Below are 115343 nucleotides of genomic sequence, written 5' to 3'. Positions count from 1 at the left end.
CTAAACTTAAACATTTAGATATGTTTGGTGATAAAGTGAAAGCCCGTGCCACAGCAATTGAAGCTGGTTTACCAGTTATTCCGGGTACAGATGGTCCGATTGAGGATTATCATAAAGCTGCAGATTTTGCGAAAGAAGCAGGTTACCCATTGATGATTAAAGCCACTAGCGGTGGCGGCGGTAAAGGTATGCGTATTGTGAATGAGGAGTCTGAACTTGAAGAAGCCTTTACACGTGCGAAATCTGAAGCGCAAAAATCTTTTGGTAACAGTGAAGTTTATATTGAAAAATACATTAATGAACCAAAACATATAGAAGTTCAAATCATGGGTGATGAACACGGTAATATTGTTCACCTTTATGAAAGAGATTGTTCTGTACAACGTCGTCACCAAAAAGTTGTTGAAGTTGCGCCATCAGTAGGTATGGATGAAGGTTTACGTCAACGTATTTGTGACGCAGCATTACAATTAATGAACAATGTGGGCTATGTCAACGCAGGTACAGTTGAGTTCTTAGTATCTGGCAATGAGTTCTTCTTTATTGAAGTTAACCCACGTGTACAAGTAGAACATACAATCACTGAAATGATTACAGGTATCGATATTGTGAAAACACAAATTCTTGTAGCAGATGGTGAATCGTTATTTGACGATGAAATCGGTATTCCGCATCAAGATGATATTCATACATTAGGGTATGCGATTCAATGTCGTATCACAACTGAAGATCCGACAAATGACTTTATGCCGGATACTGGGCACATTATCGCTTATCGTTCTAGTGGTGGTTTCGGTGTACGTTTAGATGCTGGTGATGGATTCCAAGGTGCTGAAATTTCACCATACTATGACTCATTATTAGTGAAATTGTCTACACATGCGCTAACGTTTAAACAAACGATTGAAAAAATGGATCGATCTTTACGTGAGATGCGTATTCGTGGTGTGAAAACGAATATTCCATTCTTAATTAACGTGATTCGCAATAAACAATTCCAAGAAGGCGACTATACAACTAAATTCATCGAAGAAACACCTGAGTTGTTTGAAATTAATCCAACACAAGACCGTGGTACTAAAACATTAGAATACATTGGTAATGTGACAATCAACGGTTTCCCAAGTGTTGAAAAACGTCAAAAACCGGATTTTGAACGTCCACATGTAGACCGTGTACCAAGATCAGAAATCAAACAATTAAGAGGTGCAAAACAACTCTTAGATGAACAAGGTCCTAAAGCTGTAGCGGACTGGTTATTAAAACAAGAAGATGTGTTGATTACAGATACAACATTCCGTGATGCGCATCAATCCTTACTTGCGACACGTGTGCGTACGAAAGATATGTTAGCTATTGCATCACAAACAGCGGAAATCTTACAAGATGCATTCTCACTTGAAATGTGGGGCGGTGCGACATTTGACGTTGCTTATAACTTCTTGAAAGAAAATCCATGGGAACGTCTAGAACAAATGCGTAAAGCCATTCCTAACATTTTATTCCAAATGTTATTACGTGCATCAAACGCAGTAGGTTATAAAAACTATCCTGATAATGTGATTAAGAAATTCGTAAAAGAAAGTGCTGAAGCTGGCGTAGATGTCTTCCGTATTTTCGACTCGTTGAACTGGTTAGACCAAATGAAAGTAGCGAATGAAGCGGTTCAAGAAGCGGGCAAAATCTCTGAAGGTACAATTTGTTATACAGGGGATATTTTAGATCCGCAACGCTCTAATATTTACACATTAGAATACTACGTGAACCTTGCGAAAGAATTGGAAAAAGAAGGTTTCCATATTCTTGCGATTAAAGACATGGCAGGTTTATTAAAACCTAAAGCTGCTTTTGAATTAATCGGAGAATTAAAAGCTGCAGTTGATTTACCAATCCACTTGCATACGCATGATACAAGCGGTAACGGTATTTTAACGTATAAACAAGCTGCAGATGCAGGTGTAGACGTCATTGATACAGCAGTATCATCTATGAGTGGTTTAACAAGTCAACCAAGTGCGAACTCATTGTACTATGCTTTAAATGGCTTTGGTCGTGATGCACGTACAGATATCAATGGTCTTGAACGTTTAGGTCAATATTGGGATACAGTACGTCATTACTATAGTGACTTCGAAAGTGATTTCAAATCACCGAACACAGAAATTTACCAATATGAAATGCCTGGCGGTCAATACTCAAACTTAAACCAACAAGCGAAAAGTTTAGGCTTAGGCAATAGATTCCATGAAGTTAAAGATATGTATCGTCGCGTAAACTTCTTATTTGGAGATATTGTTAAAGTAACACCATCTTCAAAAGTAGTTGGAGATATGGCGTTATACATGGTACAAAATGATTTAACAGAAGAAGATGTCTTAAAAGACGGTTACAAACTCGACTTCCCTGAATCAGTGGTCTCATTCTTCAAAGGTGAAATCGGTCAACCAACAGACGGCTTCAATAAAGAACTTCAAAAAGTTGTGTTGAAAGGTCAAAAACCATTAACAGAACGTCCAGGTGAATACCTTGAAGATATCGACTTTGAAGCGTTACGTGAAGAGCTTCAAGCAAAACAAGAAAAACCTGTCACTGAACAAGATTTAATCAGTTATGCGATTTATCCTAAAGTTTATGAACAATACATCGCTACAAAAGAACAATTCGGTAATGTGTCATTATTAGATACGCCGACATTCTTCTTCGGTATGCGTACAGGTGAAACAGTTGAAGTGGAAATCGATAAAGGTAAAACGTTGATTATCACATTAGAAGCAATTACTGAACCAGATGATAAAGGTGTCAGAACAATCTTCTTCATCATGAACGGTCAAACACGTCAAATTAAAATTCAAGATGAAAATGTGAAAACGAATGCGACAGTAAAACCAAAAGCAGACAAAGCTAACCCTAACCATATCGGTGCACAAATGCCTGGTACAGTGTCAGAAGTTAAAGTTGCAGTGGGTGATCACGTAGAAAGCGGACAAGCACTCTTGATTACTGAAGCAATGAAAATGGAAACAACAGTACAAGCACCATTCAACGGTACAGTAAAACAAGTTACTGTCACAAATGGTGAAGGTATTCAAACAGGCGACTTATTAGTGGAATTAGAAAAAGATGAATAATCGTTAAAATATGCCGGAAGCTGAAACTCCCTTCAGTTTCCGGTATTTCTATTCTTGAGAAGCCTATTTATAGTAAAAGTGATTAAGAAGTTTGGATGAAACAACAAAAAATAACCGCTGAACAGTGATGTCTGTTCAACGGTTATTTGTATTAATAAGCGTTATTTTTAACTTTTTCAACACGTTTTGTACGCAGCATCAATAAGATGAAGTAGGCGATTAAACCGAATTCAAATGTGATAATTAATGCGTGTAGTAAAGCGATGAATAAATTCACGCTTGTGAAGATTGATAAAGCACCTGTGATAATTTGCAGTACGATTAAAAGTAATGCTGCTGTGTAACCATATCGGATGGTACGGTTTTCGTGATAGTGTCTGATTGCATAGTTAAATGCAAGGAACACACTGATTGTAGCGATAAGTGCTAATAATCTATGCATGAATTGTACCCAGTCTTGTTCTGTATGTGGAATCAAGTCTGCGAATGGTAATGGCCATGAACCATAAGATAATGATGAATCTGTATGACGTACTAAAGCACCTGTGTAAATGCCGACATATAAACAAATCGCCATTGTCCAAGTATAGATTCTAAGTTTAGGATCTATGTGTACTTTGTTCGCTTCGTATTTTTTATCTACATCGAAGATGATTAATGTCAATACGAAAACAGATGAGAAGCTGATTAATGAGATACCAAAGTGCAATGCAAGCACGTAATCATTTTGTTGCCAAAGCACTGCTGCAGCTCCGACTAATGCTTGGATAAGCAAGAAACCGACACTGATAATTGCCAGTGGTTTAACTTCTTTGATATACCCGATATTCTTCCAAGCTGTAATGACCAACCATAATACAACGATTAATGATAAAGCAGATGTTGCTCTGTGACTGAGCTCGATAATTGTACTAATAGGTAAGTTTTGCGGTAATAAAGCACCATGACATAACGGCCATGATGATCCGCAACCATCGGCTGAACCTGTTTTTGTTACAAGTGCGCCACCTAATTGAACCCATGCCATAATAACTGTTGCGAGAACAGCTAACCATCTAAGGTTACGTTTTTTAAACAATTTAAAACACCCCACTGATTAATTGACATAGATAAAGGCAGAGGAAAGGAGGGATTTGTACGAACAAGTATGTAAGACGAATCCGAATTCCATGCCTCAAGCCTATTTGTCATTTGATAAATTGTAAATATTTATAAACATTATATCAATAATGGCTATAAATTTTAATAGCATGTGGATTGAAAATGTGTCACAAAAATGACGATTTTTTGAAAATTAGTGTTGTCGCTAAAGTGTCACAAATTTGTCTTATTTAGCCTAGTCAACTATTACTTTTTGCTATATCATTGTATTATATGAATATTTTAAGGAGGGGCATTATGGATAAAGGACATACTTTGTCGCAAGCTTCTGGTCGTGTAACCCTTAAAGAACTGAAAGCAATTATTAAAATGGGGCTCGTTCAAGGGAACTTAATTCCTGCCTTCACAGGAGCATGGCTAGCGATTGTATTAACGAATCACTCCTTCCTATCATCTATACCGCAAATTCTGTTGATGATGATCGGTTCAACGCTCATCATGGGGGGCGCATGTGCACTCAATAACTATTATGACCAAGATATTGACAGCATTATGCCAAGCAAACAGTCAAGACCGACAGTCAATAACAGAATTTCAAATAAAAATTTATTGATTTTAAGTTTCGGAATGATGGTTCTAGGAGAAATCTTATTATTTATCCTAAATATACCATCAGGTGTCATTGGTTTAATGGGCATTATCGGCTACGTATCATTTTATTCAATTTGGTCTAAACGCCACACAACTTGGAATACTGTTATCGGGAGCTTCCCAGGTGCAGTACCGCCTTTAATCGGCTGGACAGCAATTGAAGGCCAACTAAGCTTAACAGCAATTGCGTTATTCTTAGTGGTATTTTGTTGGCAACCGATTCATTTCTATGCCTTAGCTATTAAACGTCAAGACGAATATGCTTTAGCTAAAGTTCCTATGTTACCATCTGTTAGAGGTTTTAACCGTACACGTGTAGGTATGCTTTTATGGTTAGTCGCATTATTACCTTTACCATTATTATTTACAAATTTAGGTACGGTATTCGTTGTATTGGCAACACTTCTGAACTTAGGTTGGATGTATCTTGGCTTAACAAGCTTCAAGAAGAACTTCAATCAAAAGAAATGGGCTACGTTAATGTTTGTTTACTCACTAAACTATTTAGTGCTATTCTTTGCATTAGCAGTCGTAATTTCTTTAATCAATATGATTTAAATAAATTGAAGATAGGATGAGATTTATGAGTCTACCTATATTGCCGACGATAAGTACAAGCTGTATTCAAATTTGTGCGGCGTTAGTTATTGTTGGATGGTACTTGATTAAAAAACGTAAAATTGAAGCGCATAAGAAAGTAATGTTGACTGCGGCATTCTTCGCATTAACATTCTTTATCATTTATGCAAGTAGAACATTCTTTATCGGGAACACTGCTTTCGGTGGACCTGCATGGTTAAAAGGATATTACCATTTCTTCTTGATTTTCCACATCGCGTTATCAACAGTGGGTGGATTAATGGGATTATTCCAAATCATCACAGCGTTTAAAGACAAATTTAATCTTCACCGCAAGGTTGGACCTTGGGCAGCGATTATTTGGATTTTTACAGCGTTCACAGGTATTATCGTGTACATCTTGTTATATGTTATGTACCCAGGTGGAGAAACAACTTCATTATTTAAAGCAACTTTCGGCTTTTAAAATGTAAAACATCGACTGATGACGTTATCTGTTGTCAGTCGATGTTTTTACATAAAGACTATCCTTGCGAGTGTGCGTGTGAAACGTGTACAATGATAATTACTTAACATTGAGGTGGGCGGAGAATGAGGAATTTAATTATTAAAGTTATAGGCGTCTTGCTTCTCATAACTTTTCTTATCTATTTATTTTATTCGCCACGGCTGAAATTTGATGTGTTAGAAAATCCAAACAAGAAATCGTCGACAAAAATTGAACAAACACAGAAAAAAGGGCCGGAGACTGAAAATCCAAAACCTAAGACAGGAATTGGAACATGGGTCAACAATGACATCAGCGGTTTGACGAAGAAATTCGGTCAAGCTGATCGTGTCTATGCATACGCAAATGACTATAAAAACTATGTCTTCAGAGCACAGAATCAATATTATATTGTGACGGCTAAGAATAATATCATTAAATCAGTCTATGCGACAGGAACGAAGGCGGATATTGAACCTATCAATATCTCTGAAGATGCTTCGAGTATTTTTGAAAACACGAGTATTAATCCAGAACCCCGTATCAAAGCTAACGGTAAGTCTTATGATATAGAACTTTCTGATGAAGATATGAAAACACAAATGCTGATAAAATATGGTGATGTGTATGCGCAAGTGTATATCGATCAACAAACCAATAAAGTGGTTGGTGTAAGATTCCTTGATGCTAATGCACTTGTCATGTTTAATCCATATCAAATGACACAAACATCAAATGAAAAAACTGTTAAAAATCAACATAAAGATGTCCCATACGAACAAAACGTCAACCAGTTAATGACGCTTTATGAAGTTACCAATCAAATCAGAAGCTTGAAGGGGCTTAAACCGTTCAAAGTAAATAATGATTTGAGTCACATCGCTTCAGTAAACTTATACGAAAGTACAAATAACAAAAATGTTGAATTTACTGAAGGTGCTTTGAAACAACAACTAGATGATCGTAATATAAAATTTGAAGCCGTAGGACAAAACGTTGGTTATGACTTTAATGACGTACCGACACTCTTGCATAGCTGGTTGAATTCAGACATTCACCGTTCTCGTTTATTGAATACACAATATACTGAAATGGGCGGAGATGTCATGGACGGCTACTATACATTAATATTTATTGGAGACTGATGGAAGGTGACAATATGATTAATTCTGAAATCATTGAGGTTTTAGATGGTGTAGATGAAGTCAGTGAAATGATTTTAAACTCAGAGATTTACCAAGAATATATAGCAGCACGTCAAGCAATGAACGAAGATGAAGCAGCACAAATACATTATCAAACGTTTATGAAATATAAAGAACGTTATGATGAAGTGATGCGTTTTGGTAAATATCATCCAGATTATCAAACAGTGACACGTGCAACGCGTAAAAGTAAACGAGCGTATGACATGGTTCCATCTGTGATGGCGTATAAACAAAAAGAAACTGAACTTCAAAATTTAGTGGATGAAGTCATCACAATTATCGCAACTTCTATTTCAGATAATGTGAAAATTGAAGTAGGGAACCCATTCTTTAGAACAGATATGCATGGATGCAGTACAGGCGGAACATGCCAATGCCAAATCCACGCTTAATATAAAACACAAAGCAACACCCGCTACATAAGCTATAAAGCCGATGGTAGCGGGTGTTGCTTTGTTTATTAATTATTATAATTTGAGTGATCAGTCATATTAATGTTGAGCTTGGTTTTGACGATATTGGAATGCAAGGTCAGGTCTGTCAGTGACAATAGTATGTGTGCCGTTGTTAAATAGGTCGCTCATTAAATCAATACTGTTGACACCGTAATAACCTGGAACGATATTACGAGAATTCAACCAATTGATTAATCGTTTTGAAGTAAGTGGCACACCATGATAACTTGTCGGCATTTGGAAAGTGTTGGCTTGCGCTTCAAACATATTGCCTAAGCCGCTGAAGAATTTAACGATACCTACAGTGACTTCTTCTTGGCTTGCGCCTACCGCAACTGTTCCTAATGCTAATTCAGAAAATCTAGCAATTTGTTCCTGATAGAAACTCGTCACTAATACGCGATCTTGTGCGTTATGACGTACGATAGATTTGTATAATAGTTCTGGTGCAATCGTACCTTCATAAGAGTCTGGACTATCTTTTAAATCCACATTAATGAGCATATCAGGATATAATTCTAACAATTGATCAAATGTCAGGATTTTCGCATCTGGGTGGTCACGATAAGGCGTCTCTTTATTGATGTCTTTAAAATGATAACCTGCATCCAGCTTTTGCAGTTCATCTAAGCGATGTTCACGTACTTTGCCTGAACCGTTAGTAGTACGGTCGACTGTGGCATCGTGAAAGACAATCAATTGTTCATCACTTGTGACCCGTACATCTGTTTCGAAACCATCCACTTCGTAAGATGCCGCTGTATCAAATGCGAGTTTTGTTTGTTCCGGACGTAATGCCATGCCGCCGCGATGGGCGAAGATATAATGGGGCTTACGTGTAAAGAATGCTGGGATAGGTTGAGGTTCTGGTTGTCCTTTTAATTTTGACAAAAAGATAAGTCCGCTGAATATACCGGCAGCACCTGCTACACTGTTTCTGATAAGTCTACTTATTTTTACCATGAAATTTCCTCCTCGTAGTTTATGAAGCTAACCAAAAGTAATATCTAAGAAGCGTGAATGCTTAGTGATACAGGGGTTTGGTTATTTCAAATTTAGTTCAGTCGTGATACTATAGATTAAAGTAATGGAGTGATCAAAATGACAGAAATCATACCAAGAACCAGTTTAATTATATACCTTAAACATATGAAGCATGAACGTCATATTAGAAAATACGGTCATATTGTCAATAGTAATCGTAATCGCAAATATGTCATCATGTATATCAATGAAAATGATGCCGATCATATTGTCAACCGACTCATGAAATTAAAGTATGTGCGTCACATTGAAGGTTCTCCTTATAAATATTTAAAGAAAACGTATGAAAAAGAAAAATACGAAATCAATTAATAGTTACACTACTGTATCAACCAATATAACCCTTATGATATGACATTAAACGTTATTGTAATGGCGGTATCCAATGATATAAGCGTAAGACACCGACTAAATAGTTGAAATAGAGTTCTAAATCATGAAACTCGTCTGAAGATTTAACATCTAATTCGTTTAACGGTAATTGATAATCTTCAGCGAAGCCGCGAATCATTGCTGATTTTTTATTATCCTCTGGATGAGGGTAAGGAAAAGCATTCAACATGATATACATGGCTTGGAAGTAATTGCCTTCAGTTGGATTCATGATAATCGCTGCAGAACTTAAACCTTTGTCTGAACTTGGACTGTTAAAGAACACAATGCATTTAATGCGTTCATGATTATATTGAATAAGTGTTTTGAACTCAAATAAATCGGTGAGTCCTTCACCGAGTACAATAAAAGATTGTTTCATTTTGGGAATAGCCTCCTTATTACCCAAATTATATTATAGAACAAGAGGGGAAGTGAAGTATTAGATGAGAGTGATATCAGGCCAACATAAAAGTAAACCTCTAGAAAGTCTGCAAGGGCGTAATACACGTCCGACAACAGATAAAGTAAAAGAAAGTATCTTTAATACCTTGCATGATGTATCAGGTATCGGTTTGGATTTGTTTGCGGGAAGCGGTGCTTTAGGTATAGAAGCATTGTCTCGTGGTATGGACGAAATGATTTTTGTAGATCAAAATTTTAAAGCAGTCAAAGTAATCAAAGCAAACTTAAACAGCTTAGATTTGATGAAACAAGCAGAAGTCTATAAAAATAATGCTGACCGTGCTTTGAAAGCGTTAGCTAAACGAGACATTCAATTTGATTTAATCTTCTTAGACCCGCCTTATGATAAAGGATTAATTGATAAAGCATTAGCACAAATCGAAGAGTTTAACTTATTGAAGAAAAGTGGTATCATCGTTTGTGAGTTTAACCATAAAGAAAACATTGATACGCACTCTTTTGAAGTGATTAAACGTTATCATTATGGCTTAACGGATACTATGTTATTAGAAAAAGGAGAACATGATGGCTGAAACAAAAGCAGTAATACCAGGTAGTTTCGATCCAATTACATATGGGCATTTGGATATTATTGAACGTGTGGCACACCGTTTTGATGAAATCCACATCTGTGTATTGAAAAACCGTAATAAGTCAGGGACTTTTACTGTGGAAGAACGCATCGCTTTAATTGAAGAATCTGTCGCAAATATCCCGAACGTACAAGTGCACCAATTCAATGGTTTACTTGTAGATTTTTGTGATAAAATCGGCGCAAAAACAATCATTCGAGGATTACGTGCAGTCAGCGACTTTGAATACGAATTACGTTTAACATCTATGAACAAGAAGTTGAATAGTGATGTCGAAACATTATATATGATGACAAGCACGAACTATTCATTCATCAGTTCTAGTGTAGTTAAAGAAGTAGCGCAATATAAAGCGGATATTTCTGAGTTTGTACCGCCTCCTGTAGAAAAAGCATTAAAAGAAAAATTCGGAAACTAATAAAACACGTTTCAACGTCTATTTGTATCATACAAAAGGTGTTGAAACGTGTTTTTTATTTGATATTAAATGTTTTGTAGTTATTGATTTAACTTTTCATAAGCACCGATGGCAACAGCTAAATCAAAGTAAGCTGCACCAACACATTTAAAGACAGTGATGGCGTCATTATTTTTACGATATAGAGTCCCTTGTTGTGAAAGTGTTTTGAGTTCATCATTGATTTCTTCGAAAGTGAATGTTTTATTTTCATTCGCTTCAATCAATTCTCCTGACTCTTCTTTAGCCCCTTCAAGATCATCTACAACGACACTTTCTGCTTGCGTGAAAATATTTGCATCTAGTTCTTTCATATCCGGTTGGTAAGAGCCAATACCGTTGATATGTGTGCCTGGCTGCACATCTTCAGCGTTAAAGACAGGCTGCGTGGAAGGTGTTTGGCAGTTGATAATATCTGCTTGTTTGACCAGTTTTGATACATCTTCTAATACTTGAACATTTAAATCTGGATAATCTTTTAAAATACGTGTTTTAAAGTCTTGTGCTTTTTCTGTTGTACGGTTGTAAAGCAAGACTGTATTGATAGGGCGGACCTCGATATTACCTAAGAATTGTTCGTAAGCCATACCACCTGTACCAATCATACCTAAAGTTGTCGCATTTTCACGGCTCATATATTTAGTCGCAATACCGCTCAGTGCACCAGTTCTCAATCTAGTCAGGTAACTGCCATCTAACATCGCCTTCGTTTCACCATTTTTAAGATTAGTAATCACGATTTGTGCTTGTGTAGTAGGTAGTTGCTGTTTTGGATTCTCTGGTGTGATAGATGTGATTTTGATTGTGCCGAGTTGTTTGGCTAAGTCAACACAAGGCATGTATAACATAGATTTTGCACCATCACCTGTAGGAATCACCGTGCGTGGTGCAGTTTTGATTTGGTTCAGCTTATTGAAACTTTCTTCAATCGCTGTAATCGCATCTTTCATATGATAACGTTCTTTTACTTCCGATTCTGAATAAACTTGCATGTTGATTTACCCCCTTATTGTGACTGTACCCTAATTACAGGTGTATTGAAATCATCAGCGGTTTGACCAGACAGTGCATTATAAATTTCAGTTGCTTTGATTTCTGGTTCAAAATAACTTTCGGTCGCTTTATTAACGTTCGTAATAAAGTGACGATCTGGAAAATCTTTCTTCAATTGTTTTAAGTACGCTTGTCCTTTTTCATTCATACCTAAGATGCGTACAGCGTCAATTTCATTTTGTTTATTTGCTTGTTTAAAGTTTAACAAGCAGTTCATTAACATACGCTGAATACGGGTATACGTATAGCGCTTAGTTTTAAGCAGCTGCATCAATTGATTGAAGTTGTGTGCAGATTGGATTTTTTCTTTTAAACGATACTCAAACCCTTCACTAACCGTATGAATCTCACGTAGTTCTTCAAGAGAGGCGCGTAATAATGTAAATTTCAGATAAGGGAACACCTCATCTAACGTTAATTGCGGTGATGTATACAAGTGTTTAACTGATGATGGAACTACTGTTTCAAAGCTTGAATCATTGTTTTTGAGAGCCTTTCTGATTGCGCTGCCGCTTGCGAAAGTTTGGTTGTCTATGGTTTGGTTATGATGGTTCGTTTGATGTCGTTGTAATGTCAAAGGTGTGATGTGTGCTGCATAGTGTTGAATAGCTTGTACATAAGAGAGACCTAAGATATTATTAGGTGTCTGCAGTAAAGCAGGTTCATCTAATAATTCATGGATGATTCTAGGGTAACTTTTCCCTTCGTGCAGCTTTGTTTGAAATTCTGGATGTTCTTCGATATGGTTGAGTTGCATGGCAACATGTTCGAAATCTTTGATGCTGCCGGATTCACTTCCGAACACGAGTGCATCACAATTAAGATAGTCAGCAACTTTGACACCCATTTCTGCGAAGTATTCTCCAGCAGATAACGCTGCATAAGCAGGAAGCTCAACGACAAGGTCGCAAGCAGAGAGTGCCAATTGTGTGCGTAAAAATTTGTTGTAGATTGCGGGTTCTCCGCGCATCACAAATTGACCGCTCATAATAGCTACAGTGATATCTGCATCAGCGATTTGACGTGCTTGTTCTGCATGGTAGACATGCCCGTTATGGAAGGGGTTATACTCTGTAATCAGTGCTGCGCATTTCATTTGCAATCCGTCCTTTCAGAATTCATTATGATTATTGTATCAAAAAGTCAAGATGTTAAGAAAAAATCTTGACAACTTAACGCTAGAAAGTTAAAATAAATTTTGTGCTTGTTAGAGGTGAAGCCATATGAAATGGTCAATAACGCAATTAAGAAAATATCAAGGTCAGCCTTTTGAATTTGATCAAACAGTAAATTATAATCATTTAATTGATAAATTAGGACTTATAGATTTATCTGATATCCGAGTGAAGGGCAAACTTGATGTCAAATCAAATGAAGTTGTCGCTGATATCCACTTAACTGGTGCGTACACGATGGAAGATGCGCGTACATTAAAACCGGTTGAAGTGCCGATTGATGTGGAAACAACAGAAATATTTGATTTAGAAGGTCATGAGTTTAGTGATAGTGAAGAAGATGATGAACATTATCATCTTGCTACAAACGGAATGATTGATTTACGTGATATCGCAGAAGAGCTTGTCATCATAGAAAAGCCTATCCGAGCAGTGGCTGAAGACAGCAGTTTAGAAGACATGCTGCAGAGCGGTCAAGGTTGGGAAGTTATTGACGAAGACGAATTAGAAGAAAGTGAACAAGCAGAAGAAATCTCTTCTAAGAAAGTCGATCCAAGGCTTCAAAAATTGCAACAATTTTATGATGAAAAGCAATAGAAGTTGATGTACAATAGATAGTATTGTTATTAACATCTTAATCGCACAGTAACAAAGATTTTTGTGTTTGAAATTTAAGGAGGATTAAATCATGGCAGTACCAAAAAGAAGAACATCTAAAACTAGAAAAAATAAACGTCGTACTCACTTTAAATTATCAGTACCAGGTATGACTGAATGCCCTAACTGTGGTGAATACAAATTATCTCACCGCGTTTGTAAAAACTGTGGTTCTTACAACGGTGAAGAAGTCGTTTCAAAATAATTGATGAATAATGAGACCCATCGTATATAACGGTAGGTCTCATTTTTGTTTATGAGAAGCAACATGATAAAATAAGGAAAAATCGTAAATGAGGTAACCGACTATGGAACAAATTACGTCACCGCAAAATACGAAGGTGAAACAAGCGAATAAATTAAAGAAGAAAAAAGAACGAGATAAAACAGGACTGTTGTTGGTAGAAGGGACACATTTGATTGAAGAAGCGGTTCAAAGCCAATTATCAGTAAAACAACTCTTTGTCGTTGAACCTGAACGCTTTGATGCACAATTAATTGAAGCTGCTGAAGAAGCGTTCCATATAAACTTCAAAGTAGCAGAAAGTTTGTCAGGAACTGTGACACCTCAAGGTATCTTTGCGGTCATTGAAAAACCAGAGGTTGCTTCACGTATCGCAGAGGCTAAACAAGTATTACTGCTTGATCGCATTCAAGATCCAGGTAATCTTGGTACGTTGATTCGTACAGCTGATGCAGCTGCGTTGGATTTGATTGTCTTGGCACCAGGAACAGCCGACGCGTATCAAGATAAAGTATTACGCTCAAGCCAAGGCAGTGTCTTCCATTTACCGATTGTCACTCAGCCGATTGAGGAATTTATTAATCAATTTGATGGGCCGGTATACGGCACTGCATTAGAAGATGCGGTGAATTTTAATGAAGAGGATGCACAATCATCTTTCGCGTTATTGCTTGGTAACGAAGGTCAAGGTGTCGATCCAGCATTATTAAGTCACACGACGAAACGTTTAACAATTCCGATGTACGGGGCTGCTGAAAGTCTGAATGTAGCGATTGCAGGCAGTATCTTAATCTATAAATTAAAAGGTTGACCGGTCGGAAGGGATTACTTATAATTAAATGTGATTCAGAGTTTGAGCAGATGACTCAAACAGATAAATTAATACTTTGCCTATAAAAAGACGTAAATTATCAGAAGCAGACTGTTTAGGGAGAATAACCGTGACTGAAAGTTATTCCAGAATGCGATAATTTTTTTCACCTTTTTGGCAACTTAAAGAAATTTAAGTCGGTTCATCACCGTTATCTATGATAAATCAAGTGTATGCGTATGCATAAATTTGGGTGGTACCACGGAAGACTTCGTCCCATATCTCAGGGATAGAAGTCTTTTTTTATTGGCAATATTATTTAGGAGGGGCAGATATGATTCAAACTGAAGAAATGAATCAGCTGAAATCAGAAGCTTTGGCCGATGTGTCACAAGCGTCAGATGAGAAAGCGTTACAAGATGTTAAAGTTAAATACTTAGGTAAAAAAGGTTCTGTTTCAGGTTTAATGAAACAAATGAAAGATTTATCAAATGAAGAAAAACCAAAATTCGGACAAGCAGTCAATGAAGTACGCCAAGCGATTGAACAAGCAATTGCTGAACGTAAAAAAGTGCTTGAACAAGAACGTTTAAATAAACAATTAGAAGAAGAAACAATTGATGTGACTTTACCAAGTCGCCAAATCAAACAAGGTGCAGCGCACCCATTAACACGTACGATTCAAGAAATTGAAGATTTATTCTTAGGTTTAGGTTATGAAATCGTGAATGGTTATGAAGTAGAACAAGATTACTATAACTTCGAAGCATTAAACTTACCGAAATCACACCCAGCACGTGATATGCAAGATACATTCTATATCACAGAAGAAACGTTAATGCGTACACATACCTCACCTGTACAAGCACGTACACTTGAGAAACGTAACGGCCAAGGGCCAGTTAAAATTATTTGTCCTGGTAAAGTATATCGTCGTGACTCAGATGATGCGACACACAGTCACCAATTCACACAAATTGAAGGCTTAGTTGTGGCAGAAAATATTAAAATGAGTGACTTGAAAGGTACGCTTGAACTTGTGGCGAAAAAATTATTCGGTGAAGAACGTGAAATCCGTTTGCGTCCAAGTTACTTCCCATTCACTGAACCTTCAGTAGAAGTCGATGTGTCTTGCTTCAAATGTGGCGGTAAAGGCTGTAACGTATGTAAAGGTTCAGGCTGGATTGAAATCTTAGGTGCCGGTATGGTGCATCCGAATGTTTTAGAAATGGCTGGTTTCGATTCTTCTAAATACACTGGATTCGCATTCGGTATGGGTCCTGACCGTATCGCAATGTTGAAATACGGTATTGAAGATATTCGTTACTTCTATACAAATGATGTCCGTTTCTTAGATCAATTCAAAGCTGTTGAAGATAGAGGTGAAGCATAATGTTTGTATCAAAAGAATGGTTAGAATCTTTAGTTGCGGTTAATGAACCGATTCAATCATTAGCTGAACGTATCACACGTACAGGGATTGAAGTCGATGACATCATTGATTACACAGCTGAAATTAAAAAATTAGTCGTAGGTTATGTGGAAAGTAAAACACAACATCCGAACGCAGATAAATTGAATATTTGTAAAGTGGATATCGGTGAAGAAGAACCCGTACAAATCGTATGTGGTGCACCTAATGTTGATGCTGGGCAATATGTGATTGTCGCAACTGTCGGCGGTCGTTTACCAGGCGGCGTTAAAATTAAACGTGCGAAATTACGTGGTGAAGTTTCTGAAGGTATGATTTGTTCACTTCAAGAAATCGGCGTTCAAAGCAACGTGGTACCTAAAGCATTTGAAGAAGGAATTTATAACTTCCCGAATGAAGTTAAACCAGGTACTGATGCATTAGAAGCATTATACTTAAATGATCAAGTAATGGAATTCGACTTAACACCGAACCGTGCGGATGCATTAAGTATGGTAGGTGCTGCCTATGAAACATCAGCACTTTATGGTGCACCGTTAACATTACCAGAAACACAACCTGACACGACTGAAACTTCAGCATCTGAAGAAATTTCAGTAACAGTTGAAAATCCAGATAAAACACCTTATTACAGTGCACGTGTCGTTAAAAACGTTAAAATCGGCCCATCTCCAATGTGGATGCAAGCACGATTAATGAAAGCCGGTATTCGTCCGATTAATAATGTTGTAGATATTTCAAACTATGTGTTATTAGAATACGGCCAACCACTTCATATGTTTGACCAAGATCATATCGGGTCTGACAAAATTGTCGTGCGCCAAGCTCAAGAAGGCGAAAAAATGACAACGTTAGATGATACAGAACGTGAATTATTAGCGTCAGATATCGTTATCACAAACGGCAAAGAACCGATTGCGCTTGGTGGTGTGATGGGTGGAGACTTCTCTGAAGTTACTGAACAAACACAAAATGTCGTGGTTGAAGGTGCAATCTTCGATCCTGTCAGCATCCGTCATACATCACGTCGTCTTAACTTACGTAGTGAATCTTCAAGCCGATTCGAAAAAGGAATTGCGACTGAATTTGTAGACCAAGCTGTTGACCGTGCATGTTACTTATTAGAACATTACGCACAAGGTGAAGTATTATCAGATCGCGTCGCATCAGGTGACTTAGGCGAATTTATTACACCTATTGAAATTACAGTTGATAAAATTAATAATACAATCGGTTCAGAAATGACAGTTGAAGCGATTGTGAAATCATTAAGTCAACTTGGTTTCAAAACTGAAAATAATGAAGGTAACTTAACAGTCTATGTTCCTTCGCGTCGTAGAGATGTCAAAATCAAAGAAGACTTAATCGAAGAAGTGGCACGTATTTATGGTTATGATGAAATTCCATCAACATTACCAGTCTTCGAACAAGTTACAAGCGGTCAATTGACAGACCGTCAATCAAAAACACGTATTTTAAAACGTACATTAGAAGGTGCAGGTTTAAGTGAAGCAATTACGTATTCATTAGTAGACCGTGCACGTGGTAAAGCATTCTCAGTGAGTGACAAACCAAACATTGAATTGTTAATGCCGATGAGTGAAGCACACGCAGTATTACGTCAAAGTTTATTACCACATTTAATTGATGCGGTGGCTTATAACGTGGCACGTAAAAACACAAATGTATTCTTATATGAAATCGGTCGCGTCTTCTTTGCGAATGGCAAAGGTGAATTACCAGATGAGGTTGAATACTTAAGTGGTATTTTAACTGGTGAATATAGCAGCAACCAATGGCAAGGTAAAAAAGAATTAACAGATTTCTATCTTGCGAAAGGTGTCTTAGATGCAGTTGCGGAAAAATTAGATGTTACATTTGATTACGAGGCAACGCAAATGGATGGTTTACATCCAGGACGTACGGCAAATGTTTTATTAAATGGCGAAGTCATCGGCTTTATCGGTGAATTACACCCGCAATTAGCTGAAGAAAATGATTTAAAACAACGTACGTATGTCTTTGAATTAAACTACGATAAATTGATGAATGTTTCTGTGGGTTACATCAATTATGAACAAATCCCTAAATATCCTGGTGTAACGAGAGATATCGCATTAGAAGTAGATACAACAGTGTCAGCTGCTGAACTTATTAGCACAATCAAAGCACATGGCGGTAAAATCTTACAAGATGCGCAAGTTTTTGATGTCTATGAAGGCGAACATATGGAAGCTGGTAAGAAATCAGTTGCGATCCGTATCTCTTATTTAGATACAGAAAATACGTTAACAGACGAACAAGTGACAGCGGTTCATGATGAAATCGTGAATGCGTTAACTGCAGAAGGTGCAGTGATTCGTTAATTCGGTTCATTTGAAGAAAATGAATTATTAAAAAAACAAGCTCTTTCTACACAGATCATGTGTGGAAGGAGCTTGTTTCATTTTATTTATATATAAAGTGTAAGCAATCTGTTAAGGTGATTAGTTGTTTAACTGTTTTTTACGATAAAGGTCTAAGGCTTTGTCTCTATTTTTAAAGTCAGCTTTTGATATAGAGTCTAATGTCTCTGTACCGTATTGATCAATTAAACGAGCCGCAAATAAATCTACTGTTTGACTTGCCCCTTTTGGAATCGTTTGGTTTATTTTTTTGCCCATATGCTCCATATGTTTCACGAAAGCATAACGGGAAAGGATACTTGCGGCTGCGATGGCTAAAGATTTGGATTCACCTTTTGTTTCGAAACAAGTTTTGTCTGGATAAGGCATAGCTGTCAGTGCGTAATTTTGATAAACACCGCGTACCGCAAATTGGTCAATTACAATATAGTCTAAAGGGAAGTTTTGTGCTTCGATACGGTCTACCACGTTTTCAATGGCATGATTATGCAAAACAGCTTTCATTTTAACTTGTGACCAGCCGAGTTGTTTTTGTTCATTATATCTTTTGTTATCTAATGTTTGTAGTGAGTGGGGAAGGAATGTCACTAATTGCTCAGCTAATTCAACAATTTTATCATCTGATAATTTTTTAGAATCATCGACACCTAATGTTTTTAATACTTCAACATGTTCTTTTGACACATAAGCCGCACAAACAGTAAGCGGACCGAAATAGTCGCCGCTGCCTGCTTCATCACTGCCGATACAGTTGGATGTATTAAATGGATAATCACTGGAATTGATGATTGTTGTTTTCTTCTTCTTTGAGGGTGCTTTAGACGTTGAGGCAGCATTACCTAGTAATTGTTGTGAAACTGCTTCTGCTTGAGTGCCTTGAAACATGACTTTGTTGGAATTATAAATATGAATTGTTGTACCTTGATATTTTGCGCGTGCGCGTGAGCCTTTGGGAAGATTCGTTGTGTCTGCGTTGATTTTGCTAAGTAATTGTTGAATTTGTTCTTCTGTTAATTTTAATACGACGTTCGCCATAGGGATGCTCCTTACTTGTAGTAGTATTCTTATTTTACTATAGGTGCCTGTCGCAATAAAAGGTTATATATTACAGTCTGTTTACATAACATTGGCAAAAAGCGTACACTACTTACATAATAAATGGCACTCGTGTATAATGGTTCGTGATGAATAAATAGAGTGGTTTTCAACAAATCAGTGTGAAAATCAGTTACGATTAATATAAGAGATACACTCATCAGTTGTCGTGGTGAATGAGTGAAAATAAGCAAGATTGGAGTTATCAAATTGGGCGAATTTAAAAATAGAATCAATGTTACGATTAATAACAAAAATTATACAATAGTCGGCGAAGATAATCCTGAGCATATACGTTATGTTGCGCATCTAGTAGATGAAAAAATTCAAGAATTAGGTCGTAAGAGTGCAGGGTTAGATACCACACGTAAAGCAGTATTAACTGCGGTTAACATTATGCATGAAAAGGTGTTATTAGAAGAAGAAAACCGTCGTTTGACACAAGAGTTGAATCGTTTAAAGCATGATGAACAGTAGGGTCTGCCTATGCTGCTAAATTTCTTTATCTTTTTTGTCTTTATTTTGATTGCCGCTATGGGGTTTCACAGAGGATTTTGGTGGAGTCTGCTTCATTTTATAAGTACGGTCGCTGCGTTTATCTTTGCGGCATTATGGTACGCACCGATTGCGAAGCAGTTAGAATTATATGTTCCGTTTCCTAAAACGAAAGCAGCACAAACACATTATTTTATACAATATGATGATATTCATCTGCGCTTTGAAAATATTGTCGCGTTTATCATGATATTTCTAATCAGCAAGTTTATTTTATACCTTATTTTATCTGCGTTTGATAAAATAATGGTAACACAACCCATATCTATCTTGAATCGAAGTTTCGGTGTACTGCTTAGCTTGATCAGCTCTGTGGTCATTGTCTTGCTCGTATTATACTTGTGCAGCTTATATCCGAGCTTTGCGATTCAGCAGCAATTTGCACAATCGATTATCGCAAATTTGATACTCTTTCATACCCCATATCTGTCATCATTTGTGATGGCATTATAATTCAATGAATACAAAGACTAAACAAAGAGGAGGCTGACACATTCGCCAATCTGTTACAGATATACGAATGCCATCAAGTTCCTCTTTTTAATTGGAGTGAATAAAGTGAGTCAACATATTACAAAGAAAGATGTTGTGCGTTTATTAGAGAAGATTGCCACTTACATGGAGTTAAAAGGTGAAAATACATTCAAAGTGTCTGCTTATCGTAAAGCAGCGCAAAGTTTAGAAACAGATGAACGTACGATGGATGAAATTGAAGATGTCACAAAGCTTAAAAATATCGGTAAAGGTGTTGGCGAAGTTATCAATGAATATTTAGCAGCAGGTGAATCTGAAACACTTAAAGCATTAGAAGAAGAAGTGCCTGAAGGTTTAGTGTCATTATTGAAGATTCCAGGTCTTGGCAGTAAAAAGATTCATAAACTTTATAAAGAGCTTGGCATTACGAATAAAGAAGAGCTTGCACGTGCTTGTGAAAATAAAGAAGTCAGTGCGTTAAGTGGTTTCGGTAAAAAGACTGAAGAAAATATCTTAGCGGGTGTCAAAGCGCTAAGTGCACGTAAAGAACGTTATCCTATCAACTTATTGATTAAATTGAATCAAGAAATTGAAGAATATTTAGAGACGATTGATGCGTTAGAACAATATCATGTCGCAGGCAGTTTCCGCAGAGTGAAGGAAATGAGTAAAGATTTAGACTATATAATGAGTACAAATGATCCTGAGACTGTGCAACAAGCCTTATTAAAGGTGCCGCATAAAGTCAAAGATGTGGCAGTAGGATTAACGAAAGTATCGGTAGAAGTTGAATTTGAAGATGAAACAATTGAAATCGACTTCAGAATTGTTGAACCAAACGCATATTATCATACGCTGCAACATTTTACTGGCTCAAAAGATCATAATATCCGTATTCGTCAACTTGCGAAAGCACGCGGTGAAAAAGTCAGTGAATATGGCATTGAACAGCCAGATGGTTCTTTGCTGCAATTAGACAGTGAAGCAGCTATCTATGAACATTTCGGACATGAATGGATTGCGCCGCCAATGCGTGTAGACGGCAGTGAATTTGACCGAGACTTATCTAATATTGTGACTTTAGATGATATTAAAGGCGATGTGCACATGCATACAACCATGAGTGACGGTGCCTTTAGTTTGCGTGAAATGATTGAAGCTAATATTCAAAAAGGCTATGAATATATGGTTATTACAGATCATTCACGTAGTTTACGTGTAGCACATGGTTTAGAAATTGAGCGTTTATTACGTCAAAATGAAGAAATTAAAGCGATGAATGAGGAATATGATGAAATTGATATTTACTCTGGAACTGAAATGGATATTTTAGCAGATGGTACATTAGATTATCCAGATGAGATATTAGCCCAGCTTGATTATGTTATCGCATCGATTCATCAAAGCTTTAATCAAACGGAAGAACAAATTATGCATCGCTTAGAACAAGCATGCCGTAATCCTTATGTGCGTCATATTGCACATCCAACAGGACGTATTATCGGTCGCCGTGACGGCTATAAAGTTAATATGGATCGATTATTCGAGATAGCGAAAGAAACAGGTACCATTTTAGAAATCAATGCGAATCCATTACGTTTAGATTTAAGTGCAGAAGCGTTACGTCATCATCAAGATATTATGGTAACCATCAATACGGATGCACACCATATCGATAACTTAGAGTTGATGAAATATGGTATCGCGACAGCGCAAAAAGCTTTTATTGATAAATCACGTGTGTTGAACACTATGAGCAGAGAAGATTTCAAATCATTTATAAAAAATAATAAAAAGCTAAAGAAATAGAGGGATGTCAGTGAGACAGAAGACATTAGATGTGCTTGATTTCGATAAAATCAAAGCACTTGTAGAAAAAGAAGCTGTCAGTGACTTAGGACGAGAAAAAGCAGCGTCAATGTCACCAGCTTCTGATTATCAAACTGTTGTTCATCAAATAGATGAAACAGACGAAATATCTCAAATTTATAATAAGCATCGTTTACCGAGTTTAAGTGGTTTATCTAAAGTGTCACCGCTTATTCATCGTGCGAAAATCGGCAGTATGTTGAACGTACGTGAATTGAACCAGATTAAGCGTTTAATTCAAGTTCAAAATCAATATAAAACATTCTACAGTCAACTCTTAGAAGAAGAGGAAGCTATCAATTATCCGATTTTAGATGAGCGTATGACTCAATTGCCGATTCTTTCGGATTTGTATCAAGAAATTAAACAAAAATGTGATGCTTATGATTTATTTGATGATGCAAGCTATGAACTGCAAAGTATCAGAAGTCGCATTCATAGTACGTCACAACGCATTAAACAAAACTTAGACCGTGTGGTTAAAAGTCAATCGAACCAAAAGAAATTATCAGATTCGATTATTACAGTCAGAAATGATAGACATGTAATACCAGTAAAAGCGGAATATCGTCAAGACTTTAATGGTATCGTTCATGACCAATCATCTTCAGGTCAAACGTTATATATTGAACCTTCAGCTGTGGTAGAAATGAATAACAAAATCAGCCGACTCCGTAATGATGAGAAAGCAGAAGTCGAACGTATTTTGACGGAGTTGACGTTAGAAGTTGCTGGTGAAGCGGATGCTTGTTTAATTGCAGAGTCTGTAATGGGACAAATCGACTTCTTAACTGCGAAAGCACGATACGGCAGTTCTATTAAAGGGACGAAACCTGAATTTACAGAAGAACGTAAGGTGTATTTACCAAAAGCATTCCATCCATTATTAGATCCAAAAACGGTTGTTGCGAATACTATTGAATTTGTAGATGGCATTCAAACTGTGATTATTACGGGTCCGAATACTGGTGGTAAAACTGTCACATTGAAAACGTTAGGTTTAATCATCGTGATGGCACAATCAGGTTTATTAATTCCAACATTAGACGGTAGTAAACTCGGTGTCTTTGATAATGTTTATTGTGATATCGGTGATGAACAATCGATTGAACAATCATTATCAACGTTCTCTTCTCATATGAAGAATATTGTAGAGATTTTAAAACATGCAGATCACAACAGTGTGATTCTCTTTGACGAACTTGGTGCTGGTACAGACCCAAGTGAAGGGGCAGCACTCGCAATGAGTATTTTAGATAATGTACAAAAACGCGGTGCATTAGTGATGGCTACGACACACTATCCTGAATTAAAAGCCTATAGTTATAACCGAGAGGGTGTCATGAACGCCAGTGTGGAATTCGATGTGAATACGCTCAGCCCAACGTATAAATTATTAATGGGTGTGCCTGGACGTTCAAATGCCTTTGAAATTTCAAGTAAACTCGGTTTAAACGGCAAAATTATTCGTGATGCGAAAGCGATGATTGGGCAAGATGAGCAAGAAATCAACAATATGATTGCTTCACTAGAGAAGAATACGAAACGTGTAGATAATCAACGTATTGAATTAGAACAATTATTACGAGAAGCACAAGATTTACACCGTCAATTGAGTCAGAAATATGATCAATATCAAAATTACGAAAAACAATTGATGGATGAAGCGAAAACGAAAGCCAATCAACGTGTTAAAGCTGCGACAAAAGAAGCAGAAGAAATTATTTCAGATTTACGTCAGTTAAGAGATGAGAAAAACGCTGATGTGAAAGAGCACGAGTTGATTGAAAAACGTAAACACTTAGATGAGCAATACGAAGCAACTGACCTTAAACAAAATGTGAAGAAGAAAAAATGGGATGAGATTAAAGCTGGCGATGAAGTCAAAGTCTTAACCTATGGTCAAAAAGGTGAAGTGCTTGAAATCTTGGATGATGAAGAAGCAGTGGTTCAAATGGGCATCATTAAAATGAAATTACCGATTGCCGACTTAGAGAAGAAACAAAAGACACAAGAACCACAAACGAAAATGGTATCACGTTCGAACCGTTCTCCAGTGAAAATGGAGTTAGACTTAAGAGGTTATCGTTATGATGAAGCGGTAACAGCTTTAGATCAGTACCTAGATCAAGCCATGCTCAGCAACTACGAGAATGTTTATATTATTCACGGGAAGGGAACAGGAGCATTGCAGAAGGCAGTGCAACAACATTTGAAACGACATAAAAATATTGCCTCTTACCGCACGGGTACACCAAGTGAAGGTGGCTTCGGTGTAACAGTTGCGACGTTGAAATAATACGATTATGAAAATAATATGAAGAAATATAAAAAAGAATGTGGTTATGAGCAAAGCCGATGCAATTACAAATCGTATCTGATATACTTTGTTCATCATTAAAATTCCTAAGGAGGAACGATATTTATGGCATTAATTAAAGTTACTGATTCAGACTTTAACGAACAAGTTCAAAATGGTGTTAAATTAGTAGATTTCTGGGCAACTTGGTGTGGACCTTGTAAAATGATCGCACCTGTATTAGAAGAATTAGCTCAAGATTTCGACGGTAAAGCTGACATCTTAAAATTAGATGTTGACGAAAATCCTAACACTGCAGCTAAATTCGAAGTAATGAGTATCCCAACTCTAATCGTTTTCAAAGATGGAGAACCTGTTGATAAAGTTGTAGGTTTCCAACCTAAAGAAAACTTAGCTGAAGTATTAAACAAACACCTATAATTTTAAAATAATGCCGAGTTTCGGCGATTATGGTTGAAACTTCACGTTAAATATCGAATCAATCATTACAAAAATGCGAGACCAGAATATAGTGTTCTGGTCTTTTTCATATGGAAATTTAAGGCGTTGGTTAAGCAAGCCAGTCGCTCGTATAAGCTGGTATTTGTTATAATAGTAAATTGAATTTCATAGTAAATCTATCAAACTTTAGGAGAAGGGAGGTTAATCGTTGGAAGATTATAAAGAAAAGATTAAACAGAAACTATCAGTGGTTCCGTTTGAACCTGGCTGTTATTTAATGAAAGACCGCAACGATCAAGTCATTTATGTCGGGAAAGCTAAACGTCTGCGTAATCGATTACGTTCTTATTTCACAGGTGCGCACGATGCGAAGACGACACGTTTAGTAGGAGAAATCCGTAATTTTGAATTTATCGTTACAGATAGTGAAACGGAATCGTTATTGTTAGAGCTGAATTTAATTAAACAATATCAACCTCGTTACAATATCTTGTTGAAAGATGATAAGAGCTATCCTTTCATTAAAATTACGAGAGAAAAATATCCACGTTTGTTGGTTACAAGAACTGTTAAAAAAGGGACAGGTAAATACTTTGGTCCTTATCCAAACGCATATTCAGCAGTAGAAACGAAAAAATTGTTAGACCGTATTTATCCATTCCGTAAATGTGATAAAATGCCGGATAAATTGTGTCTGTATTATCACATCGGTCAATGCTTAGGCCCCTGTGTCTATGAAGTAGATGAACAACAATATGCGCAAATGATTCAAGAAGTGACAGAGTTCTTAAATGGTGAAGATAAAACAATTCTTAAGAACTTAGAAGATCGCATGATGGCAGCGAGTGAACAATTAGACTTTGAACAAGCCAAAGAGTATCGTGATTTGATTCAACATATTCATAACTTGACGAAAAAACAAAACATCATGTCGACAGATAATAAAGCACGTGATGTATTTGGTTATAGTGTGTCGAAAGGTTGGATGTGTGTTCAAGTTTTCTTCGTCAGAAACGGGAATATGATTCAACGTGATACAACAATGATTCCACTTCAACAAACAGAAGAAGAGGAGTTCTATACGTTTATCGGTCAATTCTATCAATTGAATCAACATCTTTTACCGAAAGAAGTGCATGTGCCGAAAAATTTGGATGCTAACATGATTCAATCGGTTGTAGATACAAAAATTGTGCAACCAGTCAGAGGCCAAAAGAAAGATTTAGTTGAGATGGCGAATCATAATGCTGAAATTTCATTAGAAAATAAATTCGAATTGATTGCGAGAGACGAGTCTAGAACAATCAAAGCGATTGAAGAGCTTGGAGAACAAATGGGAATTCAAACGCCGATTCGTATTGAAGCGTTTGATAACTCTAACATTCAAGGTGTTGATGCAGTGTCTGCGATGGTTACTTTTGTTGATGGTAAACCAGATAAAAAAGGATACCGCAAATATAAAATTAAAACGGTTGATGGCCCTGATGATTATAAATCCATGCAAGAAGTGATCCGTAGACGTTATACACGTGTATTGAACGATGGTTTACCGTTACCTGATCTTATTATTGTCGATGGCGGTAAAGGACAGATGTCTGTAGCTATTGATGTACTTGAGAATGAATTGGGATTAGATATTCCTGTCGCAGGCTTACGTAAAAATGATAAGCATAGAACGTCAGAACTGTTGTATGGTGTAAACGCAGAAGTAGTTCCGCTTAAGAAGAACAGTCAAGCGTTCTATTTACTGCAACGAATTCAAGATGAAGTCCACCGTTTTGCGATTACATTCCATAGACAAACAAGACAAAAACATGGTTTGACGTCTGTGTTAGATAATATTGATGGTATCGGACCAAAACGTAAAACGAAGTTGTTAAGAACGTTTGGTTCTGTGAAGAAAATGAAAGCAGCCACGGTTGCGGAGCTTCAAGAAATTGGTTTTCCTAAAAAGATAGCTGAGAATTTACTACAAGAATTAAATAAGGAAGAACAAAAAAGTTAGAAGCGGTATATTCTGAAGTGAAAGCTGAAGGAGGTGCCGCTTTCAGCTTAATTTTAAGTCTATTTGAAGCTGAATTTAAACTAAGATTGAAAAAAATCCATTGATAATAATTCTCATGCCCAAAAGGCTGTAAAAAAATGTTACAATATCGTTAACGAGATTTTATTTTTTTAGGTGCGTTTGTAAACGCTTTCTAAATGAAAACGATTCTCACTTAATGTGTAATTGAATACAATTGCCTCGATTGTAAGGGATTGCAGCGGTCATCGGTTCAGCATATACAGCTAAGATAGGGGTCCATACATAGAGAAAAATGGCGCTGAGCTGCCGTGCTGATTGCAGTGTTTTACAACTCCCAGCAGGGCTGTTCGTTGGTGGTTGAGTCATTTGTATTGATTTTACTTAATTTTGTGAGCATTTGGAGCATTTCAACAAACCTGAAAATGAAATCAATTAATATCATTTGTTTCACAGGGGGGACTTCCTTTTGGGTTATACTAAGAATCAATTTTATTTAAGACGCATACACTCGTTACTAGGGGTTATTCCGATCGGTGCATTCTTATTAGTGCATTTGACAGTTAACCACCAAGCGACTAAAGGAGCAGGAGCTTTCAACCAAGCAGCAGGATTTATGGAATCATTACCATTCTTGTTAGCACTTGAAATCTTCTTAATTTACTTACCAATTCTTTATCATGCGTTATACGGTATTCACATTGCATTCACGGCTAAAGAGAACGTCGGCCATTATTCATGGTTCAGAAACTGGATGTTCTTATTACAACGTATCACAGGTGTTTTAGCGTTTATCTTTATCGCAATCCACTTCTATCAAACAAAAGTGGAAATGTGGTTAGGGCATAAAGAACTAGGATTCAACATGATGCAAGACTACTTAAGCAATCCATTCTGGTTAATCTTCTACCTTGTTTTAACAGTAGCAGTAATTTTCCACTTTGCGAACGGTTTATGGTCATTCCTAGTAACATGGGGTGCCTTACAATCAGCTAAATCACAACGCGTATTTACATGGGTATCATTAGTAGTATTCGTTATTGTTTCTTACATCGGTGTAAGTGCAATCTTAGCGTTCGTATAAGAGCAATAGCATAGCGTAAATAAAGGTTATATTTTCAGGGAGTGACATTTATATGGCAGAGAAAAAAGTTATTGTTGTCGGTGGAGGACTTGCCGGTCTGATGTCAACAATTAAAATAGCAGAACAAGGTGTACATGTTGATTTATTCTCAGTAGTACCCGTAAAACGTTCGCACTCTGTGTGTGCGCAAGGGGGTATTAACGGAGCGGTTAATACAAAAGGTGAAGGCGACTCACCTTGGATCCACTTTGACGATACAGTTTATGGCGGGGACTTCTTAGCGAACCAACCACCAGTTAAAGCAATGGCGGATGCAGCACCGAAAATCATCCACTTATTAGACCGCATGGGTGTAATGTTCAACAGAACACCTGAAGGTTTACTTGACTTCCGTCGTTTCGGCGGTACGTTGCATCACAGAACGGCATATGCTGGTGCAACAACTGGTCAACAGTTATTATATGCATTAGATGAACAAGTTCGTAAGTTCGAAGTAGACGGTCTTGTGACAAAATACGAAGGTTGGGAATTCTTAGGTGTTGTGAAAGACGAAAACAACGCAGCGCGTGGTATCGTCGCACAAAACTTAACAGATGCGAAAATCGATGCATTCCGTTCTGATGCAGTAGTTATGGCAACAGGCGGTCCTGGTATTATCTTCGGTAAAACTACAAACTCAATGATCAATACAGGTTCAGCAGCATCTATCGTGTATCAACAAGGTGCAGTTTATGCGAACGGTGAATTTATCCAAATCCACCCAACAGCGATTCCTGGTGACGACAAATTGCGTTTAATGAGTGAATCAGCACGTGGTGAAGGTGGACGTATTTGGACTTATAAAGACGGTAAACCTTGGTATTTCTTAGAAGAGAAATATCCGGATTACGGTAACTTAGTACCTCGTGACATCGCAACACGTGAAATCTTCGACGTATGTGTGAACCAAAAATTAGGTATCAATGGTGAAAACATGGTATATCTAGATTTATCACACAAAGATCCGCATGAATTAGACGTTAAATTAGGCGGTATCATCGAAATTTATGAAAAATTCACAGGCGATGACCCACGTAAAGTACCAATGAAAATCTTCCCAGCAGTTCACTATTCAATGGGTGGATTATACGTAGACTATGATCAAATGACTACAATTGACGGTTTATTCGCAGCAGGTGAATGTGACTTCTCACAACACGGCGGTAACCGTTTAGGTGCAAACTCATTATTATCAGCGATTTACGGCGGTACAGTAGCTGGACCGAACGCTGTAAAATATATCGACACTGTTGAACATTCATATACTGAATTAGACGACAGTCTTTACCAAGACTTAATCGATAAAGAACAAAAACGTTTTGACGATTTATTAAACATGAGAGGGACAGAAAATGCCTTCAAACTTCACCGTGAACTTGGTGAAATCATGACGAAAAACGTAACAGTTGTTCGTGATAACAAACGTTTACTAGAAACAGATGAAAAAATTCTTGAGTTGATGAGACGTTATCAAGATATTGACATGGAAGATACACAAACTTGGAGTAACCAAGCTGTATTCTTCACACGCCAATTATGGAATATGTTAGTACTTGCTCGTGTGATTACAATCGGTGCATATAACCGTAATGAATCACGTGGTGCACACTACAAACCAGAATTCCCTGATCGTAACGACGAAGAGTGGTTAAAAACAACAAAAGCGTTTTACGAAGGTATCGATAATCCACCAAGATTCGAATACGAAGATGTGGATATCAGCTTAATTCCACCACGTAAACGTGACTACTCATCTAAATCAAAATCTAGTAAAGAAGATTCAAGTAAGGAAGAAGGGAGCAAATCATAATGGCAGAAGAAGTTAAAGATGAAGCGGTTCAACAACCAGCTCAAAATAGCTCTAAAACTGTAACTTTAATCATTAAGCGACAAGATACTGCGGACTCACAGCCATATGAAGAAAAATTTGAAATTCCTTATCGTGAGAATTTAAACGTGATTGCTTGTTTGATGGAAATCAGACGTAATCCGTATAATACAAAAGGGGAAAAAGTTGCGCCGGTAACATGGGACATGAACTGTTTAGAGGAAGTATGCGGTGCTTGTTCAATGGTTATCAATGGTCATGCACGTCAAGCATGTTCAGCGATTGTAGATCAATTAGAACAACCTATCCGTTTAGAACCAATGAGCACATTCCCAATCGTACGTGACTTACAAGTTGATCGTTCTCGTATGTTCGATAACTTAAAACGTATGAAAGCATGGGTACCGATTGACGGTACGTATGACTTAGGTCCTGGACCACGTATGCCTGAGAAAAAACGTCAAACAGCGTATGAATTATCTAAATGTATGACATGCGGTGTGTGTTTAGAAGTTTGTCCTAACGTAACAAGTAAAAACGAATTCGTAGGGGCGCAAGCAATTTCACAAGTACGTTTATTCAACTTGCATCCAACAGGTTCAATGACTAAAGACGAACGCTTAGACGCTTTAATGGGCGGCGGCGGACTTCAAGAATGCGGTAACTCACAAAACTGTGTGAATGCTTGTCCTAAAGGTATTCCTTTAACAACTTCAATCGCAGCGTTGAACAGAGAAACTTCATTCTACATGTTCAAATCATTCTTTGGTTCTGACCACCAAGTACAATAATTTGATAATAAATCAAGAGGCAGGAGTGCGACTCCTTGCCTCTTTTTTAGTGGAAGAAAGGAAGTCGGAGATGAAAATCAGAACAGAACAATCAAATGATGAACAAGCTATAGAACGATTGATTCAAGCAGCTTTTGAAACCGTTGAGATGAGTGATCAGACGGAACATCTATTAGTCCAACGTTTAAGAAAAAGTACCGCTTATGTACCTGAACTCTCTTTGGTCGCTCTATCAGAACAAGAGGAGATTATCGGTCATATTATGATGTCTAAGATTACTATTGGGTTTGAAACGCCGTCATTAGCGCTTGCACCATTAAGTGTAGCGCCGAATTATCAAAGACAAGGCGTAGGAACGAAGTTGGTTGAAACAGCATTAGAAACCGCAAGACAACTAGGTTATCAATCAGTTGTAGTTTTAGGTGACCCAACTTATTATCAGAAGTTCGGGTTTGAACTGGCTGCGGCTTATCATATTTTTGGACCAATGAAAGAGATGGAACCTTATTTAATGATTTTGGAATTGAAGGAAAATGTGCTAATGAATATGAGTGGAGAGGTACATTATTCTGAAGCTTTTAATCTTTAAAGCGTTTTCGTCTACATTTTGTCTCGTGAAACCAAATAACCATTCATGCAATCTAATTCAGGGTTATGATAAAATATAGTCTAAGAATGCTTTAGTGTGAGGATGAAAAAGACATGAATAAACCCATCGGAGTAATTGACTCAGGAGTCGGCGGCCTCACTGTAGCCAAAGAAATAATACGTCAGCTGCCAAATGAAACGATCTATTATCTTGGTGATAGTGCCAGATGTCCATATGGACCAAGAGATGGCAAGCAAGTATGTGATTTCACGGTACAGCTTGCGAATAAATTAATGGAATATGATATTAAAATGCTGGTTATCGCATGTAATACCGCAACGGCTGTCGCATTAGATACGTTGAAAGCCTTATTACCGATTCCGGTAATTGGTGTAATTGAACCTGGTTCACGTACTGCGATTATGACGACACAAAATAATAAAGTAATGGTGTTGGGTACTGAAGGGACAATTAAATCAGAAGCTTATACAAAACATATACAAGCGATTAATCCGCATGTTGAAGTCACAGGAGTTGCATGTCCGGATTTTGTACCTTTAGTGGAACAAATGCGTTATCATGATCCCGTCGCAACAAATATTGTGATTCATCAGACGTTAAAACAATATAGAAATAATGATGATGATACGGTAATTTTAGGATGTACGCATTATCCGTTACTCTTCCAACCGATTTATGATTATTTCGGTGGTAATAAAACTGTGATATCATCTGGTTTAGAAACAGCACGTGAGGTCAGTGCGTTATTGACGTTCAGTCATGAACATGCGCATTATACCCCACATCCGAAACATCGCTTCTTTGCGACAGGGGATACAAAACATATCCAATACATCATTGGACAATGGTTAAAAATAGATAATGTTGAAGTAACACATGTGAAAGTGGATTAATATTGAGGTGAAGGACATGGAAGATTTAGTAATTGCGACAAACAACAAAGGAAAAATCAACGACTTTAAAGTCATCTTTCCTGAATACAATGTGATTGGTATCAGTGAATTAATTTCAGACTTTGATGTCGAAGAAACAGGGACAACATTTGAAGAAAATGCAAAATTAAAATCTGAGGCAGCAGCTAAAGCGTTAGGCAAACGTGTCATCGCAGACGACAGTGGCTTAACAGTGGATGCGCTAAATGGGGAACCTGGTATTTATTCAGCGCGTTATGCTGGAGAAGATAAAGATGATAATGCGAATATTGAAAAGTTATTAGAGAAATTAAAAGGTAACAGCCGCCACCGTACGGCAGAATTCGTTTGTGTCATCAGCATGAGTGCACCAGGCGAAGAAACTGTGACATTTGAAGGCACAGTCAGCGGTGTAATTACAATGGAAAAATTAGGTGAACATGGTTTCGGTTATGATCCGATATTCTATGTACCAAGAATGCATAAAACAATGGCACAATTAACGGATCAAGAAAAAGGTGAAATCAGCCATAGACGTCAAGCAATTGATAAATTAAAAGCTTATTTAAAGGGTGATCAAATTTGAGACGTTGGATTATTGTAAGTGACAACCACACAGAGTCTGGTATTTTATTTGAAGTGGTGAACCACTATGACCAAGTTGATGTTGCGTTGCATTTAGGTGATTCAGAGTTCCAATATGATGATACAGAATTAAGTTTATACCATCGCGTTAAAGGTAACTGTGATTTCTATCCGGAGTTTCCAAATGAAAATGTCATCAGTGATGAAGGCTTGCGTGCTTTCTATACACATGGACATTTATACAGAGTGAATACGACACGTCAACTTCTAGCTGAAAAAGCTAAAGAAGAAAATTGTCAGTTAGCCTTTTATGGACATACACATATTGCTCGTTATGAAGAAATAGAAGGGGTACATGTGATTAATCCAGGCAGTATTTCACAATCAAGAAGTATGATGGAAGAAACTTATGCTGAACTTTTAGTAGATAGTCAAAATGTCACATTGAATTTCAGAAATAGAAATCATGACATTATTGAAACAGTTGAATTTAAAGTAAACGGTTAAAATTGAAAAATAACTAAAAATAATGATGCTGAAGGGTGAAAATTTACATCCTTCAGCATCTTTTTTATTAGATTTGTTTGACTGCGAAATAATTATTTTCATCATCCGCAAAGTTGAAGACTCTGCCTTGAGGCATGTCGACTAAATCACCGACTGTGATGTCTTTGTCTTGATAATCTTGATAGAGTTGTTCAATATCATCTGTCGCAAACATTAAAGAAGGTGTTTCTGTACTAATACCTAAATCTAATGATTGTATCTTTTGTTTGTTGTGGAGGACAATGGCTGTTTGTGCGTCACTTGATGGTCGCAGTACAATAGTACGCATACCATGTTGTTCTGTATCGGATGAAACAGTGAAACCTAATTTTTCTGTCCAAAAAGCTTTGGCTGTTTCTTGGTCATTCACATATAACATGACTTCGTCTAAACGTTGAATCATTTTAACACCTCGAGTTTCTTTTTTTAACTTATCATCATATCCCCGCTTATTTGTTGTTTGAAACTACAAATAAAAGGTATGATTAGAATGCAGTACATTAAATAAAAAGGGGATTGATTATGACTCAATTATATCCATATTTAGCGTTTAACAATACTAAAGAGGCATTAAAATATTATGAAGAGGTTTTTGGCGCAACTGATATTCAACGTTTAGCTGTTGATCCATCACAAGCTGAAAACTTTGGTGTGAGTGAAGAAGAAGCGGACAATAAAACAATGCATTCTGAATTTACAATTGCAGGTGTGACATTATACGCATCTGATGCGTTCGGTAAAGATGTTCAAATCAACGAAGGTATTTCTTTATTAATTGATTATGATATTAATGATGAAGCGGATGCAAAACGTGTAGAAGCTTTATATGACAAAGTAAAAGATGATGAATCTGTACATGTAGATATGCCACTAGCAGAACAATTCTGGGGCGGTAAAATGGGTTCATTTACAGATAAATATAATGTACGTTGGATGTTGCACGGACAAGATCATTCAAAACAATAAAAGAAAATAATAGATAAAAGCTGAAATAAGCATCCATGTCTTAATAAAACCGACATGGATGCTTATTTTTGTTAAAGGTATGATAATTACCAGAAAAAGTTTTTGAGAATAAAATAACCAATCACACTGATAACAATTATCCACAAGATGATAATCAAAACACCCGCATACCAATTGTGTGAAAGGATATTTTTATTGAGTTCTGATGCTTTTCGACGATTATCTTGAAGAATAGGTTCAGGTATTAATTTTAAGCACAAGGCAATACCTAATGGCACAATAATAATATCATCTAGATAACCTAAAACAGGGATGAAATCAGGAATCAAATCAATCGGACTTAATGCATAAGCAACGATACAGACTGCAAGTATTTTAACGGTCATTGGTGTGCGTTGATCCTTCGATGATAAATAGAGTACTAGCAGTTCTTGGTTCATTTTAGCGACAAATGATTTCAAAGCAGGTAAGAAATTGATATTCATAAATGTAGTCTCTCTTTATTGTTTTAGTTTATTTAGCTTCAAAGCAAGTTGACCTGTTACTATCGCATCGGTTAAAGCATCTTCAGGTTCATAGTTTTCTAAGTTAAAGTATGTCTTTAAAGTGTCGAATTTATGATTAGGTGTATCTTTCACTAACTTTCTCGCAAGAGGGAGTGTATCTAGCACAGTATATTCAGGCATATCTATATTAAAGTCGTCGAAATAACGTAATAGGAATTTCATAGAGAAAGTTGCCGCATGCGCTACGATTTGTTTATCTCCAATAAATGTACGAATGGCTTCTATATCTTCTTTTTCAATAAAATCTTTGTCTTCTAAGAACTCATTCGTAACACCTGTCATTTGTATCACTTTTCTTGTTAATAAGCGTGTAGGTCGAAAGTATTTCATATATTGGTTTATCATTTGACCATTTTTAAATTCGACGAGTGCGATTTGAAAAGCATCATGAAAATCAGAACTTAAACCGGTTGTTTCAATTTTGAGTGTGACAAAGTGGTCCGCAAGTGTTTGTGATTTTATATAATGAATCGGCAATCTTTTGCGTTGTTTTAATTCAGCTTCTAATTCTTTAATATACTTTTCTTTAAGTCTTAATTTCATGACAAGTAATTCATTTTCTGTTTTTAAACGTTTCAATTCTTCTTCTTGATCCACATCGCCACCTCCATCAGTTAAAGTGTATAACTATTTTACAATAAAATAGTAGGAGGGTGCTTAGATTAAGGTCGTGAGGAAAGTAATCCATAAATTCGAACACAAAAAAGAGAAGACCTTATTAGATCTTCTCACTAAAACAATATGGTGAATGTTTGGCATTATATTAGATACCAAAGAGTTTACTTACAATGCTAGCACCGTTTGTGATGATGTCTACGATGTTTTTACCTAATTCTAAGTTTTGACCGTTTTGAGCTGCTTCAATTGTAGCTTGGATTGCGTTGAATAAACCTTCCATGATTGTCACCTCAATATTTGTATTGTTTAAGGTTAAGTGGAATACCAACCTTTGATATCTCTACTATACAATCATCTTTTATCTAATTGGGCTAAATTCCTTAACTCACAATGTTCTATGCATACCCGTGGTATATCTGGCAGATTCTTGACACTTAGGCATTCCTAACTGTTCTCTACTTGAGAAAAGTGATATACTTGTCATGATAAGTGCAATACATCTTCTAAAGTGAAAAATCATAACAGAAATTATTATGAATGGTATTGATTTAAATACTTTAATTAGATATAATAATTCTTGTGTTAAAAAATTATGTCCTGGTAGCTCAGCTGGATAGAGCAATGGCCTTCTAAGCCATCGGTCGGGGGTTCGAATCCCTCCCAGGACGTCGCTTAAAGCCTGTAACCCTTGTGGTTATGGGTTTTTTCTTATTTATCAGCAATTTTTTTAAGTAATTCTATGATTTCATCATTTTGTTTGATTATCTTGTCTCTTTGCGCGATGTGTATAAAATTTTGCTTTTGTTGAGACATGTAGTAGTTAAATTGTGCTTGTTTCTCTATATTGAAAGTGAATTGTCCCATTACATGATAGAAGTTATCGAAATTAGCGAAAATTTGTTGGAACTTAAATGCTTCTATTGTTGTTTCGGTTGGATTAGGTATACCTTGTGTTCTAAAGAAATCAATCAATTTATCATGTTGTATTTGTTCTGGTGTCTTTTCCTCACCTAAAATTCCTCTTTCTTGAAAGATATGTTCCAAGTCTTGATAAAACTTTTCTTTATTAAATTTAAAGATTTCCTTGTAAAGCTTTATAAAGTGGCGCTTATCTTCAATACTCAATTCTTTCCATTGTTTTTTCTGTTTTTTATCAAGTTCTGCAAGAATGCTTCCTTCAATGAAGCTTTCTCGAAATCCTAATTGTTCCATCTTAATACCTCCTAATTGATATGAGTATATTTTAAAAAAAGATGCACCAACTAAGGTACATCTTTTTAATAGATCGAATTTATCTCACTGGTATTTTTTTATAGTACTTATCATCAGAGAATTTTGTGTTTGTTCTGATACGTTTGTTGATGACTTCTTCTTGTTCGTATTCACTTAAAGTACTCATATAAGGTTTTGGTGGTTGTTCACCAAACTTCTCAATGTATGACTGATACGCGCGTTTTAAACGTGGATTCATTGAATTCAACTCCCTTTAAACATTAATACATCTCTTATAATGTATTTACCCTTAATCCATTGATTATAGTCTAAGGGTAATTTAAATACATGCGAACTTAATTATACGCCAGCTAATAACGATAGGCAAATGAGCTATTGGGGTGAGAGCTTCACTATAGGGCGTCCTTTTATATAAATAATGTCTCCTTTATCGAGTGAAACAGACTTGGTGAAGTTCTTTTTTAAGATTTCATTATATTTAGGACCATCTTTTTTGTTGCTTGTGACGATAAAGTTCCCGCTGTTATCTGATTTGATTTTATACTTACCAGGTTTAACATCGGTACCGACGATATAAGTACCAGGTGTGAGACTTGTGCGCATCTTATGTTTTTCTGGTGCGACGATATATTCAGTGTGATTTGCTTTTTCTTTTTCATTCAATACGAGCGTGTGGCCTTCGACAAGATACGTTGTAAATGAAGAGGGGCCAGAAGTTTTTGAAAGGAATTGACTCTCTGCTTCCTTATCAAAAGGGTTTTTCATTGTGATAATTCCAGACGACGATTTGCCGGTAGGAGTAATACGGTAATATCCAGGCTCAATGTCTTGGCCTACTTTTAATGCTTCAGCTTTTGATTTGATCGTTTTGCCTGAAGCGGTTGTAGGTTTAAAATCGACCGGGAAATAGTCATGTTCATATTCGTATCCTTTAGATTTTATCTCATCACGAGAATAGTGGTGTTCTGTATCTTGATTTTGACTTGTGTCTTGTTTTGGTTGAGGTGCAGGTTTTGGTTTATCTCTTTTGTCTAAGAAGGACAGTTTATCTTTGAAAGAAAACTTTGTATTGATGTTTTTGTAGAGTGATTGATCCGTGAAAATACCCACAAAACAAATGAGACCTAACAATAAAGAACTCAATGTAATAGTCAATTTGAATTTGTATCGAGCTTGTTTACCTAAAGCGTTTAATGTAAAGAATAAAAAGATAATAAAGACAAGAGTGAATAGCAGCCATAAAGTTAAAAAGGTAGTCGCGGTGAAGGTCATATTTTTATCCTCCCATACCCAAATAGATGATTGATGTTTGTTTATATTCTTTAGTATATCTAACAAAATATAGTTTCACAATTAAATGTTAGATGGGTTAATTGCTTAAATCTTGTAAGAGACGTATAGTGCTATTGCAAGATATTATAAATTCAACTACCATGAGGAATAATGGGGGTGAAACAATGAAGTATGAAACGATACTGTTAGATTTTGATGATACGATTGTGGACTTTCATGATGCAGAAGACCAAGCATTCTTTCATTTAGCCAAAGAATATCAACTTGATCCAACATATCAAAATTTAGCGTTATTTAAAGAAGTGAATCAAGCGCATTGGGAAGCGTTTCAAGAGAATAAGTTAACAAAAGAAGAAGTACTGACTGAGCGTTTTATTAATTATTTTGATCGTTTTGGGATGCAGGTAAATGGACATGAAGCGGATGTGATGTTCCGCGATGGTCTTGCGACAGCACCGGTAAAGTATTTTCCCGATACTTTAGATGCCATTCAATATATGGCAGATCATGCGAAGCTTTATATCGTGACGAATGGTGTTGAAGATACGCAATTACGCAGACTGACCCAAACACCGCTTGAATCGATGATTAATGATATTTTTATTTCAGAAGTGACAGGTTTCCAAAAACCGATGCCGGAATTCTTTGATTATGTATTTGACCGTATAGATGCGGATCGTGAACGTACATTGATTATCGGTGATTCGCTAACATCTGATATCCAAGGTGGTATTAATGCAGGTGTTGCGACATGCTGGTTTAACTATAGAGGTAAAGAAAATACAACGCAGATTCAGCCAGACTATGAAATTAAAAATTTAAATGAAATCAAATCAATTTTATAATAGAAATACGGCCTTGCATCACCACATGCAAGACCGTATTTTTATGTTTTAATAGTGATTTTTATTAAATGCCAAGGTTGTTTGTGTATCTTAGTGGCCTGGTTCCCAAATCAATACATCATAACCTTCTGGGTTCTTTGCTTCGACATCTTTGAAACCATGTCTGATAAAGAAATCTTTAGATTGGTTTCTTGCGATAGCTTTAATTGGTAAGTGTTTTTCTTTCGCAAAGTTTACTAATTCTGTGCCCAGTCCTCTTGATTGATAATTAGGTAATACTTCTAGTTTCCATAATACTAAGTAATGATCGTAGTCAGGGAAGTATTGTTCTTCAACTTCGCCATTTTCATATAACGCCATTCTCGCTGCAATTTTCTCCCCGACAAAAATGCCGTAAAATGGTGATTCTGAACTTGCGTCAATCATTTCACCCGCAAATTCATCAATAAAGGCGAGGTTAGGATTACTTGTTTCTCTAAAGTTCTCAAACAATTCATCCGTCTTATAGTTAATATCTAAGTGTTTTATGTTGCCCATTTTATTTCTCCCCCTTTTGTTTTCTTAAGTATATTATATATTAAATAGCGCTTACACGCATTGAATACGATAAGCCGTTAAATTGTGTTATATAGAAATAGACATTATACTATGATTGAGAAAACACAGTAGTTAAGGAGAAAAGTGTATGGATTGTTTAACCGCAAATATCAATGAGAATGATCAGTTTCTGACAAAGTTAAAATCAAGCGATTCAGTGCTTAATTCATTTTACCAATATGATGCGATGTCTCCTGAAAGCTTTAAAGAAGCTTTAAACAAGCCAAGCAACGGCAGGGAGAAAGCATTAGCTTCTATTATTGGTGAATATATGTCAGATTTAGATTTATCTGATCAACAAAGAGAGAGTATTGATAAATTAAGTCGAGGAGCTAAAGTAGTCATCGGTGGACAACAAGCAGGGTTGTTCGGGGGACCGCTGTATACTTTTCATAAAATATTATCGATTGTTAATTTAAGTCTTCAAGTAGAAGATGAATATCAAAAAGAAGTAGTGCCGGTCTTTTGGATAGCCGGAGAGGACCACGACTTCGATGAAGTGAATCACACGTATGTCTTTAATCCAAAAAAAGCGATGTTGCAGAAGGTAAAGTATCATACTATGACACCGCCTGAAAGTAACGTTTCACGCTATACGCCTGATAAGGAAGCACTAATTGAAGCATTAGATCAATTTATGGGGCAGCTTCAAGAAACAGAACATACGAAAGTACTGCATGAGACAATGTTGTCTCTAATTCAAAAATATGAAACGTGGACGGATATTTTCAAAGCGTTATTACACACAGTCTTCAAAGATTACGGTGTACTATTCATTGATGCGCAAGATCCGAAATTGCGTCAGCTTGAACAACCGATATTAAAAGAAATGTTGAAACAACATGAAGCGGTAGATAATGCCTTTAGACAACAACAAGCACGTACAGTAGAAGCAGGGTTCAGTCAGATGATTCAAACTGACACGAATGTGCATCTATTCTTACATGAAGAAGACATGCGTCAATTATTGACTTTTGAAGATGGTAAGTTCTATACAAGTAAGTCTCAAACTGGGTATACAGAAGCGGAATTGCTTGAAATCTTAGAACAAGAACCTGAACGTTTTTCAAACAACGTGGTGACACGACCGATTATGGAAGAGTGGTTGTTCAATACGCTCAGCTTTATCGGCGGTCCAAGTGAAATTAAATACTGGGCAGAATTAAAAGGTGCATTTGATGTCTTAGATGTAGACATGCCGATTGTCTTGCCACGTATGAAAATAACTTATTTAACACCACGCGTTGAAAAACTATTGAATCGCTATGAAATTAATACTGAAGATGTGATTACCAATGGTATTGATGATGAGAAAGATAAGTTTATCAGAGCGCATGCATCTGATAATTTCCTAGAACAATTAGACGCGCTTCAAGAGAATCAGCAAGAAGTCTATAAGCAGTTATTAGCTGAAGTAAAAGATAATGAAGATAATAAGAATTTAGTGATTAAAAATAATCAAATTCATCATACACAGTATGATTATCTCAGAAAACGTTATTTCCATAATATCGAGAGGGAAAATGCGATCAGCATGAAACATTTTAGAGAAATTAACGATGCCCTCCACCCAATGGGAGGTCTTCAAGAAAGAATCTGGAATGCGTTACAAATTATGAATGATTTTGGGATGGATGTGTTCAGTCCCTCCACCTATCTACCACTTCGTTACACTTTAAATCAAATTATTATCAAACCTTAGGGAATCAAGGGTTTAGCCCGTGCTCGCAGTCTTGAGCACGGGCTATTTTTATGCTAAAAATGAATTTTTTTCGATATGTTCACATAAATAGTGGAGGATAGTGGTGAGTTGTGGTAAATTATAAATAAGGTGAGGTGATATAAATGTTCATGGGTGAGTACGAACACCAATTAGACGCAAAAGGACGCATGATTGTACCATCTAAATTCAGATACGAATTGAATGAACGTTTTATTATTACCAGAGGCCTTGATAAATGTTTGTTCGGTTACACTATGGAAGAATGGCAGAATATTGAGGAGAAAATGAAGTCATTACCGATGACAAAACGAGACGCACGTAAGTTTATGCGTATGTTCTTCTCAGGTGCTGTTGAAGTGGAACTTGATAAACAAGGGCGTATTAATATCCCTAAAAATTTAAGGGAGTACGCTAATTTAACTAAAGAATGTACAGTGATCGGTGTTTCTAGCCGCATCGAAATTTGGGACAGATCTACATGGAACGCTTTCTATGAAGAATCTGAAGACAGTTTCGAAGATATCGCTGAAGATTTGATAGACTTTGATTTTTAAATGGAGGAATGAAAGTGTTTCATCACGTAAGTGTCATGTTAAAAGAAACCATTGACGAATTAAATATAAAAGAAGATGGTGTGTATGTAGACTGTACACTTGGTGGAGCAGGCCATGCCCTTTATTTATTAAATCAACTCAATGACAAAGGACATTTGATTGCGATAGACCAAGATATGACAGCAATTGAAAATGCGAAAGAGGTCTTAAAGGACCACTTAGATCGTGTCACTTTTGTGCACAGTAATTTCAGAGAAATCAATCAAATCCTTAATGATTTGAACATTGACAAAGTAGACGGCATTTATTATGACTTAGGCGTTTCAAGCCCACAGTTAGACGTGCCGGAGCGAGGATTCAGTTATCACCAAGATGCTAGATTAGATATGCGTATGGACCAGACACAACCTTTATCAGCTTATGAAGTTGTGAATGACTGGCCTTATGAAAGTTTAGTCAGAATCTTCTATCGTTATGGTGAAGAGAAATTCTCTAAACAGATTGCCAGAAGAATTGAAAAAACAAGAGAACATGAACCCATTGAAACAACTTTACAGCTGGTTGACGTTATTAAAGAAGGTATTCCTGCTAAAGCAAGACGTAAAGGCGGGCATCCTGCGAAGCGTGTCTTCCAAGCTATCAGAATTGCTGTAAATGATGAATTGAAAGCTTTCGAGGACTCATTAGAGCAAGCAATTGAAAGAGTCAAAGTACACGGACGCATTTCAGTGATTACTTTCCATTCGTTGGAAGACCGTTTATGCAAACAAATCTTCCAAGAATATGAAAAAGGCCCTGAAGTTCCCCGTGGTTTACCTATTATTCCAGAGGAATATACACCGAAACTAAAACGTGTTAACCGCAAACCGATTACAGCAACCGATGATGATTTAGCAGAAAATAACCGCGCTCGCAGTGCGAAATTGCGTGTAGCAGAGATTTTAAAATGATAGGAGAGTGACAAACTGCTATGGCTGTAGAAAGAATCTATGAACCTTATACCGAACAATATGAACCCGCCAGACAAAACCCAGAAGTCAATCCATCGCCGACTAAGAAAGTTAAGCGCAAGGTTGTCGTACAACTCACTAAATTTGAGAAGGTATTATACATATCTTTAGTCGCAGTGATTGCAATGATCAGTATTTATATACTTTCATTAAAAATGGATGCTTATGATACTAAGGGTAAAATTGCTGATTTAGATTATAAAATCGAACAACAATCAAGTCAGAACAGCGCATTAAAATCAGAAATCAAAAAGAACTCTTCTTATGAACGCATTTACGATAAAGCTCAAAAACAAGGCATGAGCTTAAAGAACGATAATGTAAAGGTAGTGCGTAATAATGCCGAAGCGAAAAATTAAAATTAAAAAAAATAAAATAGGGGCAGTCCTCCTCGTCAGCTTGTTCGGACTGCTCTTTTTTCTATTGGTTTTAAGGTATGCCTTTGTCATGTTGACAGGGCATTCTTCAGGACAAAACTTAGTGATGAAAGCCAATGAAAAATATTTAGTTCAAACACAACAACAACCAGAACGAGGAAAGATTTACGACCGTAATGGCAAAGTCCTCGCAGAAGACGTTGAACGCTTTAAACTGACAGCAGTTGTCAGTAAGAAAGCTGATGAAGGTTCAGATAAGCCACGTCATGTGGTTGATAAGAAAGAAACGGCTAAGAAGCTCGCAACTGTCATCGATATGGAACCTAAAGAAATTGAAAAAATGTTAGATAACAAAAAAGCGTTCCAAGTTGAGTTCGGCCGTAAGGGCAGCAATTTAACGTATCAACAAAAAGACAAAATCGAAAAAATGAAATTGCCCGGTGTTGCGTTATATCCTGAAACAGAACGTTTCTATCCTAATGGAAACTTTGCTTCTCACTTAATTGGAATGGCACAAAAGAATCCAGATAATGGAGAATTAAAAGGTGCCATGGGTGTTGAAAAAATCTTCGACAGCTATTTATCCGGTAAGCGTGGGATGTTATCTTATGTACATGATATTTGGGGCTATATCGCACCAAATTCTAAACAAGAAGTAGCACCGCAACGTGGAGATGATGTGCATTTAACGATTGACTCCAACATCCAAGTCTTTGTAGAGGAAGCCTTGAATAAGTTAGATGATCGTTTCGCACCAAAAGATGCCTTTGCGGTAGTTATGGATGCACATACAGGTGAAATCTTAGCCTTCAGTCAACGTCCGACATTCAACCCTGAAACAGGAAAAGACTTCGGTAAGAAGTGGGCGAATGACCTATATCAAAATACGTATGAACCGGGTTCTACCTTCAAGACGTATGGTTTAGCCGCAGCGATTCAAGAAGGTAAGTTCAAACCAGATAAGGAATATAAATCAGGTCATCGAGATATCATGGGTTCTGAAATCTCTGACTGGAACAATACAGGTTGGGGTAAAATTCCAATGAGTCTTGGTTTCACTTATTCATCCAACACCTTGATGATGCAGCTTCAAGATATGGTTGGATCTGACAAGATGAAATCATGGTATGAGAAATTCGGCTTCGGTAAACCAACAGGCGGTATGTTCGATGGTGAAGCAGCGGGCGGTATTGCCTGGGATAATGAATTACAACAAAAAACAACAGCATTCGGACAATCTACAACAGTCACTCCTATCCAAATGCTGCAAGCACAAACTGCATTCTTTAATAAAGGGAATATGGTTAAACCTTGGTTCGTAAGTAGTATAGACAATCCGGTTAAAAACGATACACTATATAAAGGTGAGAAAGAATTTGCAGGCAAACCAATTACGGAAGATACCGCGAACAAAGTGAAAAAAGAATTGGACTTAGTTGTTAACAGCAAGAAAAGTCATGCGCAAAACTTCAGAGTCAAAGGGTATCGTATTGGTGGTAAAACAGGTACTGCCCAAGTAGCTGACTCTGAAAACGGCGGTTACGTTAAAGGTCCTTATCCATACTTCTCAAGCTTTATCGGACATGCGCCAAGCAAAAATCCTGAAATTATTGTTTATGCTGGGATGAGCTTAGCTCAGAAAAATAAACAAGAAGCTTATGAAATGAATGTCAGCTCGGCATTTAATCCAATTATGGAAAATACATTGAAGTATTTAAATGTCGGTAAAGATAATGAAAAAGCAACTAAAGATTCATTCGGCAAAGTGCCAAATGTTTCAGGCGAGACTGTGGATCAAGCTGAAGAAGCTGTGAAAAATAAAGACTTGAAACCAGTAGTCATCGGTGAAGGCGATACGGTTGCACAGCAATTACCGCAAGCTGATGAAAAGACATTACTGCACAGTAAAGTCTTTATGAAAACAGATGGTGACATGACAATGCCTGATATGAAAGATTGGAGTAAAGATGATGTCTTAGCTTTCGAATCATTAACAGGAATTCGTGTTAAAATGAAAGGTAATGGCTTTGTTTCTGAACAATCTATCAGCCCGAATACATCGTTGAAAGATAAAAAAGAAGTAGAAGTGAAATTGTCCGCACCACAAGCAGATTAGCATCAAGAGGTGATGGATACGTTTGATATCCATCCCTCATCTTACATATAAAATTAAATTAAGATACACAAGGAGAACAATATGGTTTATGTTTTAGCAATTGTCGCATTTTTAGTTACAGCAGTATTAGTGCCCATACTGATTCCAACATTAAAAAGGATGAAGTTTGGACAGAGTATCCGTGAAGAAGGCCCGAAAAGCCACATGAAGAAAACAGGTACACCGACGATGGGTGGATTAACGTTCTTAATCAGTATTATCGTCGCAACATTAATTGCGATTATCTTCTCAGATAATCCGAATCCGTTTATTCTATTGTTATTTGTGACAGTCGGTTTTGGTTTGATCGGCTTTATCGATGACTACATCATTGTCGTGAAGAAGAATAACCAAGGATTAACAAGTAAGCAAAAATTCTTAGCACAAATTGCGATTGCGGTTATCTTCTTTATCTTGAGTGATACATTTAACATGATTCATTTTGCGACAGGCATTCACATTCCGTTTACAACAGTACAAATTCCGCTTTCTGTCGTTTATGTTGTCTTCATTGTCTTCTGGCAAGTCGGCTTCTCTAACGCGGTCAACTTAACAGATGGTTTAGATGGTTTAGCGACAGGTTTATCTATCATTGCATTTTCTATGTATGCGATTATGAGCTTTATGCTTGGTAATCATGCAGTAGGTACATTCTGTATTATTATGGTCTTCGCATTGCTTGGTTTCTTATTCTATAACGTCAACCCAGCAAAAGTATTCATGGGAGACACAGGCAGCTTAGCTTTAGGTGGTATCATCGCAACTGTATCAATTATGTTAAACGCGGAAATTTCATTATTGTTCATCGGATTTGTATTTGTTGCTGAAACATTATCAGTTATTTTACAAGTCGCTTCATTCAAATTGACAGGCAAACGTATATTCAAGATGAGTCCGTTACATCATCACTTTGAATTATGCGGCTGGAATGAATGGAAAGTTGTGACAGTATTTTGGATTACAGGACTCATCACAGGCTTGATAGGTTTATGGATTGGAGTGCATTAATCAATGCTTAAATATAAAGGATTAGAAGGAAAACATGTATTAGTAGTTGGATTAGCGAAAAGCGGATATGAAGCGGCTAAATTACTACACCATCTTGGTGCAGAAGTTACTGTCAATGATGGCGGGGACCTTTCCAAAGATCCGCATGCGAAAGATTTAAAAGAAATGGGTTTAACTGTCATCGGGGGACATCATCCATTATCTTTATTGGATGACAATCCAATCATTGTTAAAAATCCAGGTATTCCCTATACTGTGCCATTGATTGAAGAAGCAGAAAAGCGTGGTTTGAAAATTTTAACGGAAGTCGAATTGAGTTATTTGATTTCAGAAGCACCGATTATTGCGGTAACTGGGACAAATGGTAAAACAACAACGACTTCGTTAATTGGCGACATGTTCGACAATAGCAGACAAAAAGGTCTGCTTTCAGGCAATATCGGTTTTGTAGCATCTAAAGTTGCACAAGAAGCAAAATCTGAAGATTACTTAATTACTGAGTTGTCATCTTTCCAATTGCTTGGTATCGATACGTATCGTCCACATATTGCGATTATTACGAATATCTATTCAGCGCACTTAGATTATCACGGTACTTTAGAAAACTATCGTGATGCGAAACGACGTATTTATAAAAATCAAACTGAAGATGACTTCTTGATTTGTAATTACAGTCAACGTCATTTGATTGAAACAGAAGGCTTAAAAGCCAAAACATATTATTTCTCTACAAATCAAGAAGTTAACGGCATTTATATGAAAGACGGATATATCGTCTTGAATGGTTTACGTATTATTCATAAAGATGATATTGTGCTTCCTGGTGAACATAACTTAGAAAACATTTTAGCTGCTGTACTTGCAGCAGTGTTAGCAGGTGTTTCTATTGATGCGGTCATTCATACACTAACAACATTCTCAGGTATCAAACACCGTCTGCAATATATTGGTTCGAACAAAACGAACAAATATTATAATGACTCGAAAGCAACGAATACTTTAGCAACGCAATTTGCGTTGAATTCATTCGAACAACCGATCATTTGGTTGTGCGGTGGGTTAGATCGCGGAAATGGATTTGATGAATTGATTCCATACATGAAGAATGTGCGTGTGATGTTGACCTTTGGTGAAACACAAGATAAGTTGACGAAGCTTGGTGAAAGCCAAGGCAAGTATGTGGTACGTGCAACAGATGTTAAAGACGCAGTGGAGAAAGTTCAAGATATTATTGAACCAAATGATGTGGTCTTATTATCACCAGCATGTGCAAGTTGGGATCAATACAATACTTTTGAAGAACGAGGAGATGTTTTCATCGACAGTTTTCGTTCACATCTCCCTTCGAAGTAGGAGGGTGATGATGGATGGCAGACAAAGTACGAAAAATTGATTCAGAGTACTTAAAAGAAAAACGCCGAAAACGCAGAGCAAAACAGCGGCGCGTTCAACTTATAATATTTGGAACACTCATAGCGTTAATTATTCTGATAGTATTGTATATGTTCACGCCAATTAGTAATATTGACCATGTAGAGGTTAAAGGCAATCATTATCTTTCTGATAAAGAAGCGAAACAAGCTTTGGATTTAAAGAGAGATACTAAAATCTACATGTTCGGCAAAGGGAAAGCCATCAACAAAATGAAAGAAAATCCTTTCGTTAAAGACGTACAGATCAAGAGAAAATTGCCGAATAATTTAGAGGTGAATGTTTCTGAGTATCAATTGGTCGGATTGTTAGAAGATAAGGGCAAATATCATCCAGTGCTTTCAAATGATCATATTTTAAAAGATTATAAAGGACAAGTACCGAATGATGCGCCAGTGATATCAGGTTTTAGTGAATCACGACGCGATAAAATGATTCAAGCTTTATCGGAAATACCGACAGAAATCAGACAATCGATTTCTGAAGTAGAATATGCGGATGATAAAGACAACCGCAATAAAATCAGATTGTATATGAAAGATGGCATTCAAGTCATCGGCAATATACGCACGATTGCAGATAAATTAAAATATTATCCTGAAATGGTCAGCGCACTAGAACGTGATGACTCTGGTGAACTGAAAAAATCAGGTTATATTGATTTATATGTCGGTGCTTCATTTATTCCATACAAATCTTCTTCATCAACATCATCAGACAGCAGTGTGAAATTGAAAGAAGGTACAGCAATGGAAGATAAAGCGAAAGATGAATTGCAGAATACTTTGAACAAAATTAATGACCAAATGAAAGACGATAAGACAACAAAAGATAATTCTCAGAAAGAAAGTAGTACAAATAATTAAAAAAGTCTTGAATATCATGTGTTTATAGTTCACAACCATAGAAACGTATTGTAAACTAACTATAGTGTATTTTTTAAAGAAATTGTCAGGAGGTGCCTATCTATGGAGGAACATTACTATGTAAGTGTAGATATTGGTTCATCTAGTGTAAAAACAATAGTAGGCGAAAAATTTCATAATGGAATTAATGTGATAGGTACAGGACAAACCTATACAAGCGGAATTAAGAATGGCTTAATCGATGATTTCGATTTAGCTAAACAAGCTGTTAAAGATACAATTAAGAAAGCTTCAATCGCGTCAGGCGTTGATATTAAAGAAGTATTCTTGAAATTGCCGATTGTCGCTACTGAAGTTTATGATGAAACCAATGAAATCGAATTTTATGAAGATACTGAAATAAACGGAAGACACATTGAAACTGTGTTAGAAGGCATCAGAGATAAAAACGACGTTGAAGAAACTGAAGTGGTGGATACATTCCCAATTCGTTTCATCGTAGATGGCGACAACGAAGTTTCTGATCCGAAAGAATTGATTGCAAGACATTCGTTAAAAGTTGAATCAGGTGTTATTGCGATTCAAAAATCAATTCTTGTCAACTTGATTAAATGTGTAGAAGCTTGCGGTGTGGATGTATTAGATGTTTATTCTGATGCATACAACTATGGCTCAATCTTGACGCCGACTGAGAAAGAGTTAGGCGCATGTGTGATTGACATTGGCCAAGATTTAACGCAAGTAGCATTCTTCGAACGCGGCGAGTTAGTTGACGCTGATTCATTCGAAATGGGCGGACGTGATATCACTGATGATGTTGCGCAAGGCCTTAACACATCTTATGCGACAGCAGAAAAAGTGAAACATCAATATGGTCATGCATTCTATAACTCAGCATCAGATCAAGATGTTTTCTCAGTTGAACAAATCGATAGTGATGAAGATGCACAATTCACGCAAAAAGATTTAGCAGATATTATCGAAGCACGTGTAGAAGAAATCTTCTTCAATGTCTTTGATTTACTGCAAGAATTAGGATTGACGAAAGTCAACGGCGGATTTGTGGTAACAGGCGGTTCAGCAAACTTGTTAGGTGTTCGTGAATTATTGCAAGATATGGTTAATGAGAAGGTAAGAATACATACACCTTCACAAATGGGAATCAGAAAACCTGAATTCTCATCTGCAATTTCAACGATTTCTAGCAGTATCACTTTTGATGAATTATTAGATTATGTTACAATTAGTAATCATGATAATGAAGAATTTGAAGAGGAAGTAATCGAGTCAGAACCTAAGCCGCATACTGAAAAAGCAAGCGGTTTCGACTGGTTCAAGAAAAAACAAGCTAAACCGACTCATGAAACACCTGCTTCAGGTGAATCAATTGAAACAGACGAAGTTTCTGAAACACCAGAAACACACAATACTAAGCAAGAAACTGATTATAACTCAGACCAATCTCATGAGAAACAAGAAGAAAGTAAATTTAAAAAATTATTGAAATCTCTATTTGATTGATTGCCCATTAAAACTAGGAGGAAATTTAAATGTTAGAATTTGAACAAGGATTTAATCATTTAGCGACGTTAAAAGTCATTGGTGTCGGCGGCGGAGGTAACAACGCTGTTAACCGAATGATTGACCACGGAATGAACAATGTTGAATTTATTTCAATCAACACTGACGGTCAAGCATTAAACTTATCTAAAGCTGAGTCCAGAATCCAAATCGGTGAAAAATTAACACGTGGTTTAGGTGCTGGCGCGAACCCAGAAATTGGTAAAAAAGCTGCAGAAGAATCTCGCGAGCAAATCGAAGACGCTATCCAAGGCGCTGATATGGTATTCGTAACTGCTGGTATGGGTGGCGGTACTGGTACAGGTGCTGCACCAGTTGTTGCTAAGATCGCGAAAGAAATGGGTGCATTAACAGTTGGTGTTGTAACTCGCCCATTCAGTTTCGAAGGACGTAAACGTCAAACTCAAGCTGCTGCAGGGGTAGAATCAATGAAAGCAGCTGTTGATACATTAATCGTAATTCCAAACGACCGCTTATTAGACATCGTTGACAAATCTACGCCAATGATGGAAGCATTCAAAGAAGCGGATAACGTATTACGCCAAGGTGTACAAGGTATCTCAGACTTAATCGCAGTATCTGGTGAAGTAAACCTTGACTTTGCAGACGTTAAGACAATCATGTCTAACCAAGGTTCTGCATTAATGGGTATCGGTGTTTCTTCTGGTGAAAACCGTGCAGTTGAAGCAGCTAAAAAAGCTATTTCTTCTCCATTACTTGAAACATCAATCGTTGGTGCACAAGGTGTCCTAATGAACATTACAGGCGGAGAATCATTATCTTTATTCGAAGCACAAGAAGCGGCTGACATTGTACAAGATGCAGCAGATGAAGATGTAAACATGATCTTCGGTACTGTTATCAACCCTGAATTACAAGATGAAATCGTAGTTACTGTAATTGCGACTGGTTTCGAAGACAAACCAGCTACTCATGCACGTAAACAATCTAATACAGGTTTCGGATCTAGCGCAACAAGCTCAAGTGCTTCAAGCGACGAAGGTATCGGTCATGCGCCAAGATCTCATAGTTCTGAATCATCAAGCGAATCAAGAACACACACTACTAAAGAAGATGATATTCCAAGCTTCATCAGAAACAGAGAAGAAAGACGTTCAAGAAGAACTAGACGTTAATCTCTTTCTATAAAGTTTGCATTGAGCAATCAACCATAGTATCACGCAAGATTAGATGCAACAGGTCATCGAGTGGTCTAGTGAGAACAATAATCTAAAGTGTCATCAGATCGATTGATCTGATGACACTTTTTATATATTTGAATATAAGCGCAATTAGCTTTACTATTAAATTGACAACCTAGTTTAAAAGGCATCAATCTATAAATAGGAGAGATTATTATGCCAGAGAATTTTAGCAAACAACCACATTATTTAGAACATACGGGTGCGAAATCAGAAGGGATTACTTTAGGATTCACTACCAGAGAAGGCGGACAGAGTCCGTATCCAGAAAACGCGTTTAATATGGCATTATATATCGATGATGCTGCTGAAAATGTACATGCCCATCAACGTATCATTGCTGATGCCATCGGTTATGATAGAAAACAATGGATCTTCCCGATTCAAACACATGGCACAAATGTTGTTGAAGTGACAACAGACGACGCAAATACAAACATCGATACATTAACAGATGCTTTGCATGGAGTAGATGGTATGTACTCATATGATTCAGATGTATTATTAACGATGTGCTATGCCGATTGTGTACCTGTTTATTTCTATAGTCCAAAACATCATTTTATTGCATTAGCACATGCAGGTTGGAAAGGTACAGTTGGCCGTATTTCAGAAGAAATTTTAGAACATATCATTTTTGATTTGAAAGATCTGCAAGTTGTGATAGGTCCTGCGACTTCAAATAGTTATGAAATTAATGATGACATTAAAGCGCAATTTGAAGCCTTACCTGTTGATGCATCAACATTTATTGACACACGTGGCGAAGATCGTCATGGCATCGAATTAAAAGAAGCGAATCGTCAATTACTTATCCGAGCAGGTGTACCGAGTGAAAATATTGACGTAACAGATTATGCGACTTCTGAGAATTTGGACTTATTCTTTTCATATAGGGTAGAAAAAAGTAAGACTGGCCGTATGTTGGCATTTATCGGACAGTAAGAAGTAAGGAGTAATTGGAATGAATGTGAAACAAAATCTAGAACAAATCAACGAACATATTACGAAAAGTCTTGAGAAAGTCCATCGTGACACCAGACCGAACGTGATTGCTGTAACAAAATATGTTACAATAGAGCGAGCTAAAGAAGCATATGATGCTGGCATCAGACATTTTGGGGAAAATCGTTTGGAAGGTTTCCAAGCTAAGCGAGAAGCATTGCCAGATGACGTGGTGATGCACTTTATTGGCACATTGCAATCACGTAAAGTCAAAGAAGTCATTGATGACATTGATTACTTACATGCATTAGACCGTAAAAGTTTAGCGAAAGAAATCAATAAACGCGCATCACATGTCGTTAAATGTTTTGTTCAAGTGAATGTTTCTGAAGAAGAAAGTAAACATGGTCTTGCTTTAGAAGAAGTAGATGCATTTATCGAATTACTTGAACAATATGAGAACATTCAGGTCGTGGGTCTGATGACAATGGCACCTTATACAGAAGATGAAGCAGAAATTAGACAGATTTTTGAAACATTAAGACATAAACGTGATGAAATTCAAGCAAAACAATTAGATTATGCGCCATGCACTGAATTATCTATGGGCATGAGTAATGATTATGAAATTGCTGCAGAAGAAGGCGCAACCTTCGTACGAATCGGTACTAAACTAGTAGGGAAAGAGGAGTGAGCCAATTGGCTTTAAAAGACCTATTTAACAATTTTTTTGTCATAGAAGAAGAAGAGGAAGTTGCTGATCGTCAGCAACCTACAAAAAATACTGCACAAGCTGAACCAGAACCTCAAACACAAGCTACTACAACAGCGCAGCAAACGCAATCAACAAATAATAATAATTACTATAATGAAAGACAGCGAGCAATTAAGACTGTCCCTAAACGTCAAACACAAAGCAATCGATTGCAGACGTCTTCCAATGAAAGGAAGTATCAAATGGCTAATCACACAAACAATGACCCTTCAAGAAATGTAGTCAATATGAACGCTGGGAACTTGCACGAAAGTTCAAAAATGTGTTTATTCGAGCCACGTGTCTTCTCAGATACGCAAGATATTGCAGATGAGTTGAAGAATAGACGTGCGACACTCGTCAATTTACAACGTATTGACAATGTTTCTGCGAAACGTATTATTGATTTCTTAAGCGGAACAGTATACGCAATCGGCGGAGACATCCAACGTGTCGGTAATGATATTTTCTTATGTACACCAGATAACGTAGAAGTAGCTGGCAGTATTACAGAAGATATTGATACGTCTGAATTTGATTATGAATGAGGTAACCAGCTATGAGTTTAGTTAATGTTTTAGCGCTCTTATTTAATGCGATAGAGATATTGTTGACAGTGTATTACTGGGGTATGATTTTATACTTCTTTATGTCATGGATACCGAATGCGCAAGGTTCTGCATTTGGACGTTTCCTACGTAAGATTTACGAACCGTTTTTAGCACCATTTCGTAAAATTATCCCGCCAATCGGTATGATTGATATCTCAAGTTTAGCCGCTATCTTTGTGTTGATATTCTTCCAAAGAGGCTTACATGCGATATTCGTACTGATTCTGCAACAATTAGTTTAATAAATCATGAAAGGTATGCCGAATTTCATTGGAATCAGGCTGCCTTTTTCTTTTGTCAGGGGTGAATTCACATAGATATATATCAACACTTTAGAAGAGAAGAACAACCTATCATCACAATGTTGATGGATAAAGTACAACAAGCAGAACGCAATTATGCGTCGGTGTTAACACACTTTCTAGATCCAAGAGCACAATATATTTTAGAAGTCATCGTCAATAGCTTCGATGATTTACAGGTTTCATTTAATGGCGGCAATCCATCTAGTGAACGTAAGCGTGCAGTGATTGCGCCAGATTACTTTGAACCGACTGAAGAAGATTTTGAGCTGGTGCTGTTTGATTTAGAGTATCCTGAAAAGTTTGCGTCAATTGATCATCGTAATGTGCTTGGAACGTTGATGTCACTCAGTATTGAACGCGATCAGCTCGGCGATATTATTGTAGGCGATAAAATTCAGTTTATTTTGACAAAGAATATTAAATCGTATATAATGTTGGAATTAAAGCGAATCAAGGGTGTACCGGTCAAACTGCATGAAGTACCACTAGAAGATATGATACAATCAAAAGAGGATTGGACGCTCCATCAAGCAACGGTCAGCGCAATGCGCTTAGATGTTGTGTTGAAGGAAATGATTCGTAAATCACGTTCAATTGCGAAACAATATATTGAAAAGAAACGTATCAAAGTGAATCATACAATTATTGAACGTCCAGATTTCCAACTAGAACCTGGAGATTTGCTGTCGATACAAGGACATGGCCGTGCGAGAGTGACTGAAATCGGTCATAAAACAAAGAAAGACAAACTGCGCATAGTATATGAAACTTTATTCAAATAGTGTATGATTAAGGAGGACAATATAAGATGTCTTTTACACCGAATGAAATTAAAAACAAAGAATTTTCTAGAATTAAGAATGGCCTTGAACCCACTGAAGTCGCTGATTATTTAAGCCAACTCAGTCAAGAAATTGAACATTTAAAAGAACAGAAAAAACAACTTGAAACAGTTGTAGAAGAAAAAGAAAATAACTTAAAAGCGTACAAAGAAGTACAACAATCAGTAAGTGACGCTTTAGTTCAAGCACAATCAGCAAGCCAAGAAACAAAAATGGCTGCGACAAAAGAAGCAGAAGCGATTATTGCGAAAGCAAAAGCAGAAGCAGATCGTATTGTGAATGACGGTGTGGAAAAAGCAAGACGTTTATCTTTCCAAACAGAAGATATGAAACGTCAATCTAAGATTTTCCGTTCTCGTTTCCGCATGTTAGTGGAAGCTCAGTTAGATTTATTGAAGAATGATGATTGGGATTACTTATTAAACTATGACTTAGATGCACAACAAGTCACAGAAGAAAACTTCCAACATTTACATCAAAATGATGTGACTGAACAAGAGAAACAACAAGCACAAGCACAACAAGCTGAAGCTCAAGAAGGCACACCAGCACAAAACGAAACAGATAAAGAACAAAAATAATAATTGAATTTTGTAAAACAGACGCGTAAGAATTAAGTGAACATATCAACATAACAGCGAGTTAGGGATGGTGCGAGCCTAATATATGTTTAATTCTTATATCACTGTTTTATCCAATCATATAGGTAAGAATGAAGAGAACTCTAAGTTGAGTTAATCAGGGTGGTACCGCGGTTAATCGTCCCTGTTAATTGAACTTAGAGTTCTTTTTTATATTTTAAGGAGTGAAAATTAATGAACTACAAAGAAACGCTATTGATGCCGAAAACAGACTTCCCAATGCGAGGGGGATTACCAAAGAAAGAACCAGAAATCCAAAAACAATGGGACGAACAAGATTTATACCATAAAATCTTAGAAAAAAATAAGGGAAATGAAACTTATATTTTACATGATGGCCCACCGTATGCGAACGGTAACTTACACATGGGACATGCCTTAAATAAAATTTTAAAAGACTTTATCGTACGTTATAAATCAATGCAAGGTTACTATTCACCTTATGTTCCTGGTTGGGATACGCATGGTTTACCAATTGAACAAGCGTTAACGAAAAAAGGTGTTAAGCGTAAAGAAATGCCTGTATCTGAATTCCGTGAATTATGTAAGGAATTCGCTTTAGAACAAATCGATATTCAAAAGAAAGACTTCAAACGTTTAGGTGTGAATGGTGACTTCAACGATCCATACATCACATTAAAACCTGAATATGAAGCAGCACAAATCCGTTTATTCGGTGAAATGGCTGACCGTGGTTTAATCTATAAAGGTAAAAAACCAGTTTACTGGTCACCATCAAGTGAATCATCATTAGCTGAAGCGGAAATCGAATATCATGATAAACGTTCACCATCTATCTATGTGGCATTTGACGTTAAAGACGGCAAAGGTGTTGTAGATGAAGATGCGAAATTCATTATCTGGACAACTACACCTTGGACATTACCTTCAAACGTTGCGATCACAGTTCACCCAGAATTGAAATATGGTCAATATAAAGTGAATGGTGAAAAATATGTTGTAGGTACTGACTTAGTAGAAGAAGTTGCTGAAGCATTAGATTGGGATAAAGACGCAATCGAACTTGAAAAAACATTCACAGGTAAAGAATTAGAATATGTTGAAACACAACATCCATTTGTTGATCGTGTATCATTAGTTATCAATGGCTTACACGTTACAACTGACGCTGGTACTGGTGCGGTTCATACAGCACCTGGACACGGGGAAGATGACTATATTGTCGGACAAAAATATGGTTTACCTGTTATCAGCCCATTAGATGATAAAGGGGTCTTCACTGAAGAAGGCGGCCAATTTGAAGGTATGTTCTATGACAAAGCAAATAAAGCTGTCACAGACTTACTTAAAGAAAATGGTTCTTTATTAAAATTACAATTCATCACACATAGTTATCCACATGACTGGCGTACGAAAAAACCGGTTATCTTCCGTGCGACACCACAATGGTTCGCTTCAATCAGTAAAGTACGTCAAGATATCTTAGACGCAATTGAAGAAACACACTTCAAAGTCGACTGGGGTAAAACACGTATCTATAACATGATCCGTGACCGTGGCGAATGGGTTATCTCACGTCAACGTGTTTGGGGTGTACCACTTCCAGTCTTCTACGCTGAAAATGGCGACATCATCATGGATAAAGAAGTCATCTATCATGTAGCGAACTTATTTGAAAAATATGGTTCAAATGTATGGTTCGACCGTGAAGCGAAAGACTTATTACCTGAAGGCTTCACACATCCAGGCAGTCCAAATGGTGAATTCACAAAAGAAGAAGACATCATGGACGTATGGTTCGACTCAGGTTCATCACACCGTGGTGTATTAGAAACACGTCCGGAATTGTCATTCCCAGCTGACCTTTACTTAGAAGGTAGTGACCAATATCGTGGTTGGTTCAACTCTTCTATCACAACTTCAGTTGCGACACGTGGCCAATCACCATATAAATTCTTACTTTCACATGGTTTCGTAATGGACGGAGAAGGTAAGAAAATGAGTAAATCATTAGGTAACGTTATCGTTCCTGATCAAATCGTAAAACAAAAAGGTGCAGATATCGCACGTCTATGGGTGAGCAGTGTAGACTATTTATCTGACGTACGTATCTCTGATGAAATCTTAAAACAAACTGCGGATGTTTATCGTAAAATCCGTAACACATTACGTTTCATGTTAGGTAACGTTAATGACTTTAATCCAAGCACAGATGCGTTGGATGAAGCGGACTTATTAGAAGTCGATCGTTATTTATTAAATCGTTTACGTGAATTCACAGCGAATATTATCAAACACTATGATAACTTCGACTACTTAAACATCTATCAAGAAGTTCAAAACTTCATCAACGTTGAGTTAAGTAACTTCTATTTAGATTACGGTAAAGATATCTTATATATCGAAAAACAAGATTCACCAAAACGTCGTAGTATGCAGACAGTACTTTACCAAATCTTAGTCGACATGACTAAATTATTAGCACCAATCTTAGCGCATACAGCTGAAGAAGTTTGGTCATATATCCCTCACGTAGAAGAAGAAAGTGTACATTTAGCAAATATGCCTAAAGTGGTTGAACCAGACACAGCATTACTTGAAAAATGGAACACATTCATGAAATTACGTGACGATGTGAACCGTGCTTTAGAAAGTGCACGTAACGACAAAGTTATCGGTAAATCATTAGAAGCGAAAGTGATCATCGGAAGCAATGAACACTTCGATGCGACTAGCTTCTTAAAAGACTTTGAAAACTTACAACAATTATTCATCGTATCTCAAGTGGAAGTAGAAGATAAAGTTGAAGATGGTACTGAATACTATCACGGCGACATCAAAGTTGTTCACGCTGACGGTGAAAAATGTGAAAGATGCTGGAACTACAGCACTGAACTTGGTTCAGCAAACGGCTTAGATCACTTATGCCCACGTTGCCAAGCAGTTGTAGAAACTTTATAAGTCACACATTGTTAAAATAAAGCTTAAAGTAAAAATGAAGCACTCTGACTAACCCTCAGAGTGCTTTTTTCAATGTATAGACTGTGAGCCAATCCTGAGTAATTGAGTCGAAAACTCGGTATAATGAGTAATACGCTTATGGAACGTCAATGAAAATAGACAGAAAGGAGCGACGGCATTGCGTCAATTAGGAGAAAAACATTACGTCAATGGTGTGACGTTAAATGTGAGAGATAAAGAAAACTTAAAACACTTTTATGAAGAGATATTAGGATTTAATGTGATTAATGAAACGTATACTTCTATTCAATATGAAGTAGGAGATTCAAAACATCGCATTGCCTTACATCAAATAGATGATGGCAGAGAGCCATTAGTATCAGAAGCAGGATTATTTCATATCGGTATTCGCTTAGGTTCGCACGCGCATTTAGCGGATTTAATGGCACACTTAACGGAACATGAAATCCCGTTAAATGGTGCGGAACATAATGTCAGTACGTCATTATATTTTACAGACCCTGAAGGTAATGGCTTTGAATTTTATGCGGACCAACCGGAAGAAACCTGGGATTTTGATAAAGAGAATCGTGTGATTATGGATACAAGACATTTATATGCCTCTAAACTAATGAACTTACGTTCACGTGATGGATGGCAAGGTATTCCAGATGACAGTATGATTGGTAATTTACATTTGAAGACGGTACGTATTTCTGAAGTGAAAGATTATTACTTAGCACACTTTGGATTAGAAGAATCTTCTTTTGTGAATAAATCATCGCTCTTTATGTCATCAAACGGTTATCATCATACTTTAGCTGTCAATCATTGGATGTCTAGTATGCAGCGGATGGAAAATGATGATACGTATGGTTTAACATTAGTAGATTTCCATTATCCAGAGACGACACATACTTGGCTAAAAGGACCGGACGGTATCGCATTTCGATTTAATTATCTAGGAGTTTGATAATCATTGAAAAAACTAATTTCAGCAGGTGTTATGTTGGTCGTCCTTGGTGGAGCAACATATGTGGCAGTCGACCATCAAGATGAGATTGAACATTATATAGAACAGATGAAACCTGATCCTATGGCATTTAATCCGTACGATGATGGAGAATGTACGGATTATGTGTTTGAGAAAGTCAAAGATGACGGTAATATGATTGGTAAAAGTTGGGGAGATGCGAAGTACTGGGCAGACAAAGCTGAAGAAGCGGGTTACACAGTGAATCAACAACCTAAAGCTTCATCACTCTTACAATCACCAAGAGGTGAAGAAGGTCATGTCGCATACATTGAACATGTGAATGATGATGGTTCATTATATGTGACTGAAATGAATTACGTTGCGCCTCATAAAGTGACTTCACGTACGATTCAACCACAACAAGTTCAAAACTATCATTATATTCATCCAAAAGAGAATCCAAAGACACAAGATACTAAAGAAGCTTAATTGATAATTTTAGTATCTGTTCTACTGGCAATTTGTTATAATATACAATGTTGTTATGAAGAAGTGAAAGGTCAGTATACATCATTGTGATAACACAATAGATGAGCTGGCTGCTTCAAGGAGGAAGACATGAGAAAATCATATTTCATCGGTGCCACGTTATTTGTGACCTTAGCGGTACTGATTTTAGACCAATTTACTAAAGCATATATTGTAAAAACAATGTCAGTAGGCGACTCATATTCAGTCATTCCAGGATTTTTAAACATTACCTCTCACCGTAATACAGGCGCTGCATGGGGAATACTCAGCGGCAAAATGGGCTTTTTCTTTTTAGTTACGATTATTGTATTAGGGTTACTTACTTATTTCTACGTTAAAGAAGCAAGAGGTCATTTCTGGATGCAGATGGCAATCAGTTTATTATTTGCTGGTGCGTTAGGTAATTTCATCGATCGTATGAAAAATGGTGAAGTGGTCGATTTTATTGATACGTATATTTTCGGTTATGATTTCCCAATCTTTAATGTTGCGGATTCTAGTTTGACTGTCGGTGTCATTTTAATTTTGATTTTGTTGTTGTTTGATTCTAAGAAAAATAAAGTGAAGTAAAGGAGTGTTGAAATGACTCAATTTGATTTTCAGATTACAGAAGATGAACACGTTGGCCAACGTATAGATAAATTCTTGCCTGAACAAAACTCTGATTGGTCACGTAGCCAAATCCAAGATTGGATTAAAGAAGGCTTAGTTGAAGTGAATCAAAAAGTTGTGAAGGCGAATTATAAAATGAAGAAGAATGATCAAGTTCAAGTGACGGAGAAGGAGACGGTTGAAGCGGATATTCAACCTGAAAATTTGGACTTAGACATTTATTATGAAGATGAAGATGTGGCAATTGTTTATAAACCTAAAGGTATGGTTGTGCATCCATCACCAGGTCATTACAGTGGTACACTTGTAAATGGCTTAATGTATCAAATCAAAGATTTAAGCGGCATTAACGGTGAAATCAGACCCGGTATTGTCCACCGTATCGATAAAGATACATCAGGTTTATTAATGGTTGCGAAAAACGATATTGCGCATAGAGGTTTAGTTGAACAGTTAATGGACAAAACTGTAACGCGTAAATATACGGCATTAGTTCATGGTAATATTCCACATGACTACGGTACAATCGATGCGCCAATCGGCCGTAATAAAGTAGACCGTCAAGCTATGGATGTTGTTGATGATGGCAAAGATGCGATTACACACTTCAATGTGCTAGAACACTTTAACAATTACACGTTAGTAGAATGTGAACTTGAAACAGGACGTACACACCAAATTCGTGTACATATGAAATACATCGGTTATCCATTAGTTGGAGATCCAAAATACGGACCGAAAAAAACAATGGACATTGGGGGTCAAGCCTTACATGCAGGTGTCATCGGCTTCACACATCCAGTAACTGGTGAATATATCGAAAGAAAAGCACCTCTTCCAGATTACTTTGAGGAAATCCTTGAAGATATTCGCACTAGAGAAGCGTAAATATTTTTAGGTAGAGACATTTGTTCTCTGCCTTTTTTATTTTTTTATAAGAATTTTTAGAGGAATTATCCTTAATATTCACTGAAGATGTTCACAATTGATTAAACTTTACTATAAATATTTAAGTCAAGAGTACATTTACGATATTATTAATCATATAATAGAATTGAAGTGATAAAAGAAATTTTATAGAGGATTAATTTGAAATGGGAGGATTTTATGGCAACAATTGGATTTGAAGAGAAATTATGGAAAGCTGCAGACAAGCTAAGAGGTAGTATGGATGCTGCAGAATATAAAAGTGTTGCATTAGGTTTAATATTTTTAAAGTATGTATCTGATGCATTTGAAGAAAAATATGAAGAGTTAAAAAACGATCAATATTCAGATGAAGAAGATAAAGATGAATACCTAGCAGAAAATATTTTCTGGGTACCACAAGAAGCACGTTGGTCTTATATCAATGAAAATGCGAAGAAACCAGAAATTGGTCAAATTATCGATAGAGCAATGATCGCAATTGAAAAAGAGAATGAATCTTTAAAAGGCGTTTTGCCGAAAGATTACGGACGTCAAGATTTAGATAAAGAAAAACTTGGAGATATTATTGATTTATTTACCTTTAAAGTTGGAGATTCTAACGCTAAAAAACAAGATGTGTTAGGGCGAGTATATGAATACTTTATCGCTAAATTTGCGAGTGCAGAAGGTAAAAATGCTGGTGAGTTCTATACTCCATCTTCAATAGTAAAGTTATTAGTTGAGATGATTGAACCATATGAAGGTAGAATTTATGACCCTTGTTGTGGATCTGGAGGCATGTTTGTGCAAAGTGAAAACTTTATCGCTAAACATCAAGGTCGATTAGATGACATTGCGGTTTATGGTCAAGAATCTAATCCAACGACATGGAAATTAGCGAAAATGAACTTAGCTATACGTGGAATCGATAATGATTTAGGAGAAAGAAATGCGGATACGTTCCATCATGATCTACATAAAGGATTAAAAGCAGACTTTATATTAGCGAATCCGCCCTTTAATGCAAGTGATTGGGGACAAGAACGTCTATTAGATGATTATCGTTGGAAATTAGGTATCCCACCAAAAGGAAACGCCAACTATGCATGGATAGAGCACATGATTTCTAAATTAGCACCTAGTGGGACAGCCGGTTTTGTATTGGCGAATGGTTCAATGTCTACAAGTAATAAAGAGGAATTAGCAATTCGCAAAAATTTAATAGAAGAGGACTTAGTAGAATGTATTGTGACCCTACCAGGCCAGCTTTTCTATTCAACACAAATTCCTGTTTGTCTATGGTTTATTACTAATAACAAAGGACAAAATGGCAAAAAAGAACGTCGTGGAGAAATCTTATTTATTGACGCGAGAGAAATCGGTCACATGGTAACACGTACATTAAAAGAATTCTCACAAGAGGATATACAAAAAATTGCTGGTATCTATCATGCTTGGAGAGGTACAAGTGAAGAGAAATATAAAGACGAAGCAGGATTAAACAAAGTCGCAACAACTGAAGAAGTACGTGAAAATGAGTATATCTTAACACCAGGTAGATACGTTGGCCTAGCTGAAGTTGAAGAAGACAGTGAACCATTTGAACAAAAAATGGAACGCATCACTTCAGAACTCAGCGAACAATTTGCCAAATCCAAGGAGCTTGAAGAACAAATCAGAAAGTCATTGGAGGGATTGGGTTATGGAGTTTGAAGAGTATAAATTATCCCAAGTTGCATACTATAAGAACGAAAAAATTAGTACAGAAAGTATTAATATAAAAAATTATATCTCTACAGAGAATATGTTGTCAGAAAAAAGAGGTATTCAAAATGCTAACAAATTACCTGAAACAAAATCTGTAAAAAAATATGAAATGAATGATATATTAATTTCAAATATCAGACCATACTTTAAAAAAATATGGTTTTCTAATAATAGTGGAGGTGCCTCTAATGATGTAATTGTAATTGACACTCTAAATAATATTGTTGTAAATGATTATTTATATTACTATTTATCTCAAGACTCTTTTTTTAATTACATGACTCAAACGTCAAAAGGAACTAAAATGCCTCGAGGAGATAAAGAAGCAATTATGAACTATGTTATTAAAGTTCCTGATTCAATATATTTACAAAAAAGAATAGCTGATTTTGGAAAAAGCATTGATAAAAAAATTGAAATCAATAAAAAAATTATTGCAAACCTTGAAGAACTTTCTCAAGCTCTATTTAAACATTGGTTTGTAGATTTTGAATTTCCTGATGAAAATGGAAATCCATATAAATCTAGTGGTGGAGAAATGATAGAAAGTGAATTGGGTAGGATGCCTAAGGGGTGGAGTATAAATCCTTTGGAAAATATTATGGCTATAAAAAGCGGTAAAAGACCATCCCGAAAATCGGAAATTGAAAATGAAATATATAATATCCCAATAATTGGTGCTAGTAAAATTATGGGATACACTGATAACTTATTATATGATGAAAAAATTTTAGTGATGGGAAGAGTTGGAACACATGGTATTATTCAAAAATATTATGGTCGTACTTGGCCTTCGGATAATACATTTGTTATAAAGAGTGATTACTTTGAATATGTGTTTCAATACTTAAAAATTATAGATTATAAGTCACTTAATAGAGGGTCAACACAACCTTTGTTATCACAAAAAGATATTAAAAAATATTCAGTAAAATCACCAGACGATATCACTTTGGTTAAAGAATTCGAGGACGAGGTTTCAAATTTAAATCAACTTATTAAAATAAAAAATGTTGAAAATGAAAAACTAATTTCTCTCCGCGACACCCTCTTACCTAAATTAATGTCTGGTGAACTTGAAATACCTGAGGATGTGGAGGTGGATGAAGGTGAGTTATAAGTTCAGTGAAGATGATTTAGAACAGATAGCATTAGAATGGTTTAGTGAATTAGGATATGAAATAAGACATGGTAAAGATATTAGTTATATAAGTGTATCGCCTGAGCGTGAAAGTGATAAAGATGTTGTGTTGAATGGAAGATTAGAAGCGGTTATGAATAAGATAAACCCTAATGTGCCCTGTAAGGTAATTCAACAAGCAATTCATGAATTAACAGTTGAGAAGTCACCGAATTTATTAGAAAACAATCGTAATTTTCATGAACAATTGATTAATGGTATTGAAGTTGAACATTATAATGATAATGGTGAAACTGTTTATTATTTAGTCAATATCTTTGATTTTCAAAATCCTGAAAACAATAATTTTTTAGCTGTTAATCAGTTAACAGTCGTTAATGGTGATTATAATAAACGGCCAGATATTGTACTGTTTATTAATGGTTTACCTGTAGTCGTAATTGAGCTGAAAAATATTACGAATGAAAATGTTGGAGTTGAAGAAGGTTATCATCAGCTTCAAACATATAAATCAACGATCCCACAATTATTTACTTACAATGAAGTGTTAGTGACAAGCGATGGTGTGAATACGAAAGCAGGGGCTTTAACTGCAGATTATGATCGTTTTATGACATGGCGCACACGTGATGGTAAAACAGAAGCTTCGTCAAATATGGAAAGTTTAAGTGTACTTATTCATGGCATGTTAAACAAAGCAGTATTGCTAGATTTGATTCGTTATTTTGTGCTATTTCAAGATGAAGACGATGATATTGTTAAAATTTTAGCTGCATATCACCAATATTATGCTGTGAATAAAGCTGTCGAAAGTGCCATAGAGTCATCATCTGAAAATGGAGATGGCAAAGCAGGAGTTGTGTGGCATACACAAGGTTCAGGTAAGAGTTTAACCATGGTGTTTTTCACAGGTAAGTTGATTCAAAAATTGAATAATCCTACAATTGTAGTAGTAACTGATAGAAATGATTTGGACAATCAATTGTTTGGAACGTTCGTAAAGTCTAAAGGACGATCTGGTAAAGGCTTGTTGAGACAAACACCTAAACAAGCAGATACTTCAAAACATCTGAAAGAGTTATTGTCCGTAGAATCTGGTGGTATTATTTTTACTACCATGCAAAAGTTCGAACCTGAAGAAGGACAATCTTCTATGGAAGCTTTAACTGAAAGGAAAAATGTAATTGTTATCGCAGATGAAGCACATCGAACACAATATGGTTTTAAAGCTAAACTTGATGAAACATCAGGCCGATTCAAGTATGGTTATGCAAAATATTTAAGAGATGCGCTACCTAATGCTTCGTTTATTGGTTTTACTGGCACACCTGTTGCATCTACAGATAAGAATACTCAAATGGTATTTGGCCATTATATAGATGTTTATGATATGACTCAATCCGTTAAAGATGGTAGTACTGTCAAAATCTTCTATGAAAGTCGTGTAATACCATTAAATCTTCCAGATGACTTAAATATTGATGAATCTTATGAAGAAATCACAGAAGGTCAAGAAGATGATGTCAAAAGTAAGTTGAAGTCTAAATGGTCACGTATTGAGGCATTAGCTGGAGCAGATGCTCGAGTCAAAACTTTAGCAAACGATATTGTTACGCATTTTGAAGAAAGACAAAAAGCAATCTTCGGTAAAGGGATGATTGTGACGATGAGCCGTCGTATTGCTGTGAAATTATATGATGAAATCATTAAACTTAAACCTGAGTGGCATTCTGATGACGATCACAAAGGTGCGATTAAAATCGTTATGACTGGCTCTTCAAGTGATCCAGAAAAATTTCAAAAACATATAGGATCTAAGAAACGTCGAAATGTATTAGAGCATCGTATGAAAGATGTAAATGATGAACTTAAATTAGTCATTGTGTGTGATATGTGGCTAACAGGTTTTGATGTACCTTCATTGCACACTATGTATATTGATAAAGCAATGAAAGGTCATAACCTAATGCAAGCAATTGCGCGAGTAAACCGTGTATTTAAGGATAAGCCTGGCGGTTTAATCGTTGATTATATTGGTATCGCAGATAGTTTGAAAGAAGCGCTTAAAGAATATACAGAATCCGATAAAGATCAAACAGGTATAGATACAAAGAAAGCATTAGAAGTGTTGTTAATGAAATACGATGTTGTTAAAGATATTATGCATGGTTTTGATTATTCTAACTTTAACTCAAGTAAGAAGTCAGAACGTTACTATGTAATTTCTAATACGATGAACTATGTTCTAGGATTGAAGAAAGATGATCAAAAGCTATTTATTGATACGGTTACTGAGTTAGGAAAAGCATATGCGTTATGTGCAACAGAAGTAGAAGCTCAAAAATTAAATGATGAAATCGCTTTTTTAAAAGCAGTAAAAGCTGCTGTTGTGAAGTTGATACAGCCACCAAAAAATGATGGTAGTAACAATAAAACGCCCGCCGAAATAGAAGCTGAGATTAAACAACTTATTTCCAAATCCGTGGTAACTGAAGAAGTAGTTGATATTTATAAAACTTTAGGACTAGAAAATCCTGATATATCTATACTATCTGATGACTTCTTAAAAGATGTAGCTGTGCTAGAACAAAAGAATGTTGCGATAGAGTTGTTGAATAGGTTGCTTAAAGGCAAAGTTAAAGCAATGCTGAAAACCAATGCGACATCATCAAAGAAATTCTCTGAAATGTTAGATAGTTCTATTCAAAGATATAATAATCGTTCAATTCAAGCTTCCAAAGTTATCGAAGAATTAATACAATTAGCAAAAGATATGCAAGAAGATCAAGCTAGAGGTAAAAATTTAGGTTTAAGTGCAGAAGAAATTGCATTTTATGATGCACTAGCATCACATGAAACAGCTAAAAAAGTTATGGAAGATAAGGAATTAAGAGTTATAGCCCACGAATTGACTAAAACTGTAAGACAAAATATGAGTATTGACTGGCATAAGAGAGAAAATGCTAAAGCCAAAATGCGTTCAGCTGTTAAACGTTTATTACGAAAATATGGTTATCCACCAGATTTAGAGAAAGATGCTGTAAAACAAGTAGTTGAACAAGCAGAATTGATGGCAAGTAGCTTGTAAATGATTTATTATAAACATAATTAGTAACCAAATTGCTGTCGGTTTATAGTTTGAGCAAGTTTAATTACGTTTTTTAGAATTAGGTAAAAGATTTAAAATTATATCTTTTAGAATGAAGTAGAACATTTTAGAATTATGATCTTTTAGAATGAATTGACCATGGAGATTAACTTAACTATTTATCGTGCTTGTTTGAATGGAAAAATCTTTATATTTGTTTTGGAAATGTCTTTGACTTTTCATCTATCTGTGTTAAACTTAGTACAGTTTAATAAAGAAATCGTAAGTCTTTAATTGAGAGTACAGAGATGCTCCGAAGGCAGATAATTTACATGTTGAAACTAGAGAAAGTAACTAAGTAAACACTTTATTAAGAGGTAATTTTGTATGAACACGCAATTCACCAACCCTGATTGCCATACAAATTTAGTAAAGTAACCGACAAAACAGTTACTGATTTAAATAGTTGAGATAGTAAATCTCGCATGTTCTTCGTGTCCCGTGTCTCTCAATTGAGATACGGGGTTTTTTTATGGAAAGGTGAGTGCGGGAATGACAGAACGTATTGTATTAGATGATGCAGGCATGCAGCGGACTTTAACACGTATCGCACATGAAATTCTAGAGTATAACAAAGGTACTGAAAATCTTGTGTTGCTTGGTGTGAAAACACGCGGAGAATTTTTAGCGAAACGTATTCAAACGAAGATTCAACAAATTGAAGACGTAAGTGTTCCTACAGGAACATTAGACATCACGCAATTTAGAGATGATTTAGAGTTACCGACACCTAAAATGTCTGAGAAGTCTTATGTCATTGATGTAGACCTTAAAGACAAAGTCGTTATCATCATTGATGATGTGCTTTATACAGGTCGAACTGTACGTGCGTCACTCGATGCAATCTTACTACATTCTCGGCCACAAAAAATCGGGTTAGCAACATTAGTGGATCGCGGACACCGCGAATTACCAATACGCGCTGACTTCGTAGGTAAAAATATTCCAACTGCGAAAGACGAAGAAGTTTTAGTCTATGTAGACGAAACAGATGGTCGTAACGCAGTTATAATTGAATAGCTTACCCTTTTAAATCAGTACGAGAGACTGACAAAGGGTTAGATAAGAACTGTTGTCGACTTACAATACTAGCACGAGAGGCTACAAATCTTGTAAGAAACAACTTCTAAAGAGGTACACGTGTATCTCAAACAGACAACACCTTCTTATCTTTCCCCCACAATGTCTCTTTGCACGCTGATTGCTGTAAAGAGATTTTTTTATGAAAGGAAGAAAGAGAAATGGAAAATGAACAAATGTTTGAGCGAACGGTGAAACCCGTACTAGATGTCAATGAAAAGCCGAAAGCAGGCCAATGGGCCTTCCTCAGTTTACAACATCTATTCGCGATGTTCGGCGCAACAGTCTTAGTACCATTCCTAACAGGCTTGCCAATTTCAGCGGCATTGCTTGCATCAGGAATCGGGACATTGCTTTATATCTTAATTACAAAATCAATGATTCCAGCGTACTTAGGCTCAAGCTTCGCCTTCATCACACCGATTATTACAGGATTAAGTACACACAGCTTAGGAGACATGCTTGTGGCACTCTTCATGAGTGGTGTGATGTATGTCATCATCGGAATCTTAATCAAATTAAGCGGAATCGGTTGGCTTATGCATTTGTTACCGCCCGTTGTAGTAGGACCAGTCATCATGGTTATCGGATTAAGTCTTGCGCCAACAGCTGCCAACATGGCAATGTTTGAAAATACTGCAGACATGAAAGGTTACAATGTTACTTACTTGATTGTCGCAATGATCACGTTAATCACAACATTAGTTGTTCAAGGCTACATGAAAGGGTTCTTCTCGCTGATTCCAGTCTTAATCGGAATCATTGTAGGATACATCGCAGGCATCATCTTCGGCATCGTAGATTTCAAACCAGTGATGAAAGCATCATGGTTCGACTGGCCGCACATCTATGTACCATTTGTAGATTATCATCCAAGCTTCCACTTCGGACTGGTGCTCTTAATGGTTCCGATTGTATTCGTCACAGTCAGTGAGCACATTGGACATCAAATGGTCATCAACAAGATTGTCGGCAGAAACTTCTTCGAGAAACCAGGTCTTCACAGATCAATTATCGGAGACGGTGTATCTACAATGTTTGCAAGTATTATCGGCGGACCGCCAAGTACAACATACGGTGAAAACATCGGCGTACTTGCGATAACAAAGATTTACAGTATCTACGTTATCGGCGGTGCAGCAGTCATTGCGATTATCCTGGCATTTGTAGGTAAGTTCACAGCATTGATTTCATCAATCCCAACACCAGTCATGGGTGGGGTGTCCATTCTCTTATTCGGTATCATCGCTTCAAGCGGCTTAAGAATGCTGGTTGAAAGCAAGGTAGATTTTTCGGAAAACCGTAACTTAGTAATCGCGTCAGTTATTCTTGTGGTGGGTATCGGAAACTTAATGTTCGATATTCACGGCGTCAAAGTTGAAGGTATGGCACTTGCAGCACTTTCAGGTATCGTATTGAACCTAATTTTACCTAAAGTAAAACCGGAAACATCAAATAAATAAACTTTATCCAATTCTTAGGGGGAATTAACAATGAAACAATTAGTATCTATGGAACATTTATCAAATGAAGAAATCTATTCACTTATCGAAACAGCAATCGAATATAAACAAGGTAAGAAAGTTCATAAATTAAATGACACATACGTAGCAAACTTATTTTTCGAAAACTCAACACGTACAAAATGCAGCTTCGAAATGGCAGAACGTCGCTTAGGTATGCAAGAAATTCCATTTGAAACTAGTACTTCATCTGTTAAAAAAGGTGAGTCATTATATGACACATGCAAAACTTTAGAAAGCATCGGTGTAGACGCATTAGTTATCCGTCACCCACAAAATGATTACTACAAAGAATTAGAGGGATTAAATATTCCAGTCATTAATGGCGGAGACGGCAGTGGTCAACACCCAACGCAAAGCTTACTTGACATCATGACAATCTATGAAGAATACAAAAAATTCAAAGGCTTAAACGTGTTAATCTGTGGAGATATTAAAAACTCACGTGTAGCACGCAGTAACTACCAAGCACTTACAGCTTTAGGTGCTAACGTTAAATTCGCAGCACCAGACGAATGGGTTGACGATACTCTAGATGCACCTTATGTCAAAATTGATGATGTCATCGAAGAAACGGATATTGTTATGTTATTACGTGTACAACACGAAAGACATGACGGAGAATTAAACTTTGATCCACATGAATACCATGAAAAATACGGTTTAACAAAAGAAAGATACAACCGCATGAAACCAAACGCAATTGTAATGCACCCAGCACCAGTGAACAGAGGCGTTGAAATTGATACAGAATTAGTAGAAGCGCCAAAAGCACGTATCTTCAAACAAATGAAAAACGGCATGTTCTTACGTATGTCAGTCATCAGCCATATTATTGCGGAACAACAGAAAGGGGTTCTTATCGATGTTGCTAATTAAGAATGCAAAAGTATTAAAAGACGGTAAATTAACAGAGGCTTCTATCTTAGTAGAAGACGACAAAGTAAAAGAAATCGCACCAGAAATCACAGTAGGTTCAGAAGTTGAAGTGATCGACGCAAAAGGTCGCTTCGCAGCACCTGGCTTAGTTGATGTACACGTACATTTAAGAGAACCAGGCGGAGAACATAAAGAAACAATTGAAACAGGTACAAAAGCAGCAGCACGCGGTGGATTCACAACAGTTTGTCCAATGCCGAATACTCGCCCAGTACCAGATACAGTTGAACATTTAGAAAAACTCAACAAATTAATTGAAGATAACGCACGCGTTCGTGTATTACCATACGCTTCAATTACAATCAGACAAGCAGGCAGCGAATTAGTTGATTTCAAAGGGTTAGCTGAGCACGGCGCATTTGCGTTCACAGATGACGGTGTAGGGGTACAAACAGCCGGAACAATGTATGAAGCAATGCAACAAGCAGCCAAATTAAACAAAGCAGTGGTTGCACACTGTGAAGATAACAGTTTAATCTACGGCGGCGCTATGCACGAGGGGAAACGCAGTAAAGAATTAGGTATTCCAGGTATTCCAAACATTTGTGAAGCTGTACAAATCGCACGTGACGTATTATTAGCTGAAGCAGCAGATTGTCACTACCACGTATGTCACGTTTCAACAAAAGAAAGTGTACGTGCTATCCGTGATGCGAAAGCAGCAGGTATCAAAGTCACTGCTGAAGTGACACCGCACCACTTATTAATGACAGAAGACGATGTCCCTGGTGACAACGCAATGTACAAAATGAATCCTCCTTTAAGAAGTAAAGAAGACAGAGATGCACTGATTGAAGGATTGTTAGACGGCACAATTGATTGTATCGCAACTGACCATGCACCACATGCAGCTGACGAAAAAGCACAACCAATGACAAAAGCACCATTCGGTATTGTCGGCAGTGAAACAGCATTCCCATTACTTTACACACACTTTGTAAAAAATGGAGATTGGTCATTACAACAATTAGTTGACTACTTAACAATTAAACCTGCACAGATCTTTGACTTGCCATACGGCATCCTAGAAGAAGGCAAAACAGCAGACTTAACATTAATCGATTTAGAAGAAGAGAGAGAAATCAAAGCAGAAGATTTCCATTCAAAAGCAAGCAACACACCATTCATCGGTTATAAAGTATACGGCAACCCTGTATTAACAATGGTAGCTGGAGAAGTGGCATTCAAGGAGGAATAAACAACAATGTTAGAAAAACGATATCTTGTATTTGAAGATGGTTCAATTTATGAAGGAAGAAAGCTGGGATCAGACAATCTGACTAAAGGTGAGATTGTCTTCAACACAGCAATGACGGGTTATCAAGAAACAATTTCTGACCCGTCTTACACAGGTCAAATCATTACATTCACTTATCCTTTAATCGGAAATTACGGTATTAACAGAGATGATTTTGAATCGTTAGTACCGACATTAAGTGGCGTAGTCGTAAAAGAAGCGAGTACGCATCCTAGCAACTTCCGTCAACAAAAGACTTTCAACGATGTATTAGTTCAATATGATATTCCAGGTATTTCTGGTGTAGATACACGTAGTATCACACGTAAAATACGTGAACATGGAGTACTTAAAGCAGGTTTTACAGACCACGCTGAAGATATTCCAGCATTCATAGAAGAACTTAAACAATTTGAACTCTCTCGTGACGAAGTACCGATGGTATCTACGAAAACACCTTATGTATCAACTGGCTCAGACTTAAGCGTCGTATTGGTAGACTTCGGAAAGAAACAAAATATCGTTAGAGAACTTAACGCACGCGGTTGTAATGTAACTGTCGTGCCATACAATACACCAGCTGAAATTATTCTTGGCATGTCACCTGATGGTGTCATGTTATCGAATGGCCCAGGAGATCCTGAAGATGTACCAGAAGCTGTGGAAATGATTCAAGGTATCTTAGGAAAAATTCCATTCTTCGGTATTTGTTTAGGTCACCAGTTATTTGCATTATCACAAGGTGCCGAAGCTTTCAAAATGAAGTTTGGTCATCGTGGTGCAAACCATCCGGTTAAAGACTTAGCAACAGGAAAAATTGCTTTAACAAGTCAAAACCATGGTTACGCAATTGATGAAGCTTCAGTTGCAAACACAGATTTAGAAGTCACACATATTGCCTTAAATGACGGCACAGTGGAAGGATTAAAACATAAAACGCTTCCTGCCTTTTCAGTACAATATCATCCAGAAGCATGCCCAGGACCTACTGATTCAAATTACTTATTCGATCAATTCATTGATATGATGAAAGAATTCAAAGCGAAGGAGCGTACAGTCAATGCCTAGAAATAATGACATCAAAACCATTTTAGTGATTGGTTCAGGACCTATCATCATCGGTCAAGCTGCAGAGTTTGATTATGCCGGTACACAAGCGTGTTTAGCCTTAAAAGAAGAAGGTTACCGCGTTATCTTAGTCAATTCAAACCCAGCAACAATTATGACTGACAAAGAAATTGCAGATAAAGTTTATATCGAACCTTTAACACACGACTTTATCGCACGTATCATCCGTAAAGAACAACCTGATGCACTCTTACCAACACTTGGTGGACAAACAGGTTTGAACATGGCCATTCAACTTCATGACAGCGGTGTTTTAGAAGCGAACAATGTACGTTTATTAGGAACGAAATTAAGTTCAATTCAACAAGCAGAAGACCGTGAGTTATTTAGAAGTTTGATGAATGACTTAGATGTACCTGTTCCTGAAAGTGACATCGTCCACACCGTAGAACAGGCTTTTGCGTTCAAAGAACAAGTGGGATATCCATTAATCGTCCGCCCAGCATTTACAATGGGTGGTACAGGCGGCGGTATTTGTCATAACGACGAAGAATTAAAAGAAGTTGTGACAAACGGCTTGCATTATAGCCCAGCTACACAATGTTTGATTGAAAAATCTATCGCAGGATTTAAGGAAATTGAATATGAAGTAATGCGTGATAAAAACGATAACGCCATTGTGGTTTGTAATATGGAAAATATCGACCCAGTTGGTATCCATACAGGTGACTCTATCGTTGTTGCGCCAAGTCAAACTTTGACAGATGTTGAATACCAAATGTTACGTGACGTATCATTAAAAGTTATTCGTGCTTTAGGTATCGAAGGTGGTTGTAACGTACAATTAGCACTTGATCCATACTCAATGAATTACTATATCATTGAAGTTAATCCACGTGTATCACGTTCATCAGCCTTAGCATCAAAAGCAACAGGTTATCCGATTGCGAAATTAGCAGCTAAAATTGCGGTTGGTTTAACATTAGATGAAATGTTAAATCCTGTCACAGGCACATCTTATGCGGCCTTTGAACCAGCTTTAGACTATGTGATTTCTAAAATTCCACGTTTCCCATTTGATAAATTTGAAAAAGGCGAACGTGTACTTGGAACACAAATGAAAGCAACAGGTGAAGTTATGGCTATCGGCCGTACGTATGAAGAATCATTATTAAAAGCCATTCGTTCATTAGAATATGGTGTCCATCATCTAGGATTACCGAATGGAGAAAGTTACGATTTAGACTACATAAAAGAACGTATCTTACAACAAGATGATGAACGTCTTTTCTTTATCGGTGAAGCGATTCGACGTGGTACAACACTCGAAGAAATTCACGAGATGACTAAAATTGATTACTTCTTCCTTAACAAATTCCAACATATTATCGATATCGAACGTGAATTAAAAGCACATAAAGGTGATATCGAATATCTTAAATATGCGAAAGACTATGGTTTCAGCGATAAAGTCATCGCGCATAGATTTGATATGGAAGAAGAAGATGTTTATCGACTACGCCATGAAAATGATATTAAACCAGTATACAAAATGGTAGATACATGTGCTGCAGAATTTGAATCTGCGACACCGTACTACTATGGAACATATGAAAGAGATAATGAATCCATCGCAACAGATAAAGAAAAAGTGATTGTACTTGGTTCTGGTCCGATCCGTATCGGTCAAGGTGTTGAATTCGACTATGCGACAGTTCATGCCGTTTGGGCAATCCAAAATGCAGGCTATGAAGCAATCATCGTCAACAACAACCCTGAAACAGTGTCAACTGACTTCTCAATTTCAGATAAACTTTACTTCGAACCATTAACTGAAGAAGATGTCATGAACATTATTGAACTCGAACAACCTAAAGGTGTTGTAGTTCAATTCGGTGGTCAAACTGCCATCAATTTAGCAGAAAAACTTGCGAAACACGGTGTGCAAATCCTAGGTACATCTTTAGAGAATTTAAACCGTGCTGAAGATAGAAAAGAGTTTGAAGAACTCTTAAATACCATCGATGTACCGCAACCGAAAGGTAAAACTGCAACTTCTCCTGCAGAAGCTTTAGATAATGCGCGAGAAATCGGTTATCCAGTTGTTGTACGTCCATCGTATGTATTAGGTGGCCGTGCGATGGAAATCGTGTATAATGATGCAGAGTTAGAAAACTACATGAGAGAAGCTGTAAAAGCGAGTCCTGAACATCCAGTACTTGTGGACCGTTACTTAACAGGTAAAGAAATTGAAGTTGATGCGATTTCAGATGGGGAAACAGTGATTATTCCAGGTATTATGGAACATATTGAACGTGCAGGGGTGCACTCAGGCGACTCTATCGCAGTTTATCCGCCTCAAACGTTATCTGATGAAGTGATTCAAACTTTAGAAGCTTATACAACGAAACTTGCGAAAGGTTTGGATATTATCGGTTTAATCAATATCCAATTCGTATTAGCACATGATGGAGTCTATGTGTTAGAAGTGAACCCAAGATCAAGTCGTACAGTACCATTCTTAAGTAAGATTACAGATATTCCAATGGCAAAACTTGCGATGCGTGCCATCTTAGGAGAAAAACTAAGTGACTTAGGTTACAAACCAGGACTTCAACCTTATTCAGAAGGGGTTTATGTTAAAGCGCCAGTATTCAGTTTTAATAAATTGAAAAATGTCGACATTACGCTTGGACCTGAAATGAAATCAACAGGTGAAGTCATGGGTAAAGATTTAACTTTAGAAAAAGCATTGTTCAAAGGTTTAACTGCGAGCGGTGTGGAAGTGAAGGATCATGGTACAGTGTTAATTACTGTCAGTGATAAAGATAAAGAAGAAATGGTTAAAATCGCAAAACGTTTACATGAAGTGGGGTATAAAGTACTCGCAACTTCAGGTACAGCTGCGAAATTAGCTGAAAATCATATTCCGGTTGAAACAGTGGGTAAAATCGGCGGTGAAGATGATTTATTAAATCGCATTCAAAATGGTGACGTACAAATTGTCATTAACACTATGACAAAAGGGAAAACGATTGAAAGAGATGGTTTCCAAATCAGACGTACGTCTGTAGAAAATGGTGTGCCATGTTTAACATCATTAGATACAGCGAATGCGTTAACGAATGTGATTGAAAGTATGACATTCACAATGAGAAGTATGTAAAAGTAGTTAAAGTGGCTATAATGAAGATAGATTCAAGATTAAAAGGAGGATTTAACAGTGGAACAAAACATTATCGTATCCAATCGAGAAATTGCGGACCGCATTTTTGAAATTAAAGTAAAAGGACCTGTGACACGTAAAATGACACAACCTGGACAATTCGTTCATATTAAAGTAGGTGAAGGTTCACTGCATATGTTGAGACGTCCGATCTCAATTTGTCATATCGAACCTGAAATTGAAACCTTTACGATGTTATATCGTGCAGAAGGTGCTGGGACACAACGTCTGTCTCAAATGCGTGAGAATGATGCGATTGATATTATTGCACCTTTAGGTAATGGTTTCCCTGTTGAAAAAGCAGAACGTAAAGCGCTTCTTGTAGGCGGCGGTATTGGTGTTCCTCCTTTATATGAACTATCTAAACAACTCAATCGTCAAGGTATTGAGACAGTACATGTTTTAGGTTTCAGAAGTAAAAAAGATGTCTTCTACGCAGATGAATTTGCGCAATTAGGTGAAACGCACATTGTGACTGAAGATGGCACAATGGGATCAAAGGGCTTTGTGACAAATGTGATTTCTGAGTTGCCGGTAGATTATGATATTTACTATACATGCGGACCTAAACCGATGTTAAAAGCCATTAAAGAACATGACAAATTAGCAGATGTTGAAGGTTTCTTATCACTTGAAGAACGCATGGGTTGCGGTATCGGCGCATGTTACGCATGTGTCTGCCATACACCTGAATCTGAAACAAGTTATGTCAAAGTTTGTACAGATGGACCTGTATTTGAGAAAGGAGCAGTCATCCTATGAGTCGATTAAATGTAGAAATTCCAGGATTAGAGTTAAAGAACCCGATTATGCCAGCAAGCGGTTGTTTTGCTTTCGGTGCTGAGTTCAGTCAATTTTATGACTTAAGCGAACTAGGTGCCATTATGATTAAAGCCGCTACGAAAGAAGCACGTTATGGTAATGAAACACCACGTGTTGCTGAAACTGATAGCGGTATGATTAATGCGATTGGGTTACAAAACCCTGGTGTGCATCACATTATTGAACATGAACTTAAGAAGTTAGAACAATTTGATGTACCGATTATCGCAAACGTTGCTGGTTCTACTGAAGAAGACTATGTATACGTGGCTGAACATATTTCAAAAGCACCAAACGTGAAAGCGTTGGAATTAAACATATCTTGTCCGAACGTGAAAGAAGGCGGTATGCAGTTTGGTGTGGATCCAGTAGTTGCTGCTGAATTGACACGTAAAGTTAAAGCAGTTTCTGAAGTGCCTGTATACGTGAAAATTTCACCAAACGTAACAGATATTGTCGCAATGGCTAAAGCAATCGCGCAATATGCGGATGGTTTAACAATGATTAATACATTAGTCGGCTTACGTATTGATGCGAAAACAGGGCGTCCAATTATCGCAAATACAGTCGGTGGCTTAAGCGGACCAGCAATCAAACCTGTCGCAATGCGAATGGTTTATCAAGTCAGACAAGCTGTAGATATTCCAATTATCGCAATGGGCGGTGTTCAAAACGCACAAGATGTTATAGACTATATTTCAGTGGGTGCGAATGCGGTAGCAGTTGGAACAGCTAACTTCCAAAATCCAATGGTATGTAAAGAAATCATTGATGAACTGCCAGCATTGCTCGACGACTTAGGTGTAAACCATATTAATGAATTGTACAAAAGGACTTTTGAGGTGACTAAATAATGGCAAATCGTAATTTACCTTTACCGATTATCGCATTAGACTTTGCGACGGCTGAAGAAGTAGAAAATTTCTTAGATTTATTTGATGAACCTTTATACATCAAAATCGGAATGGAACTTTATTATCAAACTGGCCCTGAATTAATCAACAAAATTAAAGCACGCGGCCACCAAATCTTCTTAGATTTAAAACTGCATGATATTCCAAATACAGTCAAACAAGCGATGGCTGGTTTAGGACGTTTAAATGTAGATTTAGTAAACGTTCATGCTGCAGGCGGTACTGAAATGATGCGCCAAGCAGTTGAAGGCTTACGTAGCGTCAACAAAGACACTAAAATTATTGCGGTCACACAATTAACATCAACAACAGAAGAAATGCTGCAAAAAGAACAAAACATCCAAACTTCAATTGAAGAGGCTGTATTAAACTATGCACGTTTAACTAAAGAAGCTGGCTTAGATGGCGTAGTATGTTCACCATTAGAAGCAGAATTACTGACAAAAGAATTAGGTTCAGACTTCTTGAAAGTAACACCAGGTATTCGTCCAGCACATTACGCACAAGACGATCAAAAACGTATTACAACACCAGACAAAGCACGTGAAATGGGCTCTACACATATTGTAGTAGGTCGTCCAATCACACAAAGTGACAATCCGGTTGAAAGTTATCATCATATTAAAGAAAGTTGGTTAGGTTAAGATGTCAAAACAAATTGCGCAATCATTATTAGATATTGGTGCAGTTGCACTATCACCGAATGATTTATTTACATGGAGTTCAGGGATTAAATCTCCGATTTATTGTGATAACCGTGTTACATTAGGTTATCCAGAAGTTCGTAACGCGATTCGTGACGGTTTAATCGAATTGATTCAAACACATTTCAAAGATGCTGAAATTGTATCAGGAACTGCGACAGCGGGCATTCCTCATGCAGCGTTCATCTCTGAAAAATTAGATATGCCAATGAGCTATGTACGTTCTAAAAGTAAAAGCCATGGTAAACAAAACCAAATCGAAGGTGCACCAAGTAAAGGTAAAAAAATCGTAGTCGTTGAAGACTTAATTTCAACAGGCGGTTCATCATTAGTTGCTGCAGAAGCATTAAGAGAAGCTGGCGCTGAAGTATTAGGTGTAGTCGCAATCTTTACGTATGGTCTTGCTAAAGCAGATCAAATGTTCAAAGATGCTGATATTCCGTTCTATACTTTAAGTGACTACAACGAATTAATCGACGTGGCTAAAGAACAAGGTAAAATTTCTGAGTCAGATATTCAATCTTTAGTTGAATGGAGAGACAATTTAGCATAAGATGTAATTGGATGGAGGGATGAACCATGTCCAATACACATGCACAAACTGCTCATAAACCATTTGCGCACTTAAATAAGTTCTTATCCGCAAATGAAGATTACCGTGAGCCGGTCAATAATCATGATCAAGATGAAAATCAATGGTTATCGAATGAACACGAGAAAAACATATTCAAGAAATGTAAAACAGATATAAAAGAAAAAGGCTTAATTTAAATCAAACGACAAAATCCGCAATCATGAACACTCATTTTGAGCTTATGATTGCGGATTTTTAGATTTTAAGAAAAATCTGTCTAAGTCAAAAGTGACAAATAGACTAGCGTAAATATATTTTAATAAAGATATAACCGATAATAATCACTGCTAACATTGCTAAAATAGGTAAGAAAAAGTGAGACATCATAGACCTCCATTCATTCAATCATCTGATTAAGATTTACTCATTGTTTTGGAATAAAGTCATTATACTATGAATTGTGTCATACATATAGAAAAAGGTACTGTTTGATTCACTTTTGGTCTTTCACAATGTTAGCTTAAGTTAACCATTTTGAGGAAAAACACAATTTCAATTAAGGCAGTTCAATGTATAGGTTGAGTTGCTTTTGTATAGTCATTCATGTATCGTTTTAAGTGTCAAAATAGTGATTTTTAAGTTGCTTAATTTTAAATTACTATGTGATTAGTAAATAGCAAGTCAATAAGGAGGGGTAGTGTGCAAATACCAAAGGTAACACCATTTTTAATGTTTAATAATGAAGCTGAAGAAGCGATTGAACTTTATACTTCAGTATTTGAAGACAGTGAAGTGGTTTCAATGGTGAAGTATGATGAGTTTGGAAGCGGAGAAGCGGGTGCAGTACAACACGCAATTATTCGTTTAAAAGACCAAATCATTATGGCGATTGATAATTCTAATGGAACTGAAATACCGATGAATCCATCTATTTCTTTATTTGTGACAGTAGATAATGCTATGGAAATGGAACGTCTATACAGTGGATTAAAAAGCGGCGGTGCCATTTTAATGGCCAAAACTGAGCTTGGACCTTACAGAGAATTCGCATGGATACAAGATCGCTTCGGTGTGAATTTCCAACTAGCATTAATGGATTAATTTCATCAATGATATGTAAACAACTCATCTGATAGGTGGGTTGTTTTTTATTTACAGCTAGCTATGAAAGAAGAATATAATGAAGGTGAGTTATGAACAAACGCCATTTAAAAAGATAGATTGGTAGTCTGAATTTTGGAGTGATACCCATGATAGATATGCATAATCATATATTAATTGATGCAGATGATGGACCAAGAGATGAAGAAGCGGCTATTCAATTATTAAGACAAGCTAAAAAAGAAAATGTAACAAAAATTATTGCAACACCTCATTATACTAATAAATACGATAATTCTTTTGATAAAGTAAAGTTAAAAATAAAAAGATTATGTAAATTAAAAGATGTTAAAGATTTAGGGATTCAAATTTATCCAGGACAAGAGGTAAGAATTCATCAGAATTTAATTGAAGATATTAAATCCGGAAAGGTAAGTGGTTTGAACAAGTCCAGATACTTACTCATTGAGTTTCCTCCTAACGACATTCTTGATTATACGTATCAAATGTTTCAAAATATACAGGATTTAGGTTATATTCCCATCATTGCACATCCTGAACGTAATATCGCTTTGTTGAAAGATATGAGTGTTTTATATAACTTAGTTCAGCAAGGAGCATTAAGTCAAATTACTTCAACGTCTTTAGTAGGGGATTTTGGTAAAGGAATTCAAGATGTATCGATTGAACTAATGAAATGTAATCTTGCTCATTTTATCGCATCTGATGCGCATGACTTTGAAGCCAGACCTTTTATGATGAAATCTTTGTTTAAGGAAGAAGTGTTATTGGATTTTCGTGAATCTATGATGAAGTTAATCAAGAATGCAGAAGCAATTATTAAAAATGAAGAAATTGATAAGCGTGAACCGCTTATTCTTGATAGTCAAAAAATTAAAGGTTGGATATTTTAAAATAAAGCACTCGAAAACATTTTGTCTTCGAGTGCTTTTAAAGTAAATAGATTATTTTAATTTCACTTTTTCTGAATCGCTTTTCATCGATTGTATGTGATCATAATCTGGTGTGGCGTATAACGTTTTTTGATTATCATACGTTACAAAGCCTGGTTTTGCACCTGATGGTTTGTGTACGTTTTTGATATCTGTGTAATCTACTGGAATTTGACCAGAGTTTCCTGCTTTAGAGAAGTAGGCTGCTAACATTGCAGCTTCTTCTATTGTTTTATCGCTTGGTTCATCTTCAAAAATGACTACGTGAGAACCAGGAATATCTTTTGTATGGAACCATAAATGGTGCTTACGTGCTTTTTTATTTGTTAGATAATCGTTTTGTTTGTTGTTTTTACCTACATATATAGTTGAGCCATCTGTAGAAAGGTAAGTTTGCAACTGCATTTGTGGTTGTTTCTTTTTCTTACGATTTTGACGTTGTTTCATAAAGCCTTGTTCTGCAAGTTCTTCACGGATTTCATCAATATCTTCTACAGTGATATGAGCCAATTGTTGCTCAATAGATTCAAAGTATGCGATGTTTTCTTCTGTGAGTTGAATTTGATGTTCAAGCTCATGTTCACGTGTTTTTAAACGGTTATATTGCTTATAGTAATATTGAGCATTCAGTGAAGGTGATTTAGTCGGATCTAACTTAATTGTCACTTCTTCACCTGTGTAGTAATTTTCAGTAGTTAAGGTTTCATCACCTTGTTTAATACGATAGATGTTTGCGGTAATGAGTTCACCATATAACTGCATATCTTCTTTTGATTGCGTACCTTCATACTCAGCGTTTAATTTAACGAGTTTGTTTCGATTCTTTTGAAGTTGTTGTTGGACAAAACGAACTAAATCATTCGCACGTTGTTTAACACGTTCACGTTCGCCACGCGCATCATAGAAACGATCTAATAACTCATCAAGTGATTCGTAAGTCACACTATCATCATCAAACTGTTTCAAACGCATGAAGTAATAATCTTCTTTACCTGTTTCATGGTTTTTATGGAAAATCGGAACAGGTTTAAGTTTAGTTTCTTCCATAACTTCATCGAATGCTGCAGGTAATGTTTCAGTAGTCATAAATTGACGACGTTCTGTAATTTCTTTCGTAATGAGTGGACTGAAACCTTCGAAAGTTTGTAACAGTTGTCTCGCAATATTGCCTTGATTGAAATCAATATACTTGAGTACATCTTGACCTGAAACTTCATAAGGATTGATTTTATTTTGAGTAGGTGGTGCTTCATATTGGAATCCTGGCATAACGGTACGATATTGGTTTGTGTTTGGTGTTAAATGTTTGAAACCTTCGATAATCTTGCGATTATCATCCACAAGTATTAAGTTACTGTGTTTACCCATAATTTCTAAGATAACGGTACGATATATTTTATCACCGAGTTCATCTGTGCTTTGAACATCGATTTCGATACGACGGTCATTATCAATTTGACGAATTGCTTGTATAATTCCGCCGTCTAAGTGTTTACGAAAGACACGGTTAAACATTGGCGGTTCAAATGGGTTATCATATTTCTTTTTCGTAATATGCATACGAGAGAAATTAGAATGGATAGATAACAGTAATGAATGGTTTTTACGATTCTGACGAATGACCATTATAATTGTATCGTTATCAGGTTGGTTGATTTTATGAATACGTCCACCTTCAAGAAAGGACAGTTCTTCTACCATTTTCTTTGTGAATAGGCCATCAAATGCCATAATTATCAGCTACCTTTTTATTTTCGTTCTTGTACTACGTTCTTATTATTGTACCATGTGAATATGGTATACTTCCAAATTAAGATTTTATCTATTGGCATCTATACAATTTTATTTAGAATATGGTATCATTATATAATACAACAATAGCTTAGAGAGGTCGTAAGGCATGGATAATGAAAAAGGTTTACTAATTGTCTTATCAGGTCCATCTGGAGTCGGAAAAGGTACTGTCCGCAAAGAGATATTTGATGATCCGAAAACATCATACAAATATTCAATTTCAATGACGACACGTGAAATGCGTGAAGGTGAACAAGATGGCGTTGATTATTTTTTCAAGACAAAACGAGAGTTTGAGCAACTTATCGCACAAGATCAATTTATTGAGTATGCAGAATATGTAGGTAACTACTACGGTACACCTGTACAGTATGTGAAAGACACTATGGATGAAGGCTATGATGTCTTCTTAGAAATCGAAGTTGAAGGTGCGAAACAAGTACGCAAGAAATTCCCTGATGCATTATTTATCTTCCTAGCACCGCCAAGTTTAGACCACTTAAGAGAGCGTTTAGTCGGCCGCGGTACAGAATCAGACGAAAAGATTCAAAGTCGTGTGAAAGAAGCACGTAAAGAAGTGGAAATGATGAATCTTTATGACTACGTTGTGGTAAACGATGAAGTAGAACTTGCTAAAGAACGTATTCAAGCAATCGTTGCAGCCGAACATCTAAAACGTGAACGTATAGAAGCAAAGTATAGAAAAATGATATTGGAGGCCAAAAAATAATGTTATACCCACCGCTTAATCAATTAACTTCAAAAGTAAAATCAAAATATTTAATCGCAACAGTGGCAGCCAAACGCGCACGTGAATTATATGACAAAAAAGACACTGCGTTATTAGAAAAATATCACTCAGTTAAAACAGTTGGAGAAGCTCTAGAAGAGATTGCCGATGGCAAAATCACTCCAATCGAACCAGAATTAAACGAAAGTGAATTCGAAACAAAAGACTGAGTTTAAAGTGATTATATAAATTGAAAACAACCTTTAAGGCAAAAAACTGCTTTAAAGGTTGTTTTTCATTTAATAAGACATCTTCAATTGCTCCATAGAACGTTCTAACTGATCGAAATCTATAATACGTGCTTGTCTATGAAATTCTCTTCCATTATTAAAAAGAATGACGACAGGCGCAGTAAAGAGTGAGAGTTGACCAGCAGCTTCGGGAATATCATTTACAATAATTTGTGCTGCAGGTATTTCTAACTGATTTACTAATTTTTCTACTCTAGGTTGGTCTGCATGGCAGACTGAGCAACCATTCGCCATGGCATATAATAAGAATTTATTTTCTGATTCAATGCGTTGTGTAATATCGTCATATTGCTTTAAAGTCTCCATCTTCAAACCTTCTTTCTATTGTCTGTGTCGAAAGCTATCTTACGCGGATAGAGGTAGAGAATCAACTTTATTGCTTTGCAAAGCAAAGGACTTTTTTGACCTAGAGTGTTAAAATATAAAATGATTGATGAATTATGAGGCCATTTCATTTGGACTCATTTTTTAATATTAAGCCGTATACATAAAGAGAGAATAAACTTGGAGGCAAAGATTGCGATGAAGAATATTTTATTAGCAGTATCGGGTGGTATTGCAGCTTATAAAGCGATTGATTTAACAAGTAAATTAACACAAGCAGGGTATGACGTACGTGTAATGCTGACTGAACATGCACAAGAGTTTGTGACACCGCTTGCTTTCCAAGCAATCAGTCGTAATCCTGTATACACGAGTACATTTAAAGAAGAAAATCCAGCTGAAATTCAACATATAGCGTTAGGTGATTGGGCAGACGCAGTGATTATTGCGCCAGCAACTGCCAATATTATCGGTAAATTAGCAAACGGTATTGCTGACGATATGATTACTTCAACTTTATTAGCGACGACTGTTCCTAAATTTGTTGCTCCTGCTATGAATGTGCATATGTATGAAAATCCAAGAGTACAAGCGAACATGCAAGTATTGGCTGAAGATGGTTATCATTTCGCTGAACCTGGTGAAGGCTTTTTAGCCTGCGGCTATGTAGCGAAGGGCCGTATGATGGAACCATTGGATATCATTGCATTCATGCGCCAAACGATGGAACAAAATAATAATCAATCAGTCATCAATGAGAGTGATTGGTTCAATGGTAAACATGCCTTAGTTACAGCAGGACCAACGGTCGAAGTGATTGATCCTGTACGTTTTGTGTCTAATAGAGCATCAGGAAAAATGGGATATGCACTTGCTGATGCATTACAAAAGAGAGGCGCTAAAGTAACTTTAGTGAGTGGTCCAACAAGCTTAACGCCACCAGAAAATGTGGACTTTGTACCTGTAACTAGTGCGGAAGATATGTTTAACGCAGTAGTTGAACGTTTTGATGCTCAGGACTTTGTCTTTAAAACGGCTGCAGTTTCAGATTACAAACCATCAGAAAAACTGGAACATAAAATGAAAAAACAAGATGGAGATTTAACCATTTCATTTACACGAACTAAAGATATATTGAAATATTTAGGTGAGCATAAATCGCATCAAAAATTAATTGGCTTTGCAGCTGAAACACAAGATATTGAAAAATATGCAAAAGCTAAATTAGAGAAAAAGAATGCAGATGTGATTATTGCGAATAACGTAGGAGACACATCTATCGGTTTCAGTTCTGATGATAATGAAGTCACATTATACTTCAAAAATGACGAAGCAGTTAATATAGAGAAAGGTAAGAAACAGCAGCTTGCTGGAAGAATCTTAGAAGAATTAGAACGTAGGTGGAAATAATGTATGCAAAGGTAATTGTAGATGTCCCAGCTAAAAACGTAGACTTTACCTTTGACTATAAAATACCAGAGCGACTCGTACCCATTATTCAAGTTGGTGTACGAGTCGTTGTACCCTTTGGGTACAGAACCATTCAAGGGTATGTTATGGAAATAGCTGAGGAACCAGATCCAGAACTAGATCTATCTAAACTAAAAGAAATCCAAGAAATTCAAGATATTAAACCAGAACTGACACCTGAATTAGTTGATTTAAGCGCTTGGTATGGTAAATATCATGTCACGAAACGTATTTCTATTTTAGAAGCCATGTTACCAAGTGCTATTAAAGCAAGATATACCAAAGTATTTGAAATTGTAGAAGATGAATCAATACCAGATGACATTTTAAAACGCTTTAATAAAGAAGGACATTATGCTTATAAAGCTGCTCAACAAAATGGTGATTTAAAACATTTAGTTCCTTTATTAGAAGAAGGTATCGTTAGAGAAGAAACGTTACTGTCTCAAAATACAAAGAAAAAAACACAACGTGCAATACGAATAAGAGATGATCATCAACCAGATGAAGTTTTAGCAATGTTAGAACGACACCCTAAACAATATGATGTTTATGCTTACTTGCTAGATGCACAAAATAGAGATGTTCCTTTAAAAGAACTTGAAGAAGTAGGGTTATCAGCTTCAAGTGCTAAAACATTGGAACGTAATGGTTTTGTAGAGAAGTATGATGCCATAGTAGAACGTGACCCATATGCATCAAGAGTATTTGAACAAGAAGAAAAACGACAACTCACTCCAAGCCAACAAATCGCTTACGATGAGATTAAAAAGGTTATTGATGAAGAAAAACAAGAGACTTTCTTATTACATGGTGTAACAGGTTCTGGTAAAACTGAAGTTTATCTTCAAACGATAGAAGCTGTTCTAGAAAAAAATCAACAGGCTATGATGTTAGTTCCAGAAATTGCTTTAACACCACAAATGGTTTTACGTTTTAAACGTAGATTTGGTGATGAAGTTGCAGTATTGCATTCTGGTCTTTCAAAAGGCGAACGTTATGATGAGTGGCAAAAAATACGTGACGGTCGTGCACGTGTAAGTGTAGGCGCGCGTTCTAGTGTTTTTGCACCATTTAAAAATCTGGGTATGATTATTATTGATGAAGAACATGAGGCAACATATAAACAAGAAGATTATCCTCGTTATCATGCGAAAGAGATTGCATTATGGCGAGCAAAATATCATCAATGTCCATTAATTTTAGGTAGTGCGACGCCAAGTCTTGAATCATATGCACGTGCTGAAAAGGGAGTTTATCACTTATTAAGCTTACCTGATCGTGTGAATAATCAACCATTACCTGAAATTGATATTGTAGATATGCGTGAAGAATTAGCAAATGGTAACCGGTCAATGTTTTCGACAGAATTGCGAGAAGCAATTCAAGACCGTTTATCTCGCAATGAACAAATTGTACTATTCTTAAATCAACGTGGTTATTCTTCATTTATATTATGTCGAGACTGTGGTCATGTACCGCAATGTCCGAACTGCGATATTTCATTGACCTACCATAAATCTAGCGATAAATTGAAATGTCACTATTGTGGTTATGAAGAAACACCGCCTAATAAATGTCCAAACTGCGAAAGTGAACACATTCGTCAAATGGGAACTGGTACCCAACGTGTTGAAGAACTTTTAAATCGTGAATTTGAAAATGCGAAGATTATTCGTATGGACGCAGATACAACATCAAGAAAAGGTGCACATGAGAAGTTATTGAATGACTTCGGAGAAGGTAAAGGGGATATTCTGCTCGGTACTCAAATGATTGCGAAAGGGTTGGATTTCCCAAATATTACACTTGTCGGTGTATTAAACGCTGATACAATGTTGAACTTACCAGATTTTCGTTCCAGTGAAAGAACCTTCCAATTGCTGACTCAAGTAGCAGGGCGTGCAGGACGTCATGAAAAAGAAGGGAAGGTTATTATTCAAACCTATAACCCTGATCATTATGCGATACAAGATGTCCAGCTTAATGATTATTTATCGTTCTATCATAAAGAAATGAAATACAGACAAATTGGTAAGTATCCACCATACTATTTCTTGATTAACTTTACGATTTCTCACCAAAATATGAAAGAAGTTATGCAAGCAGCGGCACATGTTCATAAAATATTATTACAACACCTTACGGATCGGGCTTTGATTTTAGGACCATCACCAGCAGCTATCGCTAGAATTAATAGAGAATTTCGTTTCCAAGTTCTAGTCAAATACAAAAGTGAACCCGAATTACACAAAGCACTTCAATATTTAGATGATTACTATCATGAACGCTATCAAAAAGATAAGCTTTCATTAAAGATAGACATAAACCCTTATGTCATGATGTAAAGAATAAAATAGCATAAAATCATGGATAAGTGATAATTTAGAAAGTATTAGATGCTTTTTAGATTGTCACTTATCTTTTTATTTCCAGCCAACATCAATGTATAAGTGTAATACTTTTTGAAAGTTCTTTATTATTGCGTGCTATACAAAAAGTGGTGTAAAATAAATTAAATTATAAATGCTTATCTGCTTACGAACTTCATATAGATATACGATTAAGGATTCTTTATGAGGCACTATACTGTTAAAAGTAAGCAGTTTATCAAAGCTATAATTAATTTTCAAAAGGTGATGATGAAACGATGAAAATAGCAATCATTAGCGCAACGGGTAAACAAGGAACAATCTTAACTGAAAAAGCAAGAGAGAGAAGCCATGAAGTTACTGCGTTTGTCAGAAATCATAATAAATTACAATTTGATGTTCCATATGTAGAAAAAGACATATTAGATATTACTCGTGAAGATTTAGAAGGTTTTGATGCAGTATTCGTCGCATTTGGCGCACCAAGAGGAAAAGAAGAGTTATATATTCAAATGACTAATCATCTTATTAATATTTTAGACGGTATAGATGTAAAACTGATGTTTGTTGGTGGAACAGGTAGATTGTATATAGATGATAGTAAAACAATAAGAGTAGCGGATAATCCAAATATCCCAGAGACTGTAAAAGAATCAGCTATAAAAATGGCTGAAGCTTATGATATTCTAGCAGCACAAGACAAACTAAAAGACTGGACGTTTGTAAGTCCTGCAAGCATGTTTGATTTTAATGGTCCAGAAACCAACGATTATAAATTGGGTACTGATACAATTATTTATAACTCAAGAAATAAATCTTATGTATCGTACAGTGATTTCAGTAACGCATTTATAGATGAAGCTGAAAATGATCAATATCCAAACCAAGGTATCACAGTAGTTTCTGGTTAACTGATAATAAAAAGCAACCTCATTAAAAGCAATTTAACTTTCTATTGCTTTTAATGAGGTTTTATTATTAAGAATGCACTAACTTGTACAGGTGTATATATTTTATATAGGTAACTATAAGTTAATATCCCTTTTTTGATATTGTAATGATTATTTTCATGTATAATAAGGAATCAAGGAGTGATTTTATGATTCTGCTCAAAACGTTTATCATAGCATTTTCAGTTTTCACATTTTTATCTGCGATATTAATGTTAGCACGTAATCCGAAAACACCTAAAATTACAATGATCCTCTTAATAGTAGGAAGCTTATTGTTAGATATTGGAGCTTTAATTGCTAATTTCATACCAGCTCTAATTCTTTTAATCATTGGGTTTGCGATGATCCAAGTAGGCATAGGTATCTATCAAAAGAGAACTTTTGGGAAAATCATCTTTTTAGCACAAAGTGTAAGGTTCATTGTAAGTATATTTGTTATTGTTTTCTTTATTATTTTACAATAGTTACAATCACTATTAATAAGTTATTGAAAAGCTCATATTCAGTAAGGAACCATGAACGTTTCCTTACTAATGTGAGCTATACATATTTTTAACAGAGGGAAATTGAATAGTTTTCTAATTTCTATGTAAATTCTGTTGAAAAGTAAATAGACAATCCAACTAAAGAAGCTTATTGATTAACAACCTAATTAGTGGAATAAGTCATCTCAATGATTTAAAAATAAGAAATTGATTTATAGTTGTACTGAATTTACAATCTCTTAATAAAAAAACAAGGGTAAGCGTGAAGTGTTAAACAATTATATATGTATATTACATTTTATTTTCAATTCAAAAAAACTGTTAATAAAATTACAGTGGTAGTATATAATGATGTGAGGTGCTAAAATAATTTGAAAAAAGCTAATATATTTTACACCAAAATATGAGCTATACTACATACGTTATAAACCAAATATATAAACAGTGGAGGAAGTTATGGAAAGAAAATTTGATTTATCGAAGTTAGTTACAATTTTAAAAAACAATTTAAAGTTAATTGTGGGAATACCTTTGCTATTTTTAATAGTTAGTTTAATTCTCACATTTTTCTTTATGAAGCCTAAGTTTGAGTCTTCAACTCAGATAATTGTAAATCAAAGTCACTCAGATGAACAGTTTATGGCTCAACAAGTTCAATCAGACTTAAAATTAGTAAATACATATACTGATATTATCAAAAGTCCAAATGTTTTGAATGAAGTTGCTAAAAACAAAAAGGTTAAATATACACCTGAACAATTAAGCAAAATGGTGAATGTGCAGAATAAAACTGAATCACAAATATTGAACATTAGCGTTGTTTCTCAAAATAAAAATGATTCTAAATTAATAGCAAATGAAGTAGCTGGAGTTTTCAAAAAAAATATTAAGAAAATAATGAATGTTGATAATGTGACTATTATTTCTAAAGCTGATAAAGGAAGCCAAGTATATCCGAAACCAATTCTAAATAGTGCTTTAGCGATACTATTAGGCGTTTTTGTTGCATTATTAATTGTTCTAGTTAAAGAAATGATGGATAAGAGAATTAAGAGCGAACAAGATGTAGAAGAAATCTTAAACCTTCCAGTACTAGGTACTATAAACAAAATTAAATGAGGTGATTAAATGTTTGGAAAAAGTAAATCTAAATCAGAAAATAGTGTTTTAATTACACATGATAAACCAAAGTCTACTATTAGTGAAAAGTTTAGAGGGGTCAGATCAAATATCTTATTTTCTTCTGTGGATGAACCTATTTCTAGTATTGTAATTACATCGGAAAAGCCATCTTCGGGTAAGTCGACAATAGCAGCAAATATAGCTGTAACATATGCTCAAGCGGGTTATGATACGTTGTTAATTGATGGAGATTTAAGAAAGCCCACTACACATTATATATTTAAAAAAAATAATACTAAGGGGTTATCTTCACTTATTATAAAAAATACAACTATGTATGAAGCTATTCAAGAGACGCATGTTGATAATTTATCAATTTTGACTTCAGGACCTATCCCGCCAAATCCATCAGAATTAATAGGATCTTCAAATTTTGAAAACTTAATTAATCAATTAGAAGAAAAATTTGATTTTATAGTAATAGACTCACCTCCGGTTAATACAGTTACTGATGCTCAATTATATGCGGAAACAGTAGAAAATACATTACTTGTTATTGATACAGAAGAAAACAATCGCAATGAAATAGTTAAAGCAAAAGAGCTAATGCAAAAAGCAGGAGCTAGAATTTTAGGAGTTATTTTAAATAAAGCTCCTTTTGAAAAGAATAATAGTTCTTACTATTACTATGCTGAGGATGATGAAGTATGATAGATATTCACAATCATATCTTGCCTAGTGTAGATGACGGTTCTAGTTCTATGGATGAAACGCTTGATATGATTCTACAGGCACAAGAACAAGGAGTTACAGGAATAATAGTTACTCCCCATCATCTGCACCCGAAATACAACTTAGATTTTAAGGAAGTACAAAAACATTTAGATGAGTTAATGGCTGAAGATAATATTCAGAACACTAATATTCAATTATTTCCAGGACAAGAAATTAGAGTTACTGATGAGATATTGAAAGGAATTGAAAATGGAACTATAGAGGGATTAAATCATTCAAAATATCTATTACTAGAATTTCCATCAGGAGAAGTTCCTAATTATACTACAAGGTTATTTTTTGAAATCCAAAATTTAGGATATGTTCCCATTATTGCGCACCCAGAAAGAAATAAAGCAATAGCTAATAATCCCAATATCTTATTCGATCTAATTAATGAAGGAGCACTTAGTCAAATAACCTCTTCTTCATTAGCAGGGAATCATGGTAAGAAAATAAAAAAACTAAGCATGAATTTTATAGAACATAACTTAGTGCATTTTATTGCATCTGATGCCCATAATACAAATTCAAGACGCTTTTTGATGAACGATTTGCATCAAGATAAAAGTTTAAGGAATTTAAAAAAGGAAATAAATGATTTATTTGATAATGCCGATTGTATTATCAAGAATGAAGAGATTTTAAAAAATAAACCGCTTCAAATGAAAGAACGAAACAAGTTTTTTGGGTTGTTTTAGTCAATTAGTTTCCTTAAGTTTATTCAAATTAGCAAAAGGGTGTTAGTGGAAAATTGAAATATAAATTTTTGATATATTTATTAGGTAATGTAGTGTTTGGTTTCAGTCAATGGATTGCTATTCTTCTATTCATAAAATTCGGGACTGGACAAGAGTTAGGAGCATATACTTATTCAATCGCATTAATTGCTCCATTAATTTTACTATTTTCCTTTGGTTACAATACTATGATTGTAACTATTGACGATTTGAATAAGAATGTATATTTCTTTAGTAGATGTTTATTTAGTATGATTTTATTTTTTGTCTATTTAGTGATAATTTTTGTTAATTTTGGTTTTTCAAACCAATTTCTAGGAATGGTTATAGTTGTAGCTATTGCTAAGATATTGGAAAATGTTCTAGATATTGACTTTGCATATTTAATAAAAGCAAAGCAGCAGTATAAGGTTGGTATTTATAAGCTGTGGATGTCTGTTTTGCAAATATCGCTTTTATTAGTGTTTATGTATCTATTCAGAGAACCGTTTCTTCCGTTCCTATTTTACAGTTTGGTTTTAGTTGGTGTGATTATTTTTAAAAATAAAGATAAATTTAGAAAATGGAAAAATGTTTCTTTTGAGAGCGTCAAAGTCTCAACTGTGATCGGATTTCCCATTTCAATTACATTATTTTTATCATCATTAAACACTAATATTCCAAAATATATTTTAGAATACACTTCTAACCTTGTGTATGTAGGTATCTTCAGTAGTTTGTTAATTATTTATTCCGCTGGTAATACATTCTTTTTTTCAGTTTATAATTTTATGTTGCCTAAAATGGTGGAAAAAAAGAATGACTCTAAATACCTAAAAAAGATTTTGAGGTTAATTTTATTAAGTGGCTTAGCTATGTTTTTATTGGTGATTTTAATAACACCTTTCGTTATAGATCCAGTGATGGAATTGCTTTATAACGAAAAATTCATGAGTTTTAAAACTGAATTTGTAATAGTAATACTTGCGAGTATTTTAGTGTATTTAAGCATTCTATTTGACTTATATATTAATTCTCATAAGAAATATAAATTCAACACTAAAATTCAGATAATAAGTGTTATTGTTGTTGTAATTACAGGCTTAATGTTGATACCAAACTTTAAAATACTTGGAGCAGTAATATCATTCTTAGTATTCGCAATAACAGTTTTTGTTCTCAAATTGATTTATTCTACATTGATAATTAGGAGAGTTAAGTATGAGTAGAAAAAAATTCACGATTATGTTTGTTGTGACATCTTTAATATTATTTATAGTGTTTTTATACTATAACTTGTTGGATTTTTATGTACTTATACTTTTGAATGCAGCCATTATATTATATTTACTATCAAAAAACGGTAACTTTAAATTATTGTTATTGATTTTTGTACAATGGCTGATATACTTTCCACTTTTATTAGTACACAAATTTATTACACCAATGATTGGTTCAGGAGATGATGATTTAAGGTTTGAAGTTTTGGCTAAGTCATTTTATAACAGCTATGTTTATGGAACAGCAGTAAATGTATTCCAAGAATCTACTACTTATCCTAAATTTTTGGCATTATTCTACAGTATAGGAAAAGATCATGAGTTAACGGCTGGGTTAATAAATATTACAGTACATAGTGTGATAATAATTTTAATATATAAAATATACATTTTGGTATTTGAAAATAGTAAAGGTGCAATCTTAACAGCCACACTGTTTACAATTTATCCTGTGACGATGTTTAATACTGTTCTTACTTTAAGAGAAATAATAATCACATTATTTGTTGTGTTGTTTGTTTATTTCTTATTGAAATATCATACTGAGAGAAACATCGTACATCTGTTTATCTCTTTATTAGTCATTGGTATAGGAAGTTTATTTCACATCGGATTGATCGCGCTCTTTGTTGCTACAGGGGTATACTTTCTATTGTTTAGTGATATGTCCAAGTTTGGCAAAGTAATGATAGGAGTAACATCTTTACTTATTGTGGTTGCATTCGTACTTACAACAAGTAACTCAAAAATTACTTCTACGCTTGGTGGAGGAGAATCTCAACCTACTAATGAAATTAGGTCCACTGCACGTGCAGATTATATTACACCTCAAGAAAGTGTATCAATTAGTGGGAAAGCCAAACAAATCGTCTATTTTGTAACTAAACCGTTTCCATGGGAAGTTAGAAATTTTTCGGATATCACTGGTTTTTTCAATATATTTTTTATTTTACTTAGCTTCATTATTGCTATAGATGTATATAGAAAAACAAATAATCGAAAGATACTCATCATTTTGATAGTTGTTTTCATTTCTTATGGCTTATTCGCATTTGGTACATATAATTATGGAACAGCATTGAGACACCGTGATAAATATTCATTATTACTAATGATGTTTATATCGTATTATTTAGTTAACAGAAAGAAGGAAAAAAATTATGTTTCAAAAACTTAGAAAAATATCAGGCTTTTTGAAGATACTCCCTGTTAAATCGCGTTATACATTATTAGAACTGAACTCAATGACAAATACTAAATTTCAATTAGCAATAAGGTATATATTAGTAGCAAGTTTAGCAAAGTCAATTGGGGACAATGTTTACATTGGTAAGAATACTACTTTTAAAAATTTGAATAGAATTTCTATTGGTAACAATGTTAGTATACATGACCTTTGTTATATAGATGGATACGGTAAAATTAATATCGGTGATAATGTATCAATTGCACATAATTCGTCAATTCTAAGCACTAATCATACATGGAAAGATACAGACTTGCCTATAAAGTATAATCCAGTAGAACGAGGAAAGGTTGTAATTGGAAATGACGTGTGGATTGGTTGTGGTGTTAGATTGTTGTCTAACATATCAATTGGACAAAGATCAGTTGTTGCTGCTGGAAGTGTTGTTAATAGAGATGTAGAAAGTAATTCTGTTTATGCAGGTGTTCCTGCAAAAAAAATAAAAGATATATAAAAGGAGGATGCAATTTTGAGTAGAATTTTAATTACAGGTGCAGCCGGCTTTATAGGCTCACACTTAGCTAAGAAATTAATTTCACAAGGCCATGAAATCATTGGTGTTGATAACATTAATGATTACTATGATCCAAAGTTAAAAGAAGACAGATTGAAGTCAATTGGTGATAATAATTTCACGTTTTACAAAGTGACTTTAGAAGATGCAGATAAGTTAGAAGAAATTTTCAAGCAACAACATCCTGATGTTGTTGTTAACTTAGCTGCACAAGCAGGTGTAAGGTATAGCTTGGAAAATCCAAGAGCTTACATTGATTCAAATATTGTAGGGTTTGTTAACATTCTTGAATGCTGCAGACACTACAATATTAAACATTTAATTTATGCTTCATCTAGTTCAGTTTATGGTGCTAATACTTCTAAGCCATTTTCAACTTCAGACAACATAGATCATCCTCTAAGTTTATATGCCGCAACAAAGAAATCCAATGAATTAATGGCACACACATACAGCCATTTATACAATTTACCTACAACAGGATTAAGATTCTTTACAGTTTATGGTCCATGGGGCAGACCTGATATGGCCCTTTTCAAATTCACAAAAGCAATTGTTAATGACGAAACAATTGATGTTTATAATCATGGCAATATGATGAGAGATTTTACTTATGTAGACGATATTGTCGAAGCAATAAGTCGATTAGTTAAACGTCCAGCTCAACCAAATCCAGAATGGAGTGGAGCTAATCCAGATCCAAGTTCATCATATGCACCGTACAAAATTTATAATATCGGTAATAATAGCCCAGTAAGATTAATGGAATTTGTAGAGGCAATAGAAAATAAACTCAACAAAACAGCTAAGAAAAATTATATGGATTTACAACCCGGTGATGTTCCAGAAACTTATGCAAATGTTGATGACTTATTCCGTGATATAGATTTCAAACCAGAAACAACAATCCAAGATGGCGTAAATAAGTTTATTGATTGGTATTTAGATTATTATTCTTATAAAAACTAATAAATTTTATGTAAGGTATTGGTGTTTTTCATATATGCACATTACATTTTAATAAATGTTATTTGTTCTTCGTTTATTTTTCGATGATGAAGTCAATAGCAAATTTAAATCATAATTCACCATCAATAACTTAGAGAAATAGAAAAGGGGAATTGTTTTGGAAAGAAAGATAGCAGTTGTTGGATTAGGATATGTAGGCTTACCGGTAGCGGTAGCATTTGGAAAAAAGAATTCAGTAATCGGTTTTGATATTAATCCGAAAAGAATTAAAGAGTTAAAAGAAAATCACGATAGAACAAACGAAGTAACAACTGAAGATTTGAAAGAAACAGATGTTGAATTTACAGATAGTATTGATACTTTAAGTCAAGCTGATTTTATTATTGTAGCGGTACCAACACCAATCAATAAACATAATCAACCTGACTTAACGCCATTAATCAGCGCAAGTAAAACTGTAGGTAAAGCATTGAAAAAAGGCACGATTGTTGTATTTGAATCTACAGTATATCCTGGCGCAACTGAAGAAGAATGTGTACCAGTTCTTGAAGAGAATTCAGGTTTAAAAGCTGGAGAAGACTTCTTTGTGGGTTATTCACCAGAACGTATTAACCCTGGAGATAAAGAACATACATTTGAAACAATCACCAAAGTTGTTTCTGGACAAACACCTGAGGTATTAGATATTGTTGCTGATGTTTATGGATCAGTTGTTAAAGCTGGTGTTCATAAAGCACCATCTATCAAGGTTGCAGAAGCAGCGAAAGTTATTGAAAACACACAACGTGACGTTAATATCGCTTTAATGAATGAATTTGCGGTTATCTTCGACAAAGTAGGTATTGATACAAACGCTGTACTTGCAGCTTCAGGTACGAAATGGAACTTCTTAAACTTTAAACCAGGCTTAGTAGGTGGACACTGTATTGGTGTAGATCCTTACTACTTAACTCATAAAGCCCAAGAATTAGGTCACCATCCTGAAATTATTCTTGCAGGTAGAAGAATTAATGACAATATGTCAAAACATGTTGCTTCTAACATCATCAAAGAATTATTGAAAAAAGGCATCAATGTTCAAAATGCATCTATTAATTTATTAGGTCTTACATTCAAAGAGAACTGTCCTGACTTAAGAAATACGAAAGTCATTGATATTGTAAGAGAATTAGAAGATTATGGATTGAAAATTAATGTGAATGATGTCGAAGCGGATAATGAAACTGCTAAAGCTTTATATGATATTGATTTAGTTTCTAAAGAAAATTTACCAGAAACTGATGCATTAATTTTTGCAGTACCTCATAGAGATTATCTTGAAAATAAATCTGAGTATCTCGATTTACTTTCAGATAATGGTATTGTTTTCGATATTAAAGGCATTATTCAAGAAGATGAATTAAAAGAAAATCAAAGTATTTGGAGACTTTAAAAATAGTTTGGTTTATGTAAATTTTATTAAAGAGAAAAAGAACTGGAGGTGGGTTTGTGAAAATTATTCAAGTAGCAGCTATTGATATGACGCATATTAAATTATTGAACACCTTGAATCAACATTCAGCAAAAGAAGGCTTTGAAGTACACTGCGTAAGTAGTGAAGGTGATTATGTAGAAGAAATTAAGAAACAAGGCTTTTATTTTCATAATATACACATTGATAGAAAGATAAGCCCAGTAGGCAATCTTAAATCTGTGCTTCAAATGGTTAAACTTTTTAAATCTATTAAACCTGATATTGTACATGTGCATACACCTGTAGCTGCAGTATTAGGCAGGATTGCGGCCAAATTGGCTGGAGTACCCACTATTATATATACAGCTCATGGGTTTTATTTCCATGAAGGCATGTCAAAAAAACAATATAAATTATTTTTCAATATAGAAAAGTATATTGGTAGATTTTTCACTGATTATATTTTCACGCAAAGTAAAGAAGATTTTGATGTTGCAGTGAAAAATAAATTCTTGAGTAAGAAAAAACATGATCATTACTATCATATTAGTAATGGTATTGATTTAGGTCATGCATTCAACCTTAAATCGATTGATGATGAAAAAATTAATCAAATCAAAAAGGATTTAGGTATTCAAGAAAATGATATTGTAGTGTCATTTATTGGAAGACTTGTTAAAGAAAAAGGAATTATCGATTTGTTAGAGTCATTTAAACATTTAAAAAGTAAAAATGTTAAATATTTGATTATCGGTGATTTGCCTAAAAGTGAAAGAGACTTAGAAACAGCAAAAACACTCAACAAATATGAGGAAAATCCTAATATTATTTTTACAGGACAAGCATCTAATATCAATGAACTGCTGTACTTGAGTGATATTTTCTGTCTACCTTCATATAGAGAAGGAATGCCACGTTCAATTATTGAAGCAATGGCAATGAAAAATGCAGTTATTGCTACAAATATCAGAGGATCAAGAGAAGAAGTTGTCGAAGATGAAACAGGCTATTTAATCGATTTAAATGCGAGCAAGCAGATTGCTGATAAAGTGGATTATCTTATTGAAAATCCTATGACATTACAAGGTATGAAAGAAAATGGTTTTACACGTGCACATCAATTATATGATGAAGCTAAAGTAGCCGATAAGCAGATTGAAGTATTTAAAAAGATTGGAAATGGTGATAAAGATGTTAAAGAGAGCAATTGATTTAGCGATAGGTAGTTCAGTTTTCTTAGTGAGTGCTCCAATTTTAGTCGGTGCATCTGTTGCCATTGCCAAAAGTATGGGACGACCAGTGTTATTTAAACAACAAAGACCAGGTTTAAATGGAGAACCTTTCTATATTTATAAATTCAGAACAATGACTGATGCACGAGACGATCAAGGTGAATTATTGCCTGATGAACAAAGAATGACAAAAGTGGGCAGTTTTATTCGTAAAACTAGCATTGATGAACTACCCCAATTAATTAATGTCATAAAAGGTGATTTAAGCTTGGTAGGCCCACGTCCGTTATTAATGGAATATCTTCCTTTATATTCACAAGAGCAAAAGAAACGTCACTTGGTAAAACCTGGTATCACAGGTTGGGCACAAGTAAACGGCAGAAATGCGATTTCATGGGAAGCTAAGTTTAAATTGGATGTTTGGTATGTTGAAAACCAATCGTTCAAGTTAGATATGTATATCCTATACAAAACATTTATCAATGTTTTAAATCGTAAGGATGTAAGTGCTAAGGATCACGTAACAATGGAAAAATTCCGAGGTTCGCCGCAATGAAATCAATACTAATTATTGGTAATGGCGGACACGCTAAGGTTGTCAGAGATGTAATCGAAGCTGAAGGCATTTATAAAGTTAGTGGATATTTGGATGATAATATTGAAAAGATGTATAAAGAAAAAGATTTGATTTTCGATAATCTTAGAAATATTCAACTTTATCAAGAAAATTACTATTTTGTTATTGCAATAGGGAATAATAAAGTTAGAAATAAAATTTTCGACAAGATTAATGTGCCTATCGAAAGATTTCCAGTGTTTATTCATCCGCATGCAATTATTAGTAAAACTGCAGAAATTGGCAATGGTACCGTTGTTATGCCCGGTGCCATTGTTAATGCGGATACAGTAATAGGGAAGCATGCCATTATAAATACCGGTTCCATAGTTGAACATGATTGTTTAATAAAGGATTATACACATATTTCACCAGGAGCAGTGTTAACTGGCAATGTTTCGGTTGGTGAGAGCACGCAAGTTGGAGCAAATGCGACAGTGATTCCGAATTTGAAAGTTGGAGCACACGTTATGGTAGGCGCAGGTTCTACCGTAATTTCTAATGTAAGGGACAATGTAACGGTAGTAGGATCACCCGCAAAAGTTATTAAGGAGTAATGATGATAATGAGAGAGAGAATATTTTTATCAACACCGCATATGGGTGGGACAGAAACCCAGTACATAGAAAAAGCTTTTAAAGATAATTGGATTGCACCTTTAGGTGAAAATGTAACGGAATTTGAAAATGATGTAAAAGATTACGTAGGTGCAGATTATGCACTAGCTACAGCAAGTGGTACATCTGCTATTCATCTTGCATTGATTGAAGCAGGTGTTGCCAAAGGTGACATCGTCTTTTGTTCATCATTAACATTCTGTGCAACATCTAATCCAATTTTATACCAAGATGCTACACCAGTATTTATTGATTCAGAAATGGAATCATGGAATATGTCACCGACAGCTTTAGAAAAAGCATTTAAAATATATGAAGATAAAGGTACTTTACCTAAAGCAGTTTTAGTAGTTAATTTATATGGTCAGACAGCAGATTTTGAAAAGATATCAGAAATCTGTAAACGTTATGATGTTACTTTAATTGAAGATTCAGCAGAATCTCTTGGGTCAACTTATCACGGTAAAATGAGTGGTAGTTTTGGAGATTTAAGTATTTTTTCATTTAATGGTAATAAAATCATTACGACAAGTGGTGGGGGTATGTTGCTTTCCAACCATAAAGAATACATTGACCATGCATTATTCTTAGCAACACAAGCTAAAGATAAAGCACCATATTATCAACATAGCGAGTTAGGATTTAATTACAGATTAAGTAATATTTCAGCAGGTATTGGCCGTGGCCAAATGGAAGTTATTAATGATCGTGTGAATCGTCGACGTGACATCTTCGACATGTATTATGATGCATTAAGTGAAATTGATGGTATTAATTTCCAACCTGAATTACCAGACAGTAAATCTAATCGTTGGTTAACAGCAATGACTATTGATTCAAACAAAATTAATATTAGCGCTGCTGAGTTAATCAAAGAATTAAATGTAGAAAATATTGAAGCAAGAGCAGTATGGAAACCGATGCATTTGCAGCCACTGTATGAATCATTTGATTATGTTTATGATGAGACAGATAATGCAGAAAAATTGTTCGAAGAAGGTATTTGTTTACCATCAGGCTCAAATATGACAAATGAGCAAGTTAAAACTGTAATTGAAAGAGTAAAAGCTTATATTGAAAGCTAACAGCTAGATAGGGCGGAAAGAGGATTGGATATGTCACGAAAAAATAAAAAGAAACTATCGACACCAGTAAAATGGTTGTTGATTATTGTTGGTATTTTGTTACTCATAGCCATTATTTTTATCGGATATTTAGCTTTTAAATTATTTGGATTGAATAATTCTATTAATAGTCCGCTAGATAGAGAGAAATCAGATTTAAGAAATGAATCAGTTAAAAAAGATGGTACACCGATTTCCATTGCTTTGTTTGGTATTGACTCAGATGAAGTCAGAAAAGCTGAAGGCGGCGGAGAACGTTCTGATTCTATTATTCTTTTATCTATCAATCCTGATAAGAAGAAAACAGTTATGGTCAGTATCCCACGAGATACACGAGCAGATATTGTAGGGCATGATTCGGTAGAAAAAATCAATCATGCTTATGCATACGGCGGTCCTAATATGGCTGTAAAATCAATTGAAAAACTGATGAATGTTCCAGTCGATCATTATGCAACCATGAATATGGATGGTATTGAAGAACTTATTAATCATGTTGATGGTGTAGATGTTAGAAGTAACGCAACTTTTTCTTATAAGGGATATGACTTTGAAAAAAATGAGAAGTATCATATGAAAGGAAAAGAAGCGCGTACATTTATGACGAGCCGAAAACAAGATGGTGCTGGTGGCGACTTTGGTCGTCAAGCAAGACAACAACTTGTACTGCAAGCACTTGTTAATAAACTTGTCAGTGTAAACTCTATACCTAAAATTAATGGAATTGTAGATGCGTTAGGTGATAACGTAAAAACTGATTTATCAATTACAGAACTCAATGATTTAAGACAGAATTATGAACCTGCTAAAAAGAATGTTGAAAAGCTTCAATTAGAAGGTGACAATCAAATGTTAGATGATGGATTGTTCTATTTCCTTCCTGATGAAGCAAATAAAAAGAAAATAGAAAAAATCTATCGTGATAATTTAGGGATATAACACAAACAAAGCACATCTCACTCGCTTGAGATGTGCTTTACTGTTTGTTCTATTTACTTAATAAGTTCGTGTTCACTTCATCAAAGCCTTTGTCTGATAAGCGAACATTATTAATTTTAGTGCCGTCCCATTTACCGTCTACATATCCTTTATCAAATAAGACTTTCAAATCGTCTAAGAATGGGTCTCGATCCTTATCACAGAAATAGTTTTCTTGTAATGAATAAGAATCCTTGAAATCATTCGCTTGTTCAGGTGTCATATCAGCGTTACGTTTTTCTGTATAATATTTATACAACACCGCAACGATGAATGCCTGATCACGTGTGATATCATCCAAGAATATTCACCACCTTTAATCAATACGCGTATAAACCCTAAATTTATACAATATTAATACTTTACCCATTTTGTTTTGTTTTAAATCTTAATTTTATTAGGAATTTGTTGTTTGTTTTTGTGGATGTATCGCTTTTCTGAGTGTTTTACGATATAATGATTAGATGAATTTTTTAAGGAGTCGATGAATGTGGCAGTGAAACCTTTAGTGTCTGCATCAAGCGCAATATTGCGTCAACAAGCAGAGGATGTTAAAACGTTTGATAGTCAGTTGAAACAGTTATTATTAGATATAGAGGATACTTTATATGAAACAGAAGCATCTGCTTTGTGTGCACCACAAATTGGGGTTTCACAACAAGCAGCGATTATCGATATGGAAGCGGACGGATTACTTCAATTAATCAATCCAAGTATTGTCAGTGAATCAGAAACGAAAGTGACTGAACTAGAAGGCGATGTATCGTTTCCAGATATCTTTGGGACAGTTACACGCAGTCAAATGATTGTCGTTCAAAGTAATGATGTTGAAGGCAATACAGTAGAATTAACCGCATATGATGATATTGCACGCATGATTCTTCATATTATAGATCAATTAAATGGCGTGCCTTTTACAGATAAGATGGAAAAACAATTGACTGAAGAAGAATTGGAGGCATATTTAGAAGATGAGTAGAATTATATTTATGGGAACACCAGATTTCTCCACAAAAGTATTAGAAATGTTAATCGCGAAAGAAGATGTGATTGCGGTTGTAACACAACCAGATCGTCCAGTAGGGCGTAAGCGTGTTATGACACCGCCGCCAGTAAAAGAAGTGGCATTACAAAATGGGATTGAAGTCTATCAACCTGAAAAAATTTCACAATCAGAAGATTTACAAACATTAATTGATTTAAAACCAGACTTAATCGTGACAGCAGCATTCGGTCAAATTTTACCGAAAGCATTGTTAGATGCGCCACGTTTAGGCGCAATTAATGTGCACGCTTCATTATTACCAAAATACCGTGGCGGTGCCCCGATTCATCAAGCGATTATCGATGGCGAAAAAGAAACAGGCGTTACGATTATGTATATGGCACTAAAACTAGATGCAGGCGACATCATTTCACAACAAGCCATTGACATCGAAGCAAATGATGATGTAGGTTCTATGCACGATAAATTAAGCTTCTTAGGTGCAGATTTACTTGCGAAAACTTTACCAGACATTATTAATGGTACAAATGAACGTATTGAACAAAATGAGGAAGAGGCAACATTCGCTTCAAATATCAGTCGTGAAGATGAACGTATCGATTGGTCAAAATCTGCACAAGATATTTACAACCATATCCGTGGTTTATCACCATGGCCAGTGGCATATACAAAATTAGATGATAAAAATATGAAGTTATATCAAGCACATATAGTAGAAGGAAAAGAAGGCAAACCAGGTGAAATTATTGAAACGACAAAGAAAGCAATCATTGTCGGAACAGGTTCATCTGATGCGATTGCGTTAAGAGATATTCAATTATCAGGTAAAAAACGTATGCCGACTGCGAACTTCTTAAGCGGCTACCAAGATGACTTAGTTGGGAAGGAATTAAATTAATGCAGACAGTGAGAACACTCGCATTTGACACATTACAAGCAATTATCCAAGACAAAGCGTACAGTAACTTAAAGATTAATGAAGTTTTAAAAGAAAATGAATTGAGCCGTGCGGATAAAGGGTTATTAACAGAATTAGTCTATGGTACGTTGAAACATCAATATACACTTGATTATTATTTGAAGCCTTTCGTAAAAACGAAGATTAAAGGGTGGATGCGCCGTTTACTATGGATGAGTATCTATCAATATCAATATTTAGATAAAATCCCAGATCACGCAATTATCAATGAAGCAGTTGAAATCACTAAACAACGTGGTGGGATGCATAACAGTAAAGTTGTGAATGGTATTTTACGTAATATGATGCGCAGTGATTTACCAAACCCTGCAGATATTGAAAATGACCAACAACGTATTGCGATTATGTACAGCTTGCCTAAGTGGATTGTTAAACATTGGGTGACACACTTTGGTTTAGAAACAACCGAAGCAATTGCTCAGTCGTTGCTTGAACGACCAGGTCAAACAGTACGTGTCAATACACATAGAACAACGATTGAAGATGCGATAGCACGCTTAGAAAAAGAAGATTATGAAGTATCACAAGACAACGATATTCACTATTGTTTACATGTGTCAGGACGTCCAGTAGTAGAAAGCCGTGCATTTAAAGATGGTTATGTATCTGTCCAAGATAAAAGTTCTATGTTTGTAGCTGAAATCTTAGCACCTGTTGAAGGTGAAAATATTTTAGATGCTTGTAGTGCTCCAGGTGGTAAAGCGTGTCAGACTGCTGAATTATTAAAAGGCAGCGGTCATGTCGATGCGACGGATATCCATGAGCATAAAATTGATTTAATTGAGCATAACATTCGTAAGTTGCGTTTAAAGAATGTCACAGCGTTTCAACACGATGCGACAAAGCCATATGACGCAAAGTATGATAAAATTTTAGTGGATGCTCCATGTAGCGGTTTAGGTGTGTTACGCCATAAACCAGAAATTAAATATACACAAAATCCGGAAACGGTCGATGGATTAGTCGACTTACAGTTAGAAATTATGAATAATATTAAAGATTCTGTAAAACCGGGTGGCGTGATTGTCTATTCAACATGTACAATAGAACAGATGGAAAATGAAAATGTGATTTATACATTTTTAAAACAAAACAAAGACTTTGAATTTGAACCATTCCCACATCCTAGAACAGGAGAGGAAGTAAAGACCTTACAAATCTTACCGCAAGACTTTGACTCAGATGGTTTCTTTATTACAAAGATTAGAAGAAAGGAAAGTTAATTCATGATTACACCTCAAAAGAAGAAAAAGAATCGTTTTCTTCCTGATTTTGAAAAGCAATCAATTTATTCACTACGCTATGAAGAGATGCAAGCGTGGTTAGTCGAACATGGCCAACAGAAATTCAGAGCAAAACAAATCTTTGAATGGCTCTACGAGAAACGTGTCGATACAATCGACGAAATGACAAACTTATCTAAAGACTTGCGCGCATTATTAAAAGACAACTTTACAATCACGACTTTAGAAACTGCCGTTAAACAAGAAAGTCGTGATGGGACAATCAAGTTCTTATTTGAATTACAAGACGGTTATACAATTGAAACTGTGTTGATGCGCCATGAATATGGTAATTCTGTCTGTGTAACAACACAAGTAGGTTGCCGTATCGGATGTACATTCTGTGCGTCTACACTCGGCGGATTGAAACGTAACCTAGAAGCAGGAGAAATCGTAGCCCAAGTGCTTACTGTTCAAAAAGCCTTAGATGCGACAGATGAGCGTGTCTCTTCAATCGTAATTATGGGTATTGGTGAACCATTTGAGAACTATGATGAAATGATGGACTTCTTAAAAATTGTAAACCACGACAATGGTTTAAATATTGGAGCGCGTCATATCACTGTTTCAACATCAGGCATTATCCCTAAAATTTATGATTTCGCAGATGAAGAAATCCAAATCAATTTTGCGGTCAGCTTACATGCGGCGAACGATGAAATTCGTTCTAAATTAATGCCGATCAACCGTGCATATTCAATTGATAAATTAATGGAAGCTATTCAGTACTATCAAGAAAAAACGAATCGTCGTATTACGTTTGAGTATGGTTTATTCGGCGGTGTAAACGATCAGCTTACACATGCGAGAGAACTGGCACATTTAATTCAAGGTTTGAACTGTCATGTCAACTTGATTCCAGTGAACCATGTGCCTGAAAGAAATTACGTGAAGACATCTAAAGAAGATATCTTTAAGTTTGAAAAAGAACTCAAACGTTTAGGTATTAATGCGACAATCAGACGTAACCAAGGCTCAGATATCGATGCCGCATGCGGACAATTAAGAGCGAAGGAACGTCAAGTAGAAACGAGGTAGGAACCTATGTTAAATGCACAATTTTTTACAGACACAGGACACCATAGGGAAAAGAACGAAGATGCTGGCGGCATCTTCTACAACATGACTGATCAACAGCTGTTGGTTTTATGCGACGGCATGGGCGGACATAAAGCAGGCGAAGTTGCGAGTCAATTCGTAGTCAACCGCTTCCAAGAACTCTTCGAACAAGAAAACCTTGTCGAAGAATCTCAAGCGGAAGAATGGCTGCGCAGCACCCTGCAGCTCATCAACCGAGAGCTCTATAACTACGCCGCAGCTAACGAAGATTTCAGAGGCATGGGCACCACTGCAGTGGTCGCCCTGATTTACGATAAGCGCGTCATCATCGCCAACATCGGCGATTCCCGTGCCTATCTCATCAACAGCCGTGAAATCGAACAAATCACAAGCGACCATTCCTTTGTCAATCATCTCGTGATGACAGGACAAATCACCGAAGAAGAAGCCTTTACGCATCCACAACGTAATATCATTACCAAAGTGATGGGTACAGATAAATTCGTAGTCGCAGATATCTATGTGAAACGTTTGAACTTCAATGATTACTTATTATTAAATTCAGACGGCTTAACAGACTTTGTCCGTCCGCATTTAATTCAAGAACAATTGAATCAAGATTTACCGCTAGAAGCACAAGGTCAAGCCTTATTAGATTTAGCACAAGCCTATGATTCAACCGATAACGTCAGCTTCGTATTGGCAGAAATAGAAGGTGACCGCGTATGATGATTGGTTCAACTATCAGCGAACGTTATAAAATCATAGAATTCTTAGGTGGAGGCGGCATGAGTAATGTCTACCTCGCTGAAGATTTGATCTTAGAAACTAAAGTTGCGGTCAAAATGATTCATATTGCGCCACATGAAAAAGAAGACATGGTGAGACGATTTGAACGTGAAGTGCATAATACATCTCGTCTCTCTCATGATAATGTTGTCAGTGTCAAAGATGTCGGAGAAGACCACGAATATTTCTACTTAGTGATGGAATATATCGAAGGTCCGACACTCTCCGAATATATAAAAACACATGGTCCTTTAAGTATTGAAACAGCGGTTAACTTCGCACAACAAATACTTGAAGGCATTCAACATGCACATGAAATGGGTATCGTACATAGAGACATTAAACCTCAAAATATTTTAGTAGACCGACATAAGACATTAAAAATCTTAGACTTCGGTATTGCTAAAGCGTTAAGTGAAACAGCCATGACCCAAACCAGCCATGTGCTCGGTACTGTGCAATATCTTTCACCTGAACAAGCGAAAGGTGAATCAACAGACAAACGTACGGATATTTATTCAATCGGGATTGTCTTATATGAAATGTTAGTCGGTGAACCGCCATTCACTGGAGAAACAGCTGTCAGTATCGCAATCAAACATATTCAAGACCAAATGCCGAATCCGACAGATATCCGTTCTAATATCCCGCAAGCACTCAGCAACGTGATTTTAAAAGCGACTGAAAAAGATAGAGACAAACGTTATCAAGATATTGAAAGTATGCAACGTGATTTAAGCAGTGCGTTAGAAAAATGTCGTGAAGATGAAACACCTTATGTTTCAGATGAAGCAGATACTAAAACCATCGCGATTGATAAAGCAGCAATCGCAAAAGAAACTAAAGATAATGAACCGATTCATCAAACAATGGAAATTCCAATTGTGAATCAACAACGTTTCCAAAGTACAGAAGGTCCTGTTTATGAAGTACCTAAAAAACGTCGGTCTAAAAAGAAAAAGTTCTTCTTTGCGTTAATTTTCGCGTTATTGTTAATCAGTCTTATCAGCTTTATTGCGTACGGCTTATTAGGAAATAAATATATCGAAACTCCAGACTTGCGCGGTAAAACAGAAGCACAAGCTGAACAGATTTTAAAAGAACATCATATTAAAGTAGGCAAAACAAAACGGGCTTATAGTGATAAGTATCAAGAAAATCAAATTATCACAACAGATCCTGCACCAGGTGAGCGTGTAGAAGAACATGGCACCGTAAATATCGTGTTATCTAAAGGTCCGCAAAAAGCACAAATGCCTAACTTATACGGTACAAGTAAAACGGAAGCATTGAAGCTATTAGATGAACTTGGTTTCAAACATATCTCAGTAGAACAAGCATACTCTAAGACTAAATTAGAACGTGGTTTGATTGAAAACCAAAATATAGCGGCTGATACCGAAGTACCGATTAATGATACACATATCGTACTGACTGAATCTTTAGGTGTGAAACAAGTGTATGTCAAAGATTATACAGGTGAAAGCTATGATAAAGCAGAAAAAGAACTGCAAGATAAAGGCTTGAAACCAGTGAAAGAAAAAGAAGTACACAGTGATAAAGTCGAAAAAGGCAAGATTATTTCGCAATCACCTAAGAGTAAATCTATTGATGAGGATTCTACAGTAATGTTTGTCGTATCATTAGGAAAAGATGATGGTAAAGATGAAGATAAAGGTGATGACAATCCATCAGTCAAAGATGTAACACAAACGGTTCAAGTACCATATTCTGGTGAAGATAAAGAACGTCAGAAAGTAGAAGTCTTTGTCAGAGATAAAGACCATGACGGTTCTTCAGCAGTTCAAACGTTTCATATCAACAGCAACCGTTCGATTTCAATCCCATTAAAAATTGAAAAAGGCAAAACTGCTGGTTATACGGTACGTGTAGACGATAAAATTGTCGCAGATAAAGACGTCGCATATGACTAAAACATTTCAAAATCCTATCTCATTCATTCAGTTGAATTGAGATGGGATTTTCTTTGTTTCAATCCGTTCGTTTATTAAGGGAACGTTTGGTATAATGTATTAGAGAAAATGAACGAAATAAGAGAGGTGTCTCGGTGAGAACAGGACGTATAATCAAGTCGATCAGCGGTGTGTATCGTGTGGACTCAGATGGTGAGCTTTTTGATACGAAACCGCGCGGCCTATTCCGAAAGAAAAAATTTTCTCCGATTGTCGGAGATATTGTAGATTTTGAAATTGAAAATGTGACAGAAGGCTATATTCATCATGTACATGAACGTCAAAATGAATTGAAAAGACCGCCTGTCAGTAATATTGACCATTTAATTATTGTGATGAGTGCAGTCGAACCTAATTTTTCAACACAATTAGTCGATCGCTTTTTAGTCATTGCGCATTCCTATGAATTGAGACCACGTATTGTGGTAACGAAAAAAGATATGGCATCAGAAGCTCAAATCACACAGATAGAAAAAGATTTAGCTGTATATCAAGCAATCGGCTATCAAACGCAATTTGTCGGAAAAGATGACGATGTCGAAGCGATTTTCGATGCGTGGGGCGATGGTTTAGCAGTATTGAGCGGTCAATCTGGTGTAGGTAAATCGACTTTATTAAATGCCTATCGTCCTGATTTACAATTAGAAACAAATCAAATCTCAAAATCATTAAATCGAGGTAAACATACAACTCGTCATGTGGAGTTGTTTGAACGTAAGCGTGGCTTTGTGGCAGACACGCCTGGATTTAGTGCACTTGATTTTGATCATATTCAAAAAGATGAAGTAAAAGATTATTTTTTAGAGATTCAAGAATACGGACAAGACTGCAAGTTCAGAAATTGTAATCATATGAAAGAACCGAAATGTAATGTAAAAGCGCAAGTAGAAGCTGGCAATATTGCGGAATTCCGTTATGCGCATTATGTACAATTATTTGAAGAGATTGCAGCACGAAAGGAAAGATATTAATGGTTAAAGTATTTCCATCCCTTTTATCAGCGGACTTTTTAAACTTACAACAGGAATTGAAAGACCTAGAAGCAGCAGGTGTAGACGGTGTACATTTTGATGTGATGGATGGTCAATTTGTGCCGAATATTTCAATTGGTCTTCCTATTTTAGAAGCAGTAAATGCGGGTACTGATTTACCGATTGATGTGCATTTGATGATTGAAAACCCAGAAGCATATATCGCAGAATTCGCTTCTAAAGGTGCAGATATGATTTCAGTTCATTTCGAAGCAACACCGCACATTCATCGTGCCATTCAACTGATTCATACACATGGTGCTAAAGCAGGTGTTGTGATTAATCCAGGTACTTCTGTTGCCGCAATTGAACCAATTTTACATGATGTAGACTACGTATTAATTATGACAGTGAATCCAGGCTTTGGCGGCCAAGCGTTTATCTCAAACAGTGTAGAGAAAGTGGCTGCGTTACAAGCATTTAAAGAGAAATTTAATTTAGACTTCGATATTGAAGTGGATGGCGGTATTAACGCGATTACTGGTAAGAAATGTGTAGAAGCAGGTGCGACAATGCTTGTGACAGGTTCTTATTTCTTTAAACAAGCGAGTTATCAATCTGTTGTAGACGCATTGAAATCAACAGCACAACCATCAGAATAAGGCAGGGTGACGCTATGAAAATTAATCTACTATGCGGCGATCGTCATTTGCCGAAACATTTATTAGAAGATAAATCTGAAGAAGAGTGGGGCGGTATTGATCGCGGCGCTTTAATTTTAATAGAACATGAAATTGAACCAATCTTTTCATTGGGTGATTTTGATTCAGTGACGGACGAGGAACGTACTGAATTAAAAACGAAACTGGATATTAACCCAGTTAAAGCAGAAAAAGCGGATACTGATTTAGGGTTAGGTGTCAAAGAAGCAGTGGAATGCGGTTTTGACGAAATTGATATTTATGGTGCGACAGGCGGCAGACTGGATCATTTCTTAGGTGCCGTACAACTGCTGCAAGTGCCTGAATATGTAGAAGCGGGTATTGTGATTCGCATTATTGATACGAATAATGAAATTTCATATTTAGAAAAAGGCGAATATCAGATGACGTATGATAAGCATATGCCTTATGTATCGTTTGTGCCGCAAAGACCTAATACAGTGATTTCACTGACAGGCTTTAAATATCCGCTTCAAAACCAAACACTCCACCAAGGTTCAACCTTAACCATTTCAAACGAAATTGCAGCTTACCGAGGCACAATCGAGGTAGAATCTGGCGGTATCCTAGCCATCAGAAGCAGAGATGCACAACATTCATTATAAAATGAGTTGAATACAAATAAACACACAGCCTTTTTTATGAGAAAGACTGCGTGTCACATTAATAAAAAAACAGCGGATGATGCATAAGCAAACCATCATCCGCTGTTTTTTCGTACAATATATCATTAAAAAGACTAAATCGCTGTTTTAAGACAAGAAAAAAACGACCCGCCACATACGAGTCGTTTTTGTCATGTGCTTAATATTTATTAAACTCTAGTTACTTTACCAGATTTTAAAGCACGTGCAGAAACCCAAACTTTTTTAGGTTTTCCGTCTACTAGGATTCTAACTTTTTGAAGGTTAGCATTCCATCTACGTTTAGTAGAGTTTAAAGCGTGTGAACGACGATTACCAGTCGAAGCTTTACGACCTGTTACGAAACATTGTTTACCCATGAAAGTACCTCCTTTAATAAATATAAACACACTGACTTATGATATACTTTCCTAATTTAGCATATATTTTTCAGATTGGCAACCAAAAATTATAGCTTTCAAGAATATTTTAAGTTATTCTAAACAAGGAACAAAATTGTGTTATAATTTGTAAATGTCTATGTATGCGTTTTTATTAAAAAGCGGCGACGTGGACTTATAACCACGCAATGATTTTATAAGGATGAGCCAAGAGTAAAATCCGGCATTTAAAAGGCAAAATTGTGTTATTCATTATATAATAGTATGTAATGAATCCAAAACATAAATCATAACTGATTAGACCTATATTTAAGGAGGAACTCATAATGACATTAGAAATTACCAATGAATACGGCAATATCGACGTTTCCAACGACGTGATCGCTTCAGTAGTAGGTGGTAAAGCCGTAGAATGTTATGGTATTGTCGGAATGGCATCCAAACAACAAGTCAGAGACGGCATTGCGGAAATTTTAGGTCATGAAAATTATGCACGCGGAATTGTGGTGCGTTCAAATGACAAAGCAATTGACGTTGATATGTATATTATAGTAAGTTATGGCATTAAGATTTCTGAAGTAGCGAATAATGTACAATCTACTGTTAAATATACTTTGGAAAAAACTTTAAATTTGAAAGTCAATTCAATCAACATTTATGTACAGGGTGTACGTATGAATAATTATGGCAAGAAACATTAGGAGGAAGACATGATGATCAGCAAAATAGATGGTAAATTATTTGCCGACATGGTGATCCAAGGGGCACAAAATTTATCAAATAATGCAGAGCTAGTCAATGCATTAAATGTTTATCCAGTGCCAGATGGCGACACAGGGACGAACATGAATCTTACGATGACTTCTGGGAGAGAAGAAGTCGAACAAAATGCTTCACATCACATCGGAGCCTTAGGAAAGACATTTTCTAAGGGCTTATTAATGGGTGCCCGCGGGAACTCAGGCGTGATTCTATCACAAATTTTCAGAGGCTTCTGTCAGAATATGGAAGACTTAGAAACACTAGATGCGAAAGCCTTCGCAGAAAGCTTTGAAGCGGGTATTGAAACAGCTTATAAAGCAGTGATGAAACCGGTAGAAGGGACAATTTTAACGGTTGCAAAAGAAGCGGCTAAAGCAGGTGTTGAGAAAGCACAATCGACTGAAGACTGTGTAGAAGTCTTAGAAGCGATTATCGCATATGGTCAAGTTGCCTTAGAAAACACACCGAACCAATTACCAGTACTTAAAGAAGTCGGCGTAGTCGACAGTGGCGGTAAAGGTTTAATGTGTGTCTATGAAGGTTTCTTAATTGCGATGAAAGGTGAAAAAGTCGAAGCGACAAAACCAAAACTAGATACTGAAACATTTGTGAATGACGAACATGATTTCCATGGTGTCATTAATACAGAAGATATCGTCTATGGTTACTGTACGGAAATGATGGTACGTTTTGATAAACATAAACGTCCATTCAATGAGCAGCAATTCCGTGAAGACATGTCTAAATTCGGAGATTCTTTACTTGTCATCAATGATGATGAAATTGTGAAAGTACATGTGCACTCTGAACATCCAGGTGAAGTCTTCAACTATGGACAAGAGTATGGTGAATTGATTAAAGTCAAAGCTGAAAATATGCGTGAACAACACCGCAATGTGGTCAATAAAGAAAAACAAAAATCTAACGATGAAACACCACAAGTAGAAACTGCGATTATTGCGATTTCTATGGGTAATGGTATTTCAGATATCTTTAAATCAATGGGTGCAACGTCTATTATTAACGGCGGTCAAACAATGAACCCATCAACAGAAGACATCGTTAAAGTGATTGAACAATCTGGCGCGAAAAAAGCTATTATCTTGCCGAATAACAAAAACATTCAAATGGCGAGTGATCAAGCAGCTGAAATTGTTGAAGCTGAAACAGTAGTTATTCCGACGAAATCTATTCCACAAGGGATTGCGGCGATGTTCCAATATCTACCAGATGCGTCATTAGAAGATAATCAATCAAATATGACACAAGCATTAGAAGATGTGACTTCTGGTTCTATTACGAACGCTGTACGTAATACTACAATTGATGGTGTAGAAATCAAAGAAGGCGAATTTATGGGCCTTAAAGAAGGTAAAATTGTTTCAAGTCAGAAAACACAATTAGAAGCAGCGAAAGCATTGTTAGCTGATATGATGGATGATGAAACTGAAATTGTTACAGTAATTACAGGTGAAGATGCTGATGCAGAAACAACTGAAGCATTAACAGAATGGTTAGAAGAAACTTATCCTGATGCAGAAGTCGATGAACAAGTCGGAGATCAACCGATTTATCCATATTTATTCTCTGTAGAATAACGTTGAAAATCATATAAAGTAATGTATATAAAAAATTCACTTAGACTAAAACAGTCTAAGTGGATTTTTCTGTGTGTAAGCATAAATATAGAAAACTTATAGTTTGTACATGACAAAAACGATGAAATACAAAAGTTTTGTAAGATTAGTGTAAAAATAAGTGCTTATTTACGAGGATAATTGTTATAATATTTAAAATAGTTGCAATAATCAAAAAATAATGCGAGGGGGAATTAACATGAAATTTAAAAGCGTCTTTGAAATTATCGGACCGACGATGGTCGGACCTTCATCGTCTCATACTGCAGGGGCAGTCAGAATCGGAATGGTTGCACG

General features: G+C 36.0%; 114 protein-coding genes and 1 tRNA gene (2 of these 115 cut by a window edge). 97 read left to right on the top strand and 18 right to left on the bottom strand.

Features of this window, described 5'->3' with window-relative positions:
- On the top strand, positions 1-3128 hold the 3' portion of the coding sequence (locus tag KRR19_RS00825; RefSeq protein WP_216733395.1) for a pyruvate carboxylase. The gene continues 322 nt to the left of window position 1, outside the view; only the last 3128 of its 3450 coding nucleotides appear in the window; its start codon lies off the left edge, out of view; its stop codon occupies positions 3126-3128.
- A gap of 151 nt (positions 3129-3279) precedes the next feature.
- Here KRR19_RS00825 and KRR19_RS00820 read toward each other — a convergent pair whose 3' ends face one another.
- Positions 3280-4206, bottom strand: a complete 927-nt coding sequence (locus tag KRR19_RS00820; protein ID WP_057510365.1) for a COX15/CtaA family protein — start codon at positions 4204-4206, stop codon at positions 3280-3282.
- A 320-nt stretch (positions 4207-4526) separates the two neighbouring features.
- Here KRR19_RS00820 and cyoE point away from each other — a divergent pair, with 320 nt between their 5' ends.
- The 4 genes from cyoE (at position 4527) to KRR19_RS00800 (ending at position 7546) form a co-directional block, all read left to right on the top strand.
- A complete protein-coding gene (gene cyoE / locus KRR19_RS00815; protein ID WP_002480546.1) occupies positions 4527-5438 on the top strand; it encodes a heme o synthase in 912 nt (303 codons plus the stop codon).
- Positions 5439-5463: 25 nt separating this feature from the next.
- A complete protein-coding gene (locus tag KRR19_RS00810; protein WP_002480547.1) occupies positions 5464-5925 on the top strand; it encodes a DUF420 domain-containing protein in 462 nt (153 codons plus the stop codon).
- A 125-nt stretch (positions 5926-6050) separates the two neighbouring features.
- Positions 6051-7091 carry a CAP domain-containing protein gene (locus tag KRR19_RS00805; RefSeq protein WP_105966786.1) on the top strand — a complete coding sequence of 347 codons (1041 nt, stop codon included), beginning with the start codon at positions 6051-6053 and terminating at the stop codon, positions 7089-7091.
- Between the two features lie 14 nt (positions 7092-7105).
- Positions 7106-7546 carry a YlbF/YmcA family competence regulator gene (locus KRR19_RS00800; RefSeq protein WP_105978380.1) on the top strand — a complete coding sequence of 147 codons (441 nt, stop codon included), beginning with the start codon at positions 7106-7108 and terminating at the stop codon, positions 7544-7546.
- 99 nt (positions 7547-7645) lie between these two features.
- Here the strand turns inward: KRR19_RS00800 and KRR19_RS00795 are convergent, their stop codons facing one another.
- The gene (locus KRR19_RS00795) at positions 7646-8572 is read right to left on the bottom strand and encodes a lysophosphatidylglycerol phospholipase D (protein ID WP_002480550.1); all 927 of its coding nucleotides are present in this window, start codon (positions 8570-8572) and stop codon (positions 7646-7648) included.
- 138 nt (positions 8573-8710) lie between these two features.
- Here KRR19_RS00795 and KRR19_RS00790 point away from each other — a divergent pair, with 138 nt between their 5' ends.
- Entirely contained in the window at positions 8711-8965 is a 255-nt protein-coding gene (locus KRR19_RS00790) for a DUF2129 domain-containing protein (RefSeq protein WP_002480551.1), read from the top strand.
- Between the two features lie 52 nt (positions 8966-9017).
- Here the strand turns inward: KRR19_RS00790 and KRR19_RS00785 are convergent, their stop codons facing one another.
- Positions 9018-9407 carry a DUF7147 family protein gene (locus KRR19_RS00785; RefSeq protein WP_156666872.1) on the bottom strand — a complete coding sequence of 130 codons (390 nt, stop codon included), beginning with the start codon at positions 9405-9407 and terminating at the stop codon, positions 9018-9020.
- Positions 9408-9471: 64 nt separating this feature from the next.
- Here KRR19_RS00785 and rsmD point away from each other — a divergent pair, with 64 nt between their 5' ends.
- Together rsmD and coaD are read left to right on the top strand one after the other, a co-directional pair.
- On the top strand, positions 9472-10023 hold the full coding sequence (gene rsmD / locus KRR19_RS00780; RefSeq protein WP_002480553.1) for a 16S rRNA (guanine(966)-N(2))-methyltransferase RsmD: 552 nt from the start codon (positions 9472-9474) through the stop codon (positions 10021-10023).
- Positions 10016-10501, top strand: a complete 486-nt coding sequence (gene coaD, locus KRR19_RS00775; RefSeq protein ID WP_002480554.1) for a pantetheine-phosphate adenylyltransferase — start codon at positions 10016-10018, stop codon at positions 10499-10501. Before rsmD ends, coaD begins: the two co-directional genes overlap by 8 nt.
- Positions 10502-10581: 80 nt before the next feature.
- On the opposite strand, the gene KRR19_RS00770 is transcribed toward coaD, so the two are convergent.
- Both KRR19_RS00770 and KRR19_RS00765 read right to left on the bottom strand, forming a co-directional pair.
- Positions 10582-11532, bottom strand: coding sequence for an ornithine cyclodeaminase family protein (locus tag KRR19_RS00770; RefSeq protein ID WP_023015930.1), 951 nt, complete (start codon positions 11530-11532; stop codon positions 10582-10584).
- A gap of 14 nt (positions 11533-11546) precedes the next feature.
- The gene (locus KRR19_RS00765) at positions 11547-12689 is read right to left on the bottom strand and encodes a nucleotidyltransferase (protein ID WP_156666871.1); all 1143 of its coding nucleotides are present in this window, start codon (positions 12687-12689) and stop codon (positions 11547-11549) included.
- 127 nt (positions 12690-12816) lie between these two features.
- On the opposite strand from KRR19_RS00765, the gene KRR19_RS00760 reads away from it, so the two are divergent.
- The 5 genes from KRR19_RS00760 (at position 12817) to pheT (ending at position 18278) form a co-directional block, all read left to right on the top strand.
- Positions 12817-13365, top strand: coding sequence for a YceD family protein (locus KRR19_RS00760; RefSeq protein WP_002480557.1), 549 nt, complete (start codon positions 12817-12819; stop codon positions 13363-13365).
- A gap of 91 nt (positions 13366-13456) precedes the next feature.
- Positions 13457-13630 carry a 50S ribosomal protein L32 gene (rpmF, locus tag KRR19_RS00755; protein WP_002480558.1) on the top strand — a complete coding sequence of 58 codons (174 nt, stop codon included), beginning with the start codon at positions 13457-13459 and terminating at the stop codon, positions 13628-13630.
- Positions 13631-13733: 103 nt separating this feature from the next.
- Positions 13734-14480 carry a TrmH family RNA methyltransferase gene (locus KRR19_RS00750; protein ID WP_002480559.1) on the top strand — a complete coding sequence of 249 codons (747 nt, stop codon included), beginning with the start codon at positions 13734-13736 and terminating at the stop codon, positions 14478-14480.
- 334 nt (positions 14481-14814) lie between these two features.
- Positions 14815-15873 (top strand): phenylalanine--tRNA ligase subunit alpha, encoded by a 1059-nt coding sequence (gene pheS / locus KRR19_RS00745; RefSeq protein WP_002480560.1) that lies wholly within the window; start codon positions 14815-14817, stop codon positions 15871-15873.
- A complete protein-coding gene (gene pheT, locus KRR19_RS00740) occupies positions 15873-18278 on the top strand; it encodes a phenylalanine--tRNA ligase subunit beta (protein WP_023015927.1) in 2406 nt (801 codons plus the stop codon). The genes pheS and pheT overlap by 1 nt, the downstream gene beginning before the upstream one ends.
- Positions 18279-18398: 120 nt before the next feature.
- On the opposite strand, the gene rnhC is transcribed toward pheT, so the two are convergent.
- On the bottom strand, positions 18399-19352 hold the full coding sequence (gene rnhC / locus KRR19_RS00735) for a ribonuclease HIII (RefSeq protein WP_156666869.1): 954 nt from the start codon (positions 19350-19352) through the stop codon (positions 18399-18401).
- A 270-nt stretch (positions 19353-19622) separates the two neighbouring features.
- Here rnhC and zapA point away from each other — a divergent pair, with 270 nt between their 5' ends.
- From zapA to KRR19_RS00670, 13 genes are all read left to right on the top strand, one after another.
- Positions 19623-19889: a cell division protein ZapA gene (gene zapA / locus KRR19_RS00730; RefSeq protein WP_002480563.1), complete on the top strand. Its 267-nt coding sequence runs from the start codon at positions 19623-19625 to the stop codon at positions 19887-19889.
- 9 nt (positions 19890-19898) lie between these two features.
- A complete protein-coding gene (locus KRR19_RS00725) occupies positions 19899-20420 on the top strand; it encodes a CvpA family protein (protein WP_156666868.1) in 522 nt (173 codons plus the stop codon).
- Between the two features lie 117 nt (positions 20421-20537).
- The gene (polX, locus tag KRR19_RS00720) at positions 20538-22250 is read left to right on the top strand and encodes a DNA polymerase/3'-5' exonuclease PolX (protein WP_156666883.1); all 1713 of its coding nucleotides are present in this window, start codon (positions 20538-20540) and stop codon (positions 22248-22250) included.
- A 10-nt stretch (positions 22251-22260) separates the two neighbouring features.
- The gene (locus tag KRR19_RS00715) at positions 22261-24609 is read left to right on the top strand and encodes an endonuclease MutS2 (protein ID WP_060803921.1); all 2349 of its coding nucleotides are present in this window, start codon (positions 22261-22263) and stop codon (positions 24607-24609) included.
- Between the two features lie 126 nt (positions 24610-24735).
- Positions 24736-25050, top strand: a complete 315-nt coding sequence (trxA, locus tag KRR19_RS00710; protein WP_002480567.1) for a thioredoxin — start codon at positions 24736-24738, stop codon at positions 25048-25050.
- A 229-nt stretch (positions 25051-25279) separates the two neighbouring features.
- Positions 25280-27076: an excinuclease ABC subunit UvrC gene (uvrC, locus tag KRR19_RS00705; RefSeq protein WP_216733394.1), complete on the top strand. Its 1797-nt coding sequence runs from the start codon at positions 25280-25282 to the stop codon at positions 27074-27076.
- A gap of 487 nt (positions 27077-27563) precedes the next feature.
- Complete coding sequence (locus tag KRR19_RS00700) at positions 27564-28178, top strand: succinate dehydrogenase cytochrome b558 subunit (protein WP_002480569.1); 615 nt, start codon at positions 27564-27566, stop codon at positions 28176-28178.
- A 52-nt stretch (positions 28179-28230) separates the two neighbouring features.
- The gene (gene sdhA, locus KRR19_RS00695) at positions 28231-30027 is read left to right on the top strand and encodes a succinate dehydrogenase flavoprotein subunit (protein WP_023015921.1); all 1797 of its coding nucleotides are present in this window, start codon (positions 28231-28233) and stop codon (positions 30025-30027) included.
- A complete protein-coding gene (sdhB, locus tag KRR19_RS00690) occupies positions 30027-30836 on the top strand; it encodes a succinate dehydrogenase iron-sulfur subunit (RefSeq protein ID WP_002480571.1) in 810 nt (269 codons plus the stop codon). The genes sdhA and sdhB overlap by 1 nt, the downstream gene beginning before the upstream one ends.
- A 70-nt stretch (positions 30837-30906) precedes the next feature.
- Positions 30907-31425, top strand: a complete 519-nt coding sequence (locus KRR19_RS00685; protein WP_156666866.1) for a GNAT family N-acetyltransferase — start codon at positions 30907-30909, stop codon at positions 31423-31425.
- A 113-nt stretch (positions 31426-31538) separates the two neighbouring features.
- Entirely contained in the window at positions 31539-32339 is an 801-nt protein-coding gene (racE, locus tag KRR19_RS00680; RefSeq protein ID WP_156666865.1) for a glutamate racemase, read from the top strand.
- Between the two features lie 16 nt (positions 32340-32355).
- A complete protein-coding gene (locus KRR19_RS00675; RefSeq protein WP_002480574.1) occupies positions 32356-32943 on the top strand; it encodes an XTP/dITP diphosphatase in 588 nt (195 codons plus the stop codon).
- Positions 32940-33449 (top strand): YfcE family phosphodiesterase, encoded by a 510-nt coding sequence (locus KRR19_RS00670; RefSeq protein ID WP_002480575.1) that lies wholly within the window; start codon positions 32940-32942, stop codon positions 33447-33449. The genes KRR19_RS00675 and KRR19_RS00670 overlap by 4 nt, the downstream gene beginning before the upstream one ends.
- A gap of 67 nt (positions 33450-33516) precedes the next feature.
- Here the strand turns inward: KRR19_RS00670 and KRR19_RS00665 are convergent, their stop codons facing one another.
- A complete protein-coding gene (locus tag KRR19_RS00665; RefSeq protein WP_023015784.1) occupies positions 33517-33891 on the bottom strand; it encodes a VOC family protein in 375 nt (124 codons plus the stop codon).
- 119 nt (positions 33892-34010) lie between these two features.
- Here KRR19_RS00665 and KRR19_RS00660 point away from each other — a divergent pair, with 119 nt between their 5' ends.
- Positions 34011-34454, top strand: a complete 444-nt coding sequence (locus tag KRR19_RS00660; protein WP_023015783.1) for a VOC family protein — start codon at positions 34011-34013, stop codon at positions 34452-34454.
- An 86-nt stretch (positions 34455-34540) separates the two neighbouring features.
- Here the strand turns inward: KRR19_RS00660 and KRR19_RS00655 are convergent, their stop codons facing one another.
- The 3 genes from KRR19_RS00655 to KRR19_RS00645 form a co-directional block, all read right to left on the bottom strand.
- Positions 34541-34939, bottom strand: coding sequence for a YkvA family protein (locus KRR19_RS00655; RefSeq protein ID WP_156666864.1), 399 nt, complete (start codon positions 34937-34939; stop codon positions 34541-34543).
- Between the two features lie 15 nt (positions 34940-34954).
- Positions 34955-35617, bottom strand: a complete 663-nt coding sequence (locus KRR19_RS00650; protein ID WP_070626671.1) for a 3'-5' exonuclease — start codon at positions 35615-35617, stop codon at positions 34955-34957.
- 166 nt (positions 35618-35783) lie between these two features.
- Positions 35784-35918 carry a beta-class phenol-soluble modulin gene (locus KRR19_RS00645; RefSeq protein ID WP_002480580.1) on the bottom strand — a complete coding sequence of 45 codons (135 nt, stop codon included), beginning with the start codon at positions 35916-35918 and terminating at the stop codon, positions 35784-35786.
- A gap of 314 nt (positions 35919-36232) precedes the next feature.
- On the opposite strand from KRR19_RS00645, the gene KRR19_RS00640 reads away from it, so the two are divergent.
- Positions 36233-36306, top strand: a tRNA-Arg gene (locus KRR19_RS00640).
- A gap of 40 nt (positions 36307-36346) precedes the next feature.
- On the opposite strand, the gene KRR19_RS12160 is transcribed toward KRR19_RS00640, so the two are convergent.
- The 3 genes from KRR19_RS12160 to KRR19_RS00625 form a co-directional block, all read right to left on the bottom strand.
- A complete protein-coding gene (locus tag KRR19_RS12160) occupies positions 36347-36850 on the bottom strand; it encodes a hypothetical protein (protein WP_023015780.1) in 504 nt (167 codons plus the stop codon).
- 79 nt (positions 36851-36929) lie between these two features.
- Complete coding sequence (locus KRR19_RS00630) at positions 36930-37109, bottom strand: hypothetical protein (RefSeq protein WP_156666862.1); 180 nt, start codon at positions 37107-37109, stop codon at positions 36930-36932.
- A 134-nt stretch (positions 37110-37243) separates the two neighbouring features.
- Positions 37244-38143, bottom strand: coding sequence for a hypothetical protein (locus tag KRR19_RS00625; RefSeq protein WP_156666861.1), 900 nt, complete (start codon positions 38141-38143; stop codon positions 37244-37246).
- Between the two features lie 185 nt (positions 38144-38328).
- Here KRR19_RS00625 and KRR19_RS00620 point away from each other — a divergent pair, with 185 nt between their 5' ends.
- Complete coding sequence (locus tag KRR19_RS00620) at positions 38329-39009, top strand: YjjG family noncanonical pyrimidine nucleotidase (RefSeq protein WP_002480585.1); 681 nt, start codon at positions 38329-38331, stop codon at positions 39007-39009.
- Between the two features lie 90 nt (positions 39010-39099).
- Here the strand turns inward: KRR19_RS00620 and KRR19_RS00615 are convergent, their stop codons facing one another.
- Positions 39100-39546, bottom strand: a complete 447-nt coding sequence (locus KRR19_RS00615) for an N-acetyltransferase (RefSeq protein WP_002480586.1) — start codon at positions 39544-39546, stop codon at positions 39100-39102.
- Between the two features lie 148 nt (positions 39547-39694).
- Here KRR19_RS00615 and bshC point away from each other — a divergent pair, with 148 nt between their 5' ends.
- The 37 genes from bshC (at position 39695) to KRR19_RS00430 (ending at position 81719) form a co-directional block, all read left to right on the top strand.
- Entirely contained in the window at positions 39695-41308 is a 1614-nt protein-coding gene (gene bshC, locus KRR19_RS00610; RefSeq protein ID WP_216733393.1) for a bacillithiol biosynthesis cysteine-adding enzyme BshC, read from the top strand.
- A 143-nt stretch (positions 41309-41451) separates the two neighbouring features.
- Positions 41452-41883, top strand: coding sequence for a division/cell wall cluster transcriptional repressor MraZ (gene mraZ / locus KRR19_RS00605; RefSeq protein ID WP_002480588.1), 432 nt, complete (start codon positions 41452-41454; stop codon positions 41881-41883).
- A 14-nt stretch (positions 41884-41897) separates the two neighbouring features.
- Complete coding sequence (gene rsmH / locus KRR19_RS00600; RefSeq protein ID WP_156666859.1) at positions 41898-42833, top strand: 16S rRNA (cytosine(1402)-N(4))-methyltransferase RsmH; 936 nt, start codon at positions 41898-41900, stop codon at positions 42831-42833.
- A gap of 20 nt (positions 42834-42853) precedes the next feature.
- Positions 42854-43252: a cell division protein FtsL gene (ftsL, locus tag KRR19_RS00595; protein WP_002480590.1), complete on the top strand. Its 399-nt coding sequence runs from the start codon at positions 42854-42856 to the stop codon at positions 43250-43252.
- Positions 43233-45386: a penicillin-binding protein gene (locus KRR19_RS00590; RefSeq protein ID WP_105966800.1), complete on the top strand. Its 2154-nt coding sequence runs from the start codon at positions 43233-43235 to the stop codon at positions 45384-45386. Before ftsL ends, KRR19_RS00590 begins: the two co-directional genes overlap by 20 nt.
- A gap of 81 nt (positions 45387-45467) precedes the next feature.
- The gene (gene mraY / locus KRR19_RS00585) at positions 45468-46433 is read left to right on the top strand and encodes a phospho-N-acetylmuramoyl-pentapeptide-transferase (RefSeq protein WP_057510997.1); all 966 of its coding nucleotides are present in this window, start codon (positions 45468-45470) and stop codon (positions 46431-46433) included.
- Between the two features lie 3 nt (positions 46434-46436).
- Entirely contained in the window at positions 46437-47786 is a 1350-nt protein-coding gene (gene murD, locus KRR19_RS00580; protein ID WP_023015773.1) for a UDP-N-acetylmuramoyl-L-alanine--D-glutamate ligase, read from the top strand.
- Positions 47787-47800: 14 nt separating this feature from the next.
- Positions 47801-48730, top strand: a complete 930-nt coding sequence (locus KRR19_RS00575) for a cell division protein FtsQ/DivIB (RefSeq protein WP_057510999.1) — start codon at positions 47801-47803, stop codon at positions 48728-48730.
- 102 nt (positions 48731-48832) lie between these two features.
- A complete protein-coding gene (gene ftsA / locus KRR19_RS00570; RefSeq protein ID WP_002480595.1) occupies positions 48833-50251 on the top strand; it encodes a cell division protein FtsA in 1419 nt (472 codons plus the stop codon).
- A gap of 29 nt (positions 50252-50280) precedes the next feature.
- Positions 50281-51447: a cell division protein FtsZ gene (gene ftsZ / locus KRR19_RS00565; RefSeq protein ID WP_156666857.1), complete on the top strand. Its 1167-nt coding sequence runs from the start codon at positions 50281-50283 to the stop codon at positions 51445-51447.
- Positions 51448-51669: 222 nt separating this feature from the next.
- Positions 51670-52458 (top strand): peptidoglycan editing factor PgeF, encoded by a 789-nt coding sequence (pgeF, locus tag KRR19_RS00560; RefSeq protein ID WP_156666856.1) that lies wholly within the window; start codon positions 51670-51672, stop codon positions 52456-52458.
- 19 nt (positions 52459-52477) lie between these two features.
- A complete protein-coding gene (locus KRR19_RS00555) occupies positions 52478-53152 on the top strand; it encodes a YggS family pyridoxal phosphate-dependent enzyme (protein ID WP_002480598.1) in 675 nt (224 codons plus the stop codon).
- Between the two features lie 5 nt (positions 53153-53157).
- Positions 53158-53760: a cell division protein SepF gene (locus KRR19_RS00550; RefSeq protein ID WP_002480599.1), complete on the top strand. Its 603-nt coding sequence runs from the start codon at positions 53158-53160 to the stop codon at positions 53758-53760.
- Positions 53761-53771: 11 nt separating this feature from the next.
- Positions 53772-54065: a YggT family protein gene (locus KRR19_RS00545; RefSeq protein ID WP_002480600.1), complete on the top strand. Its 294-nt coding sequence runs from the start codon at positions 53772-53774 to the stop codon at positions 54063-54065.
- 71 nt (positions 54066-54136) lie between these two features.
- Positions 54137-54910 (top strand): YlmH family RNA-binding protein, encoded by a 774-nt coding sequence (locus tag KRR19_RS00540; protein WP_340096634.1) that lies wholly within the window; start codon positions 54137-54139, stop codon positions 54908-54910.
- 26 nt (positions 54911-54936) lie between these two features.
- Positions 54937-55551 carry a DivIVA domain-containing protein gene (locus KRR19_RS00535; RefSeq protein WP_002480602.1) on the top strand — a complete coding sequence of 205 codons (615 nt, stop codon included), beginning with the start codon at positions 54937-54939 and terminating at the stop codon, positions 55549-55551.
- Between the two features lie 234 nt (positions 55552-55785).
- The gene (gene ileS / locus KRR19_RS00530) at positions 55786-58533 is read left to right on the top strand and encodes an isoleucine--tRNA ligase (RefSeq protein WP_057511002.1); all 2748 of its coding nucleotides are present in this window, start codon (positions 55786-55788) and stop codon (positions 58531-58533) included.
- A 178-nt stretch (positions 58534-58711) separates the two neighbouring features.
- On the top strand, positions 58712-59506 hold the full coding sequence (locus KRR19_RS00525; RefSeq protein ID WP_105978347.1) for a VOC family protein: 795 nt from the start codon (positions 58712-58714) through the stop codon (positions 59504-59506).
- Positions 59507-59512: 6 nt separating this feature from the next.
- On the top strand, positions 59513-59998 hold the full coding sequence (locus KRR19_RS00520; protein ID WP_002480606.1) for a CHAP domain-containing protein: 486 nt from the start codon (positions 59513-59515) through the stop codon (positions 59996-59998).
- Between the two features lie 129 nt (positions 59999-60127).
- Entirely contained in the window at positions 60128-60610 is a 483-nt protein-coding gene (lspA, locus tag KRR19_RS00515; RefSeq protein WP_002480607.1) for a signal peptidase II, read from the top strand.
- Positions 60611-60622: 12 nt separating this feature from the next.
- Positions 60623-61540 carry an RluA family pseudouridine synthase gene (locus KRR19_RS00510; protein ID WP_156666853.1) on the top strand — a complete coding sequence of 306 codons (918 nt, stop codon included), beginning with the start codon at positions 60623-60625 and terminating at the stop codon, positions 61538-61540.
- 219 nt (positions 61541-61759) lie between these two features.
- Positions 61760-63274: a class I SAM-dependent DNA methyltransferase gene (locus tag KRR19_RS00505; RefSeq protein ID WP_216733392.1), complete on the top strand. Its 1515-nt coding sequence runs from the start codon at positions 61760-61762 to the stop codon at positions 63272-63274.
- Positions 63264-64448 carry a restriction endonuclease subunit S gene (locus KRR19_RS00500; RefSeq protein WP_216733391.1) on the top strand — a complete coding sequence of 395 codons (1185 nt, stop codon included), beginning with the start codon at positions 63264-63266 and terminating at the stop codon, positions 64446-64448. Before KRR19_RS00505 ends, KRR19_RS00500 begins: the two co-directional genes overlap by 11 nt.
- A complete protein-coding gene (locus KRR19_RS00495) occupies positions 64432-67557 on the top strand; it encodes a type I restriction endonuclease subunit R (protein WP_242543459.1) in 3126 nt (1041 codons plus the stop codon). Before KRR19_RS00500 ends, KRR19_RS00495 begins: the two co-directional genes overlap by 17 nt.
- 552 nt (positions 67558-68109) lie before the next feature.
- Complete coding sequence (gene pyrR, locus KRR19_RS00490) at positions 68110-68637, top strand: bifunctional pyr operon transcriptional regulator/uracil phosphoribosyltransferase PyrR (RefSeq protein ID WP_057511005.1); 528 nt, start codon at positions 68110-68112, stop codon at positions 68635-68637.
- Positions 68638-68858: 221 nt separating this feature from the next.
- Complete coding sequence (locus tag KRR19_RS00485) at positions 68859-70160, top strand: uracil-xanthine permease family protein (protein ID WP_002480616.1); 1302 nt, start codon at positions 68859-68861, stop codon at positions 70158-70160.
- A gap of 30 nt (positions 70161-70190) precedes the next feature.
- Entirely contained in the window at positions 70191-71099 is a 909-nt protein-coding gene (locus KRR19_RS00480; RefSeq protein ID WP_002480617.1) for an aspartate carbamoyltransferase catalytic subunit, read from the top strand.
- Entirely contained in the window at positions 71086-72357 is a 1272-nt protein-coding gene (locus KRR19_RS00475; protein ID WP_002480618.1) for a dihydroorotase, read from the top strand. Before KRR19_RS00480 ends, KRR19_RS00475 begins: the two co-directional genes overlap by 14 nt.
- Before the next feature lie 6 nt (positions 72358-72363).
- Positions 72364-73464: a carbamoyl phosphate synthase small subunit gene (locus KRR19_RS00470; protein WP_023015759.1), complete on the top strand. Its 1101-nt coding sequence runs from the start codon at positions 72364-72366 to the stop codon at positions 73462-73464.
- A complete protein-coding gene (gene carB, locus KRR19_RS00465; protein WP_156666850.1) occupies positions 73457-76630 on the top strand; it encodes a carbamoyl-phosphate synthase large subunit in 3174 nt (1057 codons plus the stop codon). Before KRR19_RS00470 ends, carB begins: the two co-directional genes overlap by 8 nt.
- 57 nt (positions 76631-76687) lie before the next feature.
- A complete protein-coding gene (locus KRR19_RS00460; protein WP_002480621.1) occupies positions 76688-77452 on the top strand; it encodes a dihydroorotate dehydrogenase electron transfer subunit in 765 nt (254 codons plus the stop codon).
- Complete coding sequence (locus tag KRR19_RS00455) at positions 77449-78366, top strand: dihydroorotate dehydrogenase (protein WP_216733390.1); 918 nt, start codon at positions 77449-77451, stop codon at positions 78364-78366. The genes KRR19_RS00460 and KRR19_RS00455 overlap by 4 nt, the downstream gene beginning before the upstream one ends.
- Positions 78366-79070, top strand: coding sequence for an orotidine-5'-phosphate decarboxylase (pyrF, locus tag KRR19_RS00450; RefSeq protein WP_002480623.1), 705 nt, complete (start codon positions 78366-78368; stop codon positions 79068-79070). Before KRR19_RS00455 ends, pyrF begins: the two co-directional genes overlap by 1 nt.
- Before the next feature lies 1 nt (position 79071).
- A complete protein-coding gene (gene pyrE, locus KRR19_RS00445) occupies positions 79072-79683 on the top strand; it encodes an orotate phosphoribosyltransferase (protein ID WP_023015755.1) in 612 nt (203 codons plus the stop codon).
- A gap of 26 nt (positions 79684-79709) precedes the next feature.
- Positions 79710-79901 (top strand): hypothetical protein, encoded by a 192-nt coding sequence (locus tag KRR19_RS00440; RefSeq protein ID WP_060803941.1) that lies wholly within the window; start codon positions 79710-79712, stop codon positions 79899-79901.
- Positions 79902-80403: 502 nt separating this feature from the next.
- Positions 80404-80805, top strand: coding sequence for a VOC family protein (locus KRR19_RS00435; RefSeq protein WP_002480626.1), 402 nt, complete (start codon positions 80404-80406; stop codon positions 80803-80805).
- A 149-nt stretch (positions 80806-80954) separates the two neighbouring features.
- Complete coding sequence (locus KRR19_RS00430; protein WP_207021291.1) at positions 80955-81719, top strand: tyrosine-protein phosphatase; 765 nt, start codon at positions 80955-80957, stop codon at positions 81717-81719.
- Between the two features lie 51 nt (positions 81720-81770).
- On the opposite strand, the gene KRR19_RS00425 is transcribed toward KRR19_RS00430, so the two are convergent.
- Positions 81771-83489, bottom strand: a complete 1719-nt coding sequence (locus tag KRR19_RS00425) for an Rqc2 family fibronectin-binding protein (RefSeq protein ID WP_057511012.1) — start codon at positions 83487-83489, stop codon at positions 81771-81773.
- Between the two features lie 169 nt (positions 83490-83658).
- Here KRR19_RS00425 and gmk point away from each other — a divergent pair, with 169 nt between their 5' ends.
- Both gmk and rpoZ read left to right on the top strand, forming a co-directional pair.
- A complete protein-coding gene (gmk, locus tag KRR19_RS00420) occupies positions 83659-84282 on the top strand; it encodes a guanylate kinase (RefSeq protein WP_002480629.1) in 624 nt (207 codons plus the stop codon).
- Complete coding sequence (gene rpoZ, locus KRR19_RS00415; RefSeq protein ID WP_002480630.1) at positions 84282-84512, top strand: DNA-directed RNA polymerase subunit omega; 231 nt, start codon at positions 84282-84284, stop codon at positions 84510-84512. The genes gmk and rpoZ overlap by 1 nt, the downstream gene beginning before the upstream one ends.
- Positions 84513-84581: 69 nt before the next feature.
- Here rpoZ and KRR19_RS00410 read toward each other — a convergent pair whose 3' ends face one another.
- Positions 84582-84899, bottom strand: coding sequence for a thioredoxin family protein (locus tag KRR19_RS00410; protein WP_156666848.1), 318 nt, complete (start codon positions 84897-84899; stop codon positions 84582-84584).
- A gap of 216 nt (positions 84900-85115) precedes the next feature.
- Here KRR19_RS00410 and coaBC point away from each other — a divergent pair, with 216 nt between their 5' ends.
- The 17 genes from coaBC (at position 85116) to KRR19_RS00325 (ending at position 102802) form a co-directional block, all read left to right on the top strand.
- On the top strand, positions 85116-86327 hold the full coding sequence (gene coaBC, locus KRR19_RS00405; protein ID WP_156666847.1) for a bifunctional phosphopantothenoylcysteine decarboxylase/phosphopantothenate--cysteine ligase CoaBC: 1212 nt from the start codon (positions 85116-85118) through the stop codon (positions 86325-86327).
- Positions 86327-88735, top strand: coding sequence for a primosomal protein N' (gene priA, locus KRR19_RS00400; protein ID WP_060803943.1), 2409 nt, complete (start codon positions 86327-86329; stop codon positions 88733-88735). The genes coaBC and priA overlap by 1 nt, the downstream gene beginning before the upstream one ends.
- A gap of 302 nt (positions 88736-89037) precedes the next feature.
- Positions 89038-89670 carry an NAD(P)-dependent oxidoreductase gene (locus tag KRR19_RS00395; protein WP_156666846.1) on the top strand — a complete coding sequence of 211 codons (633 nt, stop codon included), beginning with the start codon at positions 89038-89040 and terminating at the stop codon, positions 89668-89670.
- A gap of 188 nt (positions 89671-89858) precedes the next feature.
- A complete protein-coding gene (locus KRR19_RS00390) occupies positions 89859-90176 on the top strand; it encodes a hypothetical protein (protein ID WP_023015733.1) in 318 nt (105 codons plus the stop codon).
- Between the two features lie 477 nt (positions 90177-90653).
- Positions 90654-91316 (top strand): Wzz/FepE/Etk N-terminal domain-containing protein, encoded by a 663-nt coding sequence (locus KRR19_RS00385; protein WP_103363841.1) that lies wholly within the window; start codon positions 90654-90656, stop codon positions 91314-91316.
- 9 nt (positions 91317-91325) lie between these two features.
- Positions 91326-92030 (top strand): polysaccharide biosynthesis tyrosine autokinase, encoded by a 705-nt coding sequence (locus KRR19_RS00380; RefSeq protein ID WP_119563961.1) that lies wholly within the window; start codon positions 91326-91328, stop codon positions 92028-92030.
- A complete protein-coding gene (locus KRR19_RS00375) occupies positions 92027-92794 on the top strand; it encodes a tyrosine-protein phosphatase (protein ID WP_103363842.1) in 768 nt (255 codons plus the stop codon). The genes KRR19_RS00380 and KRR19_RS00375 overlap by 4 nt, the downstream gene beginning before the upstream one ends.
- A 53-nt stretch (positions 92795-92847) precedes the next feature.
- Complete coding sequence (locus KRR19_RS00370; protein ID WP_119563963.1) at positions 92848-94041, top strand: lipopolysaccharide biosynthesis protein; 1194 nt, start codon at positions 92848-92850, stop codon at positions 94039-94041.
- Complete coding sequence (locus KRR19_RS00365; protein ID WP_103363845.1) at positions 94034-95269, top strand: glycosyltransferase family 39 protein; 1236 nt, start codon at positions 94034-94036, stop codon at positions 95267-95269. Before KRR19_RS00370 ends, KRR19_RS00365 begins: the two co-directional genes overlap by 8 nt.
- The gene (locus KRR19_RS00360; protein WP_103363846.1) at positions 95253-95792 is read left to right on the top strand and encodes an acyltransferase; all 540 of its coding nucleotides are present in this window, start codon (positions 95253-95255) and stop codon (positions 95790-95792) included. The genes KRR19_RS00365 and KRR19_RS00360 overlap by 17 nt, the downstream gene beginning before the upstream one ends.
- Positions 95793-95807: 15 nt before the next feature.
- Positions 95808-96821, top strand: a complete 1014-nt coding sequence (locus KRR19_RS00355) for an NAD-dependent epimerase (RefSeq protein ID WP_242543457.1) — start codon at positions 95808-95810, stop codon at positions 96819-96821.
- A gap of 157 nt (positions 96822-96978) precedes the next feature.
- A complete protein-coding gene (locus tag KRR19_RS00350; RefSeq protein ID WP_216733389.1) occupies positions 96979-98253 on the top strand; it encodes a nucleotide sugar dehydrogenase in 1275 nt (424 codons plus the stop codon).
- A gap of 56 nt (positions 98254-98309) precedes the next feature.
- On the top strand, positions 98310-99485 hold the full coding sequence (locus tag KRR19_RS00345; RefSeq protein ID WP_156666907.1) for a glycosyltransferase family 4 protein: 1176 nt from the start codon (positions 98310-98312) through the stop codon (positions 99483-99485).
- Positions 99466-100062: a sugar transferase gene (locus KRR19_RS00340; RefSeq protein WP_156666908.1), complete on the top strand. Its 597-nt coding sequence runs from the start codon at positions 99466-99468 to the stop codon at positions 100060-100062. The genes KRR19_RS00345 and KRR19_RS00340 overlap by 20 nt, the downstream gene beginning before the upstream one ends.
- Entirely contained in the window at positions 100059-100679 is a 621-nt protein-coding gene (locus tag KRR19_RS00335) for an acetyltransferase (RefSeq protein ID WP_002480640.1), read from the top strand. Before KRR19_RS00340 ends, KRR19_RS00335 begins: the two co-directional genes overlap by 4 nt.
- A 2-nt stretch (positions 100680-100681) precedes the next feature.
- A complete protein-coding gene (locus KRR19_RS00330) occupies positions 100682-101824 on the top strand; it encodes a DegT/DnrJ/EryC1/StrS family aminotransferase (RefSeq protein WP_275114328.1) in 1143 nt (380 codons plus the stop codon).
- A 30-nt stretch (positions 101825-101854) separates the two neighbouring features.
- Complete coding sequence (locus KRR19_RS00325; protein WP_103363852.1) at positions 101855-102802, top strand: LCP family protein; 948 nt, start codon at positions 101855-101857, stop codon at positions 102800-102802.
- A 49-nt stretch (positions 102803-102851) separates the two neighbouring features.
- Here the strand turns inward: KRR19_RS00325 and KRR19_RS00320 are convergent, their stop codons facing one another.
- Positions 102852-103142, bottom strand: coding sequence for a hypothetical protein (locus KRR19_RS00320; RefSeq protein WP_156666372.1), 291 nt, complete (start codon positions 103140-103142; stop codon positions 102852-102854).
- A gap of 189 nt (positions 103143-103331) precedes the next feature.
- Between KRR19_RS00320 and KRR19_RS00315 the strand changes: the two genes are divergently transcribed.
- The 9 genes from KRR19_RS00315 to KRR19_RS00275 all read left to right on the top strand — a co-directional run bounded on the left by KRR19_RS00315 (position 103332) and on the right by KRR19_RS00275 (position 112228).
- Positions 103332-103820 carry a peptide deformylase gene (locus tag KRR19_RS00315; RefSeq protein WP_060803484.1) on the top strand — a complete coding sequence of 163 codons (489 nt, stop codon included), beginning with the start codon at positions 103332-103334 and terminating at the stop codon, positions 103818-103820.
- The gene (gene fmt / locus KRR19_RS00310; protein WP_216733387.1) at positions 103813-104745 is read left to right on the top strand and encodes a methionyl-tRNA formyltransferase; all 933 of its coding nucleotides are present in this window, start codon (positions 103813-103815) and stop codon (positions 104743-104745) included. Before KRR19_RS00315 ends, fmt begins: the two co-directional genes overlap by 8 nt.
- Positions 104745-106049, top strand: coding sequence for a 16S rRNA (cytosine(967)-C(5))-methyltransferase RsmB (rsmB, locus tag KRR19_RS00305; RefSeq protein ID WP_156666370.1), 1305 nt, complete (start codon positions 104745-104747; stop codon positions 106047-106049). Before fmt ends, rsmB begins: the two co-directional genes overlap by 1 nt.
- Before the next feature lie 3 nt (positions 106050-106052).
- Positions 106053-107147 (top strand): dual-specificity RNA methyltransferase RlmN, encoded by a 1095-nt coding sequence (gene rlmN / locus KRR19_RS00300; RefSeq protein WP_002480652.1) that lies wholly within the window; start codon positions 106053-106055, stop codon positions 107145-107147.
- 6 nt (positions 107148-107153) lie between these two features.
- The gene (locus KRR19_RS00295; RefSeq protein WP_156666369.1) at positions 107154-107897 is read left to right on the top strand and encodes a Stp1/IreP family PP2C-type Ser/Thr phosphatase; all 744 of its coding nucleotides are present in this window, start codon (positions 107154-107156) and stop codon (positions 107895-107897) included.
- On the top strand, positions 107897-109891 hold the full coding sequence (gene pknB, locus KRR19_RS00290) for a Stk1 family PASTA domain-containing Ser/Thr kinase (protein WP_156666373.1): 1995 nt from the start codon (positions 107897-107899) through the stop codon (positions 109889-109891). The genes KRR19_RS00295 and pknB overlap by 1 nt, the downstream gene beginning before the upstream one ends.
- Positions 109892-110025: 134 nt before the next feature.
- The gene (rsgA, locus tag KRR19_RS00285; RefSeq protein WP_107548242.1) at positions 110026-110901 is read left to right on the top strand and encodes a ribosome small subunit-dependent GTPase A; all 876 of its coding nucleotides are present in this window, start codon (positions 110026-110028) and stop codon (positions 110899-110901) included.
- Positions 110901-111563, top strand: coding sequence for a ribulose-phosphate 3-epimerase (gene rpe, locus KRR19_RS00280; protein ID WP_107593663.1), 663 nt, complete (start codon positions 110901-110903; stop codon positions 111561-111563). Before rsgA ends, rpe begins: the two co-directional genes overlap by 1 nt.
- Positions 111564-111577: 14 nt before the next feature.
- Positions 111578-112228, top strand: a complete 651-nt coding sequence (locus KRR19_RS00275) for a thiamine diphosphokinase (protein WP_107540427.1) — start codon at positions 111578-111580, stop codon at positions 112226-112228.
- A 209-nt stretch (positions 112229-112437) separates the two neighbouring features.
- Here KRR19_RS00275 and rpmB read toward each other — a convergent pair whose 3' ends face one another.
- Complete coding sequence (gene rpmB, locus KRR19_RS00270; RefSeq protein ID WP_000517908.1) at positions 112438-112626, bottom strand: 50S ribosomal protein L28; 189 nt, start codon at positions 112624-112626, stop codon at positions 112438-112440.
- Between the two features lie 347 nt (positions 112627-112973).
- On the opposite strand from rpmB, the gene KRR19_RS00265 reads away from it, so the two are divergent.
- The 3 genes from KRR19_RS00265 to sdaAB all read left to right on the top strand — a co-directional run.
- Complete coding sequence (locus KRR19_RS00265) at positions 112974-113348, top strand: Asp23/Gls24 family envelope stress response protein (RefSeq protein WP_002480658.1); 375 nt, start codon at positions 112974-112976, stop codon at positions 113346-113348.
- A 12-nt stretch (positions 113349-113360) separates the two neighbouring features.
- Positions 113361-115007, top strand: a complete 1647-nt coding sequence (gene fakA, locus KRR19_RS00260) for a fatty acid kinase catalytic subunit FakA (protein WP_037556357.1) — start codon at positions 113361-113363, stop codon at positions 115005-115007.
- 238 nt (positions 115008-115245) lie between these two features.
- Positions 115246-115343, top strand: partial view of an L-serine ammonia-lyase, iron-sulfur-dependent subunit beta gene (sdaAB, locus tag KRR19_RS00255; protein WP_060803492.1) — the 5' end (the start) only. Its footprint extends 565 nt past the window's final position; the window shows 98 of its 663 coding nt (coding positions 1-98); its start codon is at positions 115246-115248; its stop codon lies off the right edge, out of view.

It is taken from the genome of Staphylococcus sp. CWZ226, assembly GCF_018986355.1.
GTDB lineage: Bacteria > Bacillota > Bacilli > Staphylococcales > Staphylococcaceae > Staphylococcus > Staphylococcus simulans.
The sequence above is the reverse complement of the archived record's forward strand: the minus strand, read 5'-3'. Positions and strand labels throughout refer to the sequence as shown.

What these genes read in the sequence shown, in the direction of transcription:
- KRR19_RS00800 (WP_105978380.1), top strand. Translation starts at nt 7,106, where the DNA reads ATGATTAATTCTGAAATCATTGAGGTTTTAGATGGTGTAGATGAAGTC.
- fakA (WP_037556357.1), top strand. Translation starts at nt 113,361, where the DNA reads ATGATCAGCAAAATAGATGGTAAATTATTTGCCGACATGGTGATCCAA.
- KRR19_RS00645 (WP_002480580.1), bottom strand. Translation starts at nt 35,918, where the DNA reads ATGGAAGGTTTATTCAACGCAATCCAAGCTACAATTGAAGCAGCTCAA.
- pheS (WP_002480560.1), top strand. Translation starts at nt 14,815, where the DNA reads ATGATTCAAACTGAAGAAATGAATCAGCTGAAATCAGAAGCTTTGGCC.
- KRR19_RS00620 (WP_002480585.1), top strand. Translation starts at nt 38,329, where the DNA reads ATGAAGTATGAAACGATACTGTTAGATTTTGATGATACGATTGTGGAC.
- KRR19_RS00615 (WP_002480586.1), bottom strand. Translation starts at nt 39,546, where the DNA reads ATGGGCAACATAAAACACTTAGATATTAACTATAAGACGGATGAATTG.
- pyrF (WP_002480623.1), top strand. Translation starts at nt 78,366, where the DNA reads ATGGCAAATCGTAATTTACCTTTACCGATTATCGCATTAGACTTTGCG.
- bshC (WP_216733393.1), top strand. Translation starts at nt 39,695, where the DNA reads ATGGATTGTTTAACCGCAAATATCAATGAGAATGATCAGTTTCTGACA.
- KRR19_RS00265 (WP_002480658.1), top strand. Translation starts at nt 112,974, where the DNA reads ATGACATTAGAAATTACCAATGAATACGGCAATATCGACGTTTCCAAC.
- pyrR (WP_057511005.1), top strand. Translation starts at nt 68,110, where the DNA reads ATGACAGAACGTATTGTATTAGATGATGCAGGCATGCAGCGGACTTTA.
- KRR19_RS00510 (WP_156666853.1), top strand. Translation starts at nt 60,623, where the DNA reads ATGACTCAATTTGATTTTCAGATTACAGAAGATGAACACGTTGGCCAA.
- mraY (WP_057510997.1), top strand. Translation starts at nt 45,468, where the DNA reads ATGGTTTATGTTTTAGCAATTGTCGCATTTTTAGTTACAGCAGTATTA.
- KRR19_RS00575 (WP_057510999.1), top strand. Translation starts at nt 47,801, where the DNA reads ATGGCAGACAAAGTACGAAAAATTGATTCAGAGTACTTAAAAGAAAAA.
- pknB (WP_156666373.1), top strand. Translation starts at nt 107,897, where the DNA reads ATGATTGGTTCAACTATCAGCGAACGTTATAAAATCATAGAATTCTTA.
- KRR19_RS00665 (WP_023015784.1), bottom strand. Translation starts at nt 33,891, where the DNA reads ATGATTCAACGTTTAGACGAAGTCATGTTATATGTGAATGACCAAGAA.
- KRR19_RS00655 (WP_156666864.1), bottom strand. Translation starts at nt 34,939, where the DNA reads ATGAATATCAATTTCTTACCTGCTTTGAAATCATTTGTCGCTAAAATG.
- lspA (WP_002480607.1), top strand. Translation starts at nt 60,128, where the DNA reads ATGAGAAAATCATATTTCATCGGTGCCACGTTATTTGTGACCTTAGCG.
- rpmB (WP_000517908.1), bottom strand. Translation starts at nt 112,626, where the DNA reads ATGGGTAAACAATGTTTCGTAACAGGTCGTAAAGCTTCGACTGGTAAT.
- sdhB (WP_002480571.1), top strand. Translation starts at nt 30,027, where the DNA reads ATGGCAGAAGAAGTTAAAGATGAAGCGGTTCAACAACCAGCTCAAAAT.
- KRR19_RS00365 (WP_103363845.1), top strand. Translation starts at nt 94,034, where the DNA reads ATGAGTAGAAAAAAATTCACGATTATGTTTGTTGTGACATCTTTAATA.
- rsmB (WP_156666370.1), top strand. Translation starts at nt 104,745, where the DNA reads ATGCAGACAGTGAGAACACTCGCATTTGACACATTACAAGCAATTATC.
- KRR19_RS00425 (WP_057511012.1), bottom strand. Translation starts at nt 83,489, where the DNA reads ATGGCATTTGATGGCCTATTCACAAAGAAAATGGTAGAAGAACTGTCC.
- KRR19_RS00795 (WP_002480550.1), bottom strand. Translation starts at nt 8,572, where the DNA reads ATGGTAAAAATAAGTAGACTTATCAGAAACAGTGTAGCAGGTGCTGCC.
- KRR19_RS00395 (WP_156666846.1), top strand. Translation starts at nt 89,038, where the DNA reads ATGAAAATAGCAATCATTAGCGCAACGGGTAAACAAGGAACAATCTTA.
- priA (WP_060803943.1), top strand. Translation starts at nt 86,327, where the DNA reads ATGTATGCAAAGGTAATTGTAGATGTCCCAGCTAAAAACGTAGACTTT.
- KRR19_RS00325 (WP_103363852.1), top strand. Translation starts at nt 101,855, where the DNA reads ATGTCACGAAAAAATAAAAAGAAACTATCGACACCAGTAAAATGGTTG.
- rsmD (WP_002480553.1), top strand. Translation starts at nt 9,472, where the DNA reads ATGAGAGTGATATCAGGCCAACATAAAAGTAAACCTCTAGAAAGTCTG.
- KRR19_RS00535 (WP_002480602.1), top strand. Translation starts at nt 54,937, where the DNA reads ATGTCTTTTACACCGAATGAAATTAAAAACAAAGAATTTTCTAGAATT.
- KRR19_RS00475 (WP_002480618.1), top strand. Translation starts at nt 71,086, where the DNA reads ATGTTGCTAATTAAGAATGCAAAAGTATTAAAAGACGGTAAATTAACA.
- KRR19_RS00765 (WP_156666871.1), bottom strand. Translation starts at nt 12,689, where the DNA reads ATGAAATGCGCAGCACTGATTACAGAGTATAACCCCTTCCATAACGGG.
- KRR19_RS00505 (WP_216733392.1), top strand. Translation starts at nt 61,760, where the DNA reads ATGGCAACAATTGGATTTGAAGAGAAATTATGGAAAGCTGCAGACAAG.
- KRR19_RS00625 (WP_156666861.1), bottom strand. Translation starts at nt 38,143, where the DNA reads ATGACCTTCACCGCGACTACCTTTTTAACTTTATGGCTGCTATTCACT.
- coaD (WP_002480554.1), top strand. Translation starts at nt 10,016, where the DNA reads ATGGCTGAAACAAAAGCAGTAATACCAGGTAGTTTCGATCCAATTACA.
- KRR19_RS00380 (WP_119563961.1), top strand. Translation starts at nt 91,326, where the DNA reads ATGTTTGGAAAAAGTAAATCTAAATCAGAAAATAGTGTTTTAATTACA.
- racE (WP_156666865.1), top strand. Translation starts at nt 31,539, where the DNA reads ATGAATAAACCCATCGGAGTAATTGACTCAGGAGTCGGCGGCCTCACT.
- KRR19_RS00760 (WP_002480557.1), top strand. Translation starts at nt 12,817, where the DNA reads ATGAAATGGTCAATAACGCAATTAAGAAAATATCAAGGTCAGCCTTTT.
- KRR19_RS00725 (WP_156666868.1), top strand. Translation starts at nt 19,899, where the DNA reads ATGCTGCTAAATTTCTTTATCTTTTTTGTCTTTATTTTGATTGCCGCT.
- KRR19_RS00770 (WP_023015930.1), bottom strand. Translation starts at nt 11,532, where the DNA reads ATGCAAGTTTATTCAGAATCGGAAGTAAAAGAACGTTATCATATGAAA.
- KRR19_RS00685 (WP_156666866.1), top strand. Translation starts at nt 30,907, where the DNA reads ATGAAAATCAGAACAGAACAATCAAATGATGAACAAGCTATAGAACGA.
- rlmN (WP_002480652.1), top strand. Translation starts at nt 106,053, where the DNA reads ATGATTACACCTCAAAAGAAGAAAAAGAATCGTTTTCTTCCTGATTTT.
- rpoZ (WP_002480630.1), top strand. Translation starts at nt 84,282, where the DNA reads ATGTTATACCCACCGCTTAATCAATTAACTTCAAAAGTAAAATCAAAA.
- KRR19_RS00675 (WP_002480574.1), top strand. Translation starts at nt 32,356, where the DNA reads ATGGAAGATTTAGTAATTGCGACAAACAACAAAGGAAAAATCAACGAC.
- trxA (WP_002480567.1), top strand. Translation starts at nt 24,736, where the DNA reads ATGGCATTAATTAAAGTTACTGATTCAGACTTTAACGAACAAGTTCAA.
- ftsA (WP_002480595.1), top strand. Translation starts at nt 48,833, where the DNA reads ATGGAGGAACATTACTATGTAAGTGTAGATATTGGTTCATCTAGTGTA.
- rpe (WP_107593663.1), top strand. Translation starts at nt 110,901, where the DNA reads ATGGTTAAAGTATTTCCATCCCTTTTATCAGCGGACTTTTTAAACTTA.
- KRR19_RS00410 (WP_156666848.1), bottom strand. Translation starts at nt 84,899, where the DNA reads ATGGAGACTTTAAAGCAATATGACGATATTACACAACGCATTGAATCA.
- KRR19_RS00805 (WP_105966786.1), top strand. Translation starts at nt 6,051, where the DNA reads ATGAGGAATTTAATTATTAAAGTTATAGGCGTCTTGCTTCTCATAACT.
- KRR19_RS00495 (WP_242543459.1), top strand. Translation starts at nt 64,432, where the DNA reads ATGAAGGTGAGTTATAAGTTCAGTGAAGATGATTTAGAACAGATAGCA.
- KRR19_RS00470 (WP_023015759.1), top strand. Translation starts at nt 72,364, where the DNA reads ATGTTAGAAAAACGATATCTTGTATTTGAAGATGGTTCAATTTATGAA.
- KRR19_RS00785 (WP_156666872.1), bottom strand. Translation starts at nt 9,407, where the DNA reads ATGAAACAATCTTTTATTGTACTCGGTGAAGGACTCACCGATTTATTT.
- KRR19_RS00485 (WP_002480616.1), top strand. Translation starts at nt 68,859, where the DNA reads ATGGAAAATGAACAAATGTTTGAGCGAACGGTGAAACCCGTACTAGAT.
- KRR19_RS00340 (WP_156666908.1), top strand. Translation starts at nt 99,466, where the DNA reads ATGTTAAAGAGAGCAATTGATTTAGCGATAGGTAGTTCAGTTTTCTTA.
- pyrE (WP_023015755.1), top strand. Translation starts at nt 79,072, where the DNA reads ATGTCAAAACAAATTGCGCAATCATTATTAGATATTGGTGCAGTTGCA.
- KRR19_RS00360 (WP_103363846.1), top strand. Translation starts at nt 95,253, where the DNA reads ATGTTTCAAAAACTTAGAAAAATATCAGGCTTTTTGAAGATACTCCCT.
- KRR19_RS00375 (WP_103363842.1), top strand. Translation starts at nt 92,027, where the DNA reads ATGATAGATATTCACAATCATATCTTGCCTAGTGTAGATGACGGTTCT.
- KRR19_RS00430 (WP_207021291.1), top strand. Translation starts at nt 80,955, where the DNA reads ATGATAGATATGCATAATCATATATTAATTGATGCAGATGATGGACCA.
- KRR19_RS00790 (WP_002480551.1), top strand. Translation starts at nt 8,711, where the DNA reads ATGACAGAAATCATACCAAGAACCAGTTTAATTATATACCTTAAACAT.
- KRR19_RS00295 (WP_156666369.1), top strand. Translation starts at nt 107,154, where the DNA reads ATGTTAAATGCACAATTTTTTACAGACACAGGACACCATAGGGAAAAG.
- KRR19_RS00590 (WP_105966800.1), top strand. Translation starts at nt 43,233, where the DNA reads ATGCCGAAGCGAAAAATTAAAATTAAAAAAAATAAAATAGGGGCAGTC.
- pgeF (WP_156666856.1), top strand. Translation starts at nt 51,670, where the DNA reads ATGCCAGAGAATTTTAGCAAACAACCACATTATTTAGAACATACGGGT.
- KRR19_RS00440 (WP_060803941.1), top strand. Translation starts at nt 79,710, where the DNA reads ATGTCCAATACACATGCACAAACTGCTCATAAACCATTTGCGCACTTA.
- mraZ (WP_002480588.1), top strand. Translation starts at nt 41,452, where the DNA reads ATGTTCATGGGTGAGTACGAACACCAATTAGACGCAAAAGGACGCATG.
- KRR19_RS00455 (WP_216733390.1), top strand. Translation starts at nt 77,449, where the DNA reads ATGAGTCGATTAAATGTAGAAATTCCAGGATTAGAGTTAAAGAACCCG.
- murD (WP_023015773.1), top strand. Translation starts at nt 46,437, where the DNA reads ATGCTTAAATATAAAGGATTAGAAGGAAAACATGTATTAGTAGTTGGA.
- KRR19_RS00480 (WP_002480617.1), top strand. Translation starts at nt 70,191, where the DNA reads ATGAAACAATTAGTATCTATGGAACATTTATCAAATGAAGAAATCTAT.
- sdhA (WP_023015921.1), top strand. Translation starts at nt 28,231, where the DNA reads ATGGCAGAGAAAAAAGTTATTGTTGTCGGTGGAGGACTTGCCGGTCTG.
- KRR19_RS00330 (WP_275114328.1), top strand. Translation starts at nt 100,682, where the DNA reads ATGATAATGAGAGAGAGAATATTTTTATCAACACCGCATATGGGTGGG.
- ftsL (WP_002480590.1), top strand. Translation starts at nt 42,854, where the DNA reads ATGGCTGTAGAAAGAATCTATGAACCTTATACCGAACAATATGAACCC.
- KRR19_RS00750 (WP_002480559.1), top strand. Translation starts at nt 13,734, where the DNA reads ATGGAACAAATTACGTCACCGCAAAATACGAAGGTGAAACAAGCGAAT.
- coaBC (WP_156666847.1), top strand. Translation starts at nt 85,116, where the DNA reads ATGAAGAATATTTTATTAGCAGTATCGGGTGGTATTGCAGCTTATAAA.
- KRR19_RS00385 (WP_103363841.1), top strand. Translation starts at nt 90,654, where the DNA reads ATGGAAAGAAAATTTGATTTATCGAAGTTAGTTACAATTTTAAAAAAC.
- rpmF (WP_002480558.1), top strand. Translation starts at nt 13,457, where the DNA reads ATGGCAGTACCAAAAAGAAGAACATCTAAAACTAGAAAAAATAAACGT.
- ftsZ (WP_156666857.1), top strand. Translation starts at nt 50,281, where the DNA reads ATGTTAGAATTTGAACAAGGATTTAATCATTTAGCGACGTTAAAAGTC.
- KRR19_RS12160 (WP_023015780.1), bottom strand. Translation starts at nt 36,850, where the DNA reads ATGGAACAATTAGGATTTCGAGAAAGCTTCATTGAAGGAAGCATTCTT.
- rnhC (WP_156666869.1), bottom strand. Translation starts at nt 19,352, where the DNA reads ATGGCGAACGTCGTATTAAAATTAACAGAAGAACAAATTCAACAATTA.
- KRR19_RS00500 (WP_216733391.1), top strand. Translation starts at nt 63,264, where the DNA reads ATGGAGTTTGAAGAGTATAAATTATCCCAAGTTGCATACTATAAGAAC.
- KRR19_RS00810 (WP_002480547.1), top strand. Translation starts at nt 5,464, where the DNA reads ATGAGTCTACCTATATTGCCGACGATAAGTACAAGCTGTATTCAAATT.
- pheT (WP_023015927.1), top strand. Translation starts at nt 15,873, where the DNA reads ATGTTTGTATCAAAAGAATGGTTAGAATCTTTAGTTGCGGTTAATGAA.
- cyoE (WP_002480546.1), top strand. Translation starts at nt 4,527, where the DNA reads ATGGATAAAGGACATACTTTGTCGCAAGCTTCTGGTCGTGTAACCCTT.
- gmk (WP_002480629.1), top strand. Translation starts at nt 83,659, where the DNA reads ATGGATAATGAAAAAGGTTTACTAATTGTCTTATCAGGTCCATCTGGA.
- KRR19_RS00335 (WP_002480640.1), top strand. Translation starts at nt 100,059, where the DNA reads ATGAAATCAATACTAATTATTGGTAATGGCGGACACGCTAAGGTTGTC.
- KRR19_RS00390 (WP_023015733.1), top strand. Translation starts at nt 89,859, where the DNA reads ATGATTCTGCTCAAAACGTTTATCATAGCATTTTCAGTTTTCACATTT.
- KRR19_RS00545 (WP_002480600.1), top strand. Translation starts at nt 53,772, where the DNA reads ATGAGTTTAGTTAATGTTTTAGCGCTCTTATTTAATGCGATAGAGATA.
- KRR19_RS00660 (WP_023015783.1), top strand. Translation starts at nt 34,011, where the DNA reads ATGACTCAATTATATCCATATTTAGCGTTTAACAATACTAAAGAGGCA.
- carB (WP_156666850.1), top strand. Translation starts at nt 73,457, where the DNA reads ATGCCTAGAAATAATGACATCAAAACCATTTTAGTGATTGGTTCAGGA.
- ileS (WP_057511002.1), top strand. Translation starts at nt 55,786, where the DNA reads ATGAACTACAAAGAAACGCTATTGATGCCGAAAACAGACTTCCCAATG.
- KRR19_RS00555 (WP_002480598.1), top strand. Translation starts at nt 52,478, where the DNA reads ATGAATGTGAAACAAAATCTAGAACAAATCAACGAACATATTACGAAA.
- fmt (WP_216733387.1), top strand. Translation starts at nt 103,813, where the DNA reads ATGAGTAGAATTATATTTATGGGAACACCAGATTTCTCCACAAAAGTA.
- KRR19_RS00630 (WP_156666862.1), bottom strand. Translation starts at nt 37,109, where the DNA reads ATGAATCCACGTTTAAAACGCGCGTATCAGTCATACATTGAGAAGTTT.
- KRR19_RS00275 (WP_107540427.1), top strand. Translation starts at nt 111,578, where the DNA reads ATGAAAATTAATCTACTATGCGGCGATCGTCATTTGCCGAAACATTTA.